The organism is Symbiopectobacterium purcellii (assembly GCF_052050035.1).
Lineage (GTDB): Bacteria > Pseudomonadota > Gammaproteobacteria > Enterobacterales > Enterobacteriaceae > Symbiopectobacterium > Symbiopectobacterium purcellii_A.
Genome location: NZ_CP189882.1, coordinates 5,009,098 through 5,115,128, shown reverse-complemented (window position 1 = coordinate 5,115,128; position 106,031 = coordinate 5,009,098). Strand labels below are relative to the sequence as shown.

Annotated in this window: 141 protein-coding genes, 3 tRNA genes and 23 pseudogenes (2 of these 167 only partly in view); 98 read left to right on the top strand and 69 right to left on the bottom strand. The window is 48.3% G+C overall.

What is annotated here, in order from left to right; translation table 11 throughout:
* Positions 1-336 (bottom strand): annotated as a pseudogene (locus ACQGXV_RS34715) (FUSC family membrane protein) (its annotated part extends 910 nt beyond the left edge of the window); the annotation flags it as partial.
* 20 nt (positions 337-356) lie between these two features.
* Entirely contained in the window at positions 357-803 is a 447-nt protein-coding gene (locus ACQGXV_RS34710) for a YccF domain-containing protein (RefSeq protein WP_196908619.1), read from the bottom strand.
* Positions 804-1,028: 225 nt separating this feature from the next.
* Here ACQGXV_RS34710 and helD point away from each other — a divergent pair, with 225 nt between their 5' ends.
* A complete protein-coding gene (gene helD / locus ACQGXV_RS34705; RefSeq protein ID WP_440864562.1) occupies positions 1,029-3,083 on the top strand; it encodes a DNA helicase IV in 2,055 nt (684 codons plus the stop codon).
* A 41-nt stretch (positions 3,084-3,124) separates the two neighbouring features.
* Here helD and ACQGXV_RS34700 read toward each other — a convergent pair whose 3' ends face one another.
* On the bottom strand, positions 3,125-3,583 hold the full coding sequence (locus tag ACQGXV_RS34700) for a methylglyoxal synthase (protein WP_264627459.1): 459 nt from the start codon (positions 3,581-3,583) through the stop codon (positions 3,125-3,127).
* Positions 3,584-3,726: 143 nt separating this feature from the next.
* A complete protein-coding gene (locus tag ACQGXV_RS34695; RefSeq protein ID WP_440864561.1) occupies positions 3,727-4,545 on the bottom strand; it encodes a DUF2057 family protein in 819 nt (272 codons plus the stop codon).
* On the opposite strand from ACQGXV_RS34695, the pseudogene ACQGXV_RS34690 reads away from it, so the two are divergent.
* A pseudogene (locus tag ACQGXV_RS34690) lies at positions 4,544-6,054 on the top strand (IS3 family transposase). The gene ACQGXV_RS34695 and the pseudogene ACQGXV_RS34690 sit on opposite strands and share 2 nt — an antisense overlap.
* A 109-nt stretch (positions 6,055-6,163) precedes the next feature.
* Here the strand turns inward: ACQGXV_RS34690 and ACQGXV_RS34685 are convergent.
* The 4 genes and pseudogenes from ACQGXV_RS34685 to ACQGXV_RS34670 all read right to left on the bottom strand — a co-directional run.
* Complete coding sequence (locus tag ACQGXV_RS34685; RefSeq protein WP_440863849.1) at positions 6,164-6,346, bottom strand: hypothetical protein; 183 nt, start codon at positions 6,344-6,346, stop codon at positions 6,164-6,166.
* Between the two features lie 72 nt (positions 6,347-6,418).
* A pseudogene (locus tag ACQGXV_RS34680) lies at positions 6,419-6,637 on the bottom strand (transposase); the annotation flags it as partial.
* A gap of 249 nt (positions 6,638-6,886) precedes the next feature.
* Positions 6,887-7,036: pseudogene (locus ACQGXV_RS34675) on the bottom strand (IS5/IS1182 family transposase); the annotation flags it as partial.
* Positions 7,037-7,222: 186 nt separating this feature from the next.
* A pseudogene (locus tag ACQGXV_RS34670) lies at positions 7,223-7,411 on the bottom strand (IS5/IS1182 family transposase); the annotation flags it as partial.
* Positions 7,412-7,677: 266 nt separating this feature from the next.
* Here ACQGXV_RS34670 and ACQGXV_RS34665 point away from each other — a divergent pair.
* Both ACQGXV_RS34665 and ACQGXV_RS34660 read left to right on the top strand, forming a co-directional pair.
* Entirely contained in the window at positions 7,678-8,091 is a 414-nt protein-coding gene (locus ACQGXV_RS34665; protein WP_440864560.1) for a CoA-binding protein, read from the top strand.
* 123 nt (positions 8,092-8,214) lie between these two features.
* Positions 8,215-9,447, top strand: a pseudogene (locus ACQGXV_RS34660) (IS3 family transposase).
* Here the strand turns inward: ACQGXV_RS34660 and hspQ are convergent.
* The gene (hspQ, locus tag ACQGXV_RS34655) at positions 9,414-9,743 is read right to left on the bottom strand and encodes a heat shock protein HspQ (protein WP_440864559.1); all 330 of its coding nucleotides are present in this window, start codon (positions 9,741-9,743) and stop codon (positions 9,414-9,416) included. The pseudogene ACQGXV_RS34660 and the gene hspQ sit on opposite strands and share 34 nt — an antisense overlap.
* Positions 9,744-9,911: 168 nt before the next feature.
* On the opposite strand from hspQ, the gene ACQGXV_RS34650 reads away from it, so the two are divergent.
* The 3 genes from ACQGXV_RS34650 to yccX all read left to right on the top strand — a co-directional run bounded on the left by ACQGXV_RS34650 (position 9,912) and on the right by yccX (position 11,105).
* A complete protein-coding gene (locus tag ACQGXV_RS34650) occupies positions 9,912-10,277 on the top strand; it encodes an IS630 transposase-related protein (RefSeq protein WP_440862584.1) in 366 nt (121 codons plus the stop codon).
* On the top strand, positions 10,201-10,734 hold the full coding sequence (locus ACQGXV_RS34645; RefSeq protein WP_440867179.1) for an IS630 family transposase: 534 nt from the start codon (positions 10,201-10,203) through the stop codon (positions 10,732-10,734). Before ACQGXV_RS34650 ends, ACQGXV_RS34645 begins: the two co-directional genes overlap by 77 nt.
* Before the next feature lie 92 nt (positions 10,735-10,826).
* Positions 10,827-11,105, top strand: coding sequence for an acylphosphatase (yccX, locus tag ACQGXV_RS34640; RefSeq protein ID WP_440864558.1), 279 nt, complete (start codon positions 10,827-10,829; stop codon positions 11,103-11,105).
* A 7-nt stretch (positions 11,106-11,112) separates the two neighbouring features.
* On the opposite strand, the gene tusE is transcribed toward yccX, so the two are convergent.
* Positions 11,113-11,442, bottom strand: coding sequence for a sulfurtransferase TusE (gene tusE / locus ACQGXV_RS34635; protein WP_440867801.1), 330 nt, complete (start codon positions 11,440-11,442; stop codon positions 11,113-11,115).
* Between the two features lie 144 nt (positions 11,443-11,586).
* Complete coding sequence (yccA, locus tag ACQGXV_RS34630; protein ID WP_440864557.1) at positions 11,587-12,246, bottom strand: FtsH protease modulator YccA; 660 nt, start codon at positions 12,244-12,246, stop codon at positions 11,587-11,589.
* A gap of 228 nt (positions 12,247-12,474) precedes the next feature.
* On the opposite strand from yccA, the gene ACQGXV_RS34625 reads away from it, so the two are divergent.
* A tRNA-Ser gene (locus tag ACQGXV_RS34625) sits at positions 12,475-12,562 on the top strand.
* 102 nt (positions 12,563-12,664) lie between these two features.
* Here ACQGXV_RS34625 and ACQGXV_RS34620 read toward each other — a convergent pair.
* The 7 genes from ACQGXV_RS34620 to ACQGXV_RS34590 form a co-directional block, all read right to left on the bottom strand.
* Positions 12,665-13,681 (bottom strand): tyrosine-type recombinase/integrase, encoded by a 1,017-nt coding sequence (locus ACQGXV_RS34620; RefSeq protein WP_440864556.1) that lies wholly within the window; start codon positions 13,679-13,681, stop codon positions 12,665-12,667.
* Positions 13,681-13,899, bottom strand: coding sequence for a DUF4224 domain-containing protein (locus ACQGXV_RS34615; protein ID WP_440864509.1), 219 nt, complete (start codon positions 13,897-13,899; stop codon positions 13,681-13,683). Before ACQGXV_RS34615 ends, ACQGXV_RS34620 begins: the two co-directional genes overlap by 1 nt.
* A gap of 391 nt (positions 13,900-14,290) precedes the next feature.
* Positions 14,291-14,848 carry a siphovirus Gp157 family protein gene (locus ACQGXV_RS34610; RefSeq protein ID WP_440864555.1) on the bottom strand — a complete coding sequence of 186 codons (558 nt, stop codon included), beginning with the start codon at positions 14,846-14,848 and terminating at the stop codon, positions 14,291-14,293.
* Positions 14,845-16,986, bottom strand: coding sequence for an exodeoxyribonuclease VIII-like protein (locus ACQGXV_RS34605; RefSeq protein WP_440864554.1), 2,142 nt, complete (start codon positions 16,984-16,986; stop codon positions 14,845-14,847). Before ACQGXV_RS34605 ends, ACQGXV_RS34610 begins: the two co-directional genes overlap by 4 nt.
* Positions 16,987-17,000: 14 nt before the next feature.
* A complete protein-coding gene (locus ACQGXV_RS34600) occupies positions 17,001-17,303 on the bottom strand; it encodes a hypothetical protein (RefSeq protein WP_440864552.1) in 303 nt (100 codons plus the stop codon).
* A gap of 406 nt (positions 17,304-17,709) precedes the next feature.
* Positions 17,710-17,985, bottom strand: a complete 276-nt coding sequence (locus ACQGXV_RS34595; RefSeq protein WP_440864550.1) for a hypothetical protein — start codon at positions 17,983-17,985, stop codon at positions 17,710-17,712.
* 253 nt (positions 17,986-18,238) lie between these two features.
* Positions 18,239-18,628 carry a helix-turn-helix domain-containing protein gene (locus tag ACQGXV_RS34590; protein ID WP_440864549.1) on the bottom strand — a complete coding sequence of 130 codons (390 nt, stop codon included), beginning with the start codon at positions 18,626-18,628 and terminating at the stop codon, positions 18,239-18,241.
* Between the two features lie 80 nt (positions 18,629-18,708).
* On the opposite strand from ACQGXV_RS34590, the gene ACQGXV_RS34585 reads away from it, so the two are divergent.
* The 27 genes from ACQGXV_RS34585 (at position 18,709) to ACQGXV_RS34455 (ending at position 40,238) form a co-directional block, all read left to right on the top strand.
* Positions 18,709-18,903 (top strand): Cro/CI family transcriptional regulator, encoded by a 195-nt coding sequence (locus tag ACQGXV_RS34585; RefSeq protein ID WP_440864548.1) that lies wholly within the window; start codon positions 18,709-18,711, stop codon positions 18,901-18,903.
* 55 nt (positions 18,904-18,958) lie between these two features.
* Positions 18,959-19,414 (top strand): toxin YdaT family protein, encoded by a 456-nt coding sequence (locus tag ACQGXV_RS34580; RefSeq protein ID WP_440867800.1) that lies wholly within the window; start codon positions 18,959-18,961, stop codon positions 19,412-19,414.
* Positions 19,415-19,427: 13 nt separating this feature from the next.
* Entirely contained in the window at positions 19,428-19,652 is a 225-nt protein-coding gene (locus ACQGXV_RS34575; RefSeq protein WP_440864547.1) for a hypothetical protein, read from the top strand.
* A 2-nt stretch (positions 19,653-19,654) separates the two neighbouring features.
* A complete protein-coding gene (locus ACQGXV_RS34570; protein ID WP_440864546.1) occupies positions 19,655-20,479 on the top strand; it encodes a hypothetical protein in 825 nt (274 codons plus the stop codon).
* Complete coding sequence (locus ACQGXV_RS34565) at positions 20,476-21,093, top strand: ATP-binding protein (protein WP_440864545.1); 618 nt, start codon at positions 20,476-20,478, stop codon at positions 21,091-21,093. Before ACQGXV_RS34570 ends, ACQGXV_RS34565 begins: the two co-directional genes overlap by 4 nt.
* Positions 21,086-22,495 carry a replicative DNA helicase gene (locus ACQGXV_RS34560; RefSeq protein ID WP_440864544.1) on the top strand — a complete coding sequence of 470 codons (1,410 nt, stop codon included), beginning with the start codon at positions 21,086-21,088 and terminating at the stop codon, positions 22,493-22,495. Before ACQGXV_RS34565 ends, ACQGXV_RS34560 begins: the two co-directional genes overlap by 8 nt.
* Before the next feature lie 119 nt (positions 22,496-22,614).
* A complete protein-coding gene (locus tag ACQGXV_RS34555; RefSeq protein WP_440864543.1) occupies positions 22,615-22,791 on the top strand; it encodes a hypothetical protein in 177 nt (58 codons plus the stop codon).
* Positions 22,788-23,459, top strand: a complete 672-nt coding sequence (locus ACQGXV_RS34550; RefSeq protein WP_440864542.1) for a hypothetical protein — start codon at positions 22,788-22,790, stop codon at positions 23,457-23,459. The genes ACQGXV_RS34555 and ACQGXV_RS34550 overlap by 4 nt, the downstream gene beginning before the upstream one ends.
* Before the next feature lie 270 nt (positions 23,460-23,729).
* On the top strand, positions 23,730-24,077 hold the full coding sequence (locus ACQGXV_RS34545; protein ID WP_440864496.1) for a hypothetical protein: 348 nt from the start codon (positions 23,730-23,732) through the stop codon (positions 24,075-24,077).
* 128 nt (positions 24,078-24,205) lie between these two features.
* On the top strand, positions 24,206-24,346 hold the full coding sequence (locus ACQGXV_RS34540; RefSeq protein WP_440864541.1) for a hypothetical protein: 141 nt from the start codon (positions 24,206-24,208) through the stop codon (positions 24,344-24,346).
* 54 nt (positions 24,347-24,400) lie between these two features.
* Positions 24,401-24,994, top strand: coding sequence for a DUF1367 family protein (locus ACQGXV_RS34535; protein WP_440864540.1), 594 nt, complete (start codon positions 24,401-24,403; stop codon positions 24,992-24,994).
* The gene (locus tag ACQGXV_RS34530; RefSeq protein WP_440864539.1) at positions 24,991-25,275 is read left to right on the top strand and encodes a DUF1364 domain-containing protein; all 285 of its coding nucleotides are present in this window, start codon (positions 24,991-24,993) and stop codon (positions 25,273-25,275) included. Before ACQGXV_RS34535 ends, ACQGXV_RS34530 begins: the two co-directional genes overlap by 4 nt.
* A 168-nt stretch (positions 25,276-25,443) precedes the next feature.
* Positions 25,444-25,707, top strand: coding sequence for a hypothetical protein (locus ACQGXV_RS34525; RefSeq protein WP_440864538.1), 264 nt, complete (start codon positions 25,444-25,446; stop codon positions 25,705-25,707).
* A gap of 70 nt (positions 25,708-25,777) precedes the next feature.
* Complete coding sequence (locus tag ACQGXV_RS34520; RefSeq protein WP_440864537.1) at positions 25,778-26,221, top strand: hypothetical protein; 444 nt, start codon at positions 25,778-25,780, stop codon at positions 26,219-26,221.
* 11 nt (positions 26,222-26,232) lie between these two features.
* Positions 26,233-26,451 carry a hypothetical protein gene (locus tag ACQGXV_RS34515; protein WP_440864536.1) on the top strand — a complete coding sequence of 73 codons (219 nt, stop codon included), beginning with the start codon at positions 26,233-26,235 and terminating at the stop codon, positions 26,449-26,451.
* A 1-nt stretch (position 26,452) separates the two neighbouring features.
* Positions 26,453-28,084, top strand: a complete 1,632-nt coding sequence (locus ACQGXV_RS34510; RefSeq protein WP_440864535.1) for a portal protein — start codon at positions 26,453-26,455, stop codon at positions 28,082-28,084.
* Positions 28,081-28,314 (top strand): Bbp19 family protein, encoded by a 234-nt coding sequence (locus tag ACQGXV_RS34505; RefSeq protein ID WP_440864534.1) that lies wholly within the window; start codon positions 28,081-28,083, stop codon positions 28,312-28,314. The genes ACQGXV_RS34510 and ACQGXV_RS34505 overlap by 4 nt, the downstream gene beginning before the upstream one ends.
* On the top strand, positions 28,301-29,131 hold the full coding sequence (locus ACQGXV_RS34500; protein ID WP_440864533.1) for a hypothetical protein: 831 nt from the start codon (positions 28,301-28,303) through the stop codon (positions 29,129-29,131). Before ACQGXV_RS34505 ends, ACQGXV_RS34500 begins: the two co-directional genes overlap by 14 nt.
* 207 nt (positions 29,132-29,338) lie before the next feature.
* Positions 29,339-30,244 (top strand): phage capsid protein, encoded by a 906-nt coding sequence (locus ACQGXV_RS34495; RefSeq protein ID WP_440864532.1) that lies wholly within the window; start codon positions 29,339-29,341, stop codon positions 30,242-30,244.
* 56 nt (positions 30,245-30,300) lie between these two features.
* Complete coding sequence (locus ACQGXV_RS34490) at positions 30,301-30,864, top strand: hypothetical protein (RefSeq protein ID WP_440864531.1); 564 nt, start codon at positions 30,301-30,303, stop codon at positions 30,862-30,864.
* A 2-nt stretch (positions 30,865-30,866) separates the two neighbouring features.
* Entirely contained in the window at positions 30,867-32,843 is a 1,977-nt protein-coding gene (locus ACQGXV_RS34485) for a hypothetical protein (protein WP_440864530.1), read from the top strand.
* Between the two features lie 2 nt (positions 32,844-32,845).
* Positions 32,846-33,292, top strand: a complete 447-nt coding sequence (locus tag ACQGXV_RS34480; protein ID WP_440864529.1) for an N-acetyltransferase family protein — start codon at positions 32,846-32,848, stop codon at positions 33,290-33,292.
* Between the two features lie 2 nt (positions 33,293-33,294).
* The gene (locus ACQGXV_RS34475; RefSeq protein WP_440864528.1) at positions 33,295-33,819 is read left to right on the top strand and encodes a hypothetical protein; all 525 of its coding nucleotides are present in this window, start codon (positions 33,295-33,297) and stop codon (positions 33,817-33,819) included.
* On the top strand, positions 33,819-35,948 hold the full coding sequence (locus tag ACQGXV_RS34470) for a hypothetical protein (protein WP_440864527.1): 2,130 nt from the start codon (positions 33,819-33,821) through the stop codon (positions 35,946-35,948). The genes ACQGXV_RS34475 and ACQGXV_RS34470 overlap by 1 nt, the downstream gene beginning before the upstream one ends.
* A 2-nt stretch (positions 35,949-35,950) precedes the next feature.
* Positions 35,951-37,234, top strand: coding sequence for a hypothetical protein (locus ACQGXV_RS34465; protein WP_440864525.1), 1,284 nt, complete (start codon positions 35,951-35,953; stop codon positions 37,232-37,234).
* Positions 37,231-39,759, top strand: coding sequence for a hypothetical protein (locus ACQGXV_RS34460; RefSeq protein ID WP_440864524.1), 2,529 nt, complete (start codon positions 37,231-37,233; stop codon positions 39,757-39,759). The genes ACQGXV_RS34465 and ACQGXV_RS34460 overlap by 4 nt, the downstream gene beginning before the upstream one ends.
* Positions 39,759-40,238: a hypothetical protein gene (locus tag ACQGXV_RS34455; RefSeq protein ID WP_440864523.1), complete on the top strand. Its 480-nt coding sequence runs from the start codon at positions 39,759-39,761 to the stop codon at positions 40,236-40,238. Before ACQGXV_RS34460 ends, ACQGXV_RS34455 begins: the two co-directional genes overlap by 1 nt.
* Positions 40,239-40,419: 181 nt before the next feature.
* Here the strand turns inward: ACQGXV_RS34455 and ACQGXV_RS34450 are convergent, their stop codons facing one another.
* Both ACQGXV_RS34450 and ACQGXV_RS34445 read right to left on the bottom strand, forming a co-directional pair.
* The gene (locus ACQGXV_RS34450) at positions 40,420-40,848 is read right to left on the bottom strand and encodes a hypothetical protein (RefSeq protein WP_440864522.1); all 429 of its coding nucleotides are present in this window, start codon (positions 40,846-40,848) and stop codon (positions 40,420-40,422) included.
* Between the two features lie 48 nt (positions 40,849-40,896).
* On the bottom strand, positions 40,897-41,202 hold the full coding sequence (locus ACQGXV_RS34445; protein ID WP_440864521.1) for an Arc family DNA-binding protein: 306 nt from the start codon (positions 41,200-41,202) through the stop codon (positions 40,897-40,899).
* A 111-nt stretch (positions 41,203-41,313) separates the two neighbouring features.
* On the opposite strand from ACQGXV_RS34445, the gene ACQGXV_RS34440 reads away from it, so the two are divergent.
* The 11 genes from ACQGXV_RS34440 to ACQGXV_RS34390 all read left to right on the top strand — a co-directional run bounded on the left by ACQGXV_RS34440 (position 41,314) and on the right by ACQGXV_RS34390 (position 48,646).
* Positions 41,314-41,475 carry an Arc family DNA-binding protein gene (locus ACQGXV_RS34440; protein WP_440864520.1) on the top strand — a complete coding sequence of 54 codons (162 nt, stop codon included), beginning with the start codon at positions 41,314-41,316 and terminating at the stop codon, positions 41,473-41,475.
* The gene (locus ACQGXV_RS34435; protein ID WP_440864519.1) at positions 41,465-41,746 is read left to right on the top strand and encodes a hypothetical protein; all 282 of its coding nucleotides are present in this window, start codon (positions 41,465-41,467) and stop codon (positions 41,744-41,746) included. The genes ACQGXV_RS34440 and ACQGXV_RS34435 overlap by 11 nt, the downstream gene beginning before the upstream one ends.
* Entirely contained in the window at positions 41,724-42,521 is a 798-nt protein-coding gene (locus ACQGXV_RS34430) for a phage antirepressor KilAC domain-containing protein (protein ID WP_440864518.1), read from the top strand. Before ACQGXV_RS34435 ends, ACQGXV_RS34430 begins: the two co-directional genes overlap by 23 nt.
* Positions 42,518-42,724, top strand: coding sequence for a hypothetical protein (locus ACQGXV_RS34425; RefSeq protein ID WP_440864517.1), 207 nt, complete (start codon positions 42,518-42,520; stop codon positions 42,722-42,724). Before ACQGXV_RS34430 ends, ACQGXV_RS34425 begins: the two co-directional genes overlap by 4 nt.
* A gap of 62 nt (positions 42,725-42,786) precedes the next feature.
* Entirely contained in the window at positions 42,787-43,125 is a 339-nt protein-coding gene (locus ACQGXV_RS34420) for a hypothetical protein (protein WP_440867799.1), read from the top strand.
* Entirely contained in the window at positions 43,122-44,732 is a 1,611-nt protein-coding gene (gene terL / locus ACQGXV_RS34415) for a phage terminase large subunit (protein WP_440864516.1), read from the top strand. Before ACQGXV_RS34420 ends, terL begins: the two co-directional genes overlap by 4 nt.
* A 9-nt stretch (positions 44,733-44,741) precedes the next feature.
* A complete protein-coding gene (locus ACQGXV_RS34410; RefSeq protein WP_440864515.1) occupies positions 44,742-47,153 on the top strand; it encodes a phage tail fiber domain-containing protein in 2,412 nt (803 codons plus the stop codon).
* Between the two features lie 75 nt (positions 47,154-47,228).
* Positions 47,229-47,504, top strand: coding sequence for a hypothetical protein (locus tag ACQGXV_RS34405; RefSeq protein ID WP_440864514.1), 276 nt, complete (start codon positions 47,229-47,231; stop codon positions 47,502-47,504).
* Complete coding sequence (locus ACQGXV_RS34400) at positions 47,491-48,027, top strand: lysozyme (RefSeq protein ID WP_440864513.1); 537 nt, start codon at positions 47,491-47,493, stop codon at positions 48,025-48,027. The genes ACQGXV_RS34405 and ACQGXV_RS34400 overlap by 14 nt, the downstream gene beginning before the upstream one ends.
* A complete protein-coding gene (locus ACQGXV_RS34395; RefSeq protein ID WP_440864512.1) occupies positions 48,012-48,389 on the top strand; it encodes a hypothetical protein in 378 nt (125 codons plus the stop codon). The genes ACQGXV_RS34400 and ACQGXV_RS34395 overlap by 16 nt, the downstream gene beginning before the upstream one ends.
* Complete coding sequence (locus ACQGXV_RS34390; RefSeq protein WP_440864511.1) at positions 48,386-48,646, top strand: hypothetical protein; 261 nt, start codon at positions 48,386-48,388, stop codon at positions 48,644-48,646. Before ACQGXV_RS34395 ends, ACQGXV_RS34390 begins: the two co-directional genes overlap by 4 nt.
* 282 nt (positions 48,647-48,928) lie before the next feature.
* On the opposite strand, the pseudogene ACQGXV_RS34385 reads toward ACQGXV_RS34390, so the two are convergent.
* From ACQGXV_RS34385 to ACQGXV_RS34345, 9 genes and pseudogenes are all read right to left on the bottom strand, one after another.
* Positions 48,929-49,658: pseudogene (locus tag ACQGXV_RS34385) on the bottom strand (tyrosine-type recombinase/integrase); the annotation flags it as partial.
* A gap of 174 nt (positions 49,659-49,832) precedes the next feature.
* A complete protein-coding gene (locus tag ACQGXV_RS34380; RefSeq protein WP_440864510.1) occupies positions 49,833-50,237 on the bottom strand; it encodes a hypothetical protein in 405 nt (134 codons plus the stop codon).
* Positions 50,237-50,455: a DUF4224 domain-containing protein gene (locus ACQGXV_RS34375; RefSeq protein ID WP_440864509.1), complete on the bottom strand. Its 219-nt coding sequence runs from the start codon at positions 50,453-50,455 to the stop codon at positions 50,237-50,239. Before ACQGXV_RS34375 ends, ACQGXV_RS34380 begins: the two co-directional genes overlap by 1 nt.
* 391 nt (positions 50,456-50,846) lie before the next feature.
* Positions 50,847-51,404, bottom strand: coding sequence for a siphovirus Gp157 family protein (locus tag ACQGXV_RS34370; RefSeq protein WP_440864508.1), 558 nt, complete (start codon positions 51,402-51,404; stop codon positions 50,847-50,849).
* On the bottom strand, positions 51,401-53,131 hold the full coding sequence (locus tag ACQGXV_RS34365) for an exodeoxyribonuclease VIII-like protein (protein ID WP_440864507.1): 1,731 nt from the start codon (positions 53,129-53,131) through the stop codon (positions 51,401-51,403). Before ACQGXV_RS34365 ends, ACQGXV_RS34370 begins: the two co-directional genes overlap by 4 nt.
* A gap of 31 nt (positions 53,132-53,162) precedes the next feature.
* Positions 53,163-53,618: a hypothetical protein gene (locus ACQGXV_RS34360; protein ID WP_440864506.1), complete on the bottom strand. Its 456-nt coding sequence runs from the start codon at positions 53,616-53,618 to the stop codon at positions 53,163-53,165.
* Positions 53,619-53,628: 10 nt separating this feature from the next.
* The gene (locus ACQGXV_RS34355; protein WP_440864505.1) at positions 53,629-53,934 is read right to left on the bottom strand and encodes a hypothetical protein; all 306 of its coding nucleotides are present in this window, start codon (positions 53,932-53,934) and stop codon (positions 53,629-53,631) included.
* 313 nt (positions 53,935-54,247) lie between these two features.
* A complete protein-coding gene (locus tag ACQGXV_RS34350; RefSeq protein WP_440862665.1) occupies positions 54,248-54,781 on the bottom strand; it encodes an IS630 family transposase in 534 nt (177 codons plus the stop codon).
* Positions 54,705-55,070, bottom strand: coding sequence for an IS630 transposase-related protein (locus ACQGXV_RS34345; protein WP_440862584.1), 366 nt, complete (start codon positions 55,068-55,070; stop codon positions 54,705-54,707). The genes ACQGXV_RS34350 and ACQGXV_RS34345 overlap by 77 nt, the downstream gene beginning before the upstream one ends.
* A 433-nt stretch (positions 55,071-55,503) precedes the next feature.
* Between ACQGXV_RS34345 and ACQGXV_RS34340 the strand changes: the two genes are divergently transcribed.
* Positions 55,504-56,715 (top strand): IS256 family transposase, encoded by a 1,212-nt coding sequence (locus ACQGXV_RS34340; protein WP_440862551.1) that lies wholly within the window; start codon positions 55,504-55,506, stop codon positions 56,713-56,715.
* 13 nt (positions 56,716-56,728) lie between these two features.
* Here ACQGXV_RS34340 and ACQGXV_RS34335 read toward each other — a convergent pair whose 3' ends face one another.
* Both ACQGXV_RS34335 and ACQGXV_RS34330 read right to left on the bottom strand, forming a co-directional pair.
* On the bottom strand, positions 56,729-56,941 hold the full coding sequence (locus ACQGXV_RS34335) for a hypothetical protein (RefSeq protein WP_440864504.1): 213 nt from the start codon (positions 56,939-56,941) through the stop codon (positions 56,729-56,731).
* A 285-nt stretch (positions 56,942-57,226) separates the two neighbouring features.
* Positions 57,227-57,628: a helix-turn-helix domain-containing protein gene (locus tag ACQGXV_RS34330; RefSeq protein ID WP_440864503.1), complete on the bottom strand. Its 402-nt coding sequence runs from the start codon at positions 57,626-57,628 to the stop codon at positions 57,227-57,229.
* 81 nt (positions 57,629-57,709) lie between these two features.
* On the opposite strand from ACQGXV_RS34330, the gene ACQGXV_RS34325 reads away from it, so the two are divergent.
* The 17 genes and pseudogenes from ACQGXV_RS34325 to ACQGXV_RS34245 all read left to right on the top strand — a co-directional run.
* Entirely contained in the window at positions 57,710-57,907 is a 198-nt protein-coding gene (locus ACQGXV_RS34325; RefSeq protein WP_440867798.1) for a Cro/CI family transcriptional regulator, read from the top strand.
* Between the two features lie 55 nt (positions 57,908-57,962).
* Positions 57,963-58,418: a toxin YdaT family protein gene (locus ACQGXV_RS34320; RefSeq protein WP_440867797.1), complete on the top strand. Its 456-nt coding sequence runs from the start codon at positions 57,963-57,965 to the stop codon at positions 58,416-58,418.
* 13 nt (positions 58,419-58,431) lie between these two features.
* Positions 58,432-58,656, top strand: a complete 225-nt coding sequence (locus tag ACQGXV_RS34315) for a hypothetical protein (protein WP_440864502.1) — start codon at positions 58,432-58,434, stop codon at positions 58,654-58,656.
* A gap of 1 nt (position 58,657) precedes the next feature.
* The gene (locus tag ACQGXV_RS34310) at positions 58,658-59,404 is read left to right on the top strand and encodes a replication protein (RefSeq protein WP_440864501.1); all 747 of its coding nucleotides are present in this window, start codon (positions 58,658-58,660) and stop codon (positions 59,402-59,404) included.
* A pseudogene (locus ACQGXV_RS34305) lies at positions 59,401-60,775 on the top strand (replicative DNA helicase). Before ACQGXV_RS34310 ends, ACQGXV_RS34305 begins: the two are co-directional and overlap by 4 nt.
* Before the next feature lie 44 nt (positions 60,776-60,819).
* Complete coding sequence (locus ACQGXV_RS34300) at positions 60,820-61,206, top strand: hypothetical protein (protein WP_440864500.1); 387 nt, start codon at positions 60,820-60,822, stop codon at positions 61,204-61,206.
* A gap of 172 nt (positions 61,207-61,378) precedes the next feature.
* Positions 61,379-61,555, top strand: coding sequence for a hypothetical protein (locus ACQGXV_RS34295; protein ID WP_440864499.1), 177 nt, complete (start codon positions 61,379-61,381; stop codon positions 61,553-61,555).
* Entirely contained in the window at positions 61,552-62,223 is a 672-nt protein-coding gene (locus ACQGXV_RS34290) for a hypothetical protein (protein ID WP_440864498.1), read from the top strand. The genes ACQGXV_RS34295 and ACQGXV_RS34290 overlap by 4 nt, the downstream gene beginning before the upstream one ends.
* 87 nt (positions 62,224-62,310) lie before the next feature.
* A complete protein-coding gene (locus ACQGXV_RS34285; RefSeq protein ID WP_440864497.1) occupies positions 62,311-62,502 on the top strand; it encodes a hypothetical protein in 192 nt (63 codons plus the stop codon).
* A complete protein-coding gene (locus tag ACQGXV_RS34280; RefSeq protein WP_440864496.1) occupies positions 62,495-62,842 on the top strand; it encodes a hypothetical protein in 348 nt (115 codons plus the stop codon). Before ACQGXV_RS34285 ends, ACQGXV_RS34280 begins: the two co-directional genes overlap by 8 nt.
* 127 nt (positions 62,843-62,969) lie before the next feature.
* A complete protein-coding gene (locus ACQGXV_RS34275; RefSeq protein ID WP_440864494.1) occupies positions 62,970-63,110 on the top strand; it encodes a hypothetical protein in 141 nt (46 codons plus the stop codon).
* 54 nt (positions 63,111-63,164) lie between these two features.
* Positions 63,165-63,758, top strand: coding sequence for a DUF1367 family protein (locus ACQGXV_RS34270; protein WP_440864493.1), 594 nt, complete (start codon positions 63,165-63,167; stop codon positions 63,756-63,758).
* Positions 63,755-63,883, top strand: a pseudogene (locus ACQGXV_RS34265) (nuclease domain-containing protein); the annotation flags it as partial. The gene ACQGXV_RS34270 and the pseudogene ACQGXV_RS34265, both read left to right, overlap by 4 nt.
* 35 nt (positions 63,884-63,918) lie before the next feature.
* Complete coding sequence (locus ACQGXV_RS34260) at positions 63,919-64,284, top strand: IS630 transposase-related protein (RefSeq protein ID WP_440862584.1); 366 nt, start codon at positions 63,919-63,921, stop codon at positions 64,282-64,284.
* Entirely contained in the window at positions 64,208-64,777 is a 570-nt protein-coding gene (locus ACQGXV_RS34255; RefSeq protein WP_440867796.1) for an IS630 family transposase, read from the top strand. The genes ACQGXV_RS34260 and ACQGXV_RS34255 overlap by 77 nt, the downstream gene beginning before the upstream one ends.
* Entirely contained in the window at positions 64,758-64,904 is a 147-nt protein-coding gene (locus ACQGXV_RS34250; RefSeq protein WP_440864492.1) for a hypothetical protein, read from the top strand. The genes ACQGXV_RS34255 and ACQGXV_RS34250 overlap by 20 nt, the downstream gene beginning before the upstream one ends.
* A pseudogene (locus ACQGXV_RS34245) lies at positions 64,894-65,412 on the top strand (IS3 family transposase); the annotation flags it as partial. The gene ACQGXV_RS34250 and the pseudogene ACQGXV_RS34245, both read left to right, overlap by 11 nt.
* A gap of 32 nt (positions 65,413-65,444) precedes the next feature.
* Here ACQGXV_RS34245 and ACQGXV_RS34240 read toward each other — a convergent pair.
* Positions 65,445-65,666, bottom strand: a pseudogene (locus ACQGXV_RS34240) (DDE-type integrase/transposase/recombinase); the annotation flags it as partial.
* A gap of 87 nt (positions 65,667-65,753) precedes the next feature.
* Between ACQGXV_RS34240 and ACQGXV_RS34235 the strand changes: the two are divergent.
* From ACQGXV_RS34235 to ACQGXV_RS34170, 14 genes and pseudogenes are all read left to right on the top strand, one after another.
* Positions 65,754-65,876: pseudogene (locus tag ACQGXV_RS34235) on the top strand (nuclease domain-containing protein); the annotation flags it as partial.
* 255 nt (positions 65,877-66,131) lie between these two features.
* Positions 66,132-66,497: an IS630 transposase-related protein gene (locus tag ACQGXV_RS34230; RefSeq protein ID WP_440862584.1), complete on the top strand. Its 366-nt coding sequence runs from the start codon at positions 66,132-66,134 to the stop codon at positions 66,495-66,497.
* Positions 66,421-66,954, top strand: coding sequence for an IS630 family transposase (locus ACQGXV_RS34225; protein ID WP_440862665.1), 534 nt, complete (start codon positions 66,421-66,423; stop codon positions 66,952-66,954). Before ACQGXV_RS34230 ends, ACQGXV_RS34225 begins: the two co-directional genes overlap by 77 nt.
* A complete protein-coding gene (locus ACQGXV_RS34220) occupies positions 66,915-67,190 on the top strand; it encodes a hypothetical protein (protein ID WP_440864491.1) in 276 nt (91 codons plus the stop codon). The genes ACQGXV_RS34225 and ACQGXV_RS34220 overlap by 40 nt, the downstream gene beginning before the upstream one ends.
* 70 nt (positions 67,191-67,260) lie before the next feature.
* Entirely contained in the window at positions 67,261-67,704 is a 444-nt protein-coding gene (locus ACQGXV_RS34215; RefSeq protein ID WP_440864490.1) for a hypothetical protein, read from the top strand.
* Positions 67,705-67,715: 11 nt separating this feature from the next.
* Positions 67,716-67,934 carry a hypothetical protein gene (locus ACQGXV_RS34210; RefSeq protein ID WP_440864489.1) on the top strand — a complete coding sequence of 73 codons (219 nt, stop codon included), beginning with the start codon at positions 67,716-67,718 and terminating at the stop codon, positions 67,932-67,934.
* A 1-nt stretch (position 67,935) separates the two neighbouring features.
* A complete protein-coding gene (locus ACQGXV_RS34205; RefSeq protein WP_440864488.1) occupies positions 67,936-69,567 on the top strand; it encodes a portal protein in 1,632 nt (543 codons plus the stop codon).
* The gene (locus tag ACQGXV_RS34200; protein WP_195315455.1) at positions 69,564-69,797 is read left to right on the top strand and encodes a Bbp19 family protein; all 234 of its coding nucleotides are present in this window, start codon (positions 69,564-69,566) and stop codon (positions 69,795-69,797) included. Before ACQGXV_RS34205 ends, ACQGXV_RS34200 begins: the two co-directional genes overlap by 4 nt.
* Positions 69,798-69,820: 23 nt before the next feature.
* On the top strand, positions 69,821-70,615 hold the full coding sequence (locus ACQGXV_RS34195; protein ID WP_440864487.1) for a hypothetical protein: 795 nt from the start codon (positions 69,821-69,823) through the stop codon (positions 70,613-70,615).
* 405 nt (positions 70,616-71,020) lie between these two features.
* A complete protein-coding gene (locus tag ACQGXV_RS34190) occupies positions 71,021-71,926 on the top strand; it encodes a phage capsid protein (protein ID WP_440864486.1) in 906 nt (301 codons plus the stop codon).
* A gap of 56 nt (positions 71,927-71,982) precedes the next feature.
* Complete coding sequence (locus ACQGXV_RS34185; RefSeq protein WP_440864485.1) at positions 71,983-72,546, top strand: hypothetical protein; 564 nt, start codon at positions 71,983-71,985, stop codon at positions 72,544-72,546.
* A gap of 2 nt (positions 72,547-72,548) precedes the next feature.
* Positions 72,549-74,525, top strand: coding sequence for a hypothetical protein (locus tag ACQGXV_RS34180; RefSeq protein WP_440864484.1), 1,977 nt, complete (start codon positions 72,549-72,551; stop codon positions 74,523-74,525).
* 129 nt (positions 74,526-74,654) lie between these two features.
* Complete coding sequence (locus tag ACQGXV_RS34175) at positions 74,655-74,921, top strand: IS630 transposase-related protein (RefSeq protein WP_440864154.1); 267 nt, start codon at positions 74,655-74,657, stop codon at positions 74,919-74,921.
* Positions 74,845-75,378 (top strand): IS630 family transposase, encoded by a 534-nt coding sequence (locus tag ACQGXV_RS34170; RefSeq protein WP_440867795.1) that lies wholly within the window; start codon positions 74,845-74,847, stop codon positions 75,376-75,378. Before ACQGXV_RS34175 ends, ACQGXV_RS34170 begins: the two co-directional genes overlap by 77 nt.
* A 73-nt stretch (positions 75,379-75,451) precedes the next feature.
* Here ACQGXV_RS34170 and ACQGXV_RS34165 read toward each other — a convergent pair.
* The 3 genes and pseudogenes from ACQGXV_RS34165 to ACQGXV_RS34155 all read right to left on the bottom strand — a co-directional run.
* Positions 75,452-75,685, bottom strand: a pseudogene (locus ACQGXV_RS34165) (IS1 family transposase); the annotation flags it as partial.
* 116 nt (positions 75,686-75,801) lie between these two features.
* Positions 75,802-77,697 carry a hypothetical protein gene (locus ACQGXV_RS34160; protein WP_440864483.1) on the bottom strand — a complete coding sequence of 632 codons (1,896 nt, stop codon included), beginning with the start codon at positions 77,695-77,697 and terminating at the stop codon, positions 75,802-75,804.
* A 974-nt stretch (positions 77,698-78,671) separates the two neighbouring features.
* Entirely contained in the window at positions 78,672-79,175 is a 504-nt protein-coding gene (locus tag ACQGXV_RS34155; protein ID WP_440864482.1) for a BRO-N domain-containing protein, read from the bottom strand.
* A 210-nt stretch (positions 79,176-79,385) separates the two neighbouring features.
* Here ACQGXV_RS34155 and ACQGXV_RS34150 point away from each other — a divergent pair, with 210 nt between their 5' ends.
* Both ACQGXV_RS34150 and ACQGXV_RS34145 read left to right on the top strand, forming a co-directional pair.
* Complete coding sequence (locus tag ACQGXV_RS34150) at positions 79,386-79,754, top strand: DUF1640 domain-containing protein (RefSeq protein WP_440864481.1); 369 nt, start codon at positions 79,386-79,388, stop codon at positions 79,752-79,754.
* A 9-nt stretch (positions 79,755-79,763) separates the two neighbouring features.
* Positions 79,764-79,839: transfer RNA gene (locus tag ACQGXV_RS34145), tRNA-Lys, on the top strand.
* 59 nt (positions 79,840-79,898) lie between these two features.
* Here the strand turns inward: ACQGXV_RS34145 and ACQGXV_RS34140 are convergent.
* On the bottom strand, positions 79,899-80,516 hold the full coding sequence (locus ACQGXV_RS34140; RefSeq protein ID WP_440867794.1) for a lambda exonuclease family protein: 618 nt from the start codon (positions 80,514-80,516) through the stop codon (positions 79,899-79,901).
* Positions 80,517-80,650: 134 nt separating this feature from the next.
* Between ACQGXV_RS34140 and ACQGXV_RS34135 the strand changes: the two genes are divergently transcribed.
* The 3 genes from ACQGXV_RS34135 (at position 80,651) to ACQGXV_RS34125 (ending at position 81,818) form a co-directional block, all read left to right on the top strand.
* On the top strand, positions 80,651-80,809 hold the full coding sequence (locus tag ACQGXV_RS34135) for a helix-turn-helix domain-containing protein (protein ID WP_440863586.1): 159 nt from the start codon (positions 80,651-80,653) through the stop codon (positions 80,807-80,809).
* Between the two features lie 132 nt (positions 80,810-80,941).
* Complete coding sequence (locus ACQGXV_RS34130) at positions 80,942-81,214, top strand: IS630 transposase-related protein (protein WP_440867192.1); 273 nt, start codon at positions 80,942-80,944, stop codon at positions 81,212-81,214.
* Positions 81,138-81,818 (top strand): IS630 family transposase, encoded by a 681-nt coding sequence (locus ACQGXV_RS34125; protein ID WP_440867793.1) that lies wholly within the window; start codon positions 81,138-81,140, stop codon positions 81,816-81,818. The genes ACQGXV_RS34130 and ACQGXV_RS34125 overlap by 77 nt, the downstream gene beginning before the upstream one ends.
* On the opposite strand, the gene ACQGXV_RS34120 is transcribed toward ACQGXV_RS34125, so the two are convergent.
* Positions 81,772-82,221, bottom strand: coding sequence for a Rha family transcriptional regulator (locus ACQGXV_RS34120; RefSeq protein ID WP_440864480.1), 450 nt, complete (start codon positions 82,219-82,221; stop codon positions 81,772-81,774). The two genes, ACQGXV_RS34125 and ACQGXV_RS34120, sit on opposite strands and share 47 nt — an antisense overlap.
* Before the next feature lie 280 nt (positions 82,222-82,501).
* Between ACQGXV_RS34120 and ACQGXV_RS34115 the strand changes: the two are divergent.
* A pseudogene (locus tag ACQGXV_RS34115) lies at positions 82,502-82,633 on the top strand (IS5/IS1182 family transposase); the annotation flags it as partial.
* A 414-nt stretch (positions 82,634-83,047) separates the two neighbouring features.
* Here ACQGXV_RS34115 and ACQGXV_RS34110 read toward each other — a convergent pair.
* Positions 83,048-83,194 (bottom strand): annotated as a pseudogene (locus tag ACQGXV_RS34110) (transposase); the annotation flags it as partial.
* 201 nt (positions 83,195-83,395) lie between these two features.
* Positions 83,396-83,563: pseudogene (locus ACQGXV_RS34105) on the bottom strand (IS5/IS1182 family transposase); the annotation flags it as partial.
* An 82-nt stretch (positions 83,564-83,645) separates the two neighbouring features.
* On the opposite strand from ACQGXV_RS34105, the gene ACQGXV_RS34100 reads away from it, so the two are divergent.
* The 3 genes from ACQGXV_RS34100 to ACQGXV_RS34090 all read left to right on the top strand — a co-directional run bounded on the left by ACQGXV_RS34100 (position 83,646) and on the right by ACQGXV_RS34090 (position 85,486).
* Entirely contained in the window at positions 83,646-84,416 is a 771-nt protein-coding gene (locus ACQGXV_RS34100; protein ID WP_440864478.1) for a hypothetical protein, read from the top strand.
* A 538-nt stretch (positions 84,417-84,954) separates the two neighbouring features.
* Positions 84,955-85,395 (top strand): hypothetical protein, encoded by a 441-nt coding sequence (locus ACQGXV_RS34095; protein WP_440864477.1) that lies wholly within the window; start codon positions 84,955-84,957, stop codon positions 85,393-85,395.
* 15 nt (positions 85,396-85,410) lie between these two features.
* A tRNA-Lys gene (locus ACQGXV_RS34090) sits at positions 85,411-85,486 on the top strand.
* Positions 85,487-85,545: 59 nt separating this feature from the next.
* Here the strand turns inward: ACQGXV_RS34090 and ACQGXV_RS34085 are convergent.
* From ACQGXV_RS34085 to ACQGXV_RS34070, 4 genes and pseudogenes are all read right to left on the bottom strand, one after another.
* Positions 85,546-86,169 carry a lambda exonuclease family protein gene (locus ACQGXV_RS34085; protein WP_440864476.1) on the bottom strand — a complete coding sequence of 208 codons (624 nt, stop codon included), beginning with the start codon at positions 86,167-86,169 and terminating at the stop codon, positions 85,546-85,548.
* A gap of 163 nt (positions 86,170-86,332) precedes the next feature.
* Positions 86,333-86,818 (bottom strand): annotated as a pseudogene (gene bet, locus ACQGXV_RS34080) (phage recombination protein Bet); the annotation flags it as partial.
* Positions 86,819-86,968: 150 nt separating this feature from the next.
* Complete coding sequence (locus tag ACQGXV_RS34075; protein WP_440864475.1) at positions 86,969-87,091, bottom strand: hypothetical protein; 123 nt, start codon at positions 87,089-87,091, stop codon at positions 86,969-86,971.
* Positions 87,092-87,146: 55 nt separating this feature from the next.
* Positions 87,147-87,455, bottom strand: coding sequence for a hypothetical protein (locus tag ACQGXV_RS34070; RefSeq protein WP_440864474.1), 309 nt, complete (start codon positions 87,453-87,455; stop codon positions 87,147-87,149).
* 84 nt (positions 87,456-87,539) lie between these two features.
* Here ACQGXV_RS34070 and ACQGXV_RS34065 point away from each other — a divergent pair, with 84 nt between their 5' ends.
* Entirely contained in the window at positions 87,540-87,692 is a 153-nt protein-coding gene (locus ACQGXV_RS34065; RefSeq protein ID WP_440864473.1) for a hypothetical protein, read from the top strand.
* Positions 87,693-87,698: 6 nt separating this feature from the next.
* Here ACQGXV_RS34065 and ACQGXV_RS34060 read toward each other — a convergent pair whose 3' ends face one another.
* From ACQGXV_RS34060 to ACQGXV_RS34025, 8 genes and pseudogenes are all read right to left on the bottom strand, one after another.
* On the bottom strand, positions 87,699-88,232 hold the full coding sequence (locus tag ACQGXV_RS34060) for an IS630 family transposase (protein WP_440862665.1): 534 nt from the start codon (positions 88,230-88,232) through the stop codon (positions 87,699-87,701).
* Positions 88,156-88,521 (bottom strand): IS630 transposase-related protein, encoded by a 366-nt coding sequence (locus ACQGXV_RS34055; RefSeq protein WP_440862584.1) that lies wholly within the window; start codon positions 88,519-88,521, stop codon positions 88,156-88,158. The genes ACQGXV_RS34060 and ACQGXV_RS34055 overlap by 77 nt, the downstream gene beginning before the upstream one ends.
* A gap of 32 nt (positions 88,522-88,553) precedes the next feature.
* Positions 88,554-89,018, bottom strand: a complete 465-nt coding sequence (locus ACQGXV_RS34050; protein WP_440864472.1) for a phage integrase central domain-containing protein — start codon at positions 89,016-89,018, stop codon at positions 88,554-88,556.
* 135 nt (positions 89,019-89,153) lie between these two features.
* Positions 89,154-89,294 (bottom strand): annotated as a pseudogene (locus ACQGXV_RS34045) (phage integrase Arm DNA-binding domain-containing protein); the annotation flags it as partial.
* Entirely contained in the window at positions 89,272-89,457 is a 186-nt protein-coding gene (locus tag ACQGXV_RS34040) for an excisionase (protein WP_440867792.1), read from the bottom strand. The gene ACQGXV_RS34040 and the pseudogene ACQGXV_RS34045, both read right to left, overlap by 23 nt.
* 290 nt (positions 89,458-89,747) lie before the next feature.
* Positions 89,748-89,909 carry a protease FtsH-inhibitory lysogeny factor CIII gene (locus ACQGXV_RS34035; protein ID WP_440864471.1) on the bottom strand — a complete coding sequence of 54 codons (162 nt, stop codon included), beginning with the start codon at positions 89,907-89,909 and terminating at the stop codon, positions 89,748-89,750.
* Between the two features lie 14 nt (positions 89,910-89,923).
* On the bottom strand, positions 89,924-90,133 hold the full coding sequence (locus ACQGXV_RS34030; RefSeq protein WP_440864470.1) for a ParE family toxin-like protein: 210 nt from the start codon (positions 90,131-90,133) through the stop codon (positions 89,924-89,926).
* A gap of 175 nt (positions 90,134-90,308) precedes the next feature.
* Positions 90,309-91,076 carry an antA/AntB antirepressor family protein gene (locus ACQGXV_RS34025; protein WP_440863028.1) on the bottom strand — a complete coding sequence of 256 codons (768 nt, stop codon included), beginning with the start codon at positions 91,074-91,076 and terminating at the stop codon, positions 90,309-90,311.
* Positions 91,077-91,112: 36 nt separating this feature from the next.
* Between ACQGXV_RS34025 and ACQGXV_RS34020 the strand changes: the two genes are divergently transcribed.
* The 3 genes from ACQGXV_RS34020 (at position 91,113) to ACQGXV_RS34010 (ending at position 93,367) form a co-directional block, all read left to right on the top strand.
* Positions 91,113-91,478 (top strand): IS630 transposase-related protein, encoded by a 366-nt coding sequence (locus ACQGXV_RS34020; protein ID WP_440862584.1) that lies wholly within the window; start codon positions 91,113-91,115, stop codon positions 91,476-91,478.
* A complete protein-coding gene (locus tag ACQGXV_RS34015; RefSeq protein ID WP_440862665.1) occupies positions 91,402-91,935 on the top strand; it encodes an IS630 family transposase in 534 nt (177 codons plus the stop codon). The genes ACQGXV_RS34020 and ACQGXV_RS34015 overlap by 77 nt, the downstream gene beginning before the upstream one ends.
* A 457-nt stretch (positions 91,936-92,392) precedes the next feature.
* Positions 92,393-93,367 carry an IS30 family transposase gene (locus ACQGXV_RS34010; protein WP_440864469.1) on the top strand — a complete coding sequence of 325 codons (975 nt, stop codon included), beginning with the start codon at positions 92,393-92,395 and terminating at the stop codon, positions 93,365-93,367.
* An 86-nt stretch (positions 93,368-93,453) separates the two neighbouring features.
* Here ACQGXV_RS34010 and ACQGXV_RS34005 read toward each other — a convergent pair whose 3' ends face one another.
* Together ACQGXV_RS34005 and ACQGXV_RS34000 are read right to left on the bottom strand one after the other, a co-directional pair.
* A complete protein-coding gene (locus ACQGXV_RS34005) occupies positions 93,454-93,603 on the bottom strand; it encodes a hypothetical protein (RefSeq protein ID WP_440864468.1) in 150 nt (49 codons plus the stop codon).
* Positions 93,587-94,075 carry a Rha family transcriptional regulator gene (locus ACQGXV_RS34000; protein WP_440864467.1) on the bottom strand — a complete coding sequence of 163 codons (489 nt, stop codon included), beginning with the start codon at positions 94,073-94,075 and terminating at the stop codon, positions 93,587-93,589. The genes ACQGXV_RS34005 and ACQGXV_RS34000 overlap by 17 nt, the downstream gene beginning before the upstream one ends.
* 280 nt (positions 94,076-94,355) lie before the next feature.
* Between ACQGXV_RS34000 and ACQGXV_RS33995 the strand changes: the two are divergent.
* Positions 94,356-94,523: pseudogene (locus ACQGXV_RS33995) on the top strand (IS5/IS1182 family transposase); the annotation flags it as partial.
* Positions 94,524-94,639: 116 nt separating this feature from the next.
* Here the strand turns inward: ACQGXV_RS33995 and ACQGXV_RS33990 are convergent.
* The 3 genes from ACQGXV_RS33990 to ACQGXV_RS33980 all read right to left on the bottom strand — a co-directional run bounded on the left by ACQGXV_RS33990 (position 94,640) and on the right by ACQGXV_RS33980 (position 97,321).
* Positions 94,640-95,785: a hypothetical protein gene (locus ACQGXV_RS33990; protein ID WP_440864466.1), complete on the bottom strand. Its 1,146-nt coding sequence runs from the start codon at positions 95,783-95,785 to the stop codon at positions 94,640-94,642.
* Positions 95,769-96,005 carry a hypothetical protein gene (locus ACQGXV_RS33985; protein ID WP_440864465.1) on the bottom strand — a complete coding sequence of 79 codons (237 nt, stop codon included), beginning with the start codon at positions 96,003-96,005 and terminating at the stop codon, positions 95,769-95,771. The genes ACQGXV_RS33990 and ACQGXV_RS33985 overlap by 17 nt, the downstream gene beginning before the upstream one ends.
* A gap of 722 nt (positions 96,006-96,727) precedes the next feature.
* A complete protein-coding gene (locus tag ACQGXV_RS33980) occupies positions 96,728-97,321 on the bottom strand; it encodes a BRO-N domain-containing protein (RefSeq protein ID WP_440864464.1) in 594 nt (197 codons plus the stop codon).
* A gap of 110 nt (positions 97,322-97,431) precedes the next feature.
* On the opposite strand from ACQGXV_RS33980, the gene ACQGXV_RS33975 reads away from it, so the two are divergent.
* Positions 97,432-97,767 (top strand): DUF1640 domain-containing protein, encoded by a 336-nt coding sequence (locus ACQGXV_RS33975; RefSeq protein ID WP_440864463.1) that lies wholly within the window; start codon positions 97,432-97,434, stop codon positions 97,765-97,767.
* Between the two features lie 182 nt (positions 97,768-97,949).
* Here ACQGXV_RS33975 and ACQGXV_RS33970 read toward each other — a convergent pair whose 3' ends face one another.
* From ACQGXV_RS33970 to ACQGXV_RS33920, 11 genes and pseudogenes are all read right to left on the bottom strand, one after another.
* Entirely contained in the window at positions 97,950-98,180 is a 231-nt protein-coding gene (locus tag ACQGXV_RS33970) for a hypothetical protein (protein ID WP_440864462.1), read from the bottom strand.
* A gap of 73 nt (positions 98,181-98,253) precedes the next feature.
* Complete coding sequence (locus ACQGXV_RS33965; RefSeq protein ID WP_440864460.1) at positions 98,254-98,466, bottom strand: hypothetical protein; 213 nt, start codon at positions 98,464-98,466, stop codon at positions 98,254-98,256.
* On the bottom strand, positions 98,427-98,960 hold the full coding sequence (locus ACQGXV_RS33960; protein ID WP_440862665.1) for an IS630 family transposase: 534 nt from the start codon (positions 98,958-98,960) through the stop codon (positions 98,427-98,429). Before ACQGXV_RS33960 ends, ACQGXV_RS33965 begins: the two co-directional genes overlap by 40 nt.
* On the bottom strand, positions 98,884-99,249 hold the full coding sequence (locus ACQGXV_RS33955; protein ID WP_440862584.1) for an IS630 transposase-related protein: 366 nt from the start codon (positions 99,247-99,249) through the stop codon (positions 98,884-98,886). Before ACQGXV_RS33955 ends, ACQGXV_RS33960 begins: the two co-directional genes overlap by 77 nt.
* A 33-nt stretch (positions 99,250-99,282) precedes the next feature.
* Positions 99,283-99,600: pseudogene (gene ssb, locus ACQGXV_RS33950) on the bottom strand (single-stranded DNA-binding protein); the annotation flags it as partial.
* A 276-nt stretch (positions 99,601-99,876) separates the two neighbouring features.
* Positions 99,877-100,158 (bottom strand): annotated as a pseudogene (locus ACQGXV_RS33945) (Rad52/Rad22 family DNA repair protein); the annotation flags it as partial.
* Positions 100,159-100,341: 183 nt separating this feature from the next.
* A pseudogene (locus ACQGXV_RS33940) lies at positions 100,342-100,509 on the bottom strand (Rad52/Rad22 family DNA repair protein); the annotation flags it as partial.
* Between the two features lie 8 nt (positions 100,510-100,517).
* A complete protein-coding gene (locus ACQGXV_RS33935) occupies positions 100,518-100,781 on the bottom strand; it encodes a hypothetical protein (RefSeq protein WP_440864459.1) in 264 nt (87 codons plus the stop codon).
* The gene (locus ACQGXV_RS33930; RefSeq protein WP_440864458.1) at positions 100,778-100,960 is read right to left on the bottom strand and encodes a hypothetical protein; all 183 of its coding nucleotides are present in this window, start codon (positions 100,958-100,960) and stop codon (positions 100,778-100,780) included. Before ACQGXV_RS33930 ends, ACQGXV_RS33935 begins: the two co-directional genes overlap by 4 nt.
* Before the next feature lie 78 nt (positions 100,961-101,038).
* Positions 101,039-101,284 carry a hypothetical protein gene (locus tag ACQGXV_RS33925; protein ID WP_440864457.1) on the bottom strand — a complete coding sequence of 82 codons (246 nt, stop codon included), beginning with the start codon at positions 101,282-101,284 and terminating at the stop codon, positions 101,039-101,041.
* A gap of 463 nt (positions 101,285-101,747) precedes the next feature.
* Positions 101,748-102,230, bottom strand: coding sequence for an HNH endonuclease (locus tag ACQGXV_RS33920; RefSeq protein WP_440864456.1), 483 nt, complete (start codon positions 102,228-102,230; stop codon positions 101,748-101,750).
* A 169-nt stretch (positions 102,231-102,399) separates the two neighbouring features.
* Here ACQGXV_RS33920 and ACQGXV_RS33915 point away from each other — a divergent pair, with 169 nt between their 5' ends.
* Together ACQGXV_RS33915 and ACQGXV_RS33910 are read left to right on the top strand one after the other, a co-directional pair.
* Positions 102,400-102,594, top strand: coding sequence for a hypothetical protein (locus tag ACQGXV_RS33915; RefSeq protein ID WP_440864455.1), 195 nt, complete (start codon positions 102,400-102,402; stop codon positions 102,592-102,594).
* Between the two features lie 732 nt (positions 102,595-103,326).
* Positions 103,327-103,612 (top strand): annotated as a pseudogene (locus tag ACQGXV_RS33910) (hypothetical protein); the annotation flags it as partial.
* Positions 103,613-103,736: 124 nt separating this feature from the next.
* Here the strand turns inward: ACQGXV_RS33910 and ACQGXV_RS33905 are convergent.
* The gene (locus ACQGXV_RS33905) at positions 103,737-104,045 is read right to left on the bottom strand and encodes a hypothetical protein (protein ID WP_440864454.1); all 309 of its coding nucleotides are present in this window, start codon (positions 104,043-104,045) and stop codon (positions 103,737-103,739) included.
* Positions 104,046-104,283: 238 nt separating this feature from the next.
* Positions 104,284-104,973, bottom strand: a complete 690-nt coding sequence (locus ACQGXV_RS33900; protein ID WP_440864453.1) for a helix-turn-helix domain-containing protein — start codon at positions 104,971-104,973, stop codon at positions 104,284-104,286.
* A 44-nt stretch (positions 104,974-105,017) separates the two neighbouring features.
* Between ACQGXV_RS33900 and ACQGXV_RS33895 the strand changes: the two genes are divergently transcribed.
* From ACQGXV_RS33895 to ACQGXV_RS33885, 3 genes are all read left to right on the top strand, one after another.
* On the top strand, positions 105,018-105,245 hold the full coding sequence (locus tag ACQGXV_RS33895) for a transcriptional regulator (RefSeq protein WP_440867791.1): 228 nt from the start codon (positions 105,018-105,020) through the stop codon (positions 105,243-105,245).
* Between the two features lie 202 nt (positions 105,246-105,447).
* Entirely contained in the window at positions 105,448-105,780 is a 333-nt protein-coding gene (locus ACQGXV_RS33890; protein WP_440863042.1) for a hypothetical protein, read from the top strand.
* Positions 105,781-105,789: 9 nt separating this feature from the next.
* On the top strand, positions 105,790-106,031 hold the 5' portion of the coding sequence (locus ACQGXV_RS33885; protein WP_440864452.1) for a hypothetical protein. 13 nt of this gene lie beyond the right edge of the window; the window shows 242 of its 255 coding nt (coding positions 1-242); it begins with the start codon at positions 105,790-105,792; the stop codon falls past the right edge of the window.

Sequence of the window (106,031 nt, the reverse complement as noted above, 5' to 3'; positions counted from 1 at the left end):
CTGACCCAATGCGCCGAGCAGGATAAAATCAGCCGTTGAAAAGGCCAGTCCTACGCCGAATAACCACGGGTAAGGAAAAAGCAGTTCTATAGAGACTGATGCTATAAAGAAACAGAGTAGCGTTATAAACAGATTGCGTAATCTGCCGGTAAGACGATCGTCGAGATCGGTCAGCGCAGCGGCCACCACGCCAAGCGTTAACGGAATGGTGGTGGTGGGTTGGCCCATCCACCAGGGCAGCAATGCCGCACCAGCCAGGGCTATAAAAATACGCGCGTTGTACAACCAACCGCTATTGTATAGGTAACGCCGGAATCCTGAGATGAAAGTCAACAACGTCTGTTCCTTACCGACGGTTAGCGATAGCGACGGCGTGCGTTTCTTTCACGTATCGCCTGTGCCTCTTCAATGGAAACCACGCGACGACCTACAGGCCACAGTGCGATGACCGCCAGTTTGAAGTTGGCGATGCCGACAGGAATACCGATAATTGTTAGGCATTGCGCAATGCCGCTGGCAATGTGCGATATACACAGCCACCATCCAAAGAGAATAAACCAGAAGACATTGAGGACTGTCCCGCCCGCGCTTAATACGGCATTTTTACGCTCAGGCTCTACCTCATCGATGTGAACGGCCTCATTGCCGTAGGGGAATAGCGATAGCTTGGTGATTTCCCAGCATGATCGGGTCAGTGGCAATGTGAAAATCAGAACGATGCTAATTAGCGTTGCAATAAACCAGGCCAGCGTAGTGAAAAATCCGCCCAGCACAAAATTAAGAATGTTCAATACGGCGCGCATTATTGCTCCATGATGTCAGGCGTAGCGAAGGTCTCGTAAATAGGGCATCTATTATTACAAAATACAGACATCTGATGGCATTGCTTCAGCACACATCGCGTATGATGTCATCAGAAAGAATATTACATCAAGCGCAGGGATATCTTAACGTGTTTTAACACTGGAGAAGGGGTCTGTGTCGCAGGTAAACTACCGAAAAGCCGTTTTTTTCATGGCGTAACGAAAATGGAATTGAAAGCAACCTCTTTAGGCAAACATCTAGCGCAGCACCCCTATAATCGGGTGAAGCTGCTCAATGCGGGCGTTCAGGTGAGCGGTGAGAAACACGAGTATGTCATTCCCTTTAACCAATTGCTGGATATTCAATGCAAGCGTGGTTTGGTTTGGGGGGAGTTGGAGTTTGTGCTACCAGAAAACCAGGTGGTACGACTGCATGGCACCGAATGGCAGGAAACCCAACAGTTTTACCGCTATCTGATGAAAATGTGGCGGCAGTGGAGTGACGACATGAGCGCGGTGTGCGCCGACGCGTTGCAGCATCAACTCACCGATATCGAGCAAATGGTGAACCAGCAGGGGTGGGTTTCACGTCAGGCGCTGGCGGAGTTACAGACAGATATTCGTGCAACGCTCGCCTCCTTGCCGCTGCCTGTCGCCAGGCTGACGGAGTTTGTGAACTGTTGTGACAGCTACACCCTTTGTCAGCAGTGGCTCGCTGAGGGTGAATCGTGCAGAACCACCTGTAATCACGCCTGGATGGAAAAAACGCTCTCCTCCGAGCAGGCATTTTTTGACGGCGTTGAAACGACTCCGCTCAATGTTTCGCAGTGTCGCGCCGTCATCAACGGTGAAGATTCCGTATTGGTGCTGGCCGGTGCGGGCAGTGGAAAAACGTCCGTACTGGTGGCGCGCGCTGCCTGGTTGCTGCACCGCAACGAAGCGATGCCGGAGCAAGTTCTGTTACTTGCCTTTGGCCGCAAAGCTGCGCAGGAGATGAACGAACGTATTCAGGCGTGCTTGCACACGGACGCTGTACAGGCCAAAACATTCCATGCGCTGGTACTGCATATTATTCAACATGCTACGCGTAAAGCGCCGTCCATCAGCCAATTGGAAAGCAATGGCGCGCTACGGCATGCGCTGCTGATTAAAACCTGGCAGCAGCAGTGCGCGGAAAAGAAAGCGCAAGCCAAAGGATGGCGGGAGTGGCTGAGCGAGGAGATGGCGTGGGATGTGCCTGACGGCGAGTTCTGGCTTGATCCGCGTCTTGCTGCGCGCTTGAGCGGTCGTTTGGATCGCTGGCTTGGACTTATGCGCATGCAGGGCGGGAGCCAAAATGACATGCTGGCGCTGGCAGATGATGAGCAGCGCCCACGGTTGCAGCGTGGTTTGCGCTTGATGGCTCCTTTGCTTAAAGCATGGAAAGCCGCATTGAAAGAGGAAGGCGCAGTAGATTTCTCCGGCCTGATACACCAGGCGGTGAATCTGCTGGATAAAGGGCGCTTTATCAGCCCCTGGAAGCATATTCTGGTCGATGAGTTTCAGGATATTTCGCCCCAACGTGCGCAACTGTTGGCCGCGCTGCGCAGGCAAAATCTGCGTACCCGCCTTTTTGCTGTCGGTGATGACTGGCAGGCGATTTACCGTTTCAGTGGCGCGGAACTGACGCTGACTACCGCATTTGAGCATCACTTTGGGCGCGGTGAACGCTGCGCGCTGGATACAACCTACCGCTTTAACGGTCGCATTGGTGAGATTGCCAATACCTTTGTGCAGCAAAACCCGCATCAATTAAAGAAACCCCTCAACAGCCTGCGTGCAGGTGATAAAAAAGCGGTCATGCTGCTACCTGAAACACAGTTGGAAGCGCTGTTTGATAAGCTCAGCAGTTACGTCACGCCTGATGAGCGTATTCTTGTGCTGGCGCGCTATCGCCATTTGCGGCCAGCCATGCTGGATAAAGCGCATGTGAGGTGGCCAAACCTGGTTATTGAGTTTATGACGATTCATGCCAGCAAGGGGCAACAGGCTGATTATGTGGTGATTGTGGGGTTAAACGAAGGCAAAGAAGGTTTCCCTGCCTTGCCGCGTGAAAGTTTGCTGGAGCAGGTCTTGTTGCCCCGGACGGAGCCTTTTGCTGATGCGGAAGAACGGCGTTTACTTTATGTGGCACTAACCCGTGCGAAACACCGGGTCTGGTTGCTCTACGATCGTGACGCACCGTCTGTCTTTGTTGAGCAATTACAGCGTATCGGTGTGCTGCTTCACAGAAAACCTTAATAACAGCGCTGCCAGCAACCAGGTAGCGCTGATGCACCGCGTTACTTCAGACGCTCATTCAGATAGCGTTGGTAGTCAGGAATGGCGATCTCAACGGGCTGTTTAAAAAGTGCTGAGTTAACCAAAAAATCAGCGGTGGAACGGTTGGTTGCGACCGGAATATTCCAGACGGTCGCCAAGCGAAGCAGAGCCTTGACATCAGGATCGTGTGGAACCGCATTCAGTGGGTCCCAAAAGAAGATCATCAGATCGATTTTTCCTTCCGAAATCAAAGCTCCAACCTGCTGGTCTCCCCCCATCGGGCCGCTCAGCATGCTCTTGACCGGAAGCGCGGTGGTGCGTTGGATCAGGTTCCCCGTGGTGCCTGTCGCGTAAAGGTGGTGCTCAGACAACGTGTTCTTGTGTGTACTCACCCAATCCAGCAGAGCCTGCTTGCAGTGGTCGTGTGCCACTAAAGCAATGTGCTTATGTTCAGGAATAGTACGGGTGGTGAGTTCCATGTTTACGTCCTTTCATCAGAATAATAAACACAGATTACGAGAACACTATTTCGCTGAAAAGATGTAGATGAAAAAAATGCGACTAACAACCAGCGCATTGATGCGACTGCGGTTAAAATAATCAAAACAGCGGTGCGATTTTATTACTTGTCCTTTTCCTTTGCCCATTTCAGAAAACGATCCTGCGTGTCTTTGTCTGCCTGCCGAAACCAGTATTTGAGAATAAGAAAAGGGTCAATGCTGTCTTGGGCATTGGCTGCGTTATTCTCAGGCCAGGTTTTTGCGTTCTCTTTGGGCGAAGTAAAGGCGGTGACGGATGCATTTTTATTGGCAGCATTGTACTGTGCCAGAATGGGCTCCAACTGGTGAGCGAGCTCATCACTGCTCAGTTCAAGCCTGTCGAGGCGTGCGCTGATAGGGTTATTGTGGTTATCCACGAGTTGATAGTGCGTGTCGAGGTTGAAATGCTCGCGCGCTTTGGGCGTGTCGAGTGCGGGCGACTGGATAGTAATGACGTCCTGATTACGCATATTGAACGCAGCCAACAACAGCGGCGATGAGTACGTACGTTTTTCACTGCCAGAGGTAGACGTCGTTTTTACCACCCGAAACAACAATTGATGTTGCCCGTTATCCAGTTCCAGACTGTCTGCACCTTTCAACAGTGAACTGGACACCTTTTGCCCATCGACGGCGAGCAGTTCAATATCCTGATGTAACTTTAGGGTGGTGGCAGCGCTGGCCATACTGCTCGTGACGAAGAAAAGCAACACTAAAACACGATACAATTTCATCAGCTTTCCTCCGGCATCATTTAACTCGTCATTGTTGAGTATTTGGCTAAATGTGTCAAAGTTTTCATTTTTTAACAGTTTTTTATCGGTGCTGGGATTTGCCCCCCATGTCAGGGTAGTTGTCGCCTCTGAGTGAAAAAAATCTAGGGGGCTGGAGAAGCTGTTCATGGGAAGCTATTCGCCAGAACGTAAAGCGGCTGTGATCGCCAGAATGTTACCGCCGCATAGTCAGCCTATTTACCAGATATCCCGCCTGGAAGGCATTCCCGCCAATACGCTTTATGGCTGGCGGTCTCAGGCTGGAATTCCGACTCAGTCGGCAGCCAGTGAGAGTAAACTCCACCTGGAGTGGTCTCAGGATGCGCGCTTCGCCGTTATCGTTGAAACCGCGCCGCTTTCTGCTCATGCTGTGGCTGAATACTGTCGCCGTAAAGGCCTCTATCCTGAACAGATTCAGCAGTGGAAGGACGAGTTTATGCAGCCAGGTCAGCGTGCAGAAAGAGCCTTAATAAAGAAACAGCAAAAAGAAATTTAGCAGCTTAATCGTGAAATAGCCCGCAAGGACAAAGCCCTCGCCGAAGCGGCGGCACAGCTCATCCTGGAAAAAAAGCTCAAGGCGTTCTTCGACGAAGAACGCGAGGTCGAATGACGCGCACAGCCGACAGGTTACGGCTGATGAAGATGCTGGAGGAGGCTGCCACTGCCGGCGTCCGGCAAAGCGATGCCTGCAGGTCTGTAGGTATTAGCGAGCGGACGTTCCAGCGCTGGCGGCTAAGTCCTGACGACCGGCGACCGACGGCATCACGGCCGATGCCGAAAAACAGGCTCAGTGCTGAAGAGGAACAGCAGGTGCTGGCCATCTGCCATGAGCCACGATTCGCCAGTCTGTCGCCGGCGCAAATCGTACCGGCACTAGCCGATGAGGGGCGTTACGTTGCCAGTGAATCGACGTTTTACCGGGTGTTGCGCCGTGCCGGAGAGGTCAGTCATCGCGGGCGTCAGCAGGCCCCGCAAAGTAAGCCGCTGTCGACATGGAAGGCGATCGCGCCGAACCAGGTGTGGTCGTGGGACATCACCTGGCTGAAGTCGCTGACGGCGGGTCACTGGTTCTACCTGTATCTCATAGAAGATGTGTTCAGTCGCAAAATAGTGGGTTATGAGGTGTACCCGGTCGAAAGCGGCGAGTATGCAGCAGAACTGCTGAAGCGAACGGTGCTGAGCGAGCGCTGCTGGCAGGAGCCTCTGGTACTGCATGCGGATAACGGTGCACCGATGAAGTCACAGGTGCTGCAGGTGAAGCTTGCGGAGCTGAAGATAACCCCGTCACACAGTCGGCCGCGGGTAAGCAACGACAACGCCCACGTGGAATCGCTGTTCAGGATGCTGAAATACGTGCCTGCATGGTCTGAAAAAGGCTTTGCAACGCTGGAAGATGCGCGAGCCTGGGTGGAAACCTTCGTCGGCTGGTACAACGAGGAACATCGCCATAGCGGTATCCGGTATGTCACGCCGGGCCAGCGGCACAGAGGCGAAGACAGCCAGTTGCTGGTAAAGCGAAAATCGGTGTATGAGGCAGCAAAAATGCAGAACCCGCATCGTTGGTCAGGGCCAACAAGAAACTGGGAGCGGCAGGACGAAGTGTGGCTAAATCCGGAACGGGAAAAACAGGCCGTATGAATCAACTGGGGCGACAACTATAGCCAAGCGACATTATTTTGATAACAGCCAGCTATGCTTCTTTGCCGCATATCAGGGCATAGGATGTAATCATTTTTAAGTCGGTTGGCTATATCTTCGGCAATGGCAACAACGCAGCCCGCTCACGCGGCATGCGTTGTTCAGGCGGAATACCGGTGGTGCCATGTTTACGGGTGTTGGCAACGGTGATCAACCACTCACCAATGCGTGCATTAGCCGCGGGGACGTCCAGTATCAGCCCAGCCTGGCGAAACGTGGCGGCAAGCGGCACAACAAAGCTGTTCTTGAGGTAATGGTTGAAACGTTGAGTCTGTAAAGAATTTCGTGTAAATGGCTCCATCGCTTAACCGGAAATCCGATCTCCATACATCAACATGAATTGGCTCATAGCCGGTTTCCAGTCTCTGATTGGTAGGGTCCATTTAGCCGAGATATTATGCAAGGCTAGATAGAATAATTTTAGCACCGAGTCATCTGTTGGAAATATTCGTCGCGTTTTCGTTATCTTGCGCAATGAAGCATTTAACGACTCTATCGCGTTGGTGGTGTAGATAACCGGCTTTGTTGAATAATTTAAGATACTGATTTATATAAGCATTATAAAATTTCAACGACTAATTTTTCCTCTCGGAATGGCTTTGTTGAATAATTTAACCGTTTGATTTACATCTTCTTTAGTTAGAATGCATTTACAGAGAATGTATTTTGTTAGAACGACAAATCAAATAGTTAGCACAATAAAAAGCATTCCGAGAGGCTTTGTTGAATAAATCAGAATTAGCCGACAGGATGACTCCCTCTGCTACACCTGTTATCCTATCCTGACGCTGTGTGGCATACCCAACAACGTCATACGGTTCAGCGCTTTGACCATCGCTATGGCTTCACCTACTTGAGCCTCATAGTCACGCAGGCTCAGATGGCCACCCAGCAAAGTTTTTATGCGGAACATCGCTGTGGCTTTGTTGAATAATTTAAGATACTGATTTATATAAGCATTATAAAATTTCAACGACTAATTTTTCCTCTCGGAATGCTTTTTATTGTGCTAACTATTTGATTTGTCGTTCTAACAAAATACATTCTCTGTAAATGCATTCTAACTAAAGAAGATGTAAATCAAACGGTTAAATTATTCAACAAAGCCCATCGCTGTTTCTGCCACTGAACGCCGGTGATAACCCACTTTCTTTTTCCACATATCATTACTCCCGCTCAGACGCTGATTCGCCACCGCATGGTTACGTTCATGGTACTTGTCCGGCCAGTATTTGGCTCCGCTTCGCGGCGGGATAAGGGGCCTGATTTTCTTTCTTAGCAACGCATCGTGGCAGTATAGCTAAGCGACATTATTTTGATAACAGCCAGCTATGCTTCTTTGCCACATATCAGGGCATCGGCTGTAATCATTTTTAAGTCGGTTGGCTATACCTTGACACGCACCGTTTGCCACCCCATTTGTGTTTACTGCTTTGTTTATCTGAGAATTCTACTTTCAGATATGCCAGATTGAATACCTGAGTTGTCGGCAAGGTAAGACAAAAATTAGGCGGCACTGTGATGTACACTGTAAAAGAGTCCATGGTATGCGAGGTAACAACAATGAAGGATGCAGAGATTAAATCGGTGTTGGAGAAGGTAAATACGATTGCGTTGGTCGGTGCCAGTGAGAAAGTCTCTCGTCCCAGTTACGGTGTGATGGCTTATTTATTGAAGCAAGGGTACGAGGTGATCCCCGTCAGTCCTAAACTGGCAGGGCAAGAACTCCACGGTCAACGGGTTTATGCGTCACTTGCCGATATTCCTGGCAACGTGGACATGGTCGATGTTTTTCGCCAGCCAGAGGCGGCTTACGAGGTGGCTAAAGAGGGCATTGCCATTGGTGCAAAAGTGTTGTGGCTGCAAATTGGAGTAATCAACGAGCAAGCGGCGGTGCTGGCAAAAAATGCCGGACTTGAGGTTGTGATGGATCGCTGCCCCAAAATCGAGATTCCGCGCTTGGGTCTTGCTAAGTAATAAGCCTGTACGTAATGCCGGCCACAGCGGCCGGTATTAATGCTGTAAGCGAGGCGCTCGCTGTTTGATTGTAGTGGTTGAATAATCAGGACACTAAACTTACATCCAAAACGGAGGTGTTTAGTGAACCATAAACGACAATTTACCCCTGAGTTTAAAAAGGAAGCCGTTGCCCTGGTAACAGAGCAGGGCTATACGATAGCCAGGGCAGCAGCATCGCTGGGCATAAGCAACAAAACCCTGCATACATGGGTCTCGCTGGCACGCGAGCAGAGCAACGGCGTACTCAGCGATGATGAACGTGCAGAGTTAAAACGGTTACAAAAGGAAAACAAAGAGTTACGTACAGAGAAGGAGATACTAAAAAAGGCGAGTGCCTTCTTCGCGAAACATATGTCGTGAGATACCGGTTCATTCTCGACAATGCCACTGACTTCAGCGTTCGTACACTCTGTCGGGTCATGCGTGTGACGGCCTCTGCCTGGTATGCATGGCGAAAAAAGCCCGCCGAACCGCTGCAAAAAGACGTGGAGGTCCGGATCAGGTTAAAGGCGCTGTTCGCCGCCAGCAGACAGGGAGCAGGAAGCCGGACGCTGGTCAAAAGGCTTCGTGGAGAAGGCATCATAATCAGCCGCTGGCGGGTGAGGAAAATCATGCAGGAAGAGGGGCTGGTCTGCCGACAGCGCCGGACTTATAAGGTCACGACAAAACCCCGCCCGGGTGCAGAGGTGGCCCCAAACCTGCTGAACCAGAATTTTAACCCGCCGGGGCCAAATCAGGTGTGGGCGAGTGACATCGCGTATCTGAAGACCGGTGAAGGCTTGCTGTATCTGGCGGCTATTATGGATTTGTACTCCCGGCAGATAGTGGGCTGGCAGGTGGACAGACGGATGACCTCATCGCTGGTCTGCGGGGCCCTGATGAAGGCATATAACCTGCGAACTCCCCCGCCGGGCCTGGTGGTGCATACGGACAGGGGGGCGCAGTACACGGGACAACGCTTTCAGGCGCTGCTGAGCAGCTACAGGCTGAGGAGCAGTATGGGAGACGTGGGTGCCTGCTGGGATAATGCGGTGATGGAGCGCTTCTGGGGCAGTCTGAAACATGAATGGTTGCTGCTGGTACCCCAGCCAACACGGGCTTACATGGAGCATGATGTGGCGACGTATATCCGCTACTATAGCCAACCGACTTAAAAATGATTACATCCTATGCCCTGATATGCGGCAAAGAAGCATAGCTGGCTGTTATCAAAATAATGTCGCTTGGCTATACAACCTAGACAGGCATCATGCCGCTAACGGGGATCTGTCTCCGGTGCGTTATGAACAAATGGCTGAGAAAAAAGTGTCCTGATTTACTTGACCAGTGCAGATCTCTTTAGCAAGCTCATTCAGCGAAGGGTGCCTGTCATCATCGGGAGCCTCTTGCATCAACTGTGCTTCCGCCAGATAAGTATGAATGGTTTGCCCTTGTTCATCTTCCATCACAACATGATACCAAGGCGCAGAGCGCAGCGTATCATGGGCATCCAGCTCCTCCCACGCCGGGCTTACCAGCGAGTATTCAGGATCGATATCAATCACGACACCAGGGTACCACAGCAGTTTATGACGAATCTGTTCTCCAATACCGAATTTACAGATAATCATAATGCCTCCTGAGATAATCTGACTCTGTAACCTTACTTCTATATGGGCGCGAATGCCCAGATTTCAAGCCGCAGGTAGAAAGGTAACGTCGCGTATTTGCTACCGGATTAAGATTATTTTACTGTTAATAGTATAGCTAAACGACTTAATTTTGATTACATTATTTAAATGAGCTATTCAATTGATTTTAGACGTAAAGTGATATCTACACGGAAAAACGAAGGGTTGAGTATCCGAGAAACAGCGAAGCAATTTCGGATTGGCCCTGCCTCTGTATCGCGTTGGATTAATCAAATAGAGTCAAAAGCATCGACCACGCGTCAGCGAAAGATCGATAAATCCGAGTTGATAAAAGATGTTGAACAATATCCAGATGCTTACCAAAAAGAACGTGCAGAGCGTTTTGGCGTTTGTCAGAAGGCCATTTGGCAAGCGCTTAAAAAGCTGGGATTGACCTATAAAAAAAACTCTACGTCATCCGAAAGCCGACGAAAACGCCCGGCAGGGATTTCAACAAAAAAAACAACAGTATGAAAAAGAAGGTAAACCTATTGTTTTTATTGATGAAAGTGGTTTTTCACACGATACCCCACGGACTCACGGCTATTCCCCAAAAGGTCAACGGTGTTTTGGCCTGAAGAACTGGGGAGCTAGGGGAAGAACAAATGTTATCGGCGCTTTATTAGGCACAACGCTGTTTGCTATCGGATTATTTGATATCAATATTAACAGCGATGTTTTCTATGCCTGGGTCACACAAGTCCTTATCCCAGTACTCCCTAAAAACAGTGTAATCATGATGGACAATGCCACTTTTCACAAAAAACATAATATTCAACAAGTCATCATCGATGCAGGGTATATGGTGGAGTATTTGCCTACATATTCGCCAGATCTTAACCCAATTGAGCATAAATGGGCACAAGCAAAAAGCAAAAAAAGAGAGATGGGTTGCGATACAGAGAGTTTGTTCTCAGTCCATATGGTGTAATCAAAATTAAGTCGCTTGGCTATATGATGCATATTGCGTTGCTGTGCAGGAAATAAAGGTGCCTGCCCATTGATGATTGAGGAGGCGTTTAGATGGCAGAACACGGTGTGACAGCCTATGTGTACGGTGTGGTGCAAGGTGTTGGTTTTCGTTATCACACTCAACAACAGGCGCGACAACTGGGTATAAAAGGGTATGCCAGAAATTGTGAGGATGGCAGTGTGGAAGTGGTAGCCTGTGGTGAGCCGCAGCAGGTTGAGCAACTTATCGCTTGGTTAAAAGCAGGTGGGCCGCGCAGCGCTCATGTTGAGCGTGTTCTTACCGAACCCTGGGCGATGATGGATTACACTGGTTTTTCAATCCGCTATTAGCCGAGCATCAGATACACTTTACCGGTTTAGGTAGTCCTGCAATTTTGGTGGCCTGTTTGGCCGGGCCTTTCGGGAAGAGCCGATACAGGTAGCGGCTATTACCTTTTTCTTTACCGTACTTTTGTGCCATTGCTTTTACCAGCATGCGAATTGCCGGTGAAGTATTGAACTCCAGATAGAAGTGGCGAACAAAACGCACTACTTCCCAATGCGCGTCCGTTAACGTGATATCTTCCTGCTTTGCCAGCATCGGTGCGAGAGATTCGTGCCAATCAGCGCTGTTAAGCAAGTATCCTTGTGCATCCGTTTCTATAAAACGCCCTTCGAACTCTAACATAATGCCTCGTAACCCTTGTTTTAAGCGAAGTGTAGCAAAGAAATTCAGCCGGAAGAATGGGGTAGGCGGGGGAATAAAAAGGCCTGAGCGCAAACTCAGGCCTGTTACATCAGTAGAACGACAAAGGCAAAAGCCTCTATTCGGTTAGTTGTTGCGCATGATACCCAAAATGCTCAACAAGCTTACGAACAGGTTATAAATGGAAACGTACAGGCTCACCGTGGCGCGAATATAATTCGTTTCACCACCGTGAATGATGTTGCTGGTTTCCCAGAGAATGGCACCTGCCGAGAACAGAATAAACAAGCCGCTCAACGCAAGATGCAACGCAGGGAGTTGCAGGAACAGATTGGCAATCACCCCGACGATCAGAACAACAAATCCCGCCATCATCATTCCGGACAGGAATGACATGTCCTTACGCGTTGTCAGAACATAGGCAGAGCAGCAGAAAAAGACCAACGCCGTGCCGCCCAATGCAAGCATGATAATGTCAGAGGCACCGGAGGCAATCAATGAGCTCAGGATTGGGCCCAGCGTGTATCCCATAAATCCGGTGAGCGCAAATGCTGCCAGAATACCTGCTGGACTGTTAGCGAGTTTGTGGGTCAAGAACATCAGCCCGTAAAACCCTATCAGCATCAACAACAAGCCCGGCGCGGGGAGGTTTAGCACGGTGCTGGCGGTTGCGGTAAGTGCGGAAAAACCCAGCGTAAGCGATAAAAGGAAATACGTGTTACACAGCACCTTGTGCGTGCTGAGCAGTGAGCTTTCCTGTCTGGAAGAGACAACAATACGATCCATGGCAGCGACTCTCTCTGTTAACTGATTATTATGGCTCAGGATATCAGCATAAATAGTTGCACAGGGTTATTAAAGCCGTTTTACCCTTCTTTACGCTGTGAGGTGCTAATTTTATAAGCATTATGATGATATTACATCCAGTTAACGCTAAATAGGTTATTTTTAGCGCAGTTGAGCATTATCATGCTTTACAACCTCGCAGGCTGTGTTTATAGTTCGCTTCGTTGTGGAGGGGTGGCCGAGTGGTTTAAGGCAGCGGTCTTGAAAACCGCCGAGTGTAACAGCTCCGTGAGTTCGAATCTCACCTCCTCCGCCACTTTTTTCAAGCACTTATCTGTAGTTTCCCATCTTGCTTTTCTCCCTGTTGGTATTCACTTGGTATATTTTGTTGGTATATCCATTTCCCTTAACTGCATGATTATTCACTTTTATTGATTAGCGGTAAATCAAGCGTCGGGCTGATTTTGGTCTTGCGGTCATAGGTGATCACCTGCATTTCGGTTTTGTGTCCACTAAAAACCTGTTTATCTCGGCTGCTGCCCTCGTAGTCCGAGATCCCCTTGGCTTTCAAATCGTGGAAGTGGCAGATCAACTCATAACCAAGTTTTTTACCAGCTTCCCGGCGTGCGTTAACCCATAGCGTGTTCAGCCCCTTATGGCTGTATTTATCACCGAATTTGTTGGCGATGATGTAACGCCGTCCACCCAACGAACGGGCATGGTCGAGCACCGTGCGAAGCCTTTCGGTATATTCCTTGATCTGTTTAACGCCCGTTTTACCTTGTTGAACGAACAAACCCAAATCAGTTTCTTGCCGCCATTCCAGATCTTGCACATCTCCGATTCTTGCCGCACAGAGATAAGCGATCTCCATGGCACATTGAAGTGCTGGTGTGGCTTCCTGGTAAATCGCCAGATATTCAGCATCAGTGATGTAAACATCACGCGCTTTCACCGTAAATTTTGACACGCCGGCGCATGGGTTGCCTCGAGCATAGCCACGTTCATAGCCCCATTTAAAAACGCGAGACATGCTGCTGCGCTCCTGGTTGGCTTGCGTCCGTGAGCTTTTCCCTCGCAAATCCATAAATCGGCGCACATGCTCAGGCTTAATACTGTCGGCCTTCATCTTGGCAAATACGTGAAATAGTTTTTTCTGGTGCTTGAGGTAATCGGACTGAGTTCTTGGGGCCAGATCTTTGTAATACTCGCTATTCAGAAACATTTCCCACAGGCGCTGAAATGTCACAATGTCGCGCTGTGAGTTTATTAATTTCTCGTATTTCTCCCACACCTGAGCGATCGACATATCCCGTATTTTGCCGAGAGTAATGGTTTCTTTTGTTCCTACTGGTTTAAAAATATAACTGTAATGATTTTTCCTTACCCTTGGCGGCAGTTTGTTATCATCAGGGTTTATGCGTTTCCGTCCCATTAAATACCTTCGAAATTGGGCTGTTCTTCTTCGCTTATTGGTGTGCTGGTGGTGGAGCCGTTCAACACTGTGTTAACGTGAGACCAAGTAACGCGAGGTCTGCCATCACGCCGCACAACAAATGAGACCCCCGCTCTTGCCAATGCCTCGCATTGTTTGGACGGGTACTTATAGCCCGTCAGTTCTATTAATTCGTCGTCGCTTAATAGGTCGCTCATGGTCTTGCCTCAGGTTGTTAATAATGGAGTCGGCAAGCGCGCAGGCCTGGTCTATTTCCTGCTGCGTGAGGGTTTTCTTTCTCACACTGGCGGCAAGCCGTCCGATCTTAATGTCAAATACTGATAACAGGCATTCGCCCGGTTTCCATCGCTGCATGGTGACCTCCGTAAAGGCCACCATGTTATTTGGGTGGGGTTATGATTTCTGATTATTAATAATCAACTCGGTGGACTTCCTTTTTTCGCGCGTGATTTTCACTTCACGGGGAAAGTAGAACTCTAAATAACCCCTATTCGGTATCCCGATCATTGCGTCTGACCCGTCAGGAAATTTAAAGTGTATCTTATCGCCACGTTGGACAAAGATTCGTAGCATTGGTCTTGCCTCGAGTTAACGGACTTGTAGCGATTGCGCCCCGATTTCAATGTGCGCCCCGGGAACAGGGTTCAACAGTTCGTCAGGTGGTATTTCTCCACGGGCTATGATCTCGGCAGCAGCAGCTTCCGCTGCTTCAATAGTTTCTTTAATTTCTTTTTTCTTGGCGGTGGTTGTGGCGATAGTATCGACAAAATCACCAGGGATTGCGTCAATATTATCAACAATCACACTTGGTAAACCCTTTCGTACCGTAAAGGTGTTGGTTGTTGTTTTCAGACTATTCAGCCCACATGCCATCAAACAGTTTAAAACATACTGTTTGATGGATTTGGCGTGTTTTTCAAACGATTTTTTGCGGTCAGCCAGGCGCTTAGCCTCTTCGTCACAGGTCTTTGCCTGCCCTTCGAGATTTCGAATATGGATGTAAGCCGCATCCAGTTTGTCGCCCAGCGCCATTTCGTTACCTTCCATGGTATCGGCTATCATTTCCGGCGTAATATCGTCAGAGCTCTCCAAGAGTTCTTGGAGTTTTCTCATATCGTTAGCAATTGCAATAGCGGTCGTCGTCATGCTGTTTCTCCTTCATTGGCTTTCAGCGCTGCAATGCGCTCGTCTTTAATCTGGTTCAGGCGACGCAAACGCCCGGCCAGGTATTTGGTATATTCGTTATCGCCTTTGGCATCGGCACTCTTGCGGTGTACTTCCAGTTCGCGGGCGACGGTGCCGAATATTTTATTAACCTCGTTGACGCTGACAGCGCCTTCCAGCGTGGCCGCGTTCTTGGTTAATTTTTCATCTAGTTCAGTACGCAGCCGCACGGTGTCCTCGGCTTTATCGCTGGCGTTCTTAATTTTGAACTCGACCTCGTTTTCGGCTACATACTCGGGGTTGTCATGCATGCCAAGCCATACATCGGCACTGAAACCAAGCAAAGAGAGCGCCTTTTTGATGGCGTCAGTGAGGCTTTTCTTGATGACTTCCGAGTCCGTTTTAATCCCATGCTTGGTTTTGTACATGTACGGTGTGGCACCGTAAGCTTCGATCTCTGAACGCTCGCTTTCCTCGTTGAGGTACCAAAAGGCGATTTTCAACGAGTGATTCAACTCACTGATAAGCGAGCCGTCAGAATCACGCAGTAGTTTTATGCCGATGAATTTTTTGTTGTCGTCATACAGCGTTTCACTCAGTGGCGCACCGGGGATCATTTTCTCTTCCAGAACGCGATAACCCCAGCCGCTACCTGCCGGGCCAAAGATTTCAGTAGCCCGCATGATCATGTATTCGCTGTTGATGCTGGTACCTTCAAAACCGGTACCCGTCAGCGGTTTGGTGTAGCGTGGATCGGTACGCTGTACGCGCTTCCAGATGCTGAGATTCTCTTGCTCGGTAACGGGTTTATCTGCAATTTCTGATTCAACAGCCGAGGCGCGGGACTGAAAATCATCTGCTGGTGCTGGTGCTGGTGCTGGTGCTGGTGCTGGTGCTGGTGCTGGTGCTGGCGTTTCGGGTTCGGTGGCGTATACGCCAAAGCCCATTTTATCGAGGGTTTCTTTTGCCTGCTGCGCTGTAGTCTCTGCCGTAGCTGCTTCGCGCACTTCCGTTTTTTCTCCCTGCTTTGAGGGGGCAGAACCGACCAGACCATCAACGGAGAAACGCCCTTCACCCAGATTGCTGACCTGCACACTATTGGCTTCCTGTACTGGTGTCTCTGGTTCCGGCTGGGTGGTGCGCCATGCTGTGAGAAACTCATCAACAAAACGCTTGCGGCCATTTGGATCGGTAGCAAGGGAAGGGTGCTTTTTAGCTTCCGCGATCAGGGCGAAAATAACCGGGCGCGGAATGGTCAGCACTTTTTCGACAATGCTTAATTGGGTCGACCAGCGCTTATAGGCTTCATCATCAGCCTGAATCAGTTTATCGCCCTTGTCAGTTTGCTCCTTGCTGACAGACCACGGATCGTCAATATCATTTGCCAGCGCAATAGCAACCTCACGGCTCAAGGTGCGGTAAGTGTGTGGATAGGGGCGATCATGGTCTAAACCTGCGATTTCTGACGGCGAGTCATTGGCGGCCGGAGCGTTATTAACGGCAGTTTGTTGTGGGCGATTGGATGGCTTGCTGACCCAATCATTCACGAACTTAATGACGCGCAGCGGGGATTCTGACGGCGCGGGGAATTGTTTGTGGATGGCCTGTACCAGTTCTAGCAATGATTGCGGGTACATCTGCGCCAGCGCCTGATTTTGTGACATAGCATCAATGATGGTGGTTGAATCAGGATCCTGATCGTCGTCGGCAAGGAAATCACAAATCATTGAGTGTTCGTGTTCGTTAATTTCATGTTGCCCATAGAGAACCAGCGCAGCGGCTTTTTCGTTTAATGCCAGCGTTGAGAAATCAACGAGGTCAGTAGGGTTGGTTTGCGTCTGCGCTTCTTTACGATGCCAGAAGCCACCCACCAGATCGTTTTCTTGCGGAAATTTCTCATCAAACACACCAACGGGCGGGCGGGGCGAACCCACAGCATCCTCGGTAATTTCAGGTTTGAAAAAGTTATCGCTGGCACCGGGAAACTCTTCTTCCAGTTTCATAGTGGCGGCCATTTCAGCCAGCTTTTTATTTTTGGCTTCCAGCGCAATGGCCAGCGGCACAGCGCCGTTTTTCTGCGCCCCTTTTTTGGGCGTGTACAACAAGATAAAAATTGGCATTGGTCTTACCTCGGTTATTTCAGGTGCTCAGAGTTAGCGCCTTCCTTGATGCACAGCAGGCGCTGAATTTCTTTTTCAATATCCCGGTCTTTCGCCAGTGAGTCGGCCAACACGTTGGATTGCTGGTTTTTGAGGGATTCAATCTGGCGGTCAATCAGATCGACAGGGGAGTACAGCGGAACAGGAATGGTTACATCGTGGGTACCCAAAAGGATCCAGCCTTGCATCTGTGACATGTCACACGTCAGAGCATCGACTTTTTCTAAATGGATGTTGAAGTGGATATATAACTTCACGGTGATTTCTGGCGCTTTCATAGCGAACCTCGTATAATTATGCCGATCAGTATCGGCTTAGGTTGGTATTGGTCTTGCCTCGATAGAAAGGTTGGTCCCTTTCTATCAACTTCCCGGCAAACTTTGGTCAGTGAACCGGGGTAAAGAAGCCTGCCTGACGGTGGGCTTTTTTACGTCTACGAAAAAATTGGCGGATTGGTTGGGAATACACCGCACCGCCGAAACGACACGCAGCAACATTTGCAGTGTCGGTTACGCTATCCGATGTCGCTTTACTGTCCAAACAAGCCCAGAACTTACGACCGCCTTTCCTGGTATTGGCGCGGTCTTTCCCGCCGTCAGGTCTTGCCTGCCACACTTTCCCGCTGTGGCTACGTAATTGAGGCATTAGCTCTGGAAAAACAAATTCCCGAGACGTTGAAACAAATCAAGGACGAGGAAATTGCTCTGCTCCGTCAGAAGCGATATGAGGACGCGAACGGATCCTTTTAGGGATTAGCACCAGATAGGCCCTAGCCGCACATGTTGCTGCGGTCAGGCAGCGTTCTCTAATCACTTCCTCTGACCAGCCTCGCAATGTCATTTCTTTGACAATCGCCAGCAGCGTTTCGGCGATATCGTTGTAAAGCAGGCTGACTGCACGCATCGGGTATTCTTGCCCATCGATAACGATGACTTCTTCTTTCGGACTTTGTTCGGTCATGGTGCCTCCATCTGTTGTTAAAACAGAACGTGTTAATTGTGCCTGCTGCTTCGGTCGTACCTCACCCGTCTTTCCGGGGTGTCAGAACTGTCACCCAAACTACTGCGCTGGTATTGGTCTTGCCTCGCGGCCAACGGAATTGTTCGCTTTTGTGAAATATAATTTAGATAAAACTACCTATTTAGGCAAGTCAATTTGTTAGATTTATAGAAATAAATCTTCGTAATTAATCTATGCTATTGATTGCATGTGATTATTTTTTTTCTTTGCGGGCTTTTAACAGTTCATAAAACAACTTGTTAAAATCTTCAACCTTTTCACGCAGTTGGGTTATTGTGCGCTCTTTTTCTGATTCAGGCAGCGCAGAAAAAAGATCTAAAAGCTCTTGTTCTTGGCTGCTTAGTGGTGAGAGGGCGTCGCTAGGCTGCTGTGGTGTAAATGCTTCATCACCGAATAGAATCCAGGTTGGGGAGCATTGCAGGTATTTGCTAAGAGAGAAAAGGTTTTTTCCACCTGGTTCGCTATCTCCGCTTTCCCATTGAGATATCGTTACGTGTGCAACGCCAACCAGCTTGCCTAATGCTCGCTGGGTAAGGTTTAAATCTTTCCTACGCGCTCTGATGCGCTCACCTAGTGTATTCATAGTTCGTAAATTCTAAATTATCTTGACTTAGATTTCTTGAACACCTAATTTGTTAGAAAGATCAAACAAAGGAGGTGCTTGTGTTGACCGCTGCTGCAATAACGCACTTTGGTAGCAAAAGAAAACTGGCCGCCGCCGTAGGTGTGAAAGCGCCAACGGTATATGGCTGGGGCGATTTAGTGCCAGAAAAGCACGCGTATCGTTTGGAGAAGCTCACAGACGGGGCATTGAAATATAACCCTGCTGTATACCCCAGAACCACAGATGCAGCCTAATCGGTGCTGCTTCAAAAATCTGATTATCAATAATCAATTTGCGACAGGAGACGCAATGAACATTCAGGCATTGAAAGATGAAATCGAGGCATGGGCGGCTGATGTTGGTCAGGAGGCGGTAGCGATTGAAGTAACTCGGGCATTTTTTGAGATTGGCGGGGATCCGGCGATCCGTCTTTATCCGATTGAACACAATGGCTCTGTTGACTGGAAAGCCATTTACAACAACAGGCAGCAGTTATTTCGCTGGCTGCGTGCTGACACAGCGGCATCACACCGAAAGCTCAAGGCACTGGCACCGATTTTTCACACAGTGCTACCCGCAGAACGACGCGCCCGGCTGCTTAACGAAACGGGCACGACATACCTGCTAACCGTGGCAATTCATGAGTTTTCGACCGCCGTTATTGCCGTGATGCTAAACGATCGTGACGTGACTCAGCGAATAGAAATGGCCTGCGGGGCCATGCATGCCGTATCGCAAAAAAACATGCGGATGACCACCGCTTAACGAGGCAAGACCAATGCTTACCAGAATCGACCGAATCACCTACCGGAATGGTTTCCGGGTAAATGGGGCACCTTCGACCATTGCAGATGTTAATCCCATTTTTGAAGGCCGTAGGGCTGCCGCACTGTCCGTGTGGGAGCAGTATGAGAAATCCAAGGCTGCGTTAAGAATACTGGGTCTCTCCCCTGAACAGTATCAGGCGGCATGCCGACAAATCGCCGAAGCGCTGGGGGTGTGATCATGTCTATCAGACGAGGCCCACGGCCAGAATCGCAGTTTTATACACTGAATAAATCAATCAGTGAAGATCTCTCGCTCTCTTGGGGGGCGCGCGGCTTGTTGATTTACTTGCTGGGTAAGCCGGATAACTGGGAGGTTTCCGTTGCAGACCTGATTAACCAGACTCAGGGATCGGGTAAACCTGCTGGGCGTGATGCAGTGCGGGGATTACTCAACGAGTTAAAACAGGCCGGATACCTGCATGCGGATACCAAACGGAGCAATAGCGGTGCGTTTGATGGTGTGTCGTACGTCGTCAGCGAAGTGCCTCAAATATCACCGCAGACGGATAATCCGGCGACGGTTGACCCGAAGACGGCAAATCCCCCACTAATAAGTAATGAATTAAAACAAGAACTGAATATAAACAAAAAAACACTTGTGCCATCTGCCGATGACACGGGTGAGAAAACCACCGATCCCCACTTGGCTGAATTTGAATCTTGCTGGAAAGCCTTTCCCAAGCGGGAAGGCTCAAACCCAAAAAATCACGCATTCAAACACTGGCGGGCTCGCGTCAAAGAGGGGGTTTCACCTGCTGTCCTGTTAGCCGCCACCCAACGTTACGTCGCGTTCTGTGCTGCCAAGGGCCAAATTGGTACGCCGTACGTCATGCAAGCGCAGCGGTTTTACGGTACCAGCCGGGAATGGGAAAACCCATGGGTGGTATCTGCACAACCGCAACCACCAAGACCTGCTGGAAAATCATCTGACACCACGCAAGACATGCTCAACCGTGATTACGGCACAGCACAACTTGGGATGAAACGAGGGGCAAGACCATGACCACAACACAGGAACAAACCAGCGAAATTACCACGCTCCTGATGGAAGAATGCGGGGTAGGGCGTCGATTTGCCTCGGCGTCGCTGGATAACTTCAATCCCACAAATGACGCCGCACAGGAGGTTTTAAACGCCTGTACGCAATTCGTGAATGAGTGGGGGCTAATTTACAAAAACGGCTCCAACCTGCTGATGATTGGCCGCCCGGGAACGGGGAAAACGCATCTGGCAGTGGCCATCATGCGCGGGCTGATGGAGAACTACGAAACCGACGTGTACATGACCACGGCACAACGGGTTATTCGCGCTATGCGGGACTCATGGCGGCAGAACAGCGAGCGCACCGAGTATGACGTTATCGGGTTTTACTGCGAAAAAGAGCTGTTGGTAATCGATGAGATCGGCATGCAGCACGGCACAGACTCAGAGCGGTTGCTGGTGTCGGAAATTATCAATACGCGCTATGAGCGCATGCTTCCGTGCATCCTGATCAGCAATTTCACCCGTGACGAACTGGACGGTTTTTTAGGCTACAGAGCCATGGATCGCGTTATGGAAAGCGTGTCGGTGCTTCCGTTCGCGTGGGGCAGCTACAGGACGTCAACCCATGGGTGAATTTATACCTCCGCACAATACCGACGCAGAACAGGCCACGCTGGGCGGGTTGATGCTGACTACCGAAGACGACGCCCGTAGCGCGGTGATGGCGATGCTCAAACCGGAATCGTTTTATAACCGTGCGCACCAGTTGATTTACCACTGCATATCGGACCTGGTTAAAAATCACCAGCCCACCGACCTGATCACGCTGAGTGATGAGATAACGAAGCGTGGGGAATTGGAGATTGTCGGCGGTTTTGGTTATCTGGCGCAGATTTGCAGGGTGCCCGCAGCGGCCAACGTTACCGCTTACGCCAGAATTGTGCGCGATAACGCCGTGGCGCGCTACGTGCAGCAAAAATTAACCGCGAGCGCGGAAATCATCGTCTCCCACGGAAACATGAGCATTGAAGATCGGCTAAGCGCCGCGCAGCAGTTAGTCAATCAGGCATTTGAAGCGGCGAGCTCTGGCAAACGTGGCGGATTGCGCCCGGCGCTGGAGGTTCTTGAGGAATGGGTTGATGACGTCGAGCATCGGTTCAGCGACCCAGAACATGCAGCAGGGTTGACGCTTGGCATAGAAAATCTGGATCGCATCATGGCCCCGAAACAGGTGTTGCGCGGATCGCTGGTGGTGGTGGGAGCCAGGCCGAAAATGGGGAAAACCGCGTTTTACAACCGCGTTGCCGCACACTTTGCATTAAGTCACCGACTGCCGACATTGTTGTTTAGCCTCGAAATGACAGACCGGGGAATTATCGAGCGTATTATCAGCCAGGAAGCGCGCATAAGTTCTAATATTTTTTATGTCGGTGCTGAAAACGACACTGACATGCCACGAGCGTTTGAGATTGCCAAAGATATTGCCGAATCAAACCTGTTTATCGACAGCACGCCCGGCGTATCTCTGGCCCACATCGCATCAGAATCGCGCCGTATAAAACGCCAGCGCGGCAATGTCGGACTGGTGGCCGTCGATTATCTCACCCTGATGCGTTGTGAGGCAGCAGAGCGCCGCGATATCAGTTATGGCGCGATCACTACAGGGCTTAAAAATCTGGCGAAAGAACTGGATTGCATCGTGCTGCTGCTTACCCAGCTAAACCGTGGATTGGAGCAGCGCGCCGACAAACGCCCTTTACCATCTGACAGTAAGGATACAGGGCAAATTGAGCAGGATTGTGACATCTGGATCGGGCTTTACCGCGAGGGGGTTCATGAAGAACACGCAGACCCAGAGCTAACAGAATTAATTTTGCGATTAAACCGAGAGGGGCCATCCGGTACCGCTCATGTACTGTTTACGGAGGGATATTTCAGGGATACCACAGATGAGGACATAACTCAGAGAAAAGCCAAATCAGAGGCCGGAAGACTAAAGCGTTACACCAAAAAAGAGCCAATGAAACCCTTTTAACCGCGCCTGACCAGCGCTTAACCAACAAAAGGCAAGACCAAACCATGACCAGGAAGTCGGACTACCTTCCGCCCGGTCTACCTCACAACCGTGGAGATTGGCCACAAGAATACCGCGATATGGAATGGCTCGATCTGCGTGCCTGTTATCTGGTGCGCATGCTGTCTGAATGCCGCATTCCGCGAACCAATATCGTGCGTGAGATCGAAACGGTTGATGAGAAGTACCGGGAGCATTTTAGGGCGCGCCTGAATTACTGGCGTGAATACAGAGAATCAGGAGGCAAGACCACATGACCACTATATCAACAGCAGGAATGATCGCCGCCGTACGTGAAGCTGCGCACATGACCAAAACGCAGGAAGAACGCGACGTTTTAAACGGTATCGCCAACCGCGTCGAAATGCTGGCGGAGGCCAACAGTATTAAATCGCTGGAGCTGGACAGCATCCGGCAAGCGCTGAAAATCCCCGGCAGTGATTCCGTTCAGGCCGGTACCATTGCGGCATTTTGCAAATTGCAAAGTGATTTACAGGAAGTCACCGCGCTGGCTAACCGGCTGCGCCGCACGGCGAAAGAATACCATGAGGAAAACCAGCAGCTACGCACACAGTTGATTGAGGCCGAAAAAGTCGCCGCTGACCCGAGTATTCCCGGGATGTGGATTTTAGATGAGGATGGACACCCATTCGATCTACCAGTCGCAAGCCAGCTTTCGAATGAGCTTTTACAGGCGATGGAAGAGGTCATACGCATATCAGACCGCGACCATGAGGCATGGGATCCGGCAAAAGCTGCAATATCATCTTGCCGCGCCGTCAGTGCAGGAAATAGAGATAGTCATGCTGACCAAATATCCCCCGAAACGAGGAATTCAGATAAAGATGTTAGGGGATTAAGGGCCGAGTTATTTATCCAGCATTATCCAGAGCAATCTGAAAGGAAAGACGATGATACTGAATAAATTTATTGATTCCCGTTCATCGCAATTGTTTAAGCAACAACCAGCAGGAAAGGCACTAAGGAACGGCGGGGACGTAAGGAGGTGTCAATGGAGATAATGGTAACGATGATAGCGCAAATGTCTGTTCTTGCCTTGAACTCGTTAATTGGTTACGGCCAATTCAAAAACTGTGAAGCTCGGTGGAAAAGGCCTGTGTGGGTATATTTGGTTGCTTTAATGCAGCTTCTATCGTTGCCGTGTTAATTGAGGGGGTGGTGAAGGTGATCCAGCATGGCTAAGTCTTCAGCAGAGCGTAAAGCCGCCCAACGTGAGCGCCAGCGGGAGGCTGGCGTGTCAAAGTTTGAACTTAACCTCGATACTCAGGAGCTGGACATGCTGCGCCGCAATTGCGCGTTACGGCGGCCCGGTAAAGCGCCCTACGACATGGACGAGTATATCCAGTTGCTGATCCGCCAGGACGACGCCAGAGCGCGCCAGCGGATTAAATCGCTCAGCAAGCAACGTTGTGGTAAGTGCGGGGAGTCATTGCCCGTCACAGAATGTTGCATGCAGGGTTACTCTGGATGCTGGAACACAAACGGATGGCATGAAATCAAACTACGCATAACAAATAGCTAGATACTGTTTTTATATACAGCCCATTGGTGTAATAATCATAAGGAGTTTAATTATCCGAATGTGATGGGGTTTAAATGGTTGATATTGAATACCTAATTAAAAACCTCCCTGAGAATTGCCGAGTAGCAATGCGTATAGAGCATGGAAGCGTTGTCAGTGTTCGCATGATTGCGGAAGACGAGCACATAGCAACGCTTAACGCGCTGATAGATATAGCAAAATCCGCAGGCTACAGGATTGAAAAACCAGGGGGAAAGCACTATAATTAACAGTGCCGGATTGAACACCCGGCAACCCAAATTACTGCGCTATCAGGGGGAACTATGGCGCAGTATTCATTTACAAAATCCGCTGGTGGAATACTGATACCCGCCACGCCGGATTCAAAAGAGTTTATTCAGAGGATTAAGGTCGGGGCCGTTGTCTCTGCCGATATCAGGCAGGTCAGAAACCCGGCTTTTCACCGCAAGTTTTTTTCACTGCTTAATCTCGGTTTCGAATACTGGCAACCGACAGGCGGCGCCATATCCCCGACAGAAAAAAAACTGATACGCGGCTACGTTCGTTTTCTTGCTCACTTTGCAGGAAGCGAAGACGCATTACAGGCCGCCGCTGATAAATATCTGAATGGCATAGCCAAAAAACGCGCCGCCAATATCAGCACGGTAAAATCATTCGAAGCATTCCGCCGCTGGGTGACTATCGAATCCGGCCACTATGAGGTTTACGAGCTACCAGACGGTAGCCTGCATAAAGAGCCTCGCTCGATATCGTTCGCAAAAATGGACGAAATCGAATTTCACGCCCTGTACAAAGCCACACTGGATGTTCTCTGGACATTCATCCTGTCAAAAACCTTCCCTACCCAGCAATCCGCAGAGAACGCCGCCGCTCAGCTTATGGAGTTTGCCGCATGACGGACTTCAAAAAAGAGGCCAGAGGCCGCGACTGTCAGATCCGTATTCCTGGTGTCTGCAATTTCAACCCAGAAACCACCGTACTAACGCATTACCGCATGTCGGGTACCTGTGGCATGGGGATAAAACCCGATGACCTACAAGCCGCATGGGGATGTAGTGCATGCCATGACGAAGTAGACCGCCGTACACGTCACATTGATTCGGATACAGCACGGCTTTATCACGCTGAAGGGGTAATGAGAACACAAGCGGTACTAATCGAAGAGGGGAAATTTTAATGAACCAGAATTTTATCCCGTGCATAGAGAAAGAATTTAATGCTGAAAAATGCCGGGGCGCTCCGCGAGTAAAAAGAACAATATTCTGTTTTCCGCGTTTTTCGAAATCCGGGATTGCTGTTTCTCCTCTCTTCACCCTCGCGCACGCGCGCGTTTAGGGGGCCAAAAATGCCGCTCGTTGCCACCTTCCGTGTCGATTGGTTCAGGGTGATCACCGATATCACCAGAACCGGCGTAACGCTGTATGAACTCGCCAGTGAAGTGGGCGTATCAAAATCCACGGTGCACGGTTGGAAAAGCGGCGCAGAGCCAAAACACGGCGATGGCGAAAGCCTGGTTGCATTCTGGTGCCGGATCACAAGTCGGGGCCGTGACCGACTGCCGATGATTGTTTATCGCCAGCAATTTATTTTTCGTGGCCGCGCTGGATGAATTATTTGGTCGGGAATCCGAACGCACAGAGAAACAACAATAGCGACTCATCATTACGGAGGTAATCCCGATGGGCCGACCAAAGAAACAAATCGAAATACCAGGACAGAGCGCCGAAACCACCACGGAGGCCGCTGGCGATGCGCTGTTATTAAATTCCGTCGCTAACACCCATGAACAACTGAACGCCGCTACTGCTGGCGCAACGGTTATCGCTGAAACGACAGTAAAGGACGGGCAGCAGGGCGAGAATGTGGAAGGTGATGCCCTGCAAGCCCGCAACGCTGCGCTTTCCGGGCTGAACGCCGCCGCCTTTCAAATCATCACTAAATTCGAAGCGTATGGCTTTACCGACGAAATAGGCCACCCGCTGACGAATAACCTTGATTTTATCGACCTGGTTAAACAGGCCACCACGCAAACCACCAGTACCGCAGTCATTAACGAGGACGGGCAGCGCAAGCAGCATAAAGCCCCCGTATTGACTGACAAGGGCTGGCACGTCCCCAGCTAAGGAGAATCGTCATGTGTGGAGGTGCACCCAACATTGTGCAATCCGACCCAGAAGCGGAAGCCGCCAAAGCAGCAAACGCCGCCGCCAAGGCAGCAAACGCGGATTCAGCCGCACGCCGTAAACGTAAAAAGGGCTCATCCCTGCTTGCCACGGGTTCAGAAGGGGCAACGGATTCCGGCACGTCACTGCTTGCGTCTGGTGCCAGCGGTAAAACCAACTTAGGGGCGTAACGTGGTCAACGAAACAGCCAGCAAAATTATTCGTCGTGCGGATTCACTGAAAGCGTTACGCCAGTCAAAGGAACCAACCTGGCGCGAGTGCTTTGATTTCACCTACCCGTTGCGCGGGGCTGGCTTTTCTTCCGATGTTCTGGACGCCAACAGCGCTAAATCCAAGGTGGCGCAGTTACTGGACGGTACCGCGACGGACAGCACGCGCATTCTTGCCTCGGCGCTTATGTCCGGCATGACGCCCGCTAACGCGCAGTGGATGGACTTAAACAGCGAAAGCCTCACCGACGAGCAAAAAACGTGGCTCTCTACCTGCGCAACGCTGATATGGGAAAACATTCACGCGGCCAATTTTGACGCGGAAGCCTACGAAGCCTGCTTGGATGTGGTTATTGCTGGCTGGTTCGCACTTTACATCGATGAGGACAAAGAGCAGGGCGGTTTTACCTTCCAGCAGTGGCCGCTATCGCAGTGCTACGTCTCATCGTCTCGCCGTGATGGTATTGTTGACACTGTTTATCGCTGCTACCCGTTAACCGCAGAGCAGGCGGTAAAAGAATTTGGCGACAAAAACGTGAGCGAGAAAATCCGCGACGAGGCAAAGAAAAAACCTGACGCGAAATTTGATTTTATTCACGCGATTTTTCCGCGCGATACCTATGTGGTAAACGCCCGCCTGGCTAAAAATATGCGCTTTGCGTCGTATCACATCGAAGTGCAGGGCAAAAGCACCGCCCGCGAGTCTGGCTATCACGAATTCCCCGTTGCCGTTCCGCGCTGGATGAAGATCCCCGCCAGTGCTTACGGCGTCGGCCCCGTTTATGACGCGCTGCCTGACTGCAAAGAGCTAAACGAAATTAAGCGCATGGAAAAAGCCGCCGCTGACCTGGCCATTTCCGGTATGTGGATCGCGGAAGACGACGGCGTATTAAACCCGTGCACCGTTAAGGTGGGGCCACGCCGCATTATCGTAGCTAACAGCGTGGAGAGCATGAAACCGTTGCTGACGGGCGCGGATTTCAACGTCGCTTTCACCTCAGAAGAAAAATTACGCGCGCAAATCCGCAAGATTTTGATGGCCGACCAGCTACAGCCGCAGGACGGCCCAGCCATGACCGCTACCGAAGTGCATGTGCGTGTCGCGCTCATCCGCCAATTACTCGGCCCGGTGTACGGACGCTTCCAGGCTGAATACCTGCAAATACTGGTTCAGCGCTGTTTCGGTATCGCGTACCGCGCAGGCATTTTCCCCGCTGCGCCTGAGGGCATGGACTCGGCTAATTTCAACGTCCGCTACATTTCCCCGCTGGCCCGCGCGCAGAAGCTGGAGGACGTGACAGCGATCGAGCGCGCCGCCGCCAATATTGGACAACTGGCGCAAATCAGCCCGGAAGTTACCGACCTGCTGGATACCGACTCAGCGGCCCGCGTGGTGTCCGAAGCGCTGGGCGTTCCCGCGAAAGTTATTCGCAGCGCTAACGACGTGGCCCGTTTACGTGACCAGCGCAGACAGACACAGCAGCAGGCAGCACAACAGCAAATGCTGATGCAGGCAGGGCAAGAAGCGGCAACCTCGGCAGGTAAAGAAGCCGGTACCGCATTGATTCAGCAGATGGCAGGGGGCGCACGATGATCAACAAGCCCGTTCGCCCCGAGGACTACAAACGCCTATTTGAAGAAACACCGGGCGGCCCGCAGGTGCTGGAAGAGTTAACGCGGCGTTTCGGTGGTGCCGTGTACGTCAAGGGTGGAGCAGAAGGGGATCGCCAGACATGTTTTAACGCCGGGCAACGTGATGTGCTCGATTTCATTTTACGCAGGCTTAACGAAGCAGACGGAGTAAACGACGATGTGGAAGCTTAAATTCCCGTTCATGAATCAGGCTGGTGAAGGCGAAGGCTCAGGGGGGGGCGATGGTGGTAATGGCGGCGGTGGTAATTCTGGTGGCGAAGGTGGCGGCTCTTTGCTCAATACTGGCGCAGCACAGCAACCGGGCGCGACAGATTGGCTACCGGAAAAATACCGCGTTATGGGCGAAGACGGCACCCTCAATATTGAAAGCTCTGCCCGCAAACTGGCGGATGCGCATACGCATTTGGAAAAGCGCCTTGGCAGCGGGGACGCGCCGCCAAAAACGGCTGATGAGTATGCGCCTAAGGTAGACGCCGAGGGGTTCAATTGGGACGAGTTCAAGGCCGACCCGAAAATGCAGGGCTTTTTAAAATCGGCCCACGCCAAGGGGCTGACCAATGACCAGTTAAGTTTTGTGCTCGGTGAGTATATGCAGCGTGCGCCGGAACTGGTGGGCGGTGCTGCACAACTGGATCAGGAAGCGGCCGGCACTGCACTACGTGAAGTATGGAAAACCGACGCGGAGTTTAACAAAAACATCGGGCTGGCATACCGGGCGTTTAATTCGCTGGCTGATGAAGCCGACAAAGACCGCATTGACGAAATCGGCAACAACCCGATGGTTATTCGCATGCTGGCAAAAATCGGCGGAGAAATGCAGGAAGACTTCCCGGCTGGCAGCGATATCAATCTGGAAGAGCAGCAGAGCATTCGTGATCTGATGAAGTCTGAGGCGTACATGAACCCGAAACACGCCGATCACGAAAGCGTATCAGCGCGAGTCAGGACGTATTACGCGAAAACCTATGGTAATGCGCCTGTAGCGTAATGCTGTGACATGTCACAACAAGCCAGCCTAACCGCTGGCTTTTTCATTTGGTCGGGAAACCGAACGCACACCTTCTGCAAAATCACTCCACCAGCCCGGCGTGGTAGCCGGATACCTGATTTCCCGCCGTCTGTAAGCGCCAAGCAGTCGGTGTATTGGGCCGGGAAACCGACACCCCGCAGGCGAAACAGAATTGGAGTGCGCATTATGCCTTTTGATGCCAATAAAACTATGATCACCGCCGCCTTTGTGACGCAGTTTCATGATTCTTTTGAAATCGCCTCACAGCAGAAAGATTCCCGCTTTCAGGCGGCAGTGAACGATCGCGGACAGATCACCGGTGCGTCGTTCACCATCAACGACATGGGTACCATCGAAATGAACGCCATTACTACGCGTTTCGGTGACACGGTATGGGATGTGCCGGAAGCCGGTACCCGTAATGCGCTGATGGCAGATTACGGCGTATTCGTTCCCGTTGAAAAACGCGACTTACGCAAGCTGATCGCTGACCCTCAGGGGCCGTATCTGCAATTGACGCTGGCCGCTGCCAACCGCCGCAAGGATACGGTGATCTACCGTGCATTGCTGGATGCGGTACCGCGCAAGACGGAAAACAACGGCGCTTACACCAACGTTGTTCTTCCTGCGTCTCAAAAGATTGTGGCGGGTGGTACCGGGGCAACCAAAGCCAAACTGATTGCCGCTAAAGCGATGTTTCGCCGCAACGAGTGCGACGAGCAGAACGGCGAGAAGCTTTACATCTGTTACAACGCCGACATGCTGACGCAAATCCTGAGTGATACCACACTGACCAGCGCCGATTTTATGGCGGTCAAAATGTTGCAGGAAGGGTCGGTGTCTAACCACTGGCTGGGCTTCCAGTGGATCGCCTATGAAGCGCTGGATTCAGTAACGGCGGAAAAAGTGACCACTAAAACCACGGTAGCCTGGGCGAAGTCTGCCGTGCATTTCGGTACCGGTGCTGAATATAACGTCGATATCGGCCCACGTCGTGACAAAAACAACACTATCCAGATTTCCGTAGATGCTTCTTACGGTGCAGGTCGCGCCAACGAGAAGAAAGTTGTTGCGATTGATTTTGTAGCGTAATGCCGCGCTGGTATTGCCGGGGGTAAAACCCCGGCCTTTTTGTTAAAGGTACCGCTATGGCTTCCAGTGTTTCTATCTGTTCCAACGCGCTGCTTATCCTCGGTGAGAATCCCATTAATGATTTTAAAGAGGACTCTGACAGCGCGCGCCTCTGCTCCAACGTTTATCCCACCGTACGCGAAGATTTATTGCGTAAGCATCCATGGAACTGCGCCGTTAAGCGCGTGGTGCTTTCTCCTTCCAGTACCGCGCCTGTTTTTGGTTTTGCGTATCAGTTCCCACTGCCGGGTGACTTACTGCGCGTGCTGTCCGTGGGTGATGAGTCAGACGATATCCAGTACCGACTGGAAGGGCGGAAAATTCTTGCCAACGTCAACGCGCTGAAACTGCGTTACCTCTTCCGCAACGACGATGAATCAACGTGGGATCCGGCGCTGGTGGCGCTGGCCGAAGCGTTTATGGCGGCAAAGATAGCCTATGCGGTAACGGCATCCGCCAGCCTGCGCGATGCGCTTACGCAGGAAGCCGCCTACCTGCTGCGTCAGGCCAAGGCCATTGACGGACAGGAAGACCCGCCAGAAGAGCTTGGCGGTTATCCTTTGCTGACGTCGAGGTTTTAACCATGCGTGCCAATCTGATAAAAACCAATTTTACCGCTGGCGAGATTTCTCCGCGTTTAATGGGGCGCGTGGATATCGCGCGTTATGCCAATGGCGCAAAACAGGTAGAGAACGCGGTATGTGTGGTTCACGGTGGCGTTAAGCGCCGTCCCGGTACACGGTTTATTGCGGCCACGAAATACGCCGATAAAAAATCCCGCCTGATCCCTTTCGTTTTTAACCGCTCTCAGGCGTACGAACTGGAATTTGGCGACGGCTACGTGCGCTTTTTCCAGAATGGCGCACAGGTGGTTAATGATGATTTAACCCCTTATGAAATCGCAAGCCCGTTCACTGAAAGCATGCTGCCCGAAGTGAAATTTGTGCAGAGCGCCGACACGATGTTTTTGGTTCACCAGGATATTCCACCGCAACGGTTACAGCGCCAGGCACAAACAGAATGGACGCTGGCCGCTGCTGAATTTGTGGTGATGCCGTTTGATGAAATCCGCGATACACCGGAAAAATGGTGCAAGCCATCGGTAAAGGAATTTGTCGGCTCGGCTATCACGCTGACGCTATGGGATGATGAGGCAGAAACAAGCTTTACCGGCACTGGCTGGGTTGCCGAAGATGCGGGCTCGTACGTGCGAATCAATAGCGGTCTGGTGCTGATCAACACCATCACCAACGCACAGGAGGCCGTAGGCGTTATTCGTTCCGACCTTTCCGCTACGCAGGCAGCATCACCGGGGGCATGGACGCGCGAGGATAGCGTATGGTCGGAGGATTTGGGCTATCCGGGTGCCGTGACGTTCTACCAGCAACGGCTGGTACTGGGGGGCTCTCCTGAGTACCCACAAACGGTGTGGTTCAGTGAAACCGGCTCTTACCTGTCTTTCGAGCTGGGCGACGAGGACGACGACGCCATGTCGTTTACGGTTTCCTCTGACCAGTTAAACCCGATTGTGCATCTGGCGCAGATGAACACGCTTATTGCGCTGACCTACGGCGGCGAGTTCACGTTAACCGGTGGCTCGGATGCGGCAATTACACCGACAAATATTTCTGTAAAAAATCCCAGCCCCTACGGCTGCAATAACATTCGCCCAGTGCGTGTCGGTACCGAAATCCTTTTCATCCAGCGCGCAGGCCGCAAACTGTTTGCGGTCGCTTATGACCCTGACAGTTACGTCGCCTATTCCGCCAATGACCTGTCTGTGCTGTCTGAGCACATCACTGAATCGGGCATCGTGGAAATGGCCTACCAGCAGCAGCCGGATTCTATCGCCTGGCTGATCCGTGCCGATGGCACCCTGTGCTCGATGGTGCTTGACCGTTCGCAGGATGTGATCGCCTGGTCACGGCATCTCACCGAGGGTGCTTTTGAGTCGGTATCGTCAATCCCCACCGATTCAGGCGATGCGGTTTATACCATCGTCAAGCGTGAAATTAACGGTGAGACGGTGCGCTACGTTGAATTGTTGGTGGATGATTTGCGCAGTGATGCGGCCGTCACCGGCACCAGTGAAGCCGGTGCAAAAGAGTGGGGTGGGTTAAACCACCTCGAAGGAAAAATCGTTGATATCGTCGCAGACGGTAACGTCATGCCCGCACAGGTAGTAACCGATGGCTCTGTCACATTGACCCGCACCGCGAAAAGCGTCGCCATCGGGCTGCATTTCAACACCACCATAGAAACGCTGACGCAGGAAGTTTCCACCAGCGAGGGCACCGTACAGAACGCCCGCAAGCGCACCAGTGAAGTCACCATGCGTTTTCTCGACACCACCGGCGCAACCTGCAACGGGCAAACCATTCCTTTCCGTCGCTTTGGCCCGAAAATTCTCAACCAACCCGCACCGCTTTTTACCGGCGATCACTCGTGGGGAAAACTCGGCTGGGAAAAAGGCGAAGACACATTACTTATTCAGCAATTACAGCCGCTGCCGTTTCACCTGCTGGCTGTGATGACCACTTTCACCAGTAACGGGGGTTAACCATGATCCGACCTGCGAGAAAAGAGGATATTCCGGCGCTGGTACTGCTGGGTATGCGCATGCACCAGGAATCGCGCTACCGGAATTTTTCATTCAATGCGGAGAAATGCCGCGCGCTGGCGGAGCAACTTATCGATGCCTGTTTTGGCGTGGTGCTGGTCGCAGAGCACGATGGGCAGATTATCGGCTGGATGGGTGGCGGCATTGCTGAGCAATGGTTTTCCAGCGACCGCATGGCGTTTGAATACGGCGTTTTTATCGATGCAGAACGGCGAGGCGCTACAGCCGGATACCGTCTGGTGAAAGCGTTTATCGCCTGGGCGAAAGAAAACGGCGCGCGTGAAATCCGTATGGGAATTACCACGGGCATTCACGAAGAGCGCACAGGTGAACTGTATCAACGTCTCGGGTTGGCACGTACTGGCCTGTTGTATTCGATGGAGGTTTAACTATGTGTACTGGTGTTGAAATTGCGTTAGTCGCCTCGTCAGTCCTCGCTGCTGGTGGGGCTGTAGCGAGCGGGGTGCAGCAAAAAAAAATGGCTGATTATCAGGCCGATCAGGCACAGGCCGATGCGGACGCAGCAGCCGCAGCGGCACGGGTTGAGGCTGAGCGCATTAGAAAGGCGGGTGCAGCGCAGGCAGCACAAGCAAATGCCGCTTATGCTGCATCCGGCGTTGATACGGGATCGGGTACCGCGTTGCGTATTACGTCTGGGATTGTTGGCGACGCGGAAGAAGACGCCACGATGACTATCCTCAACGGGCAAAACACCGCCTCACGTTATCGGGCACAAGGGCAAGCTGACAGGATTAGCGGTCGCAATGCCGCCACATCAGGTTATATCAGCGCGGGGAGTTCATTACTGTCATCTGGTGCGAAAGCTTATTCTGGCTGGAAGACTGCGCAAGATAAACCAGCAGCCAAAACCGGCGCATCAACAAACAACCTGTTCGGCAACATGGGGATTAATTAATGCGTATCCCAACCGGTAATTTTGGTAATTCGGTTCCCACACCCCAGCCAACGCACGTCAACGTGAGCGGTGCAGGCGCTATAGGACAAGCGGTTGCAGGGCTGGCAGATGATGTAAAGAAAGAAATTAACACGGTTGTTCGTGCTCGGGCGAGCGAGTCTCTTCTTGATTACCAGATCAAACTTAAAGATGTTAACGAGTCCATTCGCCAACGTGTCGAGGATGGAACATTACGCGCTGACCAGGTAGAGAACGTTTACAACGAGGCCGTAGGTGCACTGGAAAAACCACAGTTTTCAGGGCTGGGAATAGCAGAGACACAAATTGCTGAAGGTGGTTTGAAGCGTTATGAATCCGATGGGCTTACCACTGCGCGAGGCTACGCGCGCGCCGCACTGAAAATCGAAGCGCGTGACCAAGTGGACACACAGCTTGATCAGCTTGCAAAACTGACCAATTACCCCGGCGCAGATATCGAAAAAATCAACGTCATGTCTAGCGCGTACGAGGAGCAAGGGCGGCTTGCTTACGGTGCGCAGTGGGCGAAGGTGCGGCAAAGCTGGGTTGATCGAAACTGGTTCAACCAGGCGCAACAGAAATTAATGGAGGCGAGAGATAACGGCGCTGCACTGTCTGATTTAAATAACCAACTTACGTCTGAGAAAGGTTTTTATATTGATAAGCTGGATCCAGACAAGCGCAATGCCTTATTGAATCAGGCCATGGGGTACCAGTCACGGTTAGAAGCAAAGGCAGCAGCAGCGGAGGCAAAGCGGGAGGCGCTGGCGGCCAGAACGTATAATTCTTTTGCTCAGCAGGTGTATTCCGATTTACCTACCACGGCGGAGCAACAAGAAAAACTAATCGCGTCCACAAAAGGAACAAGTGTCGAGGGCGAGGTGAAGGACTTACTTTCTGATCAGGGCACAATACGGAAAGTTATTTCAGCCGGTCCTGCCGGGTCACAGAATTACGTCAATAATCTGTATGCCAACCTGAACGCGAATGGCGGAGATATGCGCCAGTGGCGCCTTGCCCAGCGTTTAAACAGCGCAGTGCAGAAGACCAATAAGCAGTTAATGGAAACCCCGCTGCTGTTCAACCAAAACCGCACTGGCGATGCTATTACGCCCCTTGATATGACTGCCCTAAATCCGACAACCGCCGCAGCGATGAGTGCTATGGATGGGGCAGATATAACTCAGCGTTTCTCACAGCAATTGCAGGAACGTTCCGCCACGTTGGATGCCATTAGCTCAACGGTGGGCTTTAAAGTTCCCCATAAAGTTTTATTGCCTCAGGAGGCCACTTATCTGGCTGGAATGTTAAAAGATAAAACCAGCGGGCAACAATCTGAAATATTAACGCGTTTGCGCAACATGGTGCCGAATGATCGTGACTATAAGGCACTGATGCAGCAAATATACCCAGAAACGCCTACGGCGGCATTAGCTGGATCTTTACCAAGCATGGAAAGCACAAATAAGGTTCTCCAAGGGTATGATCAAATTAAAGGGCAGAAGGGGGATATGTCGAGTTGGGATAAGGCTAAAAAAACTTGGGAAGAGGAGTTTGATTCTATCGTCGGTGATGCGTTTGCAGGTAGGCCGCAAGCGCGACAAAACGCCTTAACCCTAACCTTTGCCTATGGCGTCGGAGATGCCACACAAAAGGGAAATTACTCAACAGATGTTACCCGATCTAAGGTGAAAGATGCTTTAAACAAAACGATAGGCGAAGCGATTACGCTTGGTGGACGAAAGGTTTTTGTTCCTGTCGGTGTAAGTACCAGCGATTTTAAATATCGCTATCCTGCGTTGCTTTATCAGGCGTTGGAGCGTCAGGGGATGGATGTATCGAGGGCTAAGCAAGCTAGCTTGTTCAGTTTAGTCCCTGCTGGTAGTGATGGTGATTATATAGTCAGTCAGGGTATTGATGCATTGATCGACAAGAAGGGTCGCCCGTTAACTGTTAATCTTTCAAAAGCCACTATTGATGGCATTAACAATGCCGAAGCCGCTGTTATTAACCAAAAAATAAAAGATATAAAATTTGGCGACAGCCCCGCTAATTTTGGTGTTCCTGATTATCTAAAAACAGAAGCATTCTCTCTTTATGGAGGGTATTAATAATGGATATCTTTTCTTTTGATGAAAATGAAAATCGACAGTTTGTTGATGATATCTTGCGTTTCAATCACATATCTGAAAAGCAGATAAATCCCGGTGTTTTTTCTGTTAGTGATTTAATCGTCGAACCTATTCGCGGTGTTGATCGGGGACTAAATAAGCTGTCTTATGCAATTGGTGCTCCCGCGACAGAATTGCTTTCGCCTATCGCTAAAAGGGTAGATGAGTACGCGGGTACAGACATCCAAGGGTACCTTGACGAGCAGCTTGGGATAGTACGTAAAAATATCGAATTGCAAACCCCAGACCCTACCGTCACAACGGTAACGGGTCAGATATTAAATGGGTTGGGGGATGTAATGTCGAGGGCGGGTGTTGGGGTTTTGTCTGGCGGGGTAGCTGGTGGGGCTGTGTTGGCGGGCGGAACAGAAGCTATTTTTCTTGATGATGAAGGGCGTCGTAAGGGATTAGATGCTGAAACTTCCGCGGGGCGCGCGGTTATTGAGGGGGTTACTCTTGGGCTGGGTGCCGCTATGCCAGCCGCACCTTATGCAAAAACATTGTTATCTAGGCTGGCATCTGGGGCAGTGAGTAACACCGCTCTTGGTATAGCACAAAGGGGGATCACAGGCGCTTATCTGGAAGATCGGGGCTATCAGGATATGGCCCGACAATACAAGGTCTGGGACGCTACAGCGTTAATTGCTGATACGGTGCTAGGGGCTGCCTTTGGCGGTTTTGCCCACGCTGGAGCGCCAGCAACGCCTGCGGCAGTCGATGCGGCATTAACGGCAAGGAATGCGCAATACTTCAGGGAGGATACGGCCCCTGGGTTACCTGCGGATATGGCCTCTAATGTCGCGCACCAGAGAGCTTTGGACACTGCATCCGAGCAGCTTAATAGCGGAGAGCCAGTTGATGTATCAGGCGTTGAGGGGGTTTTTGACGCCAATTTTATTGGTCGGGAGCTACCCAGCATTAAGCCTGATGACGCTTCCGCGCAGTCAAATGCCCCTCAAGTGGATGTGACTTATAAACCAGATACAGCATCTGAAACGGTGACGCAGAATGTCGATCCGTTACTCAGAGATATCGATAACGCGAACCAAGTATTAGCGCGGCGTGGTGACATTGCTGTGCGTGTTGAAGATGACTTGGGAAGTAGTTTTCAGCGTTCCGCAACGGAAATGCTAAGGGATGATGATGCGTTAATTACTCGTGCTGAACAGGATGCGCGGGGGGTTATGGCTGCAATTGAATGTGAACTGAGGCATGGTCATCAATGAGAGCAGAATGTATTCAGGCGGTTGTTAATGCAATTGGTCGCCCTCTTAATCAGGCAGAGGTGCGCGGTATCGAAAATCGTATCAACCAACATCACAAACGCCTTGCGGAAAATAACCCAGGGTGGATGTCAATGTCTCGGGCGGATCGGTTAAGGGAAGCGGGTAAATCAGCAGCAGACGAGATAACTCGGGAGGCAAAATTAAAAAAATGGCGCACTGCGCTAACTATTCTGGCCCATGACCGCGTTAAAAATTATGTGGAAAGCTCTAGTGATACTCCTATTCGTGCTCTTGACCGACTTATTGCGTTTGATTCCGATCAACGCAGTGGGGTTTTATCCGTGGAGTCTCAAGCTAAAGCAATCAGGGATATGGCGTTATCCCGGATGTTGTCCTTAGTGGAAACTACTAAAGGAAAATTATTTAGCTTGCTGGCAGATCCTGAACAGAACCGAGCGGTAATAAGAGAGCTACATGGGGAAAGTAGTGGAAATGCAGCAGCAAAAGCGGCAGCAAAAGAATTTCATGATGTAACCGAATATCTGCGCCAACGTTTTAATAACGCTGGCGGGGCTATTGGGCGTCTGGAGTCATGGGCTATGCCGCGTAATCACTCTCAGCTAAGGGTGGCGAAAAACAGACAAGCATGGATTGATGACCATGTAAATTGGGTAGATCGGCGCACATATCTGAATGAAGACGGCTCGCTGATGACTGAGGCTCAGTTACGAGACTTTCTTTCTCATGCGGCACAGACGATTGCTACGGGTGGGGTGAATAAGGTTGAGCCTGGGCGCTTTGCTGGCAACAGCTTGCGCGCGAATCACGGGAGTGAGTCAAGAAGTATCCACTACAAGGATGCGGACAGTTTTATGCTTGCGCAGCAAAAGTATGGCGACAAAGATCTCTTATCGCTATTGGTTGGGCATGTAGAAAGGTTGTCTCGGGATATAGCGTTGATTGAAACACTTGGCCCTAATTCTGATTTGCAGTTTCGTACTCAACTGGATATGGCGCGCCAATCCATGATTGATGCAGATCCCGCACATGCAAAACGAACCGAACGCGCAGCAAAACGGGCGGAGCGGCTATATAAAGATGTTGCCGGGCAGCAAGACATTCCAGAGTCTGTATTGCTGAAAAATGCATTTGATACCTACCGAAGCATTAATGTTGCTTCTCGTTTGGGTTCTGCCACACTGGCTGCGGTTGGTGATCAGGGTAATCTCATGATTACGGCCAAGATAAATAATCTTCCAGTGGTGCAGGTTTTTGAAAATGAGTTAAAGCTTCTTAATCCAGCAAATTCTGAGGCTAGGGCAGCAGCGCGGCGGGCCGGGCTTGGGATCAACTATTACCTAAACTCCCTATCTCGCTTTGCAGATGATTCCCTGGGTACATTAACTGATACGTCTGGCAGGGTGTCATCTGCTGCCCGAAAAGTGGCGGGATTGGTTATGCGGGCATCCGGCCTTAATGCCCTAAGTGCGGCCAGTAACCAAGGATTAGGGGCTGTGATGTTTGATGCGATTGGTTCGCTTACGCGTAAGCATGCCTCATTAGATAAATTAGAGTCCGGGGATAGGAAGCGATTGCAAAATGCCGGAGTGACGGCGGCGGATTGGGCTGTGTGGCGAAAAGCAGAGGTAACAGACCTGAGCTGCCTGGGCGATACCGCGCTGACGCATAACGAAATACTTGCGCTGACTGATAAGCAACTTGAGCCACTGGCAAAACAGTTTTCCACGACGCCCGCCCGGCTGCGCGACGATGCGGCAACAAAGTTGCTGGGTGTGGTGCAGGACGAAGCCAGTATGGGGACTATCGAGCCGGGGGCGCGGGAGCGTGAATTCATGTACCGCGGAACGGAGCGCGGCACCCCGATAGGTGAGTTGTGGCGGTCTGCGCTTCAGTTCAAAAGTTTCCCGGTCGCTATCGTGATGCGGCACGTCCGGCGCGCACTGGCGCAGGAGGGGGCAGGCAAAGGGGCGTATATGTCGGCGCTGATAGTTTCGACTACGTTGCTTGGCGCGATGGCTGTTCAGCTTAGCGAAATTGCCAACGGCAGAGATCCGCGCGACATGACCACCCCCGAGTTTTGGGTGCAGGCAATGCTAAAAGGCGGCGCACTGGGCCTCTATGGTGATTTTCTTTTAGCAAACCAAACGCAATACGGCAGTAGTTTTATTGCCTCAATCGGCGGCCCTGTTGCCGGGGATGTTGAAGCACTTTATAACCTCACTTTAGGTGCGGTTCATAAAGCTGCTGCTGGGGATGATGTTCACGTTGGCGCTGGCTGGGTTCGCTTTGCAAAAAGCCATACGCCGGGTGCAAATCTTTGGTATGCAAAAGCAGCACTAGATCATATGATTTTCCACGATATTCAGGAGTATTTTTCCCCTGGCTATCTACGCAGAATGCGCCAACGTGCGCAAAAAGAATATGATCAAAACTCTTGGTGGACGCCTGGTGAAACAATGCCGGATAGATGGCCTAATTTTGGTGCGGTATGGGGGGAGGAATAATGGATATATTCAGCTTTAGCGAAAAAGAAAACGCGCACTTTTATGAAAATATCATGGCGCACGCCATAACCGAGGAGCAACTGGACGCTAGAATTCGGGAGAAAGAGGCCCACGATACGGTATTAGTTGTATTAGTCATCGGCATTACAGCTTTTTTTCTCTTATTGGTTTTTCTTGTTTTCAGTAAAAGGTTCTCGTTTAAAAAACTATTTAATCCTTTAAATGCGCCGATTAAACGGGTTGGCTTTCTCTGTTTAGTTATCGGTGTACTGCTTATGTTTTTCGGGGGATTGAATCGCGGCTTTGAGGATTTTGATTACAACACCTTTATTCGCTCTATCAGTTTTGAGCGTAGTCGATACGATAGCGAAGTGACTTTTGGCATAGGGTTCTACTCAGCGATTATAGGTCTTTTTCTATCCTTTCTTTATGATTGGACGGTAGGGCCTATCGTCAATTGGGTAAAAAAAGGTTCTTGACACCCAGCCAAAACCCCGACCTTTGGCCTACTTGACACCGTTACCGACGTGACCGCAGGTGTGCTAAATGGCGACGCTGGCGATCGCATCATGCATAACGTACGTACTTTATTGCCGGGGAATAACCTGTTCTGGATAGCCCCGATCATTAATCAGGTAGACCCTGGGATGAAGTGACCGATTAATCACATGATGTTATTTTGACAGTGCTATAAACGTTACCCGATGGGTGGGTGTAAATGTACTCCATTTCACCCCCCAGCCTGACAAAAGATCTGAACGGATTTTTATTTGCACAAACTCCGTTTTTAGCAAGTTCGGCCATTCTGGTTTTAACTACGCCTGGTTGAATATGTTTTTGCTTTGCTGTGGCTAGTATTTCATCTTCAGTAACTCCCAGCTTAACTCTTGCTATAAGTTTGTTTTCTTTAGCTTCTATAGAGTACATCTCTACTCGCTCTGACAAGGTTATAGGTAAGCTACGCTGAGTTTCCCTTGCTATATCTGACGCTTGTCTACACATATCTTCTTTTATGTGATTATTAAAACAGTTTTTTCCTGCAAGCGCCGATAATGGGAGCGCTAAGAGTAGGGGGGCTAATGACTTCATTCTTCGTTAGCTTCCTTGGTTAGCTAATATTGATTAAAGAGTTACTAATTACTTAGGTTCTTCACCATTAATAAAATCAACGTTCCCACTAATTCTTAGAATGCCATCTTCTCCGAGCTTAACGTAGAAGGAGGGGGTTCCATCTTCTGATGTTACCGAATTTATTTTGAACTTCACTTCATTATTGTGCGCTTCCGGTGTTGATAATACATCTTCAATAACATCGCTTAAAATCTGAACAATTTCAGCATTCATTGAACGGCCGTTACGCTTGGCTCTCTCTGCAATGGCTTCTTTTAACTCTTCCGGCATACGAAGGCCAAATGGGGCTATTTGGCTGGCACCTTTCATCATGTAATCCTTTCTGGAAAAAATAACTTCATAATGTAGTCATTTTAGCATTGACAAGATAGCTACATCATGTAGTATTTTAATGGTTACATCATGTAGTCAAATGGAGGGTTTATGAAGAGTGTAGGAAACATCGCACCGACCGGAATTAGGATGCCAGAAGAACTAAAACGGCGACTAAAACAGGCCGCCAAGGATGAAGGGCGATCACTGAATAGTGAGGTTGTGAAACGTCTTGAGCGTTCGTTTATAGAAGAGGTACCCAATGGACAGTAATGAAATCATCGCCATGTTTGATGAATGCACCTTACCAATCAGTAAGGCAAGGTCTCTGCTTAGTCTGTTAGCCGTGGCTCTACATGATAGAGACAAGCTGTGGTCTGAGGATGCTATCAGTAGCGTTGAAGTGATTCGAGGTTTGATTGATGAGGGGCTGAAAGGTTTAGATTGCGGATTTAATCAGTTGGGTGATGCCCCAGCGGTTGCAGCCGCCAGAGCATCGAGTTTGTCCGAGGCCAAGACCATTGGAGTATCGAACAATGTTTAGTGTAACAGAAAAAAATATGCCGGTAATAGCTGGGGTCGAAATTACCACCGATGAGGAAGGGCGGTTTAACCTGAACGCGTTACACAAGGCGAGCGGCTCAGAGAAAAAGAATGGCCCCAGTTACTGGGTAGCATTGGACAGCACGCAGGCTTTAATCGCTGAACTTGAGCAAACATTGAGCGATACCGAGATCTCGGTATCGGTAATAAAAACCCTTAAGGGTGGAAGCGTTCAAGGCACTTTCGCTCACGAACTGCTGGCTGTCGAATATGCTGGCTGGATCTCTCCGGCGTTCCGGTTGAAGGTGAACCAGACGTTTATTGACTATCGAACAGGGAAACTCAAACCGCTGGCGCTGCCGAACGTCAAAGAACTGGCTCTAATGGTGATCCAAGCGGAGGAGGAAAAGGAACGCCTGAAAAGTCATGTAAATCTACTGGAGAACCAAATGCATGAGGATGCGCCAAAAGTGGAAGCGTTTGACCGCATCGCTGATGCTGATGGTCTGATGAATCCGACCGCAGCGGCAAAAGCGCTTCAAGTGCAGCCGAAAAAACTGTTCACGTTCTTGCGTGAGAACCGCTGGATTTACCGCCGACCGGGGGGAAGCAACAATTTAGCATATCAAGATAAAATTCAGTCTGGATATCTCGCTCATAAGGTAACGATGATTAAGATGCCGGATGGCACGGATCGAGTTTGTGAGCAAGTTCTGATCACCGTAAAAGGATTGACTTACCTATCAAAAATACTGAATGAAGGACAGCAAAAATGAAAGGTATCGATTTGTCGTCTCGCAGCGTCACGCTAACTGTCTTGCTAGATACTCTTAATGAAATTCAAGGGATGATCGAGCACGTTGGGGAGAGCATTGGCGGTATAGATGCTTATTCCGATGAATTTTATCTGTTGGAATGTACCCTTATCAAGCTCGACGCAGTTCAGAATGAGGTGCGCCAACTGCAACGGCAGCAATAGTCAGAAAACCGAACGCCCACCCATAGCATGATAGCCTCATGTTTATCATGGGGCTTTTTCTTATGCACAACGATCACAAAACCCGCCTTTCCCTCCTGAGCGACCAGCTCACCGATACCGTGCTGATTGAAGCCGATCCCGACAACTGGCCCGGCGCGGGTAAAGCCATCGACAAGCACACCAAACAGGAGCGTGGCGATCGCTACTGGTTCAAGAAGAACGCGGCGGCCACACTGACGTTGTTAACCAAGGTGCATACGCTTATCGGCATCCATACGCGCGGCGGTACCCCGACAGCGGAGGGGGAAGACGATGATGATTTTGGTTTAGGCCAGAAGGTTGCAGCCGCTCAACGGGAAGCGGCGGCTATCATTGAGCGGTTACAGAAAGGGAAAAAATGATTTCCTTTGTCGCCTTCTTCATCATGTGGGCGGAGCGCATGAAGTGGGAGGTACCGGAATGTCATTACCGCGCCGTTAACTGGCTGGAGCATCGCGGCGATTTGGCGGTGCTCCGCTGCTTTCGTGGTTTTGGTAAATCCACCATTCTCGCCGTGTATAACGCCTGGCGGTATTACTGCAATCGTCAGTACCGCATCCTTCATCAGTCTGAATCCGACCCCAGCGCGTATAAAACCAGCCGCGATACGCAAAACGTCATCCGAAACCATCCGCTGACGTGTGGCATGCTGCCGGACGGGCAAGGCACCGTTGAACAGTGGTGGGTAAACGGGGCAATGGATATGCGTAATGCCAGCATGTTCGCAAAAGGCATCCTGTCGAACGTCACCGGTGCCCGTGCTAACGAGTGCCAGAATGACGATGTGGAAGTCCCGAAAAATATCCAGACGCCGGAAGCGCGCGAGAAATTGCGGTACCGGCTCGGGGAGCAAACGCACATTCTGGTACCGGGCGGACGCAAGCTGTATGTCGGTACCCCGCACACCCATGACAGCCTTTATGACGAGGTGGAAAAATTGGGCGCTGACTGTCTTACCATCAAGCTGTTTCACCATGAACACCGTATCGAGGAAAAGGACGCCAGGCACAAAGAATACGCCTTACCGTTCCGGCCGGAATTTGTGTTTGCCGGGATTTACCACGGCGCGCGGCTGCTGGTGGAGGGTACCGATTATCTGTTAAGCGCTGACGGTATTGTTTTTGCCGAAGCGCCCGACATGCTGATCGACTGTTACGCCGGGTGCGAGTGGCCGGAACGGTTTACCCGTGACGAAATGCTACGCCGCCGCCGCGAAACGCGCACCATCAACGAATGGGATAGCCAGTATCAGCTACACAGTAAGCCGGTGGGTGACGTGCGGCTCAATCCCGATCGCATTCGTGAATACGCTGTGCCCCCTGAAATCCGCTATGCCAATGGCGGTTGCTCTATGTGGCTGGGTGGTGTGCAGATTGTTGGCGCGGTCGCTTGGTGGGATGTGGCCACAGGGAAAGTTAAGGCAGATGCCAGCGCCTTTTCTTTGATGCTGACCGATTCGCGCGGGCATTTGTATTGGCAGGTGTGCCAGGCGCTAACCGGGGATTTGGCCGAGTTTGATGATAACGACAAAATCATTGGCGGCCAGGTGGTGCAGATACGCGACCTGGTGCTCAAGTATCAGATCCCCCGCGTGGTGGTGGAAGTGAACGGGCCCGGTAGCTTTGCCGGAAAACTGCTGCGTCAGGCATTGAAGGGTACCGGGTGCGGCGTTCAGGAAGAATTTAGCGTTACCAACAAACAAAAACGCATTCTCGATGCGTTCGAGGCTCCACTTTCTTCCCGCTTTTTGTGGGCTCACAGCGATGTGCTAGACGGCCCAATGTATGACCAGATGCGCGATTTCAATCCAGTCGTTGCCGATCAGCCTGATGACTATATCGACTCCGGTGCGGGGGCGATCGGTCAAACGCCGGTGCGTATCGGTAAATTGGTCGGGAAACCGAACGCCACCAGTCGGGAGAATTGGCAACCCTACGATGGTGAAATCATGGTCGATACTGACCATTAAGGTGAATGTATGGCAGTCCCCGATCAGAATCCCTTCAACGTCTACACTGCAAACGGCATAACAACCGTTTTCCCCTACGAGTTTTATCTGATCAATGCAGACGATTTAACCGTGTCGCTGGATGGCGAAGCGGTTTCTACAGGATTTACCGTGACAGGGATTGGCAACGTTAACGGCGGGGAGGTCACGTTTTTAACTCCCCCGGCAAATGACGTCACTGTCATGCTTGATCGCGTGGTTGCGCCGGTGCGTTTAACAGAATATCAAGACAATGGCGACCTTCTGGCGGACACCGTTAACCTCGATTTTGACCGCCTGTGGATGGCTATTAAACAAAGCTTTGTTTCGCTCGGCGTGGCGCTATTACGGCCCGTGTTTGGCGGCCCGTTTAACGCGAAAGGCTACCGCATAGCGAATCTCTCCGATCCGGTAAATGACCAGGATGCGGCAACGAAAAAATGGACACGGTCGCAGGATCACGCATTACGCGCTAAAACCCTGCGTGTTGCTGATGTCGATATCCCAGCGCTGCCGAACGCCGCCCAGCGTGCCAATAAAGTTCCCGCGTTTGATAGTGCGGGTAATCCTACCGTGATGGTTCCCGTCTCGGGATCGGCAGCGGATGTTTTGGTGCAACTTGCCAGCTATAGAGGTTCATCACTTGTGATGCCGTGTCCTGATGTCGTAACGCTAAGGGCGCTGACTGGTTTAGCTTCAGGTCAGGAAATTCAGTTGCTGGGCTATCACAGTTTCGCTCCTGGTATTGGTGGCGGTCGTCTTTTTGTAAGCGATGACACCACAAGTGCAGACGATGGATTTACCTGTTTTGTTACCACTGATGGGGTACGGCTTAAGTGGTCGTCTGGTCAGAATCTTACAGTGCAGATGGCCGGTGCGGTTGGTGACGGTGTCCATATCGATGAGGATACCGCCGGATTCCAGCGTGCTGCTGATGCCGGCGTGTCTGTATTAGTCCCCAAGCCTGGTGATTTCTACGGTATTAATGATTCTACCGAATGGAAGGGCATCATGCCTGCTAATGAAGGCACCTATTTCTATGGGGATGGTTCATATCCAGAGCTGCGGTTAATGGCTTCACGCTGTAATATTATCAGTAACTTTATACGCGACTACTCCGCTCCTGGCCAGACTTATGGACCTATGGATGGAGTGCGTATCGAGGGTCTACACTTTAAAGGGAATATGCAGAATTTGTCAGACCCAGCATCGTCATCATTCCCCACCGGTGATAATTACTCCGGCGGTGTTTATATGTGTAAATGCAAAAACGTAGAAATTCGCGACTGTAAATTCGAGAATTTTTACTATATGGGGCACAATTTGTTTGGTGTACTTGGTCAGATTGTTGAAGACTGTACATATGACAATATTGGTCCATCATCTGCCTATTTCCCAAACTATGCGGCTATGGGTAGCGATGCTTGGCTGAGCGGCAATGTTCATTATAATCGTTGCACTGTTAAAAATTGCGGAGGTGTTCTTCGCGGTAATATGGGTGTCAATAATCTTCAAGTTACAGTATCTAAAAATTGGCTAGTTGAAAATATTGTAGGTGAGGATAATGTTTCGGGGATCACCATTCATATGGGTGGGTTTGATAACGTTACTTATCGTAACATCCATTTAAAAAATGGCTCAAATAGCCACCAAATTGCAGTTTCAGGGAACGGCATAGATCATAGTGGGAGGAATACTCCAGTAACAAACGTTCACTATGAGAATATTACACTTGAAAACTGTATGACTGATACCTCGCTCGTTAACAAAGCCATGATCTACATGCAAGCGTCTGGTGGACGCAACACCATTCATGGAATAACCATTACCGGTGGTGGTGGTGGCACTAATTGTGACACCATTGTTTATGGAGGAGAGTACGTAGATGGGGCAACAGTAGCAAAAGGAACGCTAACCTGCAGTAATTGGTTAATTGACACACCCTCTGCCGCCAGTTACTTTCGTGCGATAACAGCTTGCACATTGAGTTTAAGTGATTTTAATTTCCGCCAAGCAATAACTTGGAAACACATAAACCTAGTTTCTGGCTGTAGCGTAGATATCCATGACGGTAAACTCGATTATGCAAGCCCAGACACAGCTAACTTCATCACCCGTAATTGGGCGCACGGCTCCCTGCGTAACATTCAAGGGTTTAAAACCTATTCATTTGGGCTTGATAACGTTCTTAGCGGTGCAACGATAAACCATGGGTTAGTAGGAGGAACGCCGCCAGTCGTGCGTGGTGCAATTTTTGGGTCATCAGGTGAATATTTTGTGCGCCGAGTTCACGCAACGGCAACAACGATTTCTTTCTACATAACAGACAGAGCAGGCAATACACCTACCGTAGCAGTGCCTGTAAGTTGGGAAGCGCGTGCGTGGTACGAATTACCTATTTAGGTAATTAAAGTCGGGAATCTGAACACATAAACTCAGAGCATACGCATTACCAATAGACACGGGATGCGTATGCAAATGAATGACAAAGGGTCATACTTTTGGGGCTGGTTGACGGGCGTACTGGCGGCACTGTCACTACAGGATATTATCTTTGCCGCCGGTGCGATGTTTACCGCAATATTCACCGTTTGTACTTACCTTTCTAACGACAAAAAAAACAAGGCGATTGCTGAGGCAAATCGAAGACAAACGGAGATACTCGCGCGCCTTGTCGATAACCAACAAATCACACCTAAAGAGTTCATCGCGGCCACCAAAAACTTAAAAGGTGGTACCGATGAACAAGCGTAAATCGATTATCACCTGTGCCATCGGCGCAATCATCGCGCTGGTGATGTCTATCGCCCCAGATATGCGATCCGGGAACGGGTTACGGTTCAGCCAGCAGGCGCTGGAAGTTATGGCAAATGCCGAAGGATGCCGACGTGATCCGTACCTTTGTCCGGCCCGAATTGCAACGCAGGGGATAGGGCATACGGGTGAGGGCGTCGGCCTGAATCCTGTGGTGGATGATCCGCAAATTGCACGTTGGTTCGCTAATGATGCCATGGATGCACAGAACTGCCTTGAGCGGAATGTTGAAAGCAAACTCGGTTTCCGATTACCTCAGGGTGTTTTTGATGGTATTGGCTCATTTATTTTCAATGCCGGGTGCTCCAAGTTTTTGGGAAGCACGATGTATAAGCTGTTGCTGATACCGTTCTATTCCGCTGCATGCGATCAGTTGTCGCGCTGGGTGTACGGCGGCGGGCAAATATTACCGGGGCTGGTTGATCGCAGAGGTAAGGAACGCGCGTTATGCCTGTCAAAATAATCGCTCAGATTGTCATTGTGTTATTGGCGCTGGCGTCCATTGTTGGCGCGGGTGCCTGGCTGGCTGCGCGCCACCACCAACCCACCATTGATAACCTCAATGGGCTGCTAACAACCTGCAAAACGGAGAAGCGCCAGCAGGATGCGGCGATAGCAGCCCAAAACAACGGCGTGACGGCGTTAAAACTTTTAGCAGACCTGCGAGAAGCCAGCGCGAAAGCAAAACAAGAGGAAGCCCGCAAATCGGCACAGACGGACTATGCCGCCGCCAATGCCGTTCTGTATGAACAAACCCAGGGCGAAGCGTGCGCCGCTGCTTCAGTGGCGTTTGATGATGAGCTACGGCGGGAGCGTTCGAAATGAGGCGCTTAATTCTGGTAGGTGCTTTGGTGCTGGTTGGCTGTAGCAAAAACACGACGCAGGATCCTGTTTATGTTGAATTGAAAGTACCCGTTCCGGTACCGTGTAAAACTGCCGAGGTATCAAAACCGGCTTTCGCTGTTGACCACTTAAAAATAGGCGCGCCCATCGATCAGCAGATGCGGGCACTACGTGCAGAACGTCACCAGCGCATAGGTTACGAGAAGGAATTAGAGGCGGCTATTTATGCGTGTAAGTGAAGATAAAAGCTTGGTATTTGAGTGATTACTACTACGTAACTCATTGATAATGACATCTATGTTTCTGTGATATATACCAATAAAATACAATAGTTAATTGTTTTTTAACGATTTTTATGTCGGTCTTGAAAACCGCCGAGTGTAACAGCTCCGTGAGTTCGAATCTCACCTCCTCCGCCACTTTTTTCAAGCACTTATCTGTAGTTTCCCATCTTGCTTTTCTCCCTGTTGGTATTCACTTGGTATATTTTGTTGGTATATCCATTTCCCTTAACTGCATGATTATTCACTTTTATTGATTAGCGGTAAATCAAGCGTCGGGCTGATTTTGGTCTTGCGGTCATAGGTGATCACCTGCATTTCGGTTTTGTGTCCACTAAAAACCTGTTTATCTCGGCTGCTGCCCTCGTAGTCAGAAATCCCTTTGGCTTTCAGATCGTGGAAGTGGCAGACAAGTTCATAACCAAGTTTTTTACCAGCTTCCCGGCGTGCGTTAACCCATAGCGTGTTAAGCCCTTTATGGCTGTATTTGTCACCGAACTTATTGGCGATGATGTAACGCCTCCCACCCAATGAACGCGCCTGATCCAGAACTGCGCGCAGCCTGTCGGTGTACTCCTTGATCTGCTTAACGCCTGTTTTCCCCTGTTGCACGAATAAACCCAAATCAGTTTCTTGCCGCCATTCCAAATCCTGCACATCACCGATCCTTGCTGCACAGAGATAGGCAATCTCCATGGCGCATTGAAGTGCTGGCGTAGCCTCCTGGTATAGCCAAGCGACATTATTTTGATAACAGCCAGCTATGCTTCTTTGCCGCATATCAGGGCATAGGATGTAATCATTTTTAAGTCGGTTGGCTATAAATCGCCAGATATTCAGCATCAGTGATATACACATCGCGCGCTTTTACCGAAAATTTCGACACGCCAGCGCACGGGTTGCCACGAACATAACCGCGCTCATATCCCCATTTGAATACGCGAGACATGCTGCTGCGCTCCTGGTTGGCGGCTTTGTTGAATAATTTAACCGTTTGATTTACATCTTCTTTAGTTAGAATGCATTTACAGAGAATGTATTTTGTTAGAACGACAAATCAAATAGTTAGCACAATAAAAAGCATTCCGAGAGGAAAAATTAGTCGTTGAAATTTTATAATGCTTATATAAATCAGTATCTTAAATTATTCAACAAAGCCCTGGTTGGCTTGCGTCCGTGAGCTTTTCCCTCGCAAATCCATAAATCGGCGCACATGCTCAGGCTTAATACTGTCGGCCTTCATCTTGGCAAATACGTGAAATAGTTTTTTCTGGTGCTTGAGGTAATCGGACTGCGTTCTAGGTGCCAGATCTTTGTAATACTCGCTATCCAGAAACATTTCCCACAGGCGCTGAAATGTCACAATGTCGCGCTGTGAGTTTATTAATTTCTCGTATTTCTCCCACACCTGAGCGATCGACATATCCCGTATTTTGCCGAGAGTAATGGTTTCTTTTGTTCCTACTGGTTTAAAAATATAACTGTAATGATTTTTCCTTACCCTTGGCGGCAGTTTGTTATCCTCAGGGTTTATGCGTTTCCGTCCCATTAAATACCTTCGAAATTGGGCTGTTCTTCTTCGCTTATTGGTGTGCTGGTGGTGGATCCGTTCAACACTGTATTAACGTGAGACCAAGTAACGCGAGGTCTGCCATCACGCCGCACAACAAATGATACCCCCGCTCTTGCCAATGCCTCGCATTGTTTGGACGGGTACTTATAGCCCGTCAGTTCTATTAATTCGTCGTCGCTTAATAGGTCGCTCATGGTCTTGCCTCAGGTTGTTAATAATGGAGTCGGCAAGCGCGCAGGCCTGGTCTATTTCCTGCTGCGTGAGGATTTTCTTTCTCACGCTGGCGGCAAGCCGTCCGATCTTGATGTCAAATTCTGATAACAGGCATTCGCCTGGTTTCCATCGCTGCATGGTGACCTCCGTAAAGGCCACCATGTTATTTGGGTGGGGTTATGATTTCTGATTATTAATAATCAACTCGGTGGGCTTCCTTTTTTCACGCGTAATTCGCACTGTCTGGGGGAAATGAAACTCTAAATAACCCCGGGCGGTCACTCCGATCATTGCGTCTGAACCGTCAGGGAGTTTAAAGTGTATCTTATCGCCACGCTGGGCAAAGATTCGTAGCATTGGTCTTGCCTCGCGTTAACGGACTTGCAGCGATCGCGCCCCGATTTCAATGTGCGCGCCGGGAACAGGGTTCAGTAGTTCGTCAGGTGGTATTTCCCCACGGGCTATGATCTCGGCAGCAGCAGCTTCCGCTGCTTCAATAGTTTCTTTAATTTCTTTTTTCTTGGCGGTGGTTGTGGCGATAGTATCGACAAAATCACCAGGGATTGCGTCAATATTATCAACAATCACACTTGGTAAACCCTTTCGTACCGTAAAGGTGTTGGTTGTTGTTTTCAGACTATTCCGCCCAGATGCCATCAAACAGTTTAAAACATACTGTTTGATGGATTTGGCGTGTTTTTCAAACGATTTTTTACGTTCAGCCAGACGCTTGGCTTCCTCGTCACAGGTCTTTGCCTGCCCTTCGAGATTTCGAATATGGATGTAAGCCGCATCCAATTTGTCCGCAAGTGCCATTTCGATACATTCCATGGTATCGGCGATCATTTCCGGCGTAATGTCGTCGGAGGTTTCCAGAAGCTGCTGGAGCTTCTGCATATCACTTGCCAGTGCAATAGCGATTGTTGTCATGCTGTTTCTCCTTCGTTGGCTTTAAGCGCTGCAATGCGCTCGTCTTTAATCTGGTTCAGGCGACGCAAGCGCCCGGCCAGGTATTTGGTATATTCGTTATCGCCTTTGGCATCGGCACTCTTGCGGTGTACTTCCAGTTCGCGGGCGACGGTGCTGAATATTTTATTAACCTCGTTGACGCTGACAGCGCCTTCCAGCGTGGCCGCGTTCTTGGTGAATTTTTCATCTAGTTCAGTACGCAGCCGCACGGTGTCCTCGGCTTTATCGCTGGCGTTCTTAATTTTGAACTCGACCTCGTTTTCGGCTACATACTCGGGGTTGTCATGCATGCCAAGCCACACATCGGCACTGAAACCAAGCAAAGAGAGCGCCTTTTTGATGGCGTCAGTGAGGCTTTTCTTGATGACTTCCGAGTCCGTTTTAATCCCATGCTTGGTTTTGTACATGTACGGTGTGGCACCGTAAGCCTCGATCTCTGAACGCTCGCTTTCATCGTTGAGGTACCAAAAGGCGATTTTCAACGAGTGATTCAACTCACAGATAAGCGAGCCGTCAGAATCACGCAGTAGTTTTGTGCCGATGAATTTTTTGTTGTCGTCATAAAGCGCTTCACTCAGCGGCGCACCGGGGATCATTTTCTCTTCCAGAACGCGATAGCCCCAGCCGCTACCAGCCGGGCCAAAGATTTCGGTAGCCCGCATGATCATGTATTCGCTGTTGATGCTGGTACCTTCAAAACCGGTACCCGTCAGCGGTTTGGTGTAGCGTGGATCGGTACGCTGTACGCGCTTCCAGATGCTGAGATTCTCTTGCTCGGTAACGGGTTTCTCTGCAATTTCTGATTCAACAGCCGCGGCGCGGGACTGAAAATCATCTGCTGGTGCTGGTGCTGGTGCTGGTGCTGGTGCTGGCGTTTCGGGTTCGGTGGCGTATACGCCAAAGCCCATTTTATCGAGGGTTTCTTTTGCCTGCTGCGCGGTAGTCTCTGCCGTAGCTGCTTCACGCACTTCCGCTTTTTCGCCCTGATTTGAGGGGGCGGAACCGACCAGACCATCAACGGAGGAACGCCCTTCACCCAGATTGCTTACCTGCACACTATTAGCATCCGGTGCTGGTGTCTCTGGTTCCGGCTGGGTGGCGCGCCATGCTGTGAGAAAATCATCAACAAAATGCTTGCGACCGTTTGGATCGGTAGCAAGAGCAGGGTGCTTTTTGGCCTGAGCGATCAGAGCGAAAATAACCGGGCGCGGAATGGTTAGCACTTTTTCGACAATGCTTAATTGGGTTGACCAGCGCTTATAGGCTTCATCATCAGCCTGAATCAGTTTATCGCCCTTGTCAGTTTGCTCCTTGCTGACAGACCACGGATCGTCAATATCATTTGCCAGCGCAATAGCAACCTCACGGCTCAAGGTGCGGTAAGTGTGCGGATAGGGGCGATCATGGTCTAAACCTGCGATTTCTGACGGCGAGTCATTGGCGGCCGGAGTGTTATTAGCGGCTGTTTGTTGTGGGTGATCGGATGGCTTGCTTACCCAATCATTCACGAACTTAATAACACGCAGCGGGGATTCTGACGGCGCGGGGAATTGCTTGTGGATGGCCTGTACCAATTCGAGCAATGATTGCGGGTACATCTGCGCCAGCGCCTGATTTTGTGACAGGGCATCAATAATGGTGGCTGAATTAGGATCCTGATCGTCGTCGGCAAGGAAATCACAAATCATCGAATGCTCGTGCTCGTTATAGCCAACCGACTTAAAAATGATTACATCCTATGCCCTGATATGCGGCAAAGAAGCATAGCTGGCTGTTATCAAAATAATGTCGCTTGGCTATAATTTCATACTGTCCGTAAAGTACCAGCGCGGCGGCTTTTTCGTTTAATGGCAGTGCAGAGAAATTAACCAGGTCATTCGGGTTGGTTTGCGGCTGCGTTTCTTTACGACGCCATACGCCATCAATCAATTCATTTTCTTGCGGGAATCTCTCATCAAACACACCAACGGGCGGGCGGGGCGAACCCACTTTATCCTCGGTGATTTCAGGTTTGAAAAAGTTATCGCTGGCACCGGGAAACTCTTTTTCCAGTTGCCAAGTAGCGCCCATCTCAGCCAGCTTCTTGTTTTTTTCATCCAGCGCGATGACTAACGGAACAGCGCCGTTTTTCTGTGCCGACTTTTTCGGCGTGTACAGCAAGATAAAAATTGGCATTGGTCTTACCTCAGTTATTCAGATGGTCAGAGTTAGCGCCTTCCTTGATGGACAGCAGGCTCTGGATTTCTTTTTCAATATCCCGGTCTTTCGCCAGTGAGTCGGCCAACACGTTTGATTGCTGGTTTTTGAGTGATTCAATCTGGCGGTCAATCAGATCGATAGGGGAGTGTGGCGGAACGGGAATGGTTACATCGTGGGTACCCAAAAGGAACCAGCCTTGAAGGTGTGACATGTCACACGCTACAGCTTCGATTTTTTCTAAATGGGTGTTGAAATGGATGTACAACTTCACGGTGATTTCTGGCGCTTTCATAGCGAACCTCGTATAATCACGCCGATCAGTATCGGCTTAGGTTGGTATTGGTCTTGCCTCGTAAGGGAGGTTGGTCCCTCTCTTACATCCCGGTGATCTTTGGTCGGAGAACCGGGGTAAAGAAGCCTGCCTAACGGTGGGCTTTTTTACGTCTACTAAAAAGCGGGGGATTGGCCTGGACGACTCCGCACCGCCGAAACGACACACAGCAACACTTGCAGCTCGGTTACGCTATCCGACGTCGCTTTACTGCCCAAGCTGGCCCAGAACTTACGACCGCCTTTCCTGGTATAGCCAAGCGACTTAATTTTGATTACACCATATGGACTGAGAACAAACTCTCTGTATCGCAACCCATCTCTCTTTTTTTGCTTTTTGCTTGTGCCCATTTATGCTCAATTGGGTTAAGATCTGGCGAATATGTAGGCAAATACTCCACCATATACCCTGCATCGATGATGACTTGTTGAATATTATGTTTTTTGTGAAAAGTGGCATTGTCCATCATGATTACACTGTTTTTAGGGAGTACTGGGATAAGGACTTGTGTGACCCAGGCATAGAAAACATCGCTGTTAATATTGATATCAAATAATCCGATAGCAAACAGCGTTGTGCCTAATAAAGCGCCGATAACATTTGTTCTTCCCCTAGCTCCCCAGTTCTTCAGGCCAAAACACCGTTGACCTTTTGGGGAATAGCCGTGAGTCCGTGGGGCATCGTGTGAAAAACCACTTTCATCAATAAAAACAATAGGTTTACCTTCTTTTTCATACTGTTGTTTTTTTTGTTGAAATCCCTGCCGGGCGTTTTCGTCGGCTTTCGGATGACGTAGAGTTTTTTTTATAGGTCAATCCCAGCTTTTTAAGCGCTTGCCAAATGGCCTTCTGACAAACGCCAAAACGCTCTGCACGTTCTTTTTGGTAAGCATCTGGATATTGTTCAACATCTTTTATCAACTCGGATTTATCGATCTTTCGCTGACGCGTGGTCGATGCTTTTGACTCTATTTGATTAATCCAACGCGATACAGAGGCAGGGCCAATCCGAAATTGCTTCGCTGTTTCTCGGATACTCAACCCTTCGTTTTTCCGTGTAGATATCACTTTACGTCTAAAATCAATTGAATAGCTCATTTAAATAATGTAATCAAAATTAAGTCGTTTAGCTATATTGGGGCGGTCTTTCCCGCTGTGGCTACGTAATTGGTACCGGGATACATCATCACGCCCGGCTCGTGGTATCCTCTGTTCACCACAAACAAAGAGGAAAACTAAAATAAACACAAAGCTAACGGTGCAAGAACTTGTTATTGGTTATCTCGCTATTCCCTGTAATAGCAGACCACCGCTTGATCATTACTGCCGTGAGGCATTAGCTCTGGAAAAACAAATTGCCGAGACGTTGAAACAAATCAAGTACGAGGAAATTGCTCTGCTCCGCCAGAAGCGAGATGAGGACGCGAACGGATCCTTTTAGGGATTAGCACCAGATAGGCCCTGGCCGCACGAGACTGTAAAATAATCTGTGTAAATGGCATTTTGAGGAAAACCTTCAAAGGATAACAAAATGCCTATCAGCAACGAACTTATTGACCAACTGCTTCAAGATTGTCACTCCCCTCAGGATCTGCTGGGTGAATCAGGCCTACTCAAGGTGCTGACTAAAAGACTGGCGGAACGGGTTCTTGAAGCTGAGATGGAGATGCACCTTGGGTATGCTAAGCATGACCCGGCTGGTAATCATTCAGGCAACTCACGCAATGGCAAGACATCCAAGAGCGTACGTAGCCAAAATGGGGAGATCGAGCTCGATATTCCGCGCGACCGCAACAGTACCTTCGAGCCGACACTGATCGGTAAGCACGAAAAACAGCTTAACGGCTTCGATGACCGCATTATTTCTCTCTATTCCAGAGGGTTATCAACCCGTGATATTCAGGCACACTTTAAAGAAGTCTACGGGGTCGATGTTTCCGCTGGCTTCATTTCTCAAGTGACCAATGCTGTGATGGATGAAGTTAAGCGCTGGCAGCAACGGCCGCTGGATGCGCTTTATCCCATTGTTTACCTTGACTGTATTGTTGTCAAAAGCCAGGACGGCGGAGCCGTGGCCAACAAGTCTGTTTATCTGGCCCTCGGCGTCAACGGCCAGGGCGAAAAAGAGCTGCTGGGGCTATGGATAGCCAAAACTGAGGGGGCCAAGTTCTGGTTATCTGTGATGACAGAACTGAAAAATCGTGGGCTAAAGGACATCTTCGTCGCCTGCTGCGATGGCCTGAAAGGCTTTCCTGATGCCATTGAAGCTGTTTACCCGCATACGCGGGTACAGCTCTGCATTGTGCATCAGGTGCGGAACTCGCTGCGCTACGTCGGCTGGAAAGAGCGTAAGGCCGTTGCTGCTGACCTGCGCACCATCTATAGTTCCGCAACGCTAGAGGGCGCTGAAGAGGCCCTGGATGCCTTCGCGGCCAAATGGGATGAACAGTTCCCGACGATCAGCCCGTCGTGGAGAAATAATTGGGAACGTCTCATCGTCATTTTTGACTTTCCGCCGGAGATCCGCAAGGTTATCTACACCACCAACGCGATAGAGTCGTTAAATGCTTCATTGCGCAAGATAACGAAAACGCGACGAATATTTCCAACGGATGACTCGGTGATAAAATTACTCTATCTAGCCTTGCATAATATCTCTGCTAAATGGACCTTGCCAATCAGAGACTGGAAACCTGCTATGAGCCAATTCATGTTGATGTATGGAGAACGAATCTCCGGTTAAGCAATGGAGCCATTTACACAAAATTCTTTACAGACTCGGCCGCACATGTTGCCGCGGTCATGCAACGTTCTCTAATCACTTCCTCTGACCAGCCTCGCAATGTCATTTCTTTGACAATCGCCAGCAGTGTTTCGGCGATATCGTTGTAAAGCAGGCTGACTGCACGCATCGGGTATTCTTGCCCATCGATAACGATGACTTCTTCTTTCGGACTTTGTTCGGTCATGGTGCCTCCATCTGTTGTTAAAACAGAACGTGTTAATTGTGCCTGCTTTATTCCTCTGTCAGGCGGCTAGGTTCCTGCTGCTTCGGTCGTAACTCGCCCGTCTTTCCGGGGTGTCAGAACTGTCACCCAAACTACTGCGCTGGTCTTGGTCTTGCCTCGCGGCGAACGGGATTGTTCGCTACCGATGCGGCAAACCTTAACTAAAAGTAAGGGTTTTGGCAAGCGATTTAGCTTTCAAAAAGTTAAGTTAAAAGGTGAGTTAAGAATAACCCAATGATATTTAGATTATTTTTTATTAGTTTTTTTTCTTGCGATTAATAGCTCTTCAAACAAGGTATTAAAGCCATCAACTTTTTCCTCAAGCTCTGAAATATGACGTTCTTTCTCAGATTCAGGAAGAGAATCAAATAGATAAATAAGTCTTCGCTGCCTTTCATCTAAAACGGTAGGTAATTCTGGCGCTGGGGTTGGTTGGCTTGCCTCGTCTCCAAAAAGTAACCATGTCGGAGAGCATCTAAGTGCTTTGCTCAGGGTAAACAGGTTTTTTCCTTTCGGCTCCGTATCGCCGTTTTCCCATTTGAAAATTGTGACGTGGGAGACATTCACAGCATCGGCCAATCGTTGCTGTGACATGTTGAGTTCGGTTCTACGCGCTCTAATACGCTCTGGCAGTTCATTCGTTTTCATAGGACTTAATATAAATTATGTTGACTTAGTATTTATTAAGTCATAAATTCCAAATCAAAGTTAAGTTGAATGGAGGTGAATGTGTTAAAAGACGACGCAATAAAATTCTTTGGCAGCAAAACCAAACTGGCGGAAGCGGCTGGAGTTTCACAAGCATCGGTATCCCGTTGGGGCCACGTAATCCCCGAACGCCGTGCCGCGCGCCTGGAACGTCTCACTAACGGGGAACTGAAATACGATCCCGCGTGGTATGAGAACCGTTCGACAGATGCAGCCTAATCGGTGCTGCTTCAAAAATCTGATTATCAATAATCAACTTGCGACAGGAGACGCAATGAACATTCAGGCATTAAAAGATGAGATCGAAGCATGGGCGGCTGATGCCGGTCAGGAGTCGGTAGCGATTGAAGTAACTCGGGCATTTTTTGAGAGTGGCGGTGATCCGGCGATCCGTCTCTATCCGATTGAACTCAATGGCGCTGTTGACTGGAAAGCCATTTACAACAACAGGCAGCAGTTATTTCGCTGGCTGCGTGCTGATACAGCGGCGTCATACCGAAAGCTCGAGGCACTTGCACCGATATTTCACACGGTGCTACCCGCAGAGCGCCGCGCCCGACTGCTTGGCGAAACGGGCACGACATACCTGCTAACCGTGGCAATTCGTGAGTTTTCGACCGCCGTTATTGCCGTGATGCTAAACGATCGTGACGTGACTCAGCGAATAGAAATGGCATGCGGGGCCATGCATGCCGTATCGCAGAAAAACATGCGGATGACCACCGCTTAATGAGGCAAGACCAATGCTTACCAGAATCGACCGAATCACCTACCGGAATGGTTTCCGGGTAAATGGGGCACCTGCGACCGTTGCAGATGTTGAGCCCATTTTCGAGGGACGCAGGGTTGCAGCACTGTCCGTTTGGGAGCAGTACGAGCAGCGCAAAATGGAACTCAGGCAGCATAACCTGACACCGGAGCAGTATCAGGCAGCATGCAGACAAATCGCTGAAGCGCTGGGGGTGTGACGTGGATATTTTGCAGATGTTAGATCGCCCGGTAGCTTTCCAGCGTAGTTTTGTACGTATCGGTACCGGCATTACTGGCGCGCTCATGTTGTCGCAGTTGGTTTACTGGACGATGCGAACGGCAGACGGATGGATTTATAAAACTCAGGATGAGTGGGAAGACGAAACCGGGTTAACGCGCTACGAACAAGAGGGCGCACGTAAAAAATTACGCAGCCTTGGCGTGTTGCTCGAGCAGAAAAAAGGCGTTCCGGCTAAGTTGTTTTACAAGATTGATATACCCGTTTTATATCAGTTACTTGGCGTCACATCCTTGGATGCGGAAATTCCACATCCAAGGATGGGGAAAACCAGCAAGCCAGATGCGGGAAATTCCACATTCTTTCATACAGAGACTACTACAGATATACCCCCTAACCCCCAGGAGGGGGAGGAGGCCGATCCTTCTGAAAACAAAAACGGCAAAACCCGAATCGAGTACCAGGCCGTAGCGGATGCGTTCAACGACATTCTGGGCGACCGCTTACCTCAGGTTCAGCAACTCAACGAAAAACGAAAACGAGGCATCAAGCGGATCATTTCCGAACTCAACGAGCCAACGCTTAACGCGGTACGGGCCTACTTCACCACGTTTTCGGATACGGCCAGCCCGTTTTATTTCGGTGATAACACTCGAGGCTGGCGGGCAGGATTTGATTACCTGCTGCGCTCTGATGTGCTGGTGAAAACGCGGGAAGGTGGTTTATGAACCAGCAGGAACTGGAAGCGTGCGTACTCAGTGGCTTGTTGCGTGGTGGCGCATCGCCTGACGCATTCGACGTGATCGCAGTAACACCGGAAGAAGCGTTCAGCCTGCGTTTTTATCAGGACACCTACCGGGAAATAAAAAAACAGGCGCTGGGCCATGGCGTGATCGACACCATGCTGGTGTCCGAAGCGCTGGGCGCTGACAGCCTGCCGATGCTGATGGACGTTACCCGCATGCCGGGAACGCTGCCGAACCTAAAAGGCTTTGCGAACATACTGGCGAAGCGCTGGCGCAGCGGAAAAATGGCTCAATTGCTACAGGACAGCGCTGAAGCCATGCGCGGTGCCCGCAATCAGGAGCAACGGGACGAAGTGATCCAGACCGCTGTTTCTGCCCTGATTGACATGACCTCTGACACCGGCAATGTGCAACCGGTACGCATGGGCGATTTGATTGACGATTACATTGACCTGCTTGATAAGCGCCTGAACGGAACGATCGCCACCCCCAACCTGATGAGCGAGATCGCCGAACTGGATTCCATTACTGGCGGGTTTAACCCGACAGACCTCGTAGTTATCGCTGGGCGGCCCGGTATGGGCAAAACAGAGTTCGCCCTTAAGGTTGTCGAGGGCGCTACCCGAAAAGGCGGTGGCGCGCTGATTTTCAGCATGGAAATGTCATCACAGCAAATGGTTGAACGTTCAGTGGCCGCCGCTGGCAATCTGCCCGTGTCGAAGCTGAGAAAGCCTATCGAAATGTGTGACGAGGATTGGGCGCGCATTAACGCAGCGCTGGGAACGTTAAAAGATCGCGATATCTGGATTGTTGACGCGACTGATTTAACCGTTGACCAGATCAGCGCGGTTGCGGAAACCCACAAGCGCCGGTACCCAAATCTGTGCATGACGATGGTTGATTATCTGGGCCTGATAAAAAAACCAACCGCAGAGCGTAACGATCTCGCTGTAGGCCACATATCACGCAGTCTGAAAACACTGGCAATGCGTACGCACACGCCGTGTTTTGCACTCAGCCAGTTGTCACGAAAAGTCGATGAACGCCCGGCGGGCAACCGTCAGCCCGATCATGTCGGATTTGAGGGATTCCGGTTCAATCGAACAGGACGCAGACAGCATCATTTTGCTGTACCGCGAAGCAGTTTATAACCCGGAAAGCCCCGCAGCCCGTTATGCAGAGGTGATCGTGGGTAAAAACCGGTTCGGTGAAAACGGTGTTGTTTATCAGGAGTTCAAGAACGGCCACTTTCTGGATACCGACCATGAAGTCGCCAAAGAAGCCACACGTATTACCCGGGAGGCCCATAAACCAAAACCAGTAAGAAACCAGCAACTGAAAGCCCCATTTTAAACGCGCCTGACCAGCGCTTAACCAACAAAAAGGCAAGACCAATCATGGATACTGAAGTCATTTTCCCGAACAAAGAAAACGTTATTGACGATGGCTGCGACTATACCGCGCTGATTATCTGGGGCATGAATCAGAATGCCCGTGCAGCATCACGCGCACCGTTCGTGTTGCCGCCGGCACCGATTCAGGTTATCCCGCCAAAATTCAAAAAAACACCAATCCCTCGCAAGCGTGGTACCACACGCAACGCCAAAACCCACACCGGAACGGTTATTCGTGCCGATGGTCAGCGCACCGTTAAATTACGCGAAACGCCGACAACCTGGGTAGTTGGTACCGGTGAAAGTTATTACAAGGATTCCGGTAGCCGTTCCGGTGGCCCGACGCGCGCCCGGTTACTCCTCGATACGATAAAACCCATTGAGGCGTAACCCATGGCCGGGCAGTCGGACTATAGCTAAGCGACATTATTTTGATAACAGCCAGCTATGCTTCTTTGCCATATATCAGGGCATCGGCTGTAATCATTTTTAAGTCGGTTGGCTATACCTTCCGCCCGGTCTACCTCACAACCGCGGCGAGTGGCCCCAAGAATACCGCGATATGGAATGGCTCGACCTGCGCGCCTGTTACCTGGTGCGCATGCTGTCTGAATGCCGCATTCCGCGAACCAATATCGTGCGTGAGATCGAAACGGTTGATGAGCAGTACCGGGAGCATTTCAGGGCGCGCCTGAATTACTGGCGTGAATACAGAGAATCAAGAGGCAAGACCACATGACCACTATATCAACAGCAGGAATGATCGCCGCCGTACGTGAAGCTGCGCACATGACCAAAACGCAGGAAGAACGCGACGTTTTAAACGGTATCGCCAACCGCGTCGAAATGCTGGCGGAGGCCAACAGTATTAAATCGCTGGAGCTGGACAGCATCCGGCAAGCGCTGAAAATCCCCGGCAGTGATTCCGTTCAGGCCGGTACCATTGCGGCATTTTGCAAATTGCAAAGTGATTTACAGGAAGTCACCGCCCTGGCTAACCGGCTGCGCCGCACGGCGAAAGAATACCATGAGGAAAACCAGCAGCTACGCACACAGTTGATTGAGGCCGAAAAAGTCGCCGCTGACCCGAGTATTCCCGGGATGTGGATTTTAGATGAGGATGGACACCCATTCGGTCTACCAGTCGCAAGCCAGCTTTCGAATGAGCTTTTACAGGCGATGGAAGAGGTTATACGCATATCAGACCGCGACCATGAGGCATGGGATCGGGCAAAAGCTGCAATATCATCTTGCCGCGCCGTCAGTGCAGGAAATAGAGATAGTCATGCTGACCAAATATCCCCCGAAACGAGGAATTCAGATAAAGATGTTAGGGGATTAAGGGCCGAGTTATTTATCCAGCATTATCCAGAGCAATCTGAAAGGAAAGACGATGATACTGAATAAATTTATTGATTCTCGTTCATCGCAATTGTTTAAGCAACAACCAGCAGGAAAGGCACTAAGGAACGGCGGGGACGTAAGGAGGTGTCAATGGAGATAATGGTAACGATGATAGCGCAAATGTCTGTTCTTGCCTTGAACTCGTTAATTGGTTACGGACAATTCAAAAACTGTGAAGCTCGGTGGAAAAGGCCTGTGTGGGGTATATTTGGTTGCTTTAATGCAGCTTCTATCGTTGCCGTGTTAATTGAGGGGGTGTTGAAGGTGATCCAGCATGGCTAAGTCTTCAGCAGAGCGTAAAGCCGCCCAACGTGAGCGCCAGCGGGAGGCTGGCGTGTCAAAGTTTGAACTTAACCTCGATACTCAGGAGCTGGACATGCTGCGCCGCAATTGCGCGTTACGGCGGCCCGGTAAAGCGCCCTACGACATGGACGAGTATATCCAGTTGCTGATCCGCCAGGACGACGCCAGAGCGCGCCAGCGGATTAAATCGCTCAGCAAGCAACGTTGTGGTAAGTGCGGGGAGTCATTGCCCGTCACAGAATGTTGCATGCAGGGTTACTCTGGATGCTGGAACACAAACGGATGGCATGAAATCAAACTACGCATAACAAATAGCTAGATACTGTTTTTATATACAGCCCTTGATGTAATAATCATAAGGAGTTTAATTATCCGAATGTGATGGGGTTTAAATGGTTGATATTGAATACCTAATTAAAAACCTCCCTGAGAATTGCCGAGTAGCAATGCGTATAGAGCATGGAAGCGTTGTCAGTGTTCGCATGATTGCGGAAGACGAGAACATAGCAACGCTTAACGCGCTGATAGATATAGCAAAATCCGCAGGCTACAGGATTGAAAAACCAGGGGGAAAGCACTATAATTAACAGTGCCGGATTGAACACCCGGCAACCCAAATTACTGCGCTATCAGGGGGAACGATGGCGCAGTATTCATTTACAAAATCCGCTGGTGGAATACTGATACCCGCCACGCCGGATTCAAAAGAGTTTATTCAGAGGATTAAGGTCGGGGCCGTTGTCTCTGCCGATATCAGGCAGGTCAGAAACCCGGCTTTTCACCGCAAGTTTTTTTCACTGCTTAATCTCGGTTTCGAATACTGGCAACCGACAGGCGGGGCCATATCCCCGACAGAAAAAAAACTGATACGCGGCTACGTTCGTTTTCTTGCTCACTTTGCAGGAAGCGAAGATGCATTACAGGCCGCCGCTGATGAATATCTGAATGGCGTAGCCAAAAAACGCGCCGCCAATATCAGCACGGTAAAATCATTCGAAGCATTCCGCCGCTGGGTGACTATCGAATCCGGCCTCTATGAGGTTTACGAGCTACCAGACGGTAGCCTGCATAAAGAGCCTCGCTCGATATCGTTCGCAAAAATGGACGAAATCGAATTTCACGCCCTGTACAAAGCCACGCTGGATGTTCTCTGGACATTCATCCTGTCAAAAACCTTCCCTACCCAGCAATCCGCAGAGAACGCCGCCGCTCAGCTTATGGAGTTTGCCGCATGACGGACTTCAAAAAAGAGGCCAGAGGCCGCGACTGTCAGATCCGTATTCCTGGTGTCTGCAATTTCAACCCAGAAACCACCGTACTAACGCATTACCGCATGTCGGGTACCTGTGGCATGGGGATATAGCTAAACGACTTAATTTTGATTACATTATTTAAATGAGCTATTCAATTGATTTTAGACGTAAAGTGATATCTACACGGAAAAACGAAGGGTTGAGTATCCGAGAAACAGCGAAGCAATTTCGGATTGGCCCTGCCTCTGTATCGCGTTGGATTAATCAAATAGAGTCAAAAGCATCGACCACGCGTCAGCGAAAGATCGATAAATCCGAGTTGATAAAAGATGTTGAACAATATCCAGATGCTTACCAAAAAGAACGTGCAGAGCGTTTTGGCGTTTGTCAGAAGGCCATTTGGCAAGCGCTTAAAAAGCTGGGATTGACCTATAAAAAAAACTCTACGTCATCCGAAAGCCGACGAAAACGCCCGGCAGGGATTTCAACAAAAAAAACAACAGTATGAAAAAGAAGGTAAACCTATTGTTTTTATTGATGAAAGTGGTTTTTCACACGATGCCCCACGGACTCACGGCTATTCCCCAAAAGGTCAACGGTGCTTTGGCCTGAAGAACTGGGGAGCTAGGGGAAGAACAAATGTTATCGGCGCTTTATTAGGCACAACGCTGTTTGCTATCGGATTATTTGATATCAATATTAACAGCGATGTTTTCTATGCCTGGGTCACACAAGTCCTTATCCCAGTACTCCCTAAAAACAGTGTAATCATGATGGACAATGCCACTTTTCACAAAAAACATAATATTCAACAAGTCATCATCGATGCAGGGTATATGGTGGAGTATTTGCCTACCTATTCGCCAGATCTTAACCCAATTGAGCATAAATGGGCACAAGCAAAAAGCAAAAAAAAGAGAGATGGGTTGCGATACAGAGAGTTTGTTCTCAGTCCATATGGTGTAATCAAAATTAAGTCGCTTGGCTATAAAACCCGATGACCTACAAGCCGCATGGGGATGTATAGCCAACCGACTTAAAAATGATTACATCCTATGCCCTGATATGCGGCAAAGAAGCATAGCTGGCTGTTATCAAAATAATGTCGCTTGGCTATACCAAGCCTGACCAGGTTTGGTGCGGCGATGTAACCTATATTTGGACAGGCGACCGATGGGCGTATCTGGCGGTGGTATTAGATTTATTTGCCCGAAAACCCGTGGGTTGGGCAATGTCGTTTTCGCCAGATTCAGAATTAACAGCCAAAGCACTACAAATGGATTGGGAACTGCGTGGGCATCCCAAACAAGTCATGTTTCATAGTGACCAAGGAAGCCATTACACCAGTCGTCAGTATAGGCAGGCATTGTGGCGTTATCAGATGACCCAAAGTATGAGTCGCAGAGGAAATTGTTGGGATAATAGTCCGATGGAGCGATTCTTCCGTAGTCTGAAGACTGAATGGGTGCCAACGACTGGCTACCAAAGCTTTAGTACTGCTCAATCATCCATTATTCGCTACATAACCCATTATTATAGCGATGTCAGACCTCACTGGTATAACGGTGGGTTAACACCAAATGAATCAGAACGGCTGTTCCATCAACAGTCAGGTAGGGTGGCCAAATTTAGTTGACCACTACACATACTGCTCAGTATGCCACTACACATACTGCTCCTCAGCCTGTAGCTGCTCAGCAGCGCCTGAAAGCGTTGTCCCGTGTACTGCGTCCCCCTGTCCGTATGCACCACCAGGCCCGGCGGGCGAGTTCGCAGGTTATATGCCTTCATCAGGGCCCCGCAGACCAGCGATGAGGTCATCCGTCTGTCCACCTGCCAGCCCACTATCTGTCGGGAGTACAAATCCATAATAGCCGCCAGATATAGCCAAGCGACATTATTTTGATAACAGCCAACTATGCTTCTTTGCCGCATATCAGGGCATAGGATGTAATCATTTTTAAGTCGGTTGGCTATAGTGCATGCCATGACGAAGTAGACCGCCGTACACGTCACATTGATTCGGATACAGCACGGCTTTATCACGCTGAAGGGGTAATGAGAACACAAGCGGTACTAATCGAAGAGGGGAAATTTTAATGAACCAGAATTTTATCCCGTGCACAGAGAAAGAATTTAATGCTGAAAAATGCCGGGGCGCTCCGCGAGTGAAAAGAACAATATTCTGTTTTCCGCGTTTTTCGAAATCCGGGATTGCTGTTTCTCCTCTCTTCACCCTCGCGCACGCGCGCGTTTAGGGGGCCAAAAATGCCGCTCGTTGCCACCTTCCGTGTCGATTGGTTTAGGGTGATCACCGATATAGCTAAACGACTTAATTTTGATTACATTATTTAAATGAGCTATTCAATTGATTTTAGACGTAAAGTGATATCTACACGGAAAAACGAAGGGTTGAGTATCCGAGAAACAGCGAAGCAATTTCGGATTGGCCCTGCCTCTGTATCGCGTTGGATTAATCAAATAGAGTCAAAAGCATCGACCACGCGTCAGCGAAAGATCGATAAATCCGAGTTGATAAAAGATGTTGAACAATATCCAGATGCTTACCAAAAAGAACGTGCAGAGCGTTTTGGCGTTTGTCAGAAGGCCATTTGGCAAGCGCTTAAAAAGCTGGGATTGACCTATAAAAAAAACTCTACGTCATCCGAAAGCCGACGAAAACGCCCGGCAGGGATTTCAACAAAAAAAACAACAGTATGAAAAAGAAGGTAAACCTATTGTTTTTATTGATGAAAGTGGTTTTTCACACGATGCCCCACGGACTCACGGCTATTCCCCAAAAGGTCAACGGTGTTTTGGCCTGAAGAACTGGGGAGCTAGGGGAAGAACAAATGTTATCGGCGCTTTATTAGGCACAACGCTGTTTGCTATCGGATTATTTGATATCAATATTAACAGCGATGTTTTCTATGCCTGGGTCACACAAGTCCTTATCCCAGTACTCCCTAAAAACAGTGTAATCATGATGGACAATGCCACTTTTCACAAAAAACATAATATTCAACAAGTCATCATCGATGCAGGGTATATGGTGGAGTATTTGCCTACATATTCGCCAGATCTTAACCCAATTGAGCATAAATGGGCACAAGCAAAAAGCAAAAAAAGAGAGATGGGTTGCGATACAGAGAGTTTGTTCTCAGTCCATATGGTGTAATCAAAATTAAGTCGCTTGGCTATATCACCAGAACCGGCGTAACGCTGTATGAACTCGCCAGTGAAGTGGGCGTATCAAAATCCACGGTGCACGGTTGGAAAAGCGGCGCAGAGCCAAAACACGGCGATGGCGAAAGCCTGGTTGCATTCTGGTGCCGGATCACAAGTCGGGGCCGTGACCGACTGCCGATGATTGTTTATCGCCAGCAATTTATTTTTCGTAGCCGCGCTGGATGAATTATTTGGTCGGGAATCCGAACGCACAGAGAAACAACAATAGCGACTCATCATTACGGAGGTAATCCCGATGGGCCGACCAAAGAAACAAATCGAAGTACCAGGACAGAGCGCCGAAACCACCACGGAGGCCGCTGGCGATGCGCTGTTACTAAATTCCGTCGCTAACACCCATGAACAACTGAATGCCGCCAGCGCTGGCGCAGCGGTTATCGCTGAAACGACAGTAACGGACGGGCAGCAGGGCGAGAATGTTGAAGGTGATGCCCTGCAAGCCCGCAACGCTGCGCTTTCCGGGCTGAACGCCGCCGCCTTTCAAATCATCACTAAATTCGAAACGCTCGGTTTTACCGACCTCACGGATCAGCCGCTGACGAATAACCTTGATTTTATCGACCTGGTTAAACAGGCCACCACGCAAACCACCCGTACCGCAGTCATTAACGAGGACGGGCAGCGCAAGCAGCATAAAGCCCCCGTATTGACTGACAAGGGCTGGCACGTCCCCCGCTAAGGAGAATCGTCATGTGTGGAGGTGCACCCAACATTGTGCAATCCGACCCAGAAGCGGAAGCCGCCAAAGCAGCAAACGCCGCCGCCAAGGCAGCAAACGCGGATCCAGCCGCACGCCGTAAACGTAAAAAGGGCTCATCCCTGCTTGCCACGGGTTCAGAAGGGGCAACGGATTCCGGCACGTCACTGCTTGCGTCTGGTGCCAGCGGTAAAACCAACTTAGGGGCGTAACGTGGTCAACGAAACAGCCAGCAAAATTATTCGTCGTGCGGATTCACTGAAAGCGTTACGCCAGTCAAAGGAACCAACCTGGCGCGAGTGCTTTGATTTCACCTACCCGTTGCGCGGGGCTGGCTTTTCTTCCGATGTTCTGGACGCCAACAGCGCTAAATCCAAGGTGGCGCAGTTACTGGACGGTACCGCGACGGACAGCACGCGCATTCTTGCCTCGGCGCTTATGTCCGGCATGACGCCCGCTAACGCGCAGTGGATGGACTTAAACAGCGAAAGCCTCACCGACGAGCAAAAAACGTGGCTCTCTACCTGCGCAACGCTGATATGGGAAAACATTCACGCGGCCAATTTTGACGCGGAAGCCTACGAAGCCTGCTTGGATGTGGTTATTGCTGGCTGGTTCGCACTTTACATCGATGAGGACAAAGAGCAGGGCGGTTTTACCTTCCAGCAGTGGCCGCTATCGCAGTGCTACGTCTCATCGTCTCGCCGTGATGGTATTGTTGACACCGTTTATCGCTGTTACCCGTTAACCGCAGAGCAGGCGGTAAAAGAATTTGGCGACAAAAACGTGAGCGAGAAAATCCGCGACGAGGCAAAGAAAAAACCTGACGCGAAATTTGATTTTATTCACGCGATTTTTCCGCGCGATACCTATGTGGTAAACGCCCGCCTGGCTAAAAATATGCGCTTTGCGTCGTATCACATCGAAGTGCAGGGCAAAAGCACCGCCCGCGAGTCTGGCTATCACGAATTCCCCGTTGCCGTTCCGCGCTGGATGAAGATCCCCGCCAGTGCTTACGGCGTCGGCCCCGTTTATGACGCGCTGCCTGACTGCAAAGAGCTAAACGAAATTAAGCGCATGGAAAAAGCCGCCGCTGACCTGGCGATTTCCGGTATGTGGATCGCGGAAGATGACGGCGTATTAAACCCGCGCACCGTCAAGGTGGGGCCACGCCGCATTATCGTAGCTAACAGCGTGGAGAGCATGAAACCGTTGCTGACGGGCGCGGATTTCAACGTCGCTTTCACCTCAGAAGAAAAATTACGCGCGCAAATCCGCAAGATTTTGATGGCCGATCAGCTACAGCCGCAAGACGGCCCAGCCATGACCGCCACCGAAGTGCATGTGCGTGTCGCGCTCATCCGCCAATTACTCGGCCCGGTGTACGGACGCTTCCAGGCTGAATACCTGCAAATACTGGTTCAGCGCTGTTTCGGCATTGCGTACCGCGCAGGCATTTTCCCCGCCGCACCTGAGGGTATGGACTCCGCTAATTTCAACGTCCGCTACATTTCCCCGTTGGCGCGTGCGCAGAAGCTGGAGGACGTGACCGCCATTGAACGCGCTGGGGCCAATATCGCGCAACTTGCACAGATTGATCCCGAAGTTACCGACTTACTGGATACCGATTCAGCGGCTCGCGTGGTGTCCGAAGCGCTGGGCGTTCCCGCGAAAGTTATTCGCAGCGCTAACGATGTGGCCCGTTTACGTGACCAGCGCAGGCAGGCACAACAGCAGGCAGCACAACAGCAAATGCTGATGCAGGCAGGTCAAGAGGCGGCAACCTCGGCAGGTAAGGAAGCCGGTACCGCATTGATTCAGCAGATGGCAGGGGGCGCACGATGATCAACAAGCCCGTTCGCCCCGAGGACTACAAACGCCTATTTGAAGAAACACCGGGCGGCCCGCAGGTGCTGGAAGAGTTAACGCGGCGTTTCGGTGGTGCCGTGTACGTCAAGGGTGGCCCAGAAGGGGATCGCCAGACATGTTTTAACGCCGGGCAACGTGATGTGCTCGATTTCATTTTACGCAGGCTTAACGAAGCAGACGGAGTAAACGACGATGTGGAAGCTTAAATTCCCGTTCATGAATCAGGCTGGTGAAGGCGAAGGCTCAGGGGGGGGGCGATGGTGGTAATGGCGGCGGTGGTAATTCTGGTGGCGAAGGTGGCGGCTCTTTGCTCAATACTGGCGCAGCGCAGCAACCGGGCGCGACAGATTGGCTACCGGAAAAATACCGCGTTATGGGCGAAGACGGCACCCTCAATATTGAAAGCTCTGCCCGCAAACTGGCGGATGCGCATACGCATTTGGAAAAGCGCCTTGGCAGCGGGGACGCGCCGCCAAAAACGGCTGATGAGTATGCACCTAAGGTAGACGCCGAGGGCTTCAATTGGGACGAGTTCAAGGCCGACCCGAAAATGCAGGGCTTTTTAAAATCGGCCCACGCCAAGGGGCTGACCAATGACCAGTTAAGTTTTGTGCTCGGTGAGTATATGCAGCGTGCGCCGGAACTGGTGGGCGGTGCTGCACAACTGGATCAGGAAGCGGCCGGCACTGCACTACGTGAAGTATGGAAAACCGACGCGGAGTTTAACAAAAACATCGGGCTGGCATACCGGGCGTTTAATTCGCTGGCTGATGAAGCCGACAAAGAACGCATTGACGAAATCGGCAACAACCCGATGGTTATTCGCATGCTGGCAAAAATCGGCGGAGAAATGCAGGAAGACTTCCCGGCTGGCAGCGATATCAATCTGGAAGAGCAGCAGAGCATTCGTGATCTGATGAAGTCTGAGGCGTACATGAACCCGAAACACGCCGATCACGAAAGCGTATCAGCGCGAGTCAGGACGTATTACGCGAAAACCTATGGTAATGCGCCTGTAGCGTAATGCTGTGACATGTCACAACAAGCCAGCCTAACCGCTGGCTTTTTCATTTGGTCGGGGCTTTGTTGAATAATTTAACATGCTGATTTACATAATTATTATAACACTTCAACAACTAAGTTTTCCAGCCGTAATGCTTTTTATTGTGCTAACTACTTGATTTGTCGTTCTAACAAAATACAGTCTCTGTACATGCATTCTACCTAAAGAAGATGTAAATCAAACGGTTAAATTATTCAACAAAGCCTTTGGTCGGGAAACCGAACGCACACCTTCTGCAAAATCACTCCACCAGCCCGGCGTGGTAGCCGGATACCTGATTTCCCGCCGTCTGTAAGCGCCAAGCAGTCGGTGTATTGGGCCGGGAAACCGACACCCCGCAGGCGAAACAGAATTGGAGTGCGCATTATGCCTTTTGATGCCAATAAAACTATGATCACCGCCGCCTTTGTGACGCAGTTTCATGATTCTTTTGAAATCGCCTCACAGCAGAAAGATTCCCGCTTTCAGGCGGCAGTGAACGATCGCGGACAGATCACCGGTGCGTCGTTCACCATCAACGACATGGGTACCATCGAAATGAACGCCATTACTACGCGTTTCGGTGACACGGTATGGGATGTGCCGGAAGCCGGTACCCGTAATACGCTGATGGCAGATTACGGCGTATTCGTTCCCGTTGAAAAACGCGACTTACGCAAGCTGATCGCTGACCCTCAGGGGCCGTATCTGCAATTGACGCTGGCCGCTGCCAAACGCCGCAAGGATACGGTGATCTACCGTGCATTGCTGGATGCGGTACCGCGCAAGACGGAAAACAACGGCGCTTACACCAACGTTGTTCTTCCTGCGTCTCAAAAGATTGTGGCGGGTGGTACCGGGGCAACCAAAGCAAAACTGATTGCCGCTAAAGCGATGTTTCGCCGCAACGAGTGCGACGAGCAGAACGGCGAACAGCTTTTTATCGCCTACAACGCTGACATGCTGACGCAAATCCTGGGCGACACCACATTGACCAGCGCCGACTATATGGCGGTAAAAATGCTGCAAGAAGGTGCTGTATCGGGTAACTGGCTTGGCTTCCAGTGGATCGCTTATGAAGCGCTGGATTCGGTAACGGCGGAAAGCGTGACCACTAAAACCACGGTGGCCTGGGCTAAGTCTGCCGTGCATTTCGGTACCGGTGCTGAATATAACGTCGATATCGGCCCACGTCGTGACAAAAACAACACTATCCAGATTTCCGTAGATGCTTCTTACGGTGCAGGCCGCGCCAACGAGAAGAAAGTTGTTGCGATTGATTTTGTAGCGTAATGCCGCGCTGGTATTGCCGGGGGTAAAACCCCGGCCTTTTTGTTAAAGGTACCGCTATGGCTTCCAGTGTTTCTATCTGTTCCAACGCGCTGCTTATCCTCGGTGAGAATCCCATTAATGATTTTAAAGAGGACTCTGACAGCGCACGCCTGTGCTCCAACGTTTATCCCACCGTACGCGAAGATTTATTGCGTAAACATCCGTGGAACTGCGCCGTTAAGCGCGTGGTGCTTTCCCCTTCCAGTAGCGCGCCTGTTTTTGGTTTTGCGTATCAGTTCCCACTGCCGGGTGACTTACTGCGCGTGCTGTCCGTGGGTGATGAGTCAGACGATATCCAGTACCGACTGGAAGGGCGGAAAATTCTTGCCAACGTCAACGCGCTGAAACTGTGTTACCTCTTCCACAACGACGATGAATCAACGTGGGATCCGGCGCTGGTGGCGCTGGCCGAAGCGTTTATGGCGGCAAAGATAGCCTATGCGGTAACGGCATCCGCCAGCCTGCGCGATGCGCTTACGCAGGAAGCCGCCTACCTGCTGCGTCAGGCCAAGGCCATTGACGGACAGGAAGACCCGCCAGAAGAGCTTGGCGGTTATCCTTTGCTGACGTCGAGGTTTTAACCATGCGTGCCAATCTGATAAAAACCAATTTTACCGCTGGCGAGATTTCTCCGCGTTTAATGGGGCGCGTGGATATCGCGCGTTATGCCAATGGCGCAAAACAGGTAGAGAACGCGGTATGTGTGGTTCACGGTGGCGTTAAGCGTCGCCCCGGTACACGTTTTGTTGCGGCCACGAAATACGCCGATAAAAAATCCCGCCTGATCCCTTTCGTGTTTAACCGCTCTCAGGCGTACGAACTGGAATTTGGCGACGGCTACGTGCGCTTTTTCCAGAACGGTGCGCAGGTGGTTAATGATGATTTAACCCCTTATGAAATCGCAAGCCCGTTCACTGAAAGCATGCTGCCCGAAGTGAAATTTGTGCAGAGCGCCGACACGATGTTTTTGGTTCACCAGAGCGTACCGCCCCAACGCCTGCAGCGGCAAGGGCAAACAAACTGGGCACTGGCGGCGGCACCGTTTGTGGTGATGCCGTTTGATGAAATCCGCGATACACCGGAAAAGTGGTGTAAGCCGTCAGTGAAAGAGTATGTCGGTGCGTCGGTCACGCTCACGCTATACGATACCGAAATCGCCACGTCCTTTAGCGGCAGTGGCTGGGTGGCGGCGGATGTCGGGTCGTATGTGCGTATCAATAGCGGTCTGGTGCTCATCCAATCGATAACCAGTGCGCAGGTGGCCACCGGTGTTATCCGTGCTGACCTGTCCGCAACACAATCCGCATCACCGGGGGCATGGACGCGCGAGGATAGCGTGTGGTCGAAGGATTTGGGCTATCCGGGTGCCGTGACGTTCTACCAGCAACGGCTGGTACTGGCCGGTTCTCCGTCGTACCCGCAAACCGTGTGGTTCAGTGAAACCGGCGCTTACTTGTCTTTCGAGCTGGGTGACGACGACGACGATGCCATGTCGTTTACGGTTTCTTCTGACCAGCTAAACCCGATTGTGCATCTGACGCAGATGAATACGCTTATTGCGCTGACCTACGGTGGCGAGTTTACGTTAACCGGCGGCTCGGATGCGGCAATCACACTGACCAATATATCCGTAAAAAACCCCAGCCCCTACGGCTGCAATAATATTCGCCCGGTGCGCGTTGGTACCGAAATTCTTTTTATCCAGCGCGCAGGCCGCAAACTGTTTGCGGTCGCTTATGACCCTGACAGCTACGTCGCCTATTCCGCTAATGACCTGTCTGTGCTGTCTGAGCACATCACCGAATCGGGCATTGTGGAAATGGCCTACCAGCAGCAGCCGGATTCTATCGCCTGGCTGATCCGTGCCGACGGCACTATGTGTTCTATGGTGCTCGACCGTTCGCAGGATGTGATCGCTTGGTCGCGGCATGTCACCGAGGGTGCCTTTGAGTCGGTATCTTCTATCCCCACCGATTCAGGCGATGCGGTCTATGCCATCGTCAAGCGTGAAATTAAAGGCCAAACGGTGCGCTACGTTGAATTGCTGGTGGATGAGTTGCACAGTGATGCGGCAGTCACCGGTACCCGTGAAGCCGGTGCAAAAGAGTGGGGCGGGTTAAACCACCTCGAAGGGAAAACCGTTGATATCGTCGCAGACGGTAACGTCATGCCCGCACAGGTAGTAACCGATGGCTCTGTTACGTTGACCCGCACCGCGAAAAGCGTCTCCATCGGGCTGCATTTCAACACCACCATAGAAACGCTGACGCAGGAAGTTTCCACCAGCGAGGGCACCGTACAGAACGCCCGCAAGCGCACCAGTGAAGTCACCATGCGTTTTCTCGACACCACTGGCGCAACCTGCAACGGGCAAACCATCCCTTTCCGTCGCTTTGGCCCGAAAATTCTCAACCAACCCGCACCGCTTTTTACCGGCGATCACTCGTGGGGAAAACTCGGCTGGGAAAAAGGCGAAGACACATTACTCATTCAGCAATTACAGCCGCTGCCGTTCCATCTGCTGGCTGTGATGACCACTTTCACCAGTAACGGGGGCTAACCATGATTCGACCTGCAATAAAAGAGGATATTCCGGCGCTGGTATAGCCAAACGACATTATTTTGATAACAGCCAGCTATGATTCTTTGCCGCATATCAGGGCATAGGATGTAATCATTTTTAAGTCGGTTGGCTATATCGCGTTGGATTAATCAAATAGAGTCAAAAGCATCGACCACGCGTCAGCGAAAGATCGATAAATCCGAGTTGATAAAAGATGTTGAACAATATCCAGATGCTTACCAAAAAGAACGTGCAGAGCGTTTTGGCGTTTGTCAGAAGGCCATTTGGCAAGCGCTTAAAAAGCTGGGATTGACCTATAAAAAAAACTCTACGTCATCCGAAAGCCGACGAAAACGCCCGGCAGGGATTTCAACAAAAAAAACAACAGTATGAAAAAGAAGGTAAACCTATTGTTTTTATTGATGAAAGTGGTTTTTCACACGATGCCCCACGGACTCACGGCTATTCCCCAAAAGGTCAACGGTGTTTTGGCCTGAAGAACTGGGGAGCTGGGGGAAGAACAAATGTTATCGGCGCTTTATTAGGCACAACGCTGTTTGCTATCGGATTATTTGATATCAATATTAACAGCGATGTTTTCTATGCCTGGGTCACACAAGTCCTTATCCCAGTACTCCCTAAAAACAGTGTAATCATGATGGACAATGCCACTTTTCACAAAAAACATAATATTCAACAAGTCATCATCGATGCAGGGTATATGGTGGAGTATTTGCCTACATATTCGCCAGATCTTAACCCAATTGAGCATAAATGGGCACAAGCAAAAAGCAAAAAAAGAGAGATGGGTTGCGATACAGAGAGTTTGTTCTCAGTCCATATGGTGTAATCAAAATTAAGTCGCTTGGCTATAGTGATCAGATCCGCCAATCTCCTAAAAGTTCGATTTATCCAACAAAGCCGGTATTTATGCCAACTTTCAGCACTCTTGCTGTGTCGCGAACCCCGGAGCCGTTACAAGCCATTTCAGTGATCTGCGCTTTAATGCCCGATTTCCGGGTTTTATAAGCGTAAGTGAGCTGAAAAACGCGGTGGCAGTCATGGCAGCGAAATCTGCCATGGCCTTTAGGATTCTGACCATGGCGGTAAACATGAGCAGACTGACAACGGGGACAACCAACGTTAACACTGGCAATGAAAGAACCTCAAATCAAAAGCCAGTATTATACTTTAGATTCAACCAATTAGAGGTATCAGCCTTCGGGGATAACAAGAATAGATACAATACTGTTTGAAGCATAGAGAGTGGGGGTCAATGCGAGGGTGTTAGTACCTGCGTGAAGACGGGCTTGTAGTAGGCTGGCCCATATTTATGACTACCTGTCCCGATTATATATTGACTCTTGAATTTGTTTCCAGTATAAGTGACATCGTTACCATTTAGTTTCAGCTTGAATGGAGCTGCTGGATTAGTATAATCATCAGCACAACAGAGTAAGACAAATTTTACATTTAAATAAGAGCCTGTATTATTGGCCGTCTGAAAATACAGCGTGTTTGCTTTGAGTGCTCTTATGACAGTTTTTCCGAGTAATGTGTCAGGAGTGAATATGTATTCAGAAATGTTATCTTCTGGACACATGAAACCGTAGGTAAAATCCAGCTCAATCCCCGTATTTACATCTTCTATTACGGCGACAGTTTCGATTGATGTCCAGTGCCTGAATATAGCACCACCGTTAGTTAGAAAATACTTATCAGTATGAGGGTAATCAGAACATTGTCTGGTGACATCCTGAGCGCCAAAACCTGTGATAATATATCCAGGAGGGGCCATTGTGTATTTTTCAGTGGGTGATAACGTATTGCCAACTACGAAATTCAACCCGGCGAGGTTTGTAAGGGTCATGTCCCGCCAGTAATAAAAGGGTAGGCCATGTGTGAAGCGCTGCGAATAGTCGTAATCGAGGTAAGCCATATTAGATGTAAAGCTGGAGGGTACCTGAACTCCGTCTGTAGAACCATCTGCTTTTTCAAAGCTAGTATCAATATATTGAACATTAGCTTTGTAACCTTTTTCAATAGTCTTTTCATGATCATATGCATCAGAGTATCTATCTGAAATATAACCTATTGTTGGCGTATTACTAACACAACCATTGGGTGTATCATACCGAGCCATACCAATCTGGTTGGCAGGAGATATTCTTGATGCTATATCCGCTGTAAATACACTTAATGCTTCGTCATAACTGTAATAATTATCTGAAGAGTAAATTTCATGAGAGTTTCTGTACTTTATTTTTTTTTCAGAGTAACCGAAGATTTGAAGGTTTTTTAAACTTACTAAAAGTTTTGATATGCCACCCAAATAACAGTTATTAGAAAATCGTGTAACAGCTTTCCAAGTGTTGCCGATATTTTGACAGCTATCGCTGTATGCATTTGCTAAAGTTTCCTGTAACCCTTGTACATCGGACATAAACGTTAAAAATTCCTTTTCAATATCACTATCCGACAGTTTTAAATCCTTTCCGTGAGAAAGGTACTCAAGATTAGTATCAATGTAAAATGACAAAGCCATTGCGTACAATGGTATACCCGGATACACATTTTTATCTACATCTTTTATTAGTAAACTAGGTAATTTAGAAAGAACTGCTGCATTGTATGCGTCAGTTTTAGATTTAATTTCGAAAATAGTATTGTCATCATAGGTGGAAGGCTCCGCTGAATTAGATATGTATGTCCACAAATCCTTTTGTACATTAACTATCCCCGAAAAATGGGTGATAATAATATTCATATTGTTATCATCAATTAAAGCCCCCATTTGTTCAACAAATAGTGCGTACTGGCTCTTGGTTTTATTTGTAGATAAATCATTAAAAATAAAGTTTGAAACCAATGTCACAACGGGGAGGAGAAGGAATCCGCCTGGGATAGCAAGTTCTGCGCTAGTTATCGTGCCCATTATGACTGATAATAAAAATGTTTCCACAGCCTGTGCTACGCTGAAATGGTTTAATTGGACTCCAGAAGAGGAGTAGCTGGAAAGTATATCTTTCCATTTTGTACTGTTGTAATCTAAGTTTGAAAGATTGTCTGAGAAATCTTTTAATTTCTTATCAATAGTGTCTCCGTTTCCATTTGGATAAATATATTTACTGGTATCAAGATGGGGGTAGGGGTACATGTTGTTTGACATAATTAAATACCTTTAAGTTGTTGATCTGTTTACTGTTTAAAAATACGTAATGGCTCGTAGAGCTATATCCCAGTGCACTGTGCTGTAGGCTTTGTTGAATAATAGGGAATAATGCTGTTATGACACGCCTATTTTGGATTAAAATGCTGATCGCATCCGGGATGCATCACCACGCTCTTGATGTAATATACTAATTTTTCGTCAAGGGAATCCTCAGCCTTTATGGCTGCGCAGCATAATATCTATTTATCCAACAAAGCCTATCATTCTTCTTTTTCCTCTCCAGATATGTTTCGTTGTTCAGTAAGTTTGGTATGTTTTTCTGAACATTCAAATCAATGGTGTTTCTAATTATTTTTACTGTTACATTATGATATATTTACATGATGTTAATGGCTTTGTTGAATAATAGGGAATAATACTGTTATGACGCGCCTGTTTTGGTTTTTTTTGAATAAAAAGATATTATTATTAGAATATCTAGCTGCCCTATTTGTTAAGTAATAAGATATTATGCTTCGAATAGGTTATTATTGAATAATAGGGAATAATGCTGTTATGGTACGCCTATTTTGGATTAAAATGCTTATCGCTCCGGGATGTATCACCACGCTATGGATGTGCCTTTGTTGAATAATAGGGAGGCTTTGTTGAATAATTTAAGATACTGATTTATATAATCATTATAAAATTTCAACGACTAATTTTTCCTCTTGGAATGCTTTTTATTGTGCTAACTATTTGATTTGTCGTTCTAACAAAATACATTCTCTGTAAATGCATTCTAACTAAAGAAGATGTAAATCAAACGGTTAAATTATTCAACAAAGCCTAATAGGGAATCATGCTGTTTTGACATGCCTGTTTTGGTCAAAGATGTTTTTCACCTTTGCGTGCTCCTTCCAATTCTGACTTTAACCTACTGATTTTACATTAGGGGCGTCCGACGTCTGTGTAGGTTCGCAGCATAATCTCTATTTATTCAAAAAAGCCGTTGCGGTGTAGTGTTTTTCCTCAAGCACAGGTACTGGAATCACTTCGTGCCCGGCGATCGGGTTGATCAGTCCGGCGATAACGGCTTGGCGTGCCGCGTCGGAAAGCCCTGTAGCCCACTGGAAGGTCTTTTCGGCTATCTCCATCTGGATTTGCATAGCTAGGGCCTTACGGTATTCAGGTAAGCCGCTACCTTCGTCACGGTGGACGGTCTTCATGCTATAGCTGCCCTGCTGACGTAATGCCGGTAACACCTCTTCGCATACCCAATCCTGCACACGTTCGGCAGAGGGGAGCTTGCTTTTCAATATCAGGCTGTAGAGGTCAGACTCTGGCGCAAGAATGATACCTTTCGGATAAAAGCCTAAATGCAATTCCGTCGTTTCGACGGAATCAAGTTTAATCAGTGATTTACAATGCTTGCTGAGTGCCTGGTGTGGGTCGTTATATCCAAGAGCCTTTGCCAGTTCGACAGCAAAGAACATGGGCTTCCCTTGGTAGAGCGTTCCCTGTAGTGTAGCTCGATATCTGAATCAGCAGACTTAAAAAGCATGAGTTGTGTTTTGGTGATTTTGGTCATAACGATTTCTCCATAATGAAACGGATGTGGTTAAAGGTATTAGCAGACTCACTTGTAAAATTTTGCAGATTGGCGGTCAGATCGCTTACACTTGGCTTAACACAGGAGGATCCCTATGGGCCAGGTTGCATTTGATACATTGCAGGCGTCAGAAGAGCTTGAAACGGCTGGCATTTCGAGAGAGCAGGCCAAGGCGATTTCGCTCGTCGTACGCAAGTCTCATGAGTTGGCGGATGTCGCTACCAAGCGTGACCTTGAGGACGTGCGCAAGGAAATTGACGCCAGATTTGATAAGGTTGATGCTCGTTTCGAGAAGCACGAAGCTCAGATGCAAGCTCGTTTCGAGAAGACCGACGCGCAGATAGCCGATGTCCGTAAGGATATGACTGCCGGTTTTGATAAACTTGGCATGCAGATGACCATCCGACTTGGGCTAATGGTGGCCGCCGCCGTCAGCATCATTGCTGCCATTCTCAAAATGTGATGCCACTACGGGTTGTTAGCTCAGTTGGTAGAGCAGTGGACTCTTAATCCATCGGTCGCAGGTTCGAATCCTGCACAACCGACCATGCTACCCCTTGCGTCAGGCTGAACCTGATTGTGTAGCCGCCCGACGACGTGCATGCACTCATGCTGCCACCTTGGATAATTTCCTGATAGCTTCAAGTTCATTTTCAAGTTCAGCCAGGAACTGCGTCAACGCCTCCTGTATTTCAGTAACCAGTTTATCGTCCTGATGAATTCTCAACTGGTAATAGGCAAGGTCTGGCGGTAGCCTGTCGTCATAGCTGACAAAATCACACCATTTTCGGCCCGTACACATCATTTGGGCGTGCATCTGTAGGATGTACTGCTGTTTTGGTTTGCCTGTCTTAATGGTCTCTAAATGCGTCCATGTGTTTGGGCATTTTATTTCGATCAGTCCATCATTACCTACAAGGCCGTCAGGTGATGCTCCAAAACCAACTATTTCAGGGTGTAGAATAAATCCAACCTCTGTGACTTCTGCGTCGAACTGATTAAGCAGGTACATCTCCCGAGCCACCGGTTCAAGTTCAGTGCCGCGCTGCATGGCGGCGTTTGAGTAACCCGGCTCGGGTTTTCCTGTCAGGCGCTGGCAGATAAGCTCTGCCATGTAGTTCTGGCGGCTGGCGGAATAGCCCGATTTGGTTTTTGCCATTACGTCAGACAGGCGGCTGGCGGTATAGCCAACCGACTTAAAAATGATTACAGCCGATGCCCTGATATATGGCAAAGAAGCATAGCTGGCTGTTATCAAAATAATGTCGCTTAGCTATATACCAACATGATAGATATTTTTACTTTCTAAAGATCACCGGTTGTATAGCTAAACGACTTAATTTTGATTACATTATTTAAATGAGCTATTCAATTGATTTTAGACGTAAAGTGATATCTACACGGAAAAACGAAGGGTTGAGTATCCGAGAAACAGCGAAGCAATTTCGGATTGGCCCTGCCTCTGTATCGCGTTGGATTAATCAAATAGAGGCTTTGTTGAATAATTTAAGATACTGATTTATATAAGCATTATAAAATTTCAACGACTAATTTTTCCTCTCGGAATGCTTTTTATTGTGCTAACTATTTGAGTTGTCGTTCTAACAAAATACATTCTCTGTAAATGCATTCTAACTAAAGAAGATGTAAATCAAACGGTTAAATTATTCAACAAAGCCTCAAATAGAGTCAAAAGCATCGACCACGCGTCAGCGAAAGATCGATAAATCCGAGTTGATAAAAGATGTTGAACAATATCCAGATGCTTACCAAAAAGAACGTGCAGAGCGTTTTGGCGTTTGTCAGAAGGCCATTTGGCAAGCGCTTAAAAAGCTGGGATTGACCTATAAAAAAAACTCTACGTCATCCGAAAGCCGACGAAAACGCCCGGCAGGGATTTCAACAAAAAAAACAACAGTATGAAAAAGAAGGTAAACCTATTGTTTTTATTGATGAAAGTGGTTTTTCACACGATGCCCCACGGACTCACGGCTATTCCCCAAAAGGTCAACGGTGTTTTGGCCTGAAGAACTGGGGAGCTAGGGGAAGAACAAATGTTATCGGCGCTTTATTAGGCACAACGCTGTTTGCTATCGGATTATTTGATATCAATATTAACAGCGATGTTTTCTATGCCTGGGTCACACAAGTCCTTATCCCAGTACTCCCTAAAAACAGTGTAATCATGATGGACAATGCCACTTTTCACAAAAAACATGATATTCAACAAGTCATCATCGATGCAGGGTATATGGTGGAGTATTTGCCTACATATTCGCCAGATCTTAACCCAATTGAGCATAAATGGGCACAAGCAAAAAGCAAAAAAAGAGAGATGGGTTGCGATATAGCCAACCGACTTAAAAATGATTACATCCTATGCCCTGATATGCGGCAAAGAAGCATAGCTGGCTGTTATCAAAATAATGTCGCTTGGCTATACAGAGAGTTTGTTCTCAGTCCATATGGTGTAATCAAAATTAAGTCGCTTGGCTATACTCGTTGTCAGCGATGGGCCGGGAGCTGATGATTTTATTATCTTGAAGGGTAAGTAAGATTTCGCTGGTTACACCACTGACGGCAACTGCTCCATGAAGCCGCTCTTCCATGCGGTTAAACTCCGCGATGTAAGCTTCCTTGAACGCTGCTGCTTTCTTGCCCGTGAAGCCCATGACGAGGAAGAAGAAGCCGTCTTTGGTCATGGTGAAGATTTTGGAATCGCGGGTTGCGCCATTACCAATTTCGATGCTTGAGAACATCTCCTCAAAATTGAGGGCATGAAAATTAGCAGAACAATCAAGAGAGTCGATAGCGCGCAGCACGTTGTCGTGACGTTTGCCAAAGTAATCTGCAACATCCTTGGATGTCGTAACAGCCTTACCGTTGTGAACGCTAACTTTTGGTGCAGCAAGGGATGAGTGAAGTGTCATAATGACCTCCGGTGACAATCTGAATTTAATCACCACCTAGAGGTATCAATCTCTATATTGGTGGTGAACTGAACAGGGTTGATACTACCGGGATTGTCATCCGGCCTACCTTTCGGTAGCCCTATCCAGCTCACCATTGAGATGCGGCTAGATGTACGACATAAAAAAACACGCTCGCGGCGTGTCATTCTGTCGCGACAATCCCTACGGGGTATCAATCCCGGCACCTGAATTTGCAGATGTAGATTGACTATAGCGCATGTGTTGTCCTTGCGTCAATAACCGCCGTTCAGTGGCAGAAACAGCGATGTTCCGCATCAAAACTCTGCTGGGTGGCCATCTGAGCCTGCGGGACTATGACGCGCAGGTGGGGGAAGCGATGGCGATGGTCAAAGCGGGCTTTGTTGAATAATTTAACCGTTTGATTTACATCTTCTTTAGCTAGAATGCATTTACAGAGAATGTATTTTGTTAGAACGACAAATCAAATAGTTAGCACAATAAAAAGCATTCCGAGAGGAAAAATTAGTCGTTGGAATTTTATAATGCTTATATAAATCAGTATCTTAAATTATTCAACAAAGCCGTCAAAGCGCTAAACCGGATGACGTTGCTGGGTATGCCGCACAGCGTCAGGCTCGCATAACAGATGTGCCAGCGGGTATCATCTGTCGGTTAACTCTGATTTATTCAACAAAGCCCCTTAATTGCATAATTTTTTGTAAAAGAGTCGGATGCAGCCCAGTTTTATAGCCAAGCGACATTATTTTGATAACAGCCAGCTATGCTTCTTTGCCGCATATCAGGGCATAGGATGTAATCATTTTTAAGTCGGTTGGCTATACCACATTGCCAGATAATTCCTCGCTGTTTTGTCGTAACGTGTGGCGATGCGACGGCATTCTTTCAGGCGACCAAAGCACCGCTCCACAATATTGCGATTACGATGGGTATCACGATCGAGTTGTGAACGGCTTTGTTGAATAATTTAAGATACTGATTTATATAAGCATTATAAAATTTCAACGACTAATTTTTCCTCTCGGAATGCTTTTTATTGTGCTAACTATTTGATTTGTCGTTCTAACAAAATACATTCTCTGTAAATGCATTCTAACTAAAGAAGATGTAAATCAAACGGTTAAATTATTCAACAAAGCCGTTGTGAACGTCAGTCCAGCGCCAGTTTTTCATTGGATTTTCGCGGGATAACTGCTTTTATTACTTTTATTTTAAGCTCGTTACGCAGTGCATGACCTGACTACGCTTTGTCAGCCAGCACCACATAACCACGACGCTTCATGCTGCCGTTCCTGCGCTGAACACCAATGCCGTCCAGAATAAGCATGGTCGAAATTTGATATTAAAGCATATCAATTCTTATTAGTGTACTGACCACGTTTACGGAAAATGAGAGATAAGAAATGAAAATTGTCAATAAAATACAAAACACTTTTACGCAGAGATTATCAGCACAGGATGTACAGGAAAATAAAAATCGGAATCGGTTTTGTCTATTTTTCAATGCAGTGAAAAATTCACTAATAAAAGAAAAAATAAAATTCAACTCAAACGGATATCAAAAAAGCAAAGTATTTAGCAGTAATCTCCATACGTTAACAGGGAAAATAGATCAGACGGGATTTGTTAGTAATTTTCGTAACACGGGAGAACCTGGACTTTTAATTCATGGCTATAGAGACCCAGAGACACAAAAAGTTTTTTTTGTGTATAACAAAGGGAGTTATTTTAATAATATGGATACCAATAACCAACCAATGAGGAGTGGAAACCTATATCTTACTGCAAAGGAATTTGTTTCACACTTAAAAGAAAATCATAATATAGATTTATCAGTCAGCGGAAATACAGGTAAAAACAATATCCATCTTGTCTGCTGTTATAGTGGTTCTTTATCAGAAGATTCTCTTGCGACAGAATTGGCAAATGAAATAAATCGAACAGTAATTTCTTATGGTCAAGGGAAACCTGTATCTGTAGCATCAAGTCGCAACCATCTAATAAAAGATGCCATGAGTGAAGAATTCAATATTCTTACTTCATCAAAAGGCGTACATAATTCTTATTCCTCTTTAGAAAGTATTCATAGACCAGGCCAAAAAGTTGAAATAAAAGCAATATCAATTTCAACCAAAAATTTCACAATCCCAAGAGCAATCTACAGTAAAAATTAGAGTTTGATGAGGCTTTGTTGAATAAATAGATATTATGCTGAGGAGCCATGAAAGCTGCCGGTTACTTTGACGTAAAATCAGTATATTACATCCAGAGCGTGGTGATGCATCCCGGAGAGATCAGCATTGTAATCCAAAATACGCCTGTCATAACAGGATTATTCCCTATTATCCAACAAAGCCTCTCAGCAACGCATCGGCTTTGTTGAATAATTTAACCGTTTGATTTACATCTTCTTTAGTTAGAATGCATTTACAGAGAATGTATTTTGTTAGAACGACAAATCAAATAGTTAGCACAATAAAAAGCATTCCGAGAGGAAAAATTAGTCGTTGAAATTTTATAATGCTTATATAAATCAGTATCTTAAATTATTCAACAAAGCCCAACGCATCGTCGCACTTTCAATGACAACTAATTTAGACATAACGATTTCTCCATGATGAAACGTATATGGTTATCAGAGGGCTAACGGGTAAAATTTTGCAGATTGGCGGTCAGATCGATTACACTTGGCTTAACACAGGAGGATCCGCTATGGGCCAAGTCGCATTTGATACATTGCAGGCGTCAGAAGAGCTTCAAACCGCCGGGCTTACCAGTGAGCAAGCCAAGGCGATTTCGCTCGTCGTTCGTAAATCTCATGAGGTGGCGGATGTGGCTACCAAGCGTGACCTTGAGGACGTGCGTAAGGAAATTGACGCCAGATTCGATAAGGTTGATGCTCGTTTCGAGAAGACCGATGCGCAGATAGCCGATGTCCGTAAGGACATTGACGCTCGCTTCGAGAAGAACGAAGCTCAGATGCAGGCTCGCTTCGAGAAAACTGAAGCGCAGATATCTTTAGTCCGCAAAGACTTGCAGCTTGAGATGGCCGGTATCCGCTCTGAGCAGAAGTTAATTCGCTGGATGCTGAGTGCTGGAATTTTGGGTATTCTCTCTCTGGTTGTGAAAGCTTTTCTCGTCACTGCCCTCTAATTAATTATGCACTACGGGTTGTTAGCTCAGTTGGTAGAGCAGTGGACTCTTAATCCATCGGTCGCAGGTTCAAATCCTGCACAACCCACCATGCTACCCCTTGCGTCAGGCTGAACCTGATTGCACGGCCGCACGACGACGTGCATGCACTCATGCGGCTACCCTGGATAATTTCCTGATAGCCTCAAGTTCATTTTCAAGCTCAGCCAGAAACTGCCTTAACGCCTCCTGTATTTCAGTAACCAGTTTATCGTCCTGATGAATTCTCAACTGGTAATAGGCAAGGTCTGGCGGTAGCCTGTCGTCATAGCTGACAAAATCACACCATTTTCGGCCCGTACACATCATTTGGGCGTGCATCTGTAGGATGTACTGCTGTTTTGGTTTGCCTGTCTTAATGGTCTCTAAATGCGTCCATGTGTTTGGGCATTTTATTTCGATCAGTCCATCATTACCTACAAGGCCGTCAGGTGATGCGCCAAAACCAACTATTTCAGGGTGTAGAATAAATCCAACCTCTGTGACTTCTGCGTCGAACTGATTAAGCAGGTACATCTCCCGAGCTACCGGTTCAAGTTCAGTGCCGCGCTGCATGGCAGCGTTTGAGTAATTTTCTTCCACCTTTCCGGTTAGGCGCTGACCGATAAGCTCTGCCATGTAGCTCTGGCGGCCGGCGGAATAGCCCGATTTGGTTTTTGCCATTACGTCAGACAGGCGGCTGGCGGTGACGTTTCCGCACCGGGCTGCAAACCATTCATCACTGCGCTGTTGCATGATTTACCTCGCTATATTCTGCATCGACGGGAATGCTTTCCTTGATACGCTCTTTTTCTGCATTGCCGATAATCTGGCGTTCTTCGTGGGTCAGATTTTTCCATGTTTCAGCGAAGACTTCCATGCTTAGTTGTGCTGCCTCTTCGCACCGGGCAATGAGTGCAGGGCGGCGCTCGTCTGTTTGTTGTCCAACAAAAACGCTTGCCGGGCTGCTTTCGATGATCCGCTCTGCTTCGTCGCTGTCGTAAATGCCAGCAAACCCAAATGCCATGCGTGCACACTGAATAAGTGACTTGTGGCGCAGCATACGGGTGGGGTGTGATTGCCACGGCTGGGTATTGCGCTTACATTCGCCCATGTATTCGGTGACTACAGTAGGGTGTTTGCGATCTTTGCGGTAAATCTTGCAGGTGCAAGCGCCTTCGTTTTTGTCATACTCGAATTCCATGCCGTCGAATTGCGGATGTTCGTTAATGATCCGCGCCCATCCATCGACACCCACAACCGGAACAATACCGCCCTTGTCAGGAAAGGCATAAATTTCTTTTGTCCACGGGTTGAGTCCGTACTGGTTGGAAACAATAAGCAGGGCGGTAAATTGTTCGTCCGTGACGCTCCCCCCCTTGAACGCGGTATTCGGCTTTGTTGAATAATTTAAGATACTGATTTATATAAGCATTATAAAATTTCAACGACTAATTTTTCCTCTCGGAATGCTTTTTATTGTGCTAACTATTTGATTTGTCGTTCTAACAAAATACATTCTCTGTAAATGCATTCTAACTAAAGAAGATGTAAATCAAACGGTTAAATTATTCAACAAAGCCGCGGTATTCTTGAGCGTGCTCATTAATTCGGTGCCTGGTGCCATGCCGAGGCGTTCAGCCAGTTTTCCAGCCATGGTTGCTAATGCCGTGCTCATGCTGCATCCTCCGCGCTGTTCTGCCTGTCATAAATCCAAAACGCCCGCTCAACTTTCACCCGGTGGAATATGGAAATACCCGCTGACTCTCGGCTTCCTGATAATCAACGTCGCTGTCTTCCATGTACTCACAGGCTTGCTCTGTGTAAGCATCAGGCCAGTGCTTTCTGAGCGGATCTCGAAACCTTTCGATAGACTTCTCCGCCAATTGCTCAGCCTCTGCGTAACAGTCCTCAATTACCTCATCCGGCATTTCTTCCATGATTTTTCGAATTGCTGATAACTTGGTTAGGCTAAGCATGTTTTCGCCGGCTTTGTTGAATAATTTAAGATACTGATTTATATAAGCATTATAAAATTTCAACGACTAATTTTTCCTCTCGGAATGCTTTTTATTGTGCTAACTATTTGATTTGTCGTTCTAACAAAATACATTCTCTGTAAATGCATGCTAACTAAAGAAGATGTAAATCAAACGGTTAAATTATTCAACAAAGCCGTTTTCGCCCTCCGCAATAATTTCATAGCTGAAATGGCTTTGTTGAATAAATCGAACTTTCAGGGGATCGCCGGATCAAAGCACTATAGCCAAGCGACTTAATTTTGATTACACCATATGGACTGAGAACAAACTCTCTGTATCGCAACCCATCTCTCTTTTTTTGCTTTTTGCTTGTGCCCATTTATGCTCAATTGGGTTAAGATCTGGCGAATATGTAGGCAAATACTCCACCATATACCCTGCATCGATGATGACTTGTTGAATATTATGTTTTTTGTGAAAAGTGGCATTGTCCATCATGATTACACTGTTTTTAGGGAGTACTGGGATAAGGACTTGTGTGACCCAGGCATAGAAAACATCGCTGTTAATATTGATATCAAATAATCCGATAGCAAACAGCGTTGTGCCTAATAAAGCGCCGATAACATTTGTTCTTCCCCTAGCTCCCCAGTTCTTCAGGCCAAAACACCGTTGACCTTTTGGGGAATAGCCGTGAGTCCGTGGGGCATCGTGTGAAAAACCACTTTCATCAATAAAAACAATAGGTTTACCTTCTTTTTCATACTGTTGTTTTTTTTGTTGAAATCCCTGCCGGGCGTTTTCGTCGGCTTTCGGATGACGTAGAGTTTTTTTTATAGGTCAATCCCAGCTTTTTAAGCGCTTGCCAAATGGCCTTCTGACAAACGCCAAAACGCTCTGCACGTTCTTTTTGGTAAGCATCTGGATATTGTTCAACATCTTTTATCAACTCGGATTTATCGATCTTTCGCTGACGCGTGGTCGATGCTTTTGACTCTATTTGATTAATCCAACGCGATACAGAGGCAGGGCCAATCCGAAATTGCTTCGCTGTTTCTCGGATACTCAACCCTTCGTTTTTCCGTGTAGATATCACTTTACGTCTAAAATCAATTGAATAGCTCATTTAAATAATGTAATCAAAATTAAGTCGTTTAGCTATATACGTTCCCTCTGAATGTCCACCCGCTGATTACGCGTAACTCCGGCTGGATTGCTTTTGAGTAGCCCCTCGGCAATGGCCTCACGAAACAAGTCAAGTAGCAATGCTCTGATTCGGTTCGCCATTGTCACTTTTCCTGCGTTTACCCACTGATTAAGGAGCGAAGCAATGTCTTTGGTTTCTACTTTCTGAATAGCAAATTCACCTAAATTGGCGTTAACGGCTTTCAGGTATTTATTGTACTCGCTCATCGTTTTCGGCTTGAGTTTCCGTCCTTCGAGTATCGTCAGATAACGCTCAGTCCATTCACTCACTGTAGTCACCTGTGTGCCGTTGATGCGGTCAACGAGCGGTGATGGTTTTGATGAGCCATAAATTGCCATATTGGCGGCTATGGCTTGTGTAATGGCTTTGTTGAATAATTTAAGATACTGATTTATATAAGCATTATAAAATTTCAACGACTAATTTTTCCTCTCGGAATGCTTTTTATTGTGCTAACTATTTGATTTGTCGTTCTAACAAAATACATTCTCTGTAAATGCATTCTAACTAAAGAAGATGTAAATCAAACGGTTAAATTATTCAACAAAGCCTTGTGTAATGGACTCCTGTCGATGGCGGCCCAGGCCGTATTCTTTCCCGGTGCGCGGGTCACGGTAGCAAAAATAGCCGCCATTGCGCGGTTGCAGGTTTGGCGGCAAGTCGCGGTTCTTATGGCTTCTCCGGCGTGCCATGTCTTATCCTCGATAACAGGGTGGGATGAAGGTAACTTGATGAGCTAAGGTTTTTATTCTGGGTGAGCTTGCAGGCATTTTCCTCAACCAGATACTCGCGCCCATCTCGTATCGGTGCGGGAAAAATCATTCCGCTCCTGACCAATCGCCTAACGGTTTCCATACAACGCGGACGGGGTTGCCGCCGATTCCACTCGGATAAGGTGATGTATGCCATCATTGACCTCTGCTAAAATTAAGCCGCTGCGCTATAGCCAAGCGACATTATTTTGATAACAGCCAGCTATGCTTCTTTGCCGCATATCAGGGCATAGGATGTAATCATTTTTAAGTCGGTTGGCTATATTTGTCATGGCGGTGAGCTAGCGGTAGGATTTAAAAATCGTAGAAATGGGGGAAACGTGGCACACAGGGTGTGCAGGTGAAGGTGATTGCAGGCTGTAACAGTCTTGATTAAGGTGCTGGGGCAGGTCGTAGCGGGTTGCCTTGCTGCTCGATGATATCGATAAGCTTTCGGTATCCGTTTCTCAGCCACTTAACCCATTTATCCAGGTGCGTTTCTTGCGGGTGATAGCTCCCCATGAGGGCAGCATGACCCGCGAATGCATAATTCATGGGTGCTCCTGTTTTTATAGTGTTATTTGGGTGTCGTACTTGGCGTGGCTCATGGTCTTCCAACTCAGGCCATTACCTTTGGATAACATGCGCCAGTAGAGGGAGAGCCGTATTGATAAATAACCGGTTCGTCGTATGCGTCTTGCATGGATAAGTCCTTCACGGTATAAGCGCTTAAATAACTTCTCCCGCTCTCTTATCCTGTTAGGTATTTTAGGTTTCATTTGTGGCCCCTCTTACATCTGGATGGCGCTTTTCTGTCAGCTCCGCAATCTCGCGGCTGGACATGGTTAATGTTTGTGCAATGGTTAAATTTTGCATGCGTAAAGTCCTCGTTAGTAAAAACGATGAAGAAAATGTCACCCCGGTGTATTACCGGGGCGGTGAAAGGACATTTAATTACGCCGGTTCGAGGCAGAACGCTTGAGACAGCTTCGCCAGTCCCTTCGGTGTCACCAGCACCTGCTCGCGGATTTTGTCGGTGCCGTCGTCACAGGGGATAAGTGATATTTTATGCTCGAGGTAGCCTGACTGGATTTTGCTCTGGTAGGCTATCCAGTTCTTGATGCCGATACGGCGATAAATCCAGCCACGCTCACGGAGGAAAGCGAACAGATCTTTGGGGCGTACCTGTAACTCCTTGGCGGCGTTGGTGATGCACATGCCGCCGTCAGATTTGGCGATGCGGTGCAGGGCTTTCACGTCTGGGGCCATCTCCTCAACTTTGCTTTCGAGTGCGATAACCTTTTCGGTGTAGGTAAGCAGGATGCCACGCATGGCCGCTGGGTCATTGAGCATCTGAACGGGATCGGCAGGCAGGGACTTGATGCGCTTCTCACACTGGATAAAGTACTGACGTGCCTCCTTGCCTTTCTCGTTGCGCTCAACCATCGAAAGCTCTTTCGCCATGTCGATGCTGATGTAGTAATCTTTCATTGGGCGTTGGCGAGATTTTGCACTCGCCGATTTTGGCGAGCTCAAATTATCAACAATTACGTAGTCCTGATTTTCGACAAATTCGTACTGCTTGATGCGGTCTTTAATCCAGTTGGAGAAGTCTTTGCCGATCTTCAGGAACTCGTGCAGGTCACGGGCATTGACCGTCTGGATGGTTTCTCCATTGATGCTATTGGTTTCGATGGCAATCAGTTGATGTTCTTTAGACATATAGCTAAACGACTTAATTTTGATTACATTATTTAAATGAGCTATTCAATTGATTTTAGACGTAAAGTGATATCTACACGGAAAAACGAAGGGTTGAGTATCCGAGAAACAGCGAAGCAATTTCGGATTGGCCCTGCCTCTGTATCGCGTTGGATTAATCAAATAGAGTCAAAAGCATCGACCACGCGTCAGCGAAAGATCGATAAATCCGAGTTGATAAAAGATGTTGAACAATATCCAGATGCTTACCAAAAAGAACGTGCAGAGCGTTTTGGCGTTTGTCAGAAGGCCATTTGGCAAGCGCTTAAAAAGCTGGGATTGACCTATAAAAAAAACTCTACGTCATCCGAAAGCCGACGAAAACGCCCGGCAGGGATTTCAACAAAAAAAACAACAGTATGAAAAAGAAGGTAAACCTATTGTTTTTATTGATGAAAGTGGTTTTTCACACGATGCACCACGGACTCACGGCTATTCCCCAAAAGGTCAACGGTGTTTTGGCCTGAAGAACTGGGGAGCTAGGGGAAGAACAAATGTTATCGGCGCTTTATTAGGCACAACGCTGTTTGCTATCGGATTATTTGATATCAATATTAACAGCGATGTTTTCTATGCCTGGGTCACACAAGTCCTTATCCCAGTACTCCCTAAAAACAGTGTAATCATGATGGACAATGCCACTTTTCACAAAAAACATAATATTCAACAAGTCATCATCGATGCAGGGTATATGGTGGAGTATTTGCCTACATATTCGCCAGATCTTAACCCAATTGAGCATAAATGGGCACAAGCAAAAAGCAAAAAAAGAGAGATGGGTTGCGATACAGAGAGTTTGTTCTCAGTCCATATGGTGTAATCAAAATTAAGTCGCTTGGCTATAGTAAGGTCCTCACAAGTCAATGTGATTAATGAAACCCCGGCACGATACCGGGGCGGGATTGATGATTAGTGGTGAAAAAAAACCGGCGCGGGGCCGGGCGGCAGGCATAGCAGGGAATTACGAGCCTAGTACTCAGAATCTACCATGGTAAATATGCAGGAGTAACGAAAATGCGCAGGAGTAGATAAAATATGCAGGAGTGGGGAAAATGTGCAGGTGGTGCCCATATCGGGAGGCGTTCAGATCCTGCACTCTATAATCAGTGAGTTACGATGAAATTGGTGGTACCTAAATCGATTGGGCAACTACCCAGGAATTTGAGGTAGTTCGAAATGCTGGGAATAGCCCCATTCCCAGTCGAAATGCAACAAAGTGACCCACTGGCCAGAGTCGGATAAAATCACCGTTCTGGCCCTACTGGAGATCCCGTTGCATGCAGGGAAAACATCTGACTCACAAAGAACGGTTCTACATCGAAAAGCGGCGTGGTGATGGGGTTAACCAGGCCACCATCGCCCGGGAACTTGAGCTTCCTCGTTCTACCATCAGCAGGGAACTCAGACGCAATACCGACGCCGCTTTCAACGGGGTCTATTCCTGCAGAAGGGCCGAAACGTTGGCCAGAGGGCGGCGGCAGAAAACTCGGCCGGACAGCGTGATTAACCAGCTTGAACCGCACATTCAGGACTTTATCAGAACGGCGCTGTCTACCCACACCTCACCTGAGGTCATCAGTAGGCGCCTGGTCCTGGAATTTGGCCTGTCCGTCAGCAAGAACTCGCTCTATCGCTATATCCAGCAGGAGCGCCGGGCCGGCGGTGAGCTGTATCAGCAGCTCCCTCATCGGGGTAAACGGTATAACTATCAGACCGATGAGAACAAACGCGGTCCTATTCCCAACCGTGTTGGCATTGAGCAGCGGCCGGCCGTTGCTGACCTCAAGCAGGAACCCGGGCATTTCGAGATTGACACCATCTTTGGCAAAGATCAGAAATCATTCCTGCTGACGGTGGTCGATAAAGCCGTCAAGCTGGTCATCATTCGCAAACTGCCCAACAAGCGAGCAGAGACAGTGGTAGCGGCCTTCAGGGACATCGTTGCCAATACCTTCTGCGAGTTTAAAACCCTGACTGCTGACAACGGTTCTGAATTTTCCCAGCACGGGGAAATTACAAAAGTCACGGGGGCACCGGTCTACTTTGCCCGGCCATATCATTCCTGGGAACGCGGGTTGAATGAGCATACCAACGGGCTGATACGGCGTTTTTACCCGAAGGGAACGGACTTCAATTATGTCACCCATCGCAAGGTTGCAGCACTCGAACACCTGCTCAATACGCGAGGCAGAAAATCGCTGGGTTATCGTTCTCCAAATGAGGTATTTTTAACGCACTTACAGGCGGCATAATGCCCTACCGTTTTGTTGCGTTTCGACTGGGAATGGGGCAAATAGGGCACAAAAACCCCGGCGCGATACCGGGGCGGGATTGGTGATTAGCTAGCGAGCTTTTTAATCAGATCGTCTTTGTGTATGACGAGATAGTCAGCTCGGCGCGCAATCTCGAACAATGTATCGAGACTGGCAACATACTCGTTGTCAGCGATGGGCCGGGAGCTGATGATTTTATTATAGCCAAGCGACATTATTTTGATAACAGCCAGCTATGCTTCTTTGCCGCATATCAGGGCATAGGATGTAATCATTTTTAAGTCGGTTGGCTATATCTTGAAGGGTAAGTAAGATTTCGCTGGTTACACCACTGACGGCAACTGCTCCATGAAGCCGCTCTTCCATGCGGTTAAACTCCGCGATGTAAGCTTCCTTGAACGCTGCTGCTTTCTTGCCCGTGAAGCCCATGACGAGGAAGACGAAGCCGTCTTTGGTCATGGTGAAGATTTTGGAATCGCGGGTTGCGCCATTACCAATTTCGATGCTTGAGAACATCTCCTCAAAATTGAGGGCATGAAAATTAGCAGAACAATCAAGAGAGTCGATAGCGCGCAGCACGTTGTCGTGACGTTTGCCAAAGTAATCTGCAACATCCTTGGATGTCGTAACAGCCTTACCGTTGTGAACGCTAACTTTTGGTGCAGCAAGGGATGAGTGAAGTGTCATAATGACCTCCGGTGACAATCTGAATTTAATCACCACCTAGAGGTATCAATCTCTATATTGGTGGTGAACTGAACAGGGTTGATACTACCGGGATTGTCATCCGGCCTACCTTTCGGTAGCCCTATCCAGCTCACCATTGAGATGCAGCTAGATGTACGACATAAAAAAACACGCTCGCGGCGTGTCATTCTGTCGCGACAATCCCTACGGGGTATCAATCCCGGCACCTGAATTTGCAGATGCAGATTGACTATAGCGCATGGGTTGTCCTTGCGTCAATAACCGCCGTTCAGTGGCAGAAACAGCGATGTTCCGCATCAAAACTCTGTTGGGTGGCCACCTGAGCCTGCGTGACTATGAGGCTCAGGTAGGTGAAGCAATGGCGATGGTCAAAGCGCTGAACCGTATGACGTTGTTGGGTATGCCACACAGCGTCAGGATCGGATAACAGGTGTAGCATAGGGAGCCATCCTGTCGGCTAATTCTGATTTATTCAACAAGCCCTTCCACACGTCATTGCTGCCGCTTAGATGTTGATTCGCCACGGCGTGGTTACGCTCAGGGTTATTGTATGGCCTGTATACTTTCAACATATTTCTTTGCGATAGTATTGTCGTATTTGGCTTGAATTGCTATACCGCCCATTTGATGCCCAGAACTTGCCTCATAGCAGCTTATGTCTGGAGGAACAAAAATAGCATATACAGAAAACGGCGCTATATTAGTGCTATAGGTATACCTATCACTACTCCGACCACAACTTAAGGATTCATTGTTAATGTCATTAAATTTCAACCCAGAAACAAAACTATCATAAAAAATAGTGAACTCTATTATTTTTGATAAGTTCTTGATTTCAATATTTACATTATAATCTGGGTAGGCAGGATTATTTGGCAACATCCCCATTAAATATGTTATAATAGGCCGACCATCAAATAGTTTTGTGTACTGTAGTCCAGTAGTTCTCGGTTCTCTCGATTTATCATATGAAATACCAAGAGAAGATATATCACCGTCAACATACCAAGCTTTTCCTTTAACATACACAGGACAAACCAAACTACCATCGGCTGCTATATAAGGAACATTACTGTCAGGAAGTTTCGCAGCAGTCGTTATTAAGTCAATACTCATAGTGCTAAGTACCCTATTAGGTGGTTGGTTGTAAAAACTGCCAACGGCTATAGCTAGAGTTTCAAACTCAGCCCCAATATCACCATTAATATATGAATCAATGTCTTTGACCCACAAACCGTTAATGGCAGCAATGTGTTTATTGTAATAGAAGCTGAATTTTGAATGCTCAAAAACGTTATTATAATATTTTTTGTCAGCATATGCCTTTACTGAAGCAGGAACATGACTTAAGTATTCAATTGCATTTATTACGAATTCAGAAAAAGACGTTCTAGCAACAATTACGTCATCCTTTGTTAAACCAAGCAAATCTTTACTATATATTGCTTCTGCATAAAATGATATTTTAAGATGGATAATGGCCACGAAGTATTCTATGAAAGCGTATTCAAAATTATCTCCTTTTATTTTAAAATTTTCCTCTATCCCACTAAAATAAGTAACAAGCCCATAATAAAATTCTCTGGCGGGCTCATATTCTTTATTTTTTAAATATTCTGCAAATTGGCCTAATTTGACAGACAACTCCTGTAATTCAAGACTAAGTCTTTCATCAGTTTTTTTTATCAATTTCTTCATCTATCAAATACTTAACCTGTTCTTTTATTTTACTCCACACATCTTCAGATTGTTTAGGCCAGAAAAGAGAAAAAACTGTTGCCAACATTGCACCTACTTCTGGGATAAGTTTTAAAAAACACTGTATTATTGCACCAGTAGCAAATAATGGGTCTTTTATTGGAATGGAAATATCGTTACTTATTTCATTTCTTTCACTATTAATAGTCATGGCCAACACCTCTATCTATATATTTGGATGATTTTTGTAACAGTTGATGAAATTATTACCTACCTCTAATACACATTGAAAAAATAGCCTATTTAAATGCATGTAGACTGTATAATAAAAATTTCACTATCATTCTTGCTTTGTTTAATAATAGGCAATAATGCTGTTATGGCTGCGCAGCATAATATCTATTTATCCAACAAAGCCTATCATTCTTCTTTTTCCTCTCCAGATATGTTTCGTTGTTCAGTAAGTTTGGTATGTTTTTCTGAACATTCAAATCAATACTGTTTCTAATTATTTTTACTGTTACATTATGACATATTGGCATGATGTTAATGGCTTTGTTGAATAATAGGGAATAATACTGTTATGACGCGCCTGTTTTGATTTTTTTTGAATAAAAAGACATTATTATTAGAATATCTAGCTGCCCTATTTGTTAAATAATAGGATATTATGCTTCGAATATGTTATTATTGAATAATAGGGAATAATGCTGTTATGGTACGCCTATTTTGGATTAAAATGCTTATCGCTCCGGGATGTTTCACCACGCTCTGGATGTGCCTTTGTTGAATAATAGGGAATCATGCTGTTTTGACATACCTGTTTTGGTCAAAGATGTTTTTCACCTTTGCGTACTCCTTCCAATTCTGACTTTAACCTACTGATTTTACATTAGGGGCGTCCGACGTCTGTGTAGGTTCGCAGCATAATATCTATTTATTCAAAAAAGCCGTTGCGGTGTAGTGTTTTTCCTCAAGCACAGGTACTGGAATCACTTCGTGCCCGGCGATCGGGTTGATCAGTCCGGCGATAACGGCTTGGCGTGCCGCGTCGGAAAGCCCTGTAGCCCACTGGAAGGTCTTTTCGGCTATCTCCATCTGGATTGGCATAGCTAGGGCCTTACGGTATTCAGGTAAGCCGCTACCTTCGTCACGGTGGGCGGTCTTCATGCTATAGCTGCCCTGCTGACGTAATGCCGGTAACACCTCTTCGCATACCCAATCCTGCACACGTTCGGCAGAGGGGAGCTTGCTTTTCAATATCAGGCTGTAGAGGTCAGACTCTGGCGCAAGTGCTATACCTTTGGGATAAACACCTAAATTCAATTCTAACGATTCGTTATAATCAAGTTTTATCAGATGCTTACAGTGGTCGGTTAGCGCTTTAGAGGGGTTTGTGTAGCCAAGTGCTTTCGCCAGTTCGACGGCGAAGAACACAGGATTGCCTTGGTAGAGCGTTCCCTGTAGCTCGATATCTGAATCAGCAGACTTAAAAATCATGAGTTGTGTTTTGGTGATTTTGGTCATAACAATTTCCCCATAATTAAACGGATGTTGTTATTAGAGGGCTAACGGGTAAAATTTTGCAGATTGGCGGTCAGATCGCTTACACTTGGCTTAACACAGGAGGATCCGCTATGGTCCAAGTCGCATTTGATACATTGCAGGCGTCAGAAGAGCTTGAAACTGCTGGTATCTCCAGAGAGCAGGCCAAGGCGATCTCGCTCGTCGTGCGCAAGTCTCATGAGGTGGCGGATGTCGCTACCAAGGCTGATATCGTTGAAGTCAAGCACGAAATTGCCGAAGTAAACCGAAATGTCGCCGATGTCCGTAAGGACTTATCCGCAGAGATAGCCGATGTCCGTAAGGATATGACTGCCGGTTTTGATAAACTTGGCATGCAGATGACCATCCGGCTTGGTCTAATGGTCGCCGCTGCCGTGAGCATCATTGCTGCCATTCTCAAAATGTGATGCCACTACGGATTGTTAGCTCAGTTGGTACAGCTCTGGACTCTTAATCCATAGGTCGCATGTTCAAATCCTGCACAACCCACAATATTGGGGATTAGTCGCTTCTGACAGCACCGTAACGCCCTATGTAATTCTTAAAGCGTTCGTCTTTAGAGGGGTCAATTTCTACTTTGGCATAAACTCTATTGGCTTCCGCTCCGCTTCTCTTCGGCTAATATCACGCGATTTTCCCATGCCACCCGTTTTTCTTCCCAGTTAATTAACCGTGGGTGAGACAATCCTTTTTCGCCAGCGTCTACCGCTTCCATTGCGCCTCTGACTATAGGAATAGTCTTTAGGTAGCGTTCCTTTCCCCACGAGTCTAATCGGTTGTAATAGTGTTTTTCGTCAGGCGTTAATTCTTCGTAGGTCATAACGTCACCTGAAATTTAGGCAGCACAAATCCTTCCATGTTGGATATAGCGCTGCGGTGATGGTTGGGTTAAATCAGAATGGCGGCTCTTCGTCGAAATTCATCGGCGGCTCATTGTTGGGTGCCTGTTGTTGCTGCCGACCATTGCCGCTTGATTGCTGGCGCTGATTGTTTTGCTGCCCGCCATCCTGCTTGCCGCCGATCATCTGCATTGATCCGCCAATATAGCCAAGCGACTTAATTTTGATTACACCATATGGACTGAGAACAAACTCTCTGTATCGCAACCCATCTCTCTTTTTTTGCTTTTTGCTTGTGCCCATTTATGCTCAATTGGGTTAAGATCTGGCGAATATGTAGGCAAATACTCCACCATATACCCTGCATCGATGATGACTTGTTGAATATTATGTTTTTTGTGAAAAGTGGCATTGTCCATCATGATTACACTGTTTTTAGGGAGTACTGGGATAAGGACTTGTGTGACCCAGGCATAGAAAACATCGCTGTTAATATTGATATCAAATAATCCGATAGCAAACAGCGTTGTGCCTAATAAAGCGCCGATAACATTTGTTCTTCCCCTAGCTCCCCAGTTCTTCAGGCCAAAACACCGTTGACCTTTTGGGGAATAGCCGTGAGTCCGTGGGGCATCGTGTGAAAAACCACTTTCATCAATAAAAACAATAGGTTTACCTTCTTTTTCATACTGTTGTTTTTTTTGTTGAAATCCCTGCCGGGCGTTTTCGTCGGCTTTCGGATGACGTAGAGTTTTTTTTATAGGTCAATCCCAGCTTTTTAAGCGCTTGCCAAATGGCCTTCTGACAAACGCCAAAACGCTCTGCACGTTCTTTTTGGTAAGCATCTGGATATTGTTCAACATCTTTTATCAACTCGGATTTATCGATCTTTCGCTGACGCGTGGTCGATGCTTTTGACTCTATTTGATTAATCCAACGCGATACAGAGGCAGGGCCAATCCGAAATTGCTTCGCTGTTTCTCGGATACTCAACCCTTCGTTTTTCCGTGTAGATATCACTTTACGTCTAAAATCAATTGAATAGCTCATTTAAATAATGTAATCAAAATTAAGTCGTTTAGCTATATCGACAACAACCTCCGTTGTGTATCGGTCTTGCCCTGACTGGTCTTGCCACTTCCGTGTGCGTAACTGGCCCTCGATATAGACCTGTGAGCCTTTGCGGAGATACTCGCCAGCCACCTCTGCCAGCTTTCCGTACAGCGTGACGCGGTGCCATTCGGTGCGCTCCTTCTGCTCGCCTGATTGCTTATCTCGCCACGTATCCGATGTGGCTACGGTCAGGTTTGCTACCGCGCCACCGTTCGGCATGTAGCGCACTTCGGGGCCTTGCCCCAAATGACCTACAAGAATGACTTTGTTGACGCCTCTCTGTCCCATTTATGCCGCCTCTTCCAGTTCTGACTTACGAATGTCATACACGCCTTTCGCGTCGGCCTGCTGCGGCGTTCCGCGCAAAGCTCGCCACGCTTCCTCAAACGCCGCTTTTAGCTGATCAACATTCTTTGCTGACGTTGCGGATTCAGTGAATGATTTAAGCAGCTCGTCCTTGTTGGATTCATCGGCATTGGCATCGTCGGATTCGCCCTGTGCCGCATCAGGAGGCGTTGGCATAGCCCATTCAGGTAATGGCGGAGTTTGCCACCAGATGTTCTTGTATTTGTTGTCTGTATCCTTGAATGAAGCCTTGTTCCAGCCATCTTTTTTCTCAATCGAGCAGATGGCAAAATTCTCTTCCAGTGAGTAGAGGTAACGACCAATACCCCACTGAACAGCGGCCCGCTTCATTGAACCAGACATGCCGCCCTTAACGGCTTCAACCTGAGTTTTATCTGCACCGTCCCACTTAGCCACCCATTGGTCTCCGATCCGAATGTATATGCCACACATCACGCCACCATCCGGCCCCGGGGTGAATTCATTCTTCCAGTGGCTTTGTTGAATAATTTAACCGTTTGATTTACATCTTCTTTAGGTAGAATGCATGTACAGAGACTGTATTTTGTTAGAACGACAAATCAAGTAGTTAGCACAATAAAAAGCATTACGGCTGGAAAACTTAGTTGTTGAAGTGTTATAATAATTATGTAAATCAGCATGTTAAATTATTCAACAAAGCCTCTTCCAGTTCTCTTTCCCGCATACGTCATCCAAGCGCTTCATGATGGCGCGGTTAGTCACGTAGGCCAGAACCATGGCCCACGGGTTGCTTTTCGCTATTCCACACCGCTGCACACGCCATTCGATATCATCTACCGGGAACGGCGCGTCTAATTGTGATAAGTCCATTGCTCACCTCACATGTGATTGCCAGCGAATTCATCCCATGAAATAGGCTCATCGCTGTGAATTTCTGAACATTCGGATTCGCTTGTTTTCTCTTCCCTGAGAAAGATAGCCAGCACTCCCGCTGGAAGGTCGGCGTCACGCCGCAATGACGTTCGGTAGTCTCTGGCGCAGATAAGCATGTTCGCAGCCTTATCCATCACGCCAGCCCGCCTGTTTGCAGCGGCAGATACCATGCAGTGCCGGTGCATGAAAATAACGAGGTCGCGTTTCATGGATGACCCTTTTGATTAACCGTTGCTATAAGCTGCTCGAATAACCGTTGCAGCCAGCTTTTGTTTTTGAAGCTCTGGCCCGTGACGATATTTGAGCGGTGATGTTCGATTGACCGAATAGGGTCAAATTGTGTTTCCGAGCGGCCAGCAATAGGCCACCCTGCAAAGGCATATTGCATGGCGTTCTCCGTTTAACTATTGGGATTGATGTATTAATGATGCCGAGGAATATCGGCGAGGGTTAACTATTCATTTCTTTATGACAGGTTAAAGCGTAATTTCAGCAACGAAATGACATGACGATAAATTTCACCGTGCTTATTATCGCCATGTCGCTTATTAACTGCTGATTCAAATTCTTCAATGGTTCCTGAGAAGCATCCCCGTCGAACAATGACGCTTCCGTCTTTCTGCTTGAATGCGGTTAGTAGTCCGTTTTCTGAGCCAATGGGGGATATGGTGATCCAGTCCGCATTGCCGGACACCCGCGCATTGCCGGACACACACGCATCGCCGTCCTGAGCCAGATTCGATTCTTTCTCTACCCATCCGCCAAGCTCTCCCTCATCAACATTACCGAAGGCGACAAGCGCTTTATAGCCAACCGACTTAAAAATGATTACATCCTATGCCCTGATATGCGGCAAAGAAGCATAGCTGGCTGTTATCAAAATAATGTCGCTTGGCTATAATGCGGAATAATTTGATGGGCTTTGTTGAATAATTTAAGATACTGATTTATATAAGCATTATAAAATTTCAACGACTAATTTTTCCTCTCGGAATGCTTTTTATTGTGCTAACTATTTGATTTGTCGTTCTAACAAAATACATTCTCTGTAAATGCATTCTAACTAAAGAAGATGTAAATCAAACGGTTAAATTATTCAACAAAGCCAATTTGATGCCGAAAAACTTCTTCACTTCGGCGGTGAGTTCAAATTTTTTCATGATGTATTCCTGAAATTAATTAATTCTTGAAAACTCGCCATGAAGTTCTATTGATTTTTTACAATATGCCTCATGAGCTTCTTGAGGGGTTAGAAATGAACCCAAGTAAATGCTTTTCCTATTGCAACATATCTGAGCCTCCCATCTTCCAGTCCTTGGCTTAAAGGTGACTCCTTTCAGTCCTGTTTTGTTGTTTTTGCTAATTTTACTATTTTGAGCGTTTTGGCTTGAGGTGGCTTTTCTTAGGGTTGATATTCTATTATCAGCAGGATTTCCATTTATGTGATCAATTAACCTTGGGGTTTCACCATGCAGATATATCCAAGCAAGATAGTGCGCCCGGTATCTTTTACGGTTTATGCATATCACAATGTAACCCAATTCCGTCAAAGTTCCCGCGATGTCATCAACCTTTCTTTTTTGTGATTTTTTAATCCATCTAAAAATTCCACTTTCTTTTTCATAAGAAATTTCTTTCATCAAATCGTCTTTATTCATATGGCTCCCGTAAAAAAAGCCGCTATTGCGGCGTGGTATTCTCTGGTGTTGGCGGGGTTATTATTTAATTAGTTTTGCGGCGTACTCAATAAGGTAAAGTTTTGGTGATATCCAAATTTTTAGCCAGTCAAAGTGATTAAAAAACACTACTATCGTAATAAAAATCGCAATGCCAAACACCACCCCCGCAGCCATGACATTGTCGACATCGTCAGTGCCCCACGCCTTTACTATAGCCAACCGACTTAAAAATGATTACATCCTATGCCCTGATATGCGGCAAAGAATCATAGCTGGCTGTTATCAAAATAATGTCGTTTGGCTATATCATCACGAGGCTTTGTTGAATAATTTAACCGTTTGATTTACATCTTCTTTAGTTAGAATGCATTTACAGAGACTGTATTTTGTTAGAACGACAAATCAAGTAGTTAGCACAATAAAAAGCATTACGGCTGGAAAACTTAGTTGTTGAAGGGCTTTGTTGAATAATTTAAGATACTGATTTATATAAGCATTATAAAATTTCAACGGGCTTTGTTGAATAATTTAACCGTTTGATTTACATCTTCTTTAGTTAGAATGCATTTACAGAGAATGTATTTTGTTAGAACGACAAATCAAATAGTTAGCACAATAAAAAGCATTCCGAGAGGAAAAATTAGTCGTTGAAATTTTATAATGCTTATATAAATCAGTATCTTAAATTATTCAACAAAGCCGTAGCCATGCTCCCCTCCAATAGATGGTTTTGGTGGTGCGGTGAGCCAGTGGTTGCCCTGGTGTTGGCTATAATTTTTATTCAGCCCACCACACCCCAAAAACATCTGGGTAAAGGTTCGGCACGTTGTCGGTGCCTTCCGTAGAGCACGAGGCTCGTTTTGAAAGAGCGGTTAAAACAGAGCAGACTTATTAATCTGCTGTGGTTTAATGCCTGGTTTACTTCTCCACCTCAGGCGGCAGTGGTTCCTGCTATTCCCCAACAGGCAGGAATGCGGTAATCTGGATATCCCCAGCAGTCAGAAGAGAGTTCAAAGTGATCGCTGAATTATCTGCGGCCATGGCTGCAATTCGTTAAACTGCGCAACTAGCCAAACTGATCAATGAAGCCAAAACCGAGGCCGAAGTAAACGCTGCGGTTAGTGAGTTAAATTCAAAACTTGCGTCTATTCAGCGTGAATGCATATCTCTCGTTGAGCTCGTGGGCACTTACCAAGAAATGAATGCATCTCTCAAAACAAAAATTGCAGAGTTCGAAAACTTTGAACATAAGGCTGAAGGTTACGTTCTGGAACAGCTTGAATCTGGTTCGCTTGTTGATTCGAAGAAGCAAACTGTGAATGGCAAAGAGACAACCGTGCATCTTTGTCCAAACTGTTTTACACGCCAAGTAATATCGGTACTCCAGCCTAGCGAAATGCATTTTTACAATGCGGAAAAAGAACAGTATTTTACTCAGCGTCATTGTCATTTTTGCAGCTCCGTTTTTCCAATGCATAGGTCGTCTTATGATCCGATGAGAGGCTTTTCTGTCTCAAGATAGTGATCGGGAATATCCAGATTGTTAAAGAGCGAAGCGTCCAGTAGGGCGCTTTTTTGTTGTCTACTAAATCTGCCCCAACCGCCGTCATGTTCGTGAGCCTCGAGCTGGCTACTTACGCTCAGGCAATCGGCGGGTAACTCGAGGTCTTGCCTGCCGGGGTATTGCCGTTGCGGGTTGGTGTTGGTGTTGGTGTTGGTGTTGGTGGGGTAATAATGCAAATGGGATTCGGTAAAGTCAATACCAATGGGTATTATTTGGCTTTTTTTAGGCATGAGTATTTAAATATAAATGTGATTTTTTTGTTTTATTAAATGTCTTAAAGGTTTTTTTTTGCAGGAGTTGATATTTATAAAAGAAAAGAAGAGTATTGATTGATACTGTGATTATATACAGCTTTTGTTTGGAGGTGTGATGGAATGGGAGATAAGGAATGTTACTTGGATATGTAAGGGTAGGTCCCGGATATTACCGCCGCCGATTCGCTACGATTCGGATTGGTAGCGCGAAAGCTTACCGTTTCAGATTTTTGCCTATGTATACTATAACTCCGATGATACTTGCTAAATCACCGACTGGTATCAATGGAATCCGTTGATCAGCAGACATCAAAAAACCATTATCGCCTCCTGCGACAAACTTATACACAGACTCAGAATTGTGAACTTTGGCATATACGTAGTCATTATAACCCGGTGTTTCTGTGCTATCGACAATTATAGCAGATCCCTCACTCATTTCACTGAAGCCTGTCGAACGCCGCAAAACATATGCCTTGCAATTTTCGGATGCTACTTCACGAGGAGCGATAGCATAATCTGTTGTTTTAACTGCCCCTTCCCAAATAGGAATGAGGGAAACTCTAGCATAGTGATCTTTTTGCTCAGGAGTGTCATATTCTGTAGCTTCATCCTTTAGCATGGGGCCGGAGTTCAAGGCAAGCCATTCTGGACGGACATTTAAAGCCATTGCAATTTCAACAATGTAGCCAGAGCTTTTGGTTTTTCCGTCTAATATTTTCCATATAGTTGGTTGGGCTAGGCCGGCTGCTTCGGCTAGCTTTCCCTGTGACATGCCTCTCTTATCCATCGCTAGCTTCAGTCTTTCTGAGAGTGTTGAGTGTGCGCTGTTCATAGCTGGAAACATATAACTCTGGGTATCGCTAGTCAAATACCTAGAAGTATTGATTTCTTCTAAACTCATGGTTATAATTTCTCTGATTTAAATCTTAAAGGCATATCTCTATGATTAACACGGCGATCCAAAAAGCTATCCAAGCTTTAGGCAGCCAGCAAAAACTGGCTTCGGCGGTTGGAATTAAGCAACCAAATGTTTGGTGCTGGCTGCACAATAAAAAAAGAGTATCACCAGAGAATGTTAACGCTATCGTTGAGGCGACTGATGGCCTAGTTAAGGCGTACGAAATTCGACCGGATTTACCTCAACTGTTCCCCCACCCGGAACAGAACGCTTAACCAGCAGTACCGCTCTTCACAACGGACAGTCGTCCTACGGAAGCCACCGACAACGTGGCGAACGCAACATCCCACAGAAATAAACTGACTGTGACTGCCTCACGGCTTCGTCACGTCTGTTGATTACCCAATTACACCACAGGTGCCGTGTATCTACATGTGCATCCGATAACCTATTCTTTCAACAAGGAAAGTATCACAAATGGAACGTGCAAAAACACGCAAAAATTCTGCGGTTGAGTTCATTAGCCGTCACCTCGTTACAACAGCATATCAGGCGATTGCCCGGGTACGCCAGACCAACATCGCAAAAATGCTGGGTGTCGCCGATTCAACCGTCCTGCGCCGCTCAGAGAAGCTCACCGAGACGATGGATATCTTAGCCGCCAGTGGTGTGCAGGATTTTGTCTTCGAGGGCGAGAAGAAGATGCCGCTGGATGAATACCGCTATCTGCTTCGTTCAGCGATGGAGTTTGCGAAGTATCAACTGGAAGCGGCTGAATCTGTATCAGGCGACGAATGCCTTGCTGCATAGGAGGAGAACATGATGCAAGCACAAAAGAAAAAGCCGAACAGTGCGCGAACACTTTTTCGGCTTAGAAACGCAAATAACTCATTAATTTCAGGAGGAATTATGGCACGAAACCGCCGGAATTTCAAGCAAAAGGGCGCCTGTCGCCCTCATCCTGAACCCCAAACACTGATGCCGGAGGATGCGGCGAAGAAATTCGCCGAACTCTTCCGCCTGCAACAACAACTTTACCTGGCTCAGCATGAGTCCGAGGA

Coding starts and splice junctions, on each gene's coding strand:
- yccA (WP_440864557.1), bottom strand. CDS start 12,246: ATGGATCGTATTGTTGTCTCTTCCAGACAGGAAAGCTCACTGCTCAGC.
- ACQGXV_RS34335 (WP_440864504.1), bottom strand. CDS start 56,941: ATGACCGAACAAAGTCCGAAAGAAGAAGTCATCGTTATCGATGGGCAA.
- ACQGXV_RS34270 (WP_440864493.1), top strand. CDS start 63,165: ATGGCGCAGTATTCATTTACAAAATCCGCTGGTGGAATACTGATACCC.
- ACQGXV_RS34405 (WP_440864514.1), top strand. CDS start 47,229: ATGAATGACAAAGGGTCATACTTTTGGGGCTGGTTGACGGGCGTACTG.
- ACQGXV_RS34035 (WP_440864471.1), bottom strand. CDS start 89,909: ATGAATTATGCATTCGCGGGTCATGCTGCCCTCATGGGGAGCTATCAC.
- terL (WP_440864516.1), top strand. CDS start 43,122: ATGATTTCCTTTGTCGCCTTCTTCATCATGTGGGCGGAGCGCATGAAG.
- ACQGXV_RS34500 (WP_440864533.1), top strand. CDS start 28,301: ATGTGGAAGCTTAAATTCCCGTTCATGAATCAGGCTGGTGAAGGCGAA.
- ACQGXV_RS33935 (WP_440864459.1), bottom strand. CDS start 100,781: ATGAAACGCGACCTCGTTATTTTCATGCACCGGCACTGCATGGTATCT.
- ACQGXV_RS34440 (WP_440864520.1), top strand. CDS start 41,314: ATGAAGAGTGTAGGAAACATCGCACCGACCGGAATTAGGATGCCAGAA.
- ACQGXV_RS34005 (WP_440864468.1), bottom strand. CDS start 93,603: ATGTCGCTTGGCTATAATAAAATCATCAGCTCCCGGCCCATCGCTGAC.
- yccX (WP_440864558.1), top strand. CDS start 10,827: ATGGCAGAACACGGTGTGACAGCCTATGTGTACGGTGTGGTGCAAGGT.
- ACQGXV_RS34710 (WP_196908619.1), bottom strand. CDS start 803: ATGCGCGCCGTATTGAACATTCTTAATTTTGTGCTGGGCGGATTTTTC.
- ACQGXV_RS34575 (WP_440864547.1), top strand. CDS start 19,428: ATGCTTACCAGAATCGACCGAATCACCTACCGGAATGGTTTCCGGGTA.
- ACQGXV_RS34465 (WP_440864525.1), top strand. CDS start 35,951: ATGGATATCTTTTCTTTTGATGAAAATGAAAATCGACAGTTTGTTGAT.
- ACQGXV_RS34580 (WP_440867800.1), top strand. CDS start 18,959: ATGAACATTCAGGCATTGAAAGATGAAATCGAGGCATGGGCGGCTGAT.
- ACQGXV_RS34520 (WP_440864537.1), top strand. CDS start 25,778: ATGGGCCGACCAAAGAAACAAATCGAAATACCAGGACAGAGCGCCGAA.
- ACQGXV_RS34505 (WP_440864534.1), top strand. CDS start 28,081: ATGATCAACAAGCCCGTTCGCCCCGAGGACTACAAACGCCTATTTGAA.
- ACQGXV_RS34600 (WP_440864552.1), bottom strand. CDS start 17,303: ATGAAAGCGCCAGAAATCACCGTGAAGTTATATATCCACTTCAACATC.
- ACQGXV_RS34475 (WP_440864528.1), top strand. CDS start 33,295: ATGTGTACTGGTGTTGAAATTGCGTTAGTCGCCTCGTCAGTCCTCGCT.
- ACQGXV_RS34355 (WP_440864505.1), bottom strand. CDS start 53,934: ATGAAAGCGCCAGAAATCACCGTGAAGTTGTACATCCATTTCAACACC.
- ACQGXV_RS34095 (WP_440864477.1), top strand. CDS start 84,955: ATGGGCCAAGTCGCATTTGATACATTGCAGGCGTCAGAAGAGCTTCAA.
- ACQGXV_RS33930 (WP_440864458.1), bottom strand. CDS start 100,960: ATGCAATATGCCTTTGCAGGGTGGCCTATTGCTGGCCGCTCGGAAACA.
- ACQGXV_RS33920 (WP_440864456.1), bottom strand. CDS start 102,230: ATGAATAAAGACGATTTGATGAAAGAAATTTCTTATGAAAAAGAAAGT.
- ACQGXV_RS34330 (WP_440864503.1), bottom strand. CDS start 57,628: ATGAAAACGAATGAACTGCCAGAGCGTATTAGAGCGCGTAGAACCGAA.
- ACQGXV_RS34450 (WP_440864522.1), bottom strand. CDS start 40,848: ATGAAGTCATTAGCCCCCCTACTCTTAGCGCTCCCATTATCGGCGCTT.
- ACQGXV_RS34290 (WP_440864498.1), top strand. CDS start 61,552: ATGACCACTATATCAACAGCAGGAATGATCGCCGCCGTACGTGAAGCT.
- ACQGXV_RS34435 (WP_440864519.1), top strand. CDS start 41,465: ATGGACAGTAATGAAATCATCGCCATGTTTGATGAATGCACCTTACCA.
- ACQGXV_RS34010 (WP_440864469.1), top strand. CDS start 92,393: ATGCAGGGAAAACATCTGACTCACAAAGAACGGTTCTACATCGAAAAG.
- ACQGXV_RS34300 (WP_440864500.1), top strand. CDS start 60,820: ATGGATACTGAAGTCATTTTCCCGAACAAAGAAAACGTTATTGACGAT.
- ACQGXV_RS33980 (WP_440864464.1), bottom strand. CDS start 97,321: ATGACCAAAATCACCAAAACACAACTCATGATTTTTAAGTCTGCTGAT.
- ACQGXV_RS34390 (WP_440864511.1), top strand. CDS start 48,386: ATGAGGCGCTTAATTCTGGTAGGTGCTTTGGTGCTGGTTGGCTGTAGC.
- ACQGXV_RS34360 (WP_440864506.1), bottom strand. CDS start 53,618: ATGCCAATTTTTATCTTGCTGTACACGCCGAAAAAGTCGGCACAGAAA.
- tusE (WP_440867801.1), bottom strand. CDS start 11,442: ATGTTAGAGTTCGAAGGGCGTTTTATAGAAACGGATGCACAAGGATAC.
- ACQGXV_RS34100 (WP_440864478.1), top strand. CDS start 83,646: ATGAAAATTGTCAATAAAATACAAAACACTTTTACGCAGAGATTATCA.
- ACQGXV_RS34375 (WP_440864509.1), bottom strand. CDS start 50,455: ATGAGCGACCTATTAAGCGACGACGAATTAATAGAACTGACGGGCTAT.
- ACQGXV_RS34535 (WP_440864540.1), top strand. CDS start 24,401: ATGGCGCAGTATTCATTTACAAAATCCGCTGGTGGAATACTGATACCC.
- ACQGXV_RS34595 (WP_440864550.1), bottom strand. CDS start 17,985: ATGACCGAACAAAGTCCGAAAGAAGAAGTCATCGTTATCGATGGGCAA.
- ACQGXV_RS34295 (WP_440864499.1), top strand. CDS start 61,379: ATGGAATGGCTCGACCTGCGCGCCTGTTACCTGGTGCGCATGCTGTCT.
- ACQGXV_RS34455 (WP_440864523.1), top strand. CDS start 39,759: ATGGATATATTCAGCTTTAGCGAAAAAGAAAACGCGCACTTTTATGAA.
- ACQGXV_RS34025 (WP_440863028.1), bottom strand. CDS start 91,076: ATGTCTAAAGAACATCAACTGATTGCCATCGAAACCAATAGCATCAAT.
- ACQGXV_RS34650 (WP_440862584.1), top strand. CDS start 9,912: ATGAGCTATTCAATTGATTTTAGACGTAAAGTGATATCTACACGGAAA.
- ACQGXV_RS34480 (WP_440864529.1), top strand. CDS start 32,846: ATGATCCGACCTGCGAGAAAAGAGGATATTCCGGCGCTGGTACTGCTG.
- ACQGXV_RS34570 (WP_440864546.1), top strand. CDS start 19,655: ATGTCTATCAGACGAGGCCCACGGCCAGAATCGCAGTTTTATACACTG.
- ACQGXV_RS33905 (WP_440864454.1), bottom strand. CDS start 104,045: ATGCCTAAAAAAAGCCAAATAATACCCATTGGTATTGACTTTACCGAA.
- ACQGXV_RS34040 (WP_440867792.1), bottom strand. CDS start 89,457: ATGGAAACCGTTAGGCGATTGGTCAGGAGCGGAATGATTTTTCCCGCA.
- ACQGXV_RS33975 (WP_440864463.1), top strand. CDS start 97,432: ATGGTCCAAGTCGCATTTGATACATTGCAGGCGTCAGAAGAGCTTGAA.
- ACQGXV_RS34400 (WP_440864513.1), top strand. CDS start 47,491: ATGAACAAGCGTAAATCGATTATCACCTGTGCCATCGGCGCAATCATC.
- ACQGXV_RS34410 (WP_440864515.1), top strand. CDS start 44,742: ATGGCAGTCCCCGATCAGAATCCCTTCAACGTCTACACTGCAAACGGC.
- ACQGXV_RS34190 (WP_440864486.1), top strand. CDS start 71,021: ATGCCTTTTGATGCCAATAAAACTATGATCACCGCCGCCTTTGTGACG.
- ACQGXV_RS34620 (WP_440864556.1), bottom strand. CDS start 13,681: ATGGGACGGAAACGCATAAACCCTGATGATAACAAACTGCCGCCAAGG.
- ACQGXV_RS34610 (WP_440864555.1), bottom strand. CDS start 14,848: ATGACGACGACCGCTATTGCAATTGCTAACGATATGAGAAAACTCCAA.
- ACQGXV_RS34020 (WP_440862584.1), top strand. CDS start 91,113: ATGAGCTATTCAATTGATTTTAGACGTAAAGTGATATCTACACGGAAA.
- ACQGXV_RS34425 (WP_440864517.1), top strand. CDS start 42,518: ATGAAAGGTATCGATTTGTCGTCTCGCAGCGTCACGCTAACTGTCTTG.
- ACQGXV_RS34695 (WP_440864561.1), bottom strand. CDS start 4,545: ATGAACAGCTTCTCCAGCCCCCTAGATTTTTTTCACTCAGAGGCGACA.
- ACQGXV_RS34075 (WP_440864475.1), bottom strand. CDS start 87,091: ATGAGCACGGCATTAGCAACCATGGCTGGAAAACTGGCTGAACGCCTC.
- ACQGXV_RS34420 (WP_440867799.1), top strand. CDS start 42,787: ATGCACAACGATCACAAAACCCGCCTTTCCCTCCTGAGCGACCAGCTC.
- ACQGXV_RS34470 (WP_440864527.1), top strand. CDS start 33,819: ATGCGTATCCCAACCGGTAATTTTGGTAATTCGGTTCCCACACCCCAG.
- ACQGXV_RS34320 (WP_440867797.1), top strand. CDS start 57,963: ATGAACATTCAGGCATTAAAAGATGAGATCGAAGCATGGGCGGCTGAT.
- ACQGXV_RS33915 (WP_440864455.1), top strand. CDS start 102,400: ATGCCAAACACCACCCCCGCAGCCATGACATTGTCGACATCGTCAGTG.
- ACQGXV_RS34565 (WP_440864545.1), top strand. CDS start 20,476: ATGACCACAACACAGGAACAAACCAGCGAAATTACCACGCTCCTGATG.
- ACQGXV_RS34445 (WP_440864521.1), bottom strand. CDS start 41,202: ATGATGAAAGGTGCCAGCCAAATAGCCCCATTTGGCCTTCGTATGCCG.
- ACQGXV_RS34525 (WP_440864538.1), top strand. CDS start 25,444: ATGCCGCTCGTTGCCACCTTCCGTGTCGATTGGTTCAGGGTGATCACC.
- ACQGXV_RS34590 (WP_440864549.1), bottom strand. CDS start 18,628: ATGAATACACTAGGTGAGCGCATCAGAGCGCGTAGGAAAGATTTAAAC.
- ACQGXV_RS33970 (WP_440864462.1), bottom strand. CDS start 98,180: ATGACCTACGAAGAATTAACGCCTGACGAAAAACACTATTACAACCGA.
- ACQGXV_RS34460 (WP_440864524.1), top strand. CDS start 37,231: ATGAGAGCAGAATGTATTCAGGCGGTTGTTAATGCAATTGGTCGCCCT.
- hspQ (WP_440864559.1), bottom strand. CDS start 9,743: ATGATTATCTGTAAATTCGGTATTGGAGAACAGATTCGTCATAAACTG.
- ACQGXV_RS34340 (WP_440862551.1), top strand. CDS start 55,504: ATGCCTATCAGCAACGAACTTATTGACCAACTGCTTCAAGATTGTCAC.
- ACQGXV_RS33890 (WP_440863042.1), top strand. CDS start 105,448: ATGGAACGTGCAAAAACACGCAAAAATTCTGCGGTTGAGTTCATTAGC.
- ACQGXV_RS34365 (WP_440864507.1), bottom strand. CDS start 53,131: ATGATTTGTGATTTCCTTGCCGACGACGATCAGGATCCTAATTCAGCC.
- ACQGXV_RS34315 (WP_440864502.1), top strand. CDS start 58,432: ATGCTTACCAGAATCGACCGAATCACCTACCGGAATGGTTTCCGGGTA.
- ACQGXV_RS34160 (WP_440864483.1), bottom strand. CDS start 77,697: ATGTCAAACAACATGTACCCCTACCCCCATCTTGATACCAGTAAATAT.
- ACQGXV_RS34155 (WP_440864482.1), bottom strand. CDS start 79,175: ATGTTCTTTGCTGTCGAACTGGCAAAGGCTCTTGGATATAACGACCCA.
- ACQGXV_RS34275 (WP_440864494.1), top strand. CDS start 62,970: ATGCGTATAGAGCATGGAAGCGTTGTCAGTGTTCGCATGATTGCGGAA.
- ACQGXV_RS34380 (WP_440864510.1), bottom strand. CDS start 50,237: ATGGGACGGAAACGCATAAACCCTGAGGATAACAAACTGCCGCCAAGG.
- ACQGXV_RS34560 (WP_440864544.1), top strand. CDS start 21,086: ATGGGTGAATTTATACCTCCGCACAATACCGACGCAGAACAGGCCACG.
- ACQGXV_RS34280 (WP_440864496.1), top strand. CDS start 62,495: ATGGCTAAGTCTTCAGCAGAGCGTAAAGCCGCCCAACGTGAGCGCCAG.
- ACQGXV_RS34550 (WP_440864542.1), top strand. CDS start 22,788: ATGACCACTATATCAACAGCAGGAATGATCGCCGCCGTACGTGAAGCT.
- ACQGXV_RS34530 (WP_440864539.1), top strand. CDS start 24,991: ATGACGGACTTCAAAAAAGAGGCCAGAGGCCGCGACTGTCAGATCCGT.
- ACQGXV_RS34030 (WP_440864470.1), bottom strand. CDS start 90,133: ATGAAACCTAAAATACCTAACAGGATAAGAGAGCGGGAGAAGTTATTT.
- ACQGXV_RS34180 (WP_440864484.1), top strand. CDS start 72,549: ATGCGTGCCAATCTGATAAAAACCAATTTTACCGCTGGCGAGATTTCT.
- ACQGXV_RS34395 (WP_440864512.1), top strand. CDS start 48,012: ATGCCTGTCAAAATAATCGCTCAGATTGTCATTGTGTTATTGGCGCTG.
- ACQGXV_RS34215 (WP_440864490.1), top strand. CDS start 67,261: ATGGGCCGACCAAAGAAACAAATCGAAGTACCAGGACAGAGCGCCGAA.
- ACQGXV_RS34345 (WP_440862584.1), bottom strand. CDS start 55,070: ATGAGCTATTCAATTGATTTTAGACGTAAAGTGATATCTACACGGAAA.
- ACQGXV_RS33985 (WP_440864465.1), bottom strand. CDS start 96,005: ATGACTATTAATAGTGAAAGAAATGAAATAAGTAACGATATTTCCATT.
- ACQGXV_RS34700 (WP_264627459.1), bottom strand. CDS start 3,583: ATGGAACTCACCACCCGTACTATTCCTGAACATAAGCACATTGCTTTA.
- ACQGXV_RS34485 (WP_440864530.1), top strand. CDS start 30,867: ATGCGTGCCAATCTGATAAAAACCAATTTTACCGCTGGCGAGATTTCT.
- ACQGXV_RS34120 (WP_440864480.1), bottom strand. CDS start 82,221: ATGACACTTCACTCATCCCTTGCTGCACCAAAAGTTAGCGTTCACAAC.
- ACQGXV_RS34150 (WP_440864481.1), top strand. CDS start 79,386: ATGGGCCAGGTTGCATTTGATACATTGCAGGCGTCAGAAGAGCTTGAA.
- ACQGXV_RS34065 (WP_440864473.1), top strand. CDS start 87,540: ATGCTAACTAAAGAAGATGTAAATCAAACGGTTAAATTATTCAACAAA.
- ACQGXV_RS34545 (WP_440864496.1), top strand. CDS start 23,730: ATGGCTAAGTCTTCAGCAGAGCGTAAAGCCGCCCAACGTGAGCGCCAG.
- ACQGXV_RS34085 (WP_440864476.1), bottom strand. CDS start 86,169: ATGCAACAGCGCAGTGATGAATGGTTTGCAGCCCGGTGCGGAAACGTC.
- ACQGXV_RS34200 (WP_195315455.1), top strand. CDS start 69,564: ATGATCAACAAGCCCGTTCGCCCCGAGGACTACAAACGCCTATTTGAA.
- ACQGXV_RS34490 (WP_440864531.1), top strand. CDS start 30,301: ATGGCTTCCAGTGTTTCTATCTGTTCCAACGCGCTGCTTATCCTCGGT.
- ACQGXV_RS34615 (WP_440864509.1), bottom strand. CDS start 13,899: ATGAGCGACCTATTAAGCGACGACGAATTAATAGAACTGACGGGCTAT.
- ACQGXV_RS34605 (WP_440864554.1), bottom strand. CDS start 16,986: ATGCCAATTTTTATCTTGTTGTACACGCCCAAAAAAGGGGCGCAGAAA.
- ACQGXV_RS34000 (WP_440864467.1), bottom strand. CDS start 94,075: ATGACACTTCACTCATCCCTTGCTGCACCAAAAGTTAGCGTTCACAAC.
- ACQGXV_RS34260 (WP_440862584.1), top strand. CDS start 63,919: ATGAGCTATTCAATTGATTTTAGACGTAAAGTGATATCTACACGGAAA.
- ACQGXV_RS34135 (WP_440863586.1), top strand. CDS start 80,651: ATGAGCTATTCAATTGATTTTAGACGTAAAGTGATATCTACACGGAAA.
- ACQGXV_RS34210 (WP_440864489.1), top strand. CDS start 67,716: ATGTGTGGAGGTGCACCCAACATTGTGCAATCCGACCCAGAAGCGGAA.
- ACQGXV_RS33955 (WP_440862584.1), bottom strand. CDS start 99,249: ATGAGCTATTCAATTGATTTTAGACGTAAAGTGATATCTACACGGAAA.
- ACQGXV_RS34540 (WP_440864541.1), top strand. CDS start 24,206: ATGCGTATAGAGCATGGAAGCGTTGTCAGTGTTCGCATGATTGCGGAA.
- ACQGXV_RS34370 (WP_440864508.1), bottom strand. CDS start 51,404: ATGACAACAATCGCTATTGCACTGGCAAGTGATATGCAGAAGCTCCAG.
- ACQGXV_RS34055 (WP_440862584.1), bottom strand. CDS start 88,521: ATGAGCTATTCAATTGATTTTAGACGTAAAGTGATATCTACACGGAAA.
- helD (WP_440864562.1), top strand. CDS start 1,029: ATGGAATTGAAAGCAACCTCTTTAGGCAAACATCTAGCGCAGCACCCC.
- ACQGXV_RS34185 (WP_440864485.1), top strand. CDS start 71,983: ATGGCTTCCAGTGTTTCTATCTGTTCCAACGCGCTGCTTATCCTCGGT.
- ACQGXV_RS34555 (WP_440864543.1), top strand. CDS start 22,615: ATGGAATGGCTCGATCTGCGTGCCTGTTATCTGGTGCGCATGCTGTCT.
- ACQGXV_RS34515 (WP_440864536.1), top strand. CDS start 26,233: ATGTGTGGAGGTGCACCCAACATTGTGCAATCCGACCCAGAAGCGGAA.
- ACQGXV_RS33900 (WP_440864453.1), bottom strand. CDS start 104,973: ATGAGTTTAGAAGAAATCAATACTTCTAGGTATTTGACTAGCGATACC.
- ACQGXV_RS34230 (WP_440862584.1), top strand. CDS start 66,132: ATGAGCTATTCAATTGATTTTAGACGTAAAGTGATATCTACACGGAAA.
- ACQGXV_RS34495 (WP_440864532.1), top strand. CDS start 29,339: ATGCCTTTTGATGCCAATAAAACTATGATCACCGCCGCCTTTGTGACG.
- ACQGXV_RS34665 (WP_440864560.1), top strand. CDS start 7,678: ATGAAGGATGCAGAGATTAAATCGGTGTTGGAGAAGGTAAATACGATT.
- ACQGXV_RS34285 (WP_440864497.1), top strand. CDS start 62,311: ATGGAGATAATGGTAACGATGATAGCGCAAATGTCTGTTCTTGCCTTG.